This window comes from Amnibacterium endophyticum, assembly GCF_042680685.1.
Taxonomy (GTDB): domain Bacteria; phylum Actinomycetota; class Actinomycetes; order Actinomycetales; family Microbacteriaceae; genus Amnibacterium; species Amnibacterium endophyticum.
Genome location: NZ_JBHUEA010000015.1, coordinates 1 through 90,469, shown reverse-complemented (window position 1 = coordinate 90,469; position 90,469 = coordinate 1). Strand labels below are relative to the sequence as shown.

General features: G+C 74.1%; 87 protein-coding genes, 4 tRNA genes, 1 other RNA gene and 2 pseudogenes. 55 read left to right on the top strand and 39 right to left on the bottom strand.

Annotated elements, in window-relative coordinates; genetic code table 11:
* Positions 1-105 precede the first annotated feature (105 nt).
* The 3 genes and pseudogenes from ACFSBI_RS10820 to ACFSBI_RS10810 all read left to right on the top strand — a co-directional run.
* Complete coding sequence (locus ACFSBI_RS10820) at positions 106-945, top strand: inositol monophosphatase family protein (RefSeq protein ID WP_377934805.1); 840 nt, start codon at positions 106-108, stop codon at positions 943-945.
* A 42-nt stretch (positions 946-987) separates the two neighbouring features.
* Positions 988-1,272 carry a hypothetical protein gene (locus ACFSBI_RS10815; RefSeq protein WP_377934803.1) on the top strand — a complete coding sequence of 95 codons (285 nt, stop codon included), beginning with the start codon at positions 988-990 and terminating at the stop codon, positions 1,270-1,272.
* Between the two features lie 103 nt (positions 1,273-1,375).
* A pseudogene (locus ACFSBI_RS10810) lies at positions 1,376-2,689 on the top strand (protein kinase domain-containing protein); the annotation flags it as partial.
* A gap of 99 nt (positions 2,690-2,788) precedes the next feature.
* Here ACFSBI_RS10810 and ACFSBI_RS10805 read toward each other — a convergent pair.
* The 5 genes from ACFSBI_RS10805 to ACFSBI_RS10785 form a co-directional block, all read right to left on the bottom strand.
* Positions 2,789-4,216 (bottom strand): hypothetical protein, encoded by a 1,428-nt coding sequence (locus ACFSBI_RS10805; protein WP_377934811.1) that lies wholly within the window; start codon positions 4,214-4,216, stop codon positions 2,789-2,791.
* A 205-nt stretch (positions 4,217-4,421) separates the two neighbouring features.
* On the bottom strand, positions 4,422-5,378 hold the full coding sequence (locus tag ACFSBI_RS10800; protein ID WP_377934801.1) for a hypothetical protein: 957 nt from the start codon (positions 5,376-5,378) through the stop codon (positions 4,422-4,424).
* 176 nt (positions 5,379-5,554) lie between these two features.
* A tRNA-Met gene (locus ACFSBI_RS10795) sits at positions 5,555-5,628 on the bottom strand.
* Positions 5,629-5,667: 39 nt separating this feature from the next.
* A tRNA-Thr gene (locus tag ACFSBI_RS10790) sits at positions 5,668-5,739 on the bottom strand.
* A 579-nt stretch (positions 5,740-6,318) separates the two neighbouring features.
* On the bottom strand, positions 6,319-7,191 hold the full coding sequence (locus tag ACFSBI_RS10785) for an aldo/keto reductase (RefSeq protein WP_377934799.1): 873 nt from the start codon (positions 7,189-7,191) through the stop codon (positions 6,319-6,321).
* A 68-nt stretch (positions 7,192-7,259) separates the two neighbouring features.
* Here ACFSBI_RS10785 and ACFSBI_RS10780 point away from each other — a divergent pair, with 68 nt between their 5' ends.
* Genes ACFSBI_RS10780 through ACFSBI_RS10770 form a run of 3 tightly spaced genes read left to right on the top strand, consistent with a single transcriptional unit; the run spans position 7,260 to position 9,353 of the window.
* Complete coding sequence (locus ACFSBI_RS10780) at positions 7,260-7,706, top strand: FAS1-like dehydratase domain-containing protein (RefSeq protein WP_377934797.1); 447 nt, start codon at positions 7,260-7,262, stop codon at positions 7,704-7,706.
* Positions 7,703-8,119, top strand: coding sequence for a MaoC/PaaZ C-terminal domain-containing protein (locus ACFSBI_RS10775; RefSeq protein WP_377934795.1), 417 nt, complete (start codon positions 7,703-7,705; stop codon positions 8,117-8,119). Before ACFSBI_RS10780 ends, ACFSBI_RS10775 begins: the two co-directional genes overlap by 4 nt.
* Before the next feature lie 19 nt (positions 8,120-8,138).
* Positions 8,139-9,353: a UDP-N-acetylmuramate dehydrogenase gene (locus ACFSBI_RS10770; protein ID WP_377934793.1), complete on the top strand. Its 1,215-nt coding sequence runs from the start codon at positions 8,139-8,141 to the stop codon at positions 9,351-9,353.
* Between the two features lie 55 nt (positions 9,354-9,408).
* Here ACFSBI_RS10770 and ACFSBI_RS10765 read toward each other — a convergent pair whose 3' ends face one another.
* Positions 9,409-10,275 (bottom strand): bacteriorhodopsin, encoded by an 867-nt coding sequence (locus ACFSBI_RS10765; protein ID WP_377934791.1) that lies wholly within the window; start codon positions 10,273-10,275, stop codon positions 9,409-9,411.
* A gap of 129 nt (positions 10,276-10,404) precedes the next feature.
* Between ACFSBI_RS10765 and ACFSBI_RS10760 the strand changes: the two genes are divergently transcribed.
* Positions 10,405-11,709 (top strand): serine/threonine-protein kinase, encoded by a 1,305-nt coding sequence (locus ACFSBI_RS10760; protein WP_377934790.1) that lies wholly within the window; start codon positions 10,405-10,407, stop codon positions 11,707-11,709.
* On the opposite strand, the gene ACFSBI_RS10755 is transcribed toward ACFSBI_RS10760, so the two are convergent.
* Positions 11,677-12,234, bottom strand: a complete 558-nt coding sequence (locus ACFSBI_RS10755; protein WP_377934788.1) for a hypothetical protein — start codon at positions 12,232-12,234, stop codon at positions 11,677-11,679. The two genes, ACFSBI_RS10760 and ACFSBI_RS10755, sit on opposite strands and share 33 nt — an antisense overlap.
* 67 nt (positions 12,235-12,301) lie before the next feature.
* On the opposite strand from ACFSBI_RS10755, the gene ACFSBI_RS10750 reads away from it, so the two are divergent.
* Entirely contained in the window at positions 12,302-13,573 is a 1,272-nt protein-coding gene (locus tag ACFSBI_RS10750; RefSeq protein ID WP_377934786.1) for an MFS transporter, read from the top strand.
* Between the two features lie 10 nt (positions 13,574-13,583).
* Here the strand turns inward: ACFSBI_RS10750 and ACFSBI_RS10745 are convergent, their stop codons facing one another.
* Positions 13,584-14,618: an aldo/keto reductase gene (locus ACFSBI_RS10745; RefSeq protein ID WP_377934784.1), complete on the bottom strand. Its 1,035-nt coding sequence runs from the start codon at positions 14,616-14,618 to the stop codon at positions 13,584-13,586.
* Between the two features lie 181 nt (positions 14,619-14,799).
* Between ACFSBI_RS10745 and ACFSBI_RS10740 the strand changes: the two genes are divergently transcribed.
* Entirely contained in the window at positions 14,800-16,050 is a 1,251-nt protein-coding gene (locus ACFSBI_RS10740; protein WP_377934782.1) for a polysaccharide pyruvyl transferase family protein, read from the top strand.
* Between the two features lie 91 nt (positions 16,051-16,141).
* A complete protein-coding gene (locus ACFSBI_RS10735) occupies positions 16,142-16,963 on the top strand; it encodes a Cof-type HAD-IIB family hydrolase (protein WP_377934780.1) in 822 nt (273 codons plus the stop codon).
* 7 nt (positions 16,964-16,970) lie between these two features.
* Here ACFSBI_RS10735 and ACFSBI_RS10730 read toward each other — a convergent pair whose 3' ends face one another.
* Positions 16,971-18,176, bottom strand: coding sequence for a pyridoxal phosphate-dependent aminotransferase (locus ACFSBI_RS10730; protein ID WP_377934778.1), 1,206 nt, complete (start codon positions 18,174-18,176; stop codon positions 16,971-16,973).
* A gap of 112 nt (positions 18,177-18,288) precedes the next feature.
* Here ACFSBI_RS10730 and ACFSBI_RS10725 point away from each other — a divergent pair, with 112 nt between their 5' ends.
* The 8 genes from ACFSBI_RS10725 to ACFSBI_RS10690 all read left to right on the top strand — a co-directional run bounded on the left by ACFSBI_RS10725 (position 18,289) and on the right by ACFSBI_RS10690 (position 24,479).
* Positions 18,289-19,059 carry an SDR family NAD(P)-dependent oxidoreductase gene (locus ACFSBI_RS10725; RefSeq protein ID WP_377934776.1) on the top strand — a complete coding sequence of 257 codons (771 nt, stop codon included), beginning with the start codon at positions 18,289-18,291 and terminating at the stop codon, positions 19,057-19,059.
* Between the two features lie 92 nt (positions 19,060-19,151).
* Positions 19,152-19,224, top strand: a tRNA-Trp gene (locus ACFSBI_RS10720).
* Positions 19,225-19,285: 61 nt separating this feature from the next.
* A complete protein-coding gene (gene secE / locus ACFSBI_RS10715; protein WP_377934774.1) occupies positions 19,286-19,558 on the top strand; it encodes a preprotein translocase subunit SecE in 273 nt (90 codons plus the stop codon).
* Between the two features lie 88 nt (positions 19,559-19,646).
* Positions 19,647-20,696 (top strand): transcription termination/antitermination protein NusG, encoded by a 1,050-nt coding sequence (nusG, locus tag ACFSBI_RS10710; RefSeq protein WP_377934772.1) that lies wholly within the window; start codon positions 19,647-19,649, stop codon positions 20,694-20,696.
* 243 nt (positions 20,697-20,939) lie between these two features.
* On the top strand, positions 20,940-21,371 hold the full coding sequence (gene rplK / locus ACFSBI_RS10705; protein WP_377934770.1) for a 50S ribosomal protein L11: 432 nt from the start codon (positions 20,940-20,942) through the stop codon (positions 21,369-21,371).
* Between the two features lie 10 nt (positions 21,372-21,381).
* Positions 21,382-22,074, top strand: a complete 693-nt coding sequence (gene rplA / locus ACFSBI_RS10700) for a 50S ribosomal protein L1 (RefSeq protein ID WP_377934768.1) — start codon at positions 21,382-21,384, stop codon at positions 22,072-22,074.
* A 144-nt stretch (positions 22,075-22,218) separates the two neighbouring features.
* The gene (locus tag ACFSBI_RS10695; RefSeq protein WP_377934766.1) at positions 22,219-22,980 is read left to right on the top strand and encodes a response regulator transcription factor; all 762 of its coding nucleotides are present in this window, start codon (positions 22,219-22,221) and stop codon (positions 22,978-22,980) included.
* Between the two features lie 20 nt (positions 22,981-23,000).
* Positions 23,001-24,479 (top strand): sensor histidine kinase, encoded by a 1,479-nt coding sequence (locus ACFSBI_RS10690; protein ID WP_377934764.1) that lies wholly within the window; start codon positions 23,001-23,003, stop codon positions 24,477-24,479.
* A gap of 57 nt (positions 24,480-24,536) precedes the next feature.
* Here ACFSBI_RS10690 and ACFSBI_RS10685 read toward each other — a convergent pair whose 3' ends face one another.
* Positions 24,537-25,538 carry a 1-phosphofructokinase family hexose kinase gene (locus ACFSBI_RS10685; RefSeq protein ID WP_377934762.1) on the bottom strand — a complete coding sequence of 334 codons (1,002 nt, stop codon included), beginning with the start codon at positions 25,536-25,538 and terminating at the stop codon, positions 24,537-24,539.
* Positions 25,539-25,600: 62 nt separating this feature from the next.
* Positions 25,601-26,314: a YoaK family protein gene (locus ACFSBI_RS10680; RefSeq protein WP_377934810.1), complete on the bottom strand. Its 714-nt coding sequence runs from the start codon at positions 26,312-26,314 to the stop codon at positions 25,601-25,603.
* An 85-nt stretch (positions 26,315-26,399) separates the two neighbouring features.
* Here ACFSBI_RS10680 and ACFSBI_RS10675 point away from each other — a divergent pair, with 85 nt between their 5' ends.
* The 5 genes from ACFSBI_RS10675 to ACFSBI_RS10655 all read left to right on the top strand — a co-directional run bounded on the left by ACFSBI_RS10675 (position 26,400) and on the right by ACFSBI_RS10655 (position 32,415).
* Positions 26,400-27,485, top strand: coding sequence for an acetamidase/formamidase family protein (locus tag ACFSBI_RS10675; RefSeq protein ID WP_377934761.1), 1,086 nt, complete (start codon positions 26,400-26,402; stop codon positions 27,483-27,485).
* A complete protein-coding gene (locus tag ACFSBI_RS10670) occupies positions 27,478-28,998 on the top strand; it encodes an AtzH-like domain-containing protein (RefSeq protein ID WP_377934759.1) in 1,521 nt (506 codons plus the stop codon). Before ACFSBI_RS10675 ends, ACFSBI_RS10670 begins: the two co-directional genes overlap by 8 nt.
* A gap of 182 nt (positions 28,999-29,180) precedes the next feature.
* Entirely contained in the window at positions 29,181-30,365 is a 1,185-nt protein-coding gene (locus ACFSBI_RS10665) for a pyridoxal-phosphate-dependent aminotransferase family protein (RefSeq protein WP_377934809.1), read from the top strand.
* A complete protein-coding gene (locus ACFSBI_RS10660; protein WP_377934757.1) occupies positions 30,362-31,594 on the top strand; it encodes an allantoate amidohydrolase in 1,233 nt (410 codons plus the stop codon). Before ACFSBI_RS10665 ends, ACFSBI_RS10660 begins: the two co-directional genes overlap by 4 nt.
* Positions 31,591-32,415, top strand: coding sequence for a MurR/RpiR family transcriptional regulator (locus ACFSBI_RS10655; RefSeq protein WP_377934755.1), 825 nt, complete (start codon positions 31,591-31,593; stop codon positions 32,413-32,415). The genes ACFSBI_RS10660 and ACFSBI_RS10655 overlap by 4 nt, the downstream gene beginning before the upstream one ends.
* Positions 32,416-32,419: 4 nt before the next feature.
* Here ACFSBI_RS10655 and ACFSBI_RS10650 read toward each other — a convergent pair whose 3' ends face one another.
* Positions 32,420-32,995: a nucleotidyltransferase family protein gene (locus tag ACFSBI_RS10650; protein WP_377934753.1), complete on the bottom strand. Its 576-nt coding sequence runs from the start codon at positions 32,993-32,995 to the stop codon at positions 32,420-32,422.
* Between the two features lie 28 nt (positions 32,996-33,023).
* Between ACFSBI_RS10650 and ACFSBI_RS10645 the strand changes: the two genes are divergently transcribed.
* Genes ACFSBI_RS10645 through uraH form a run of 3 tightly spaced genes read left to right on the top strand, consistent with a single transcriptional unit; the run spans position 33,024 to position 35,076 of the window.
* Positions 33,024-34,244, top strand: coding sequence for an MFS transporter (locus tag ACFSBI_RS10645; protein ID WP_377934751.1), 1,221 nt, complete (start codon positions 33,024-33,026; stop codon positions 34,242-34,244).
* Positions 34,245-34,258: 14 nt separating this feature from the next.
* Positions 34,259-34,747 (top strand): 2-oxo-4-hydroxy-4-carboxy-5-ureidoimidazoline decarboxylase, encoded by a 489-nt coding sequence (gene uraD / locus ACFSBI_RS10640; RefSeq protein WP_377934749.1) that lies wholly within the window; start codon positions 34,259-34,261, stop codon positions 34,745-34,747.
* Positions 34,744-35,076, top strand: a complete 333-nt coding sequence (uraH, locus tag ACFSBI_RS10635; RefSeq protein WP_377934747.1) for a hydroxyisourate hydrolase — start codon at positions 34,744-34,746, stop codon at positions 35,074-35,076. Before uraD ends, uraH begins: the two co-directional genes overlap by 4 nt.
* Here the strand turns inward: uraH and ACFSBI_RS10630 are convergent.
* Positions 35,061-35,786, bottom strand: a complete 726-nt coding sequence (locus ACFSBI_RS10630; protein WP_377934745.1) for an HAD family hydrolase — start codon at positions 35,784-35,786, stop codon at positions 35,061-35,063. The genes uraH and ACFSBI_RS10630 overlap by 16 nt on opposite strands.
* Before the next feature lie 152 nt (positions 35,787-35,938).
* On the opposite strand from ACFSBI_RS10630, the gene ACFSBI_RS10625 reads away from it, so the two are divergent.
* Entirely contained in the window at positions 35,939-36,112 is a 174-nt protein-coding gene (locus ACFSBI_RS10625; RefSeq protein WP_377934743.1) for a CsbD family protein, read from the top strand.
* Positions 36,113-36,265: 153 nt separating this feature from the next.
* On the opposite strand, the gene pucL is transcribed toward ACFSBI_RS10625, so the two are convergent.
* The gene (gene pucL, locus ACFSBI_RS10620) at positions 36,266-37,165 is read right to left on the bottom strand and encodes a factor-independent urate hydroxylase (RefSeq protein WP_377934741.1); all 900 of its coding nucleotides are present in this window, start codon (positions 37,163-37,165) and stop codon (positions 36,266-36,268) included.
* Positions 37,166-37,225: 60 nt separating this feature from the next.
* Between pucL and ACFSBI_RS10615 the strand changes: the two genes are divergently transcribed.
* A complete protein-coding gene (locus tag ACFSBI_RS10615; RefSeq protein ID WP_377934739.1) occupies positions 37,226-37,990 on the top strand; it encodes a GNAT family N-acetyltransferase in 765 nt (254 codons plus the stop codon).
* A 367-nt stretch (positions 37,991-38,357) separates the two neighbouring features.
* Here ACFSBI_RS10615 and allB read toward each other — a convergent pair whose 3' ends face one another.
* Positions 38,358-39,680, bottom strand: a complete 1,323-nt coding sequence (gene allB, locus ACFSBI_RS10610) for an allantoinase AllB (protein WP_377934738.1) — start codon at positions 39,678-39,680, stop codon at positions 38,358-38,360.
* Between the two features lie 116 nt (positions 39,681-39,796).
* Positions 39,797-40,381, bottom strand: coding sequence for an NADPH-dependent FMN reductase (locus ACFSBI_RS10605; protein ID WP_377934736.1), 585 nt, complete (start codon positions 40,379-40,381; stop codon positions 39,797-39,799).
* Positions 40,382-40,463: 82 nt separating this feature from the next.
* Between ACFSBI_RS10605 and ACFSBI_RS10600 the strand changes: the two genes are divergently transcribed.
* Both ACFSBI_RS10600 and ACFSBI_RS10595 read left to right on the top strand, forming a co-directional pair.
* Positions 40,464-40,937, top strand: coding sequence for a MarR family winged helix-turn-helix transcriptional regulator (locus ACFSBI_RS10600; protein WP_377934734.1), 474 nt, complete (start codon positions 40,464-40,466; stop codon positions 40,935-40,937).
* A 64-nt stretch (positions 40,938-41,001) separates the two neighbouring features.
* Positions 41,002-41,217: a hypothetical protein gene (locus ACFSBI_RS10595; RefSeq protein ID WP_377934732.1), complete on the top strand. Its 216-nt coding sequence runs from the start codon at positions 41,002-41,004 to the stop codon at positions 41,215-41,217.
* An 88-nt stretch (positions 41,218-41,305) separates the two neighbouring features.
* Here ACFSBI_RS10595 and ACFSBI_RS10590 read toward each other — a convergent pair whose 3' ends face one another.
* Positions 41,306-42,508 carry a hypothetical protein gene (locus tag ACFSBI_RS10590; RefSeq protein ID WP_377934731.1) on the bottom strand — a complete coding sequence of 401 codons (1,203 nt, stop codon included), beginning with the start codon at positions 42,506-42,508 and terminating at the stop codon, positions 41,306-41,308.
* A 67-nt stretch (positions 42,509-42,575) separates the two neighbouring features.
* Between ACFSBI_RS10590 and ACFSBI_RS10585 the strand changes: the two genes are divergently transcribed.
* The 4 genes from ACFSBI_RS10585 to ACFSBI_RS10570 all read left to right on the top strand — a co-directional run bounded on the left by ACFSBI_RS10585 (position 42,576) and on the right by ACFSBI_RS10570 (position 46,426).
* Positions 42,576-43,205, top strand: a complete 630-nt coding sequence (locus ACFSBI_RS10585; protein ID WP_377934729.1) for a GNAT family N-acetyltransferase — start codon at positions 42,576-42,578, stop codon at positions 43,203-43,205.
* 40 nt (positions 43,206-43,245) lie between these two features.
* A complete protein-coding gene (gene galT / locus ACFSBI_RS10580; protein ID WP_377934727.1) occupies positions 43,246-44,373 on the top strand; it encodes a galactose-1-phosphate uridylyltransferase in 1,128 nt (375 codons plus the stop codon).
* Positions 44,370-45,530, top strand: coding sequence for a galactokinase (galK, locus tag ACFSBI_RS10575; RefSeq protein WP_377934725.1), 1,161 nt, complete (start codon positions 44,370-44,372; stop codon positions 45,528-45,530). Before galT ends, galK begins: the two co-directional genes overlap by 4 nt.
* Before the next feature lie 71 nt (positions 45,531-45,601).
* The gene (locus ACFSBI_RS10570) at positions 45,602-46,426 is read left to right on the top strand and encodes a PhzF family phenazine biosynthesis protein (RefSeq protein ID WP_377934723.1); all 825 of its coding nucleotides are present in this window, start codon (positions 45,602-45,604) and stop codon (positions 46,424-46,426) included.
* A gap of 52 nt (positions 46,427-46,478) precedes the next feature.
* Here the strand turns inward: ACFSBI_RS10570 and ACFSBI_RS10565 are convergent, their stop codons facing one another.
* Positions 46,479-47,711, bottom strand: a complete 1,233-nt coding sequence (locus tag ACFSBI_RS10565; RefSeq protein WP_377934721.1) for an MFS transporter — start codon at positions 47,709-47,711, stop codon at positions 46,479-46,481.
* A complete protein-coding gene (locus ACFSBI_RS10560) occupies positions 47,708-48,427 on the bottom strand; it encodes a sirohydrochlorin chelatase (protein ID WP_377934719.1) in 720 nt (239 codons plus the stop codon). The genes ACFSBI_RS10565 and ACFSBI_RS10560 overlap by 4 nt, the downstream gene beginning before the upstream one ends.
* 107 nt (positions 48,428-48,534) lie before the next feature.
* Between ACFSBI_RS10560 and ACFSBI_RS10555 the strand changes: the two genes are divergently transcribed.
* From ACFSBI_RS10555 to cobA, 6 genes and pseudogenes are all read left to right on the top strand, one after another.
* Complete coding sequence (locus ACFSBI_RS10555; RefSeq protein WP_377934717.1) at positions 48,535-49,662, top strand: uroporphyrinogen-III synthase; 1,128 nt, start codon at positions 48,535-48,537, stop codon at positions 49,660-49,662.
* A gap of 182 nt (positions 49,663-49,844) precedes the next feature.
* Entirely contained in the window at positions 49,845-51,245 is a 1,401-nt protein-coding gene (locus ACFSBI_RS10550; RefSeq protein ID WP_377934715.1) for an MFS transporter, read from the top strand.
* Positions 51,242-53,797: a molybdopterin oxidoreductase family protein gene (locus ACFSBI_RS10545; RefSeq protein WP_377934713.1), complete on the top strand. Its 2,556-nt coding sequence runs from the start codon at positions 51,242-51,244 to the stop codon at positions 53,795-53,797. The genes ACFSBI_RS10550 and ACFSBI_RS10545 overlap by 4 nt, the downstream gene beginning before the upstream one ends.
* Positions 53,797-56,331, top strand: coding sequence for a nitrite reductase large subunit NirB (gene nirB, locus ACFSBI_RS10540; RefSeq protein ID WP_377934712.1), 2,535 nt, complete (start codon positions 53,797-53,799; stop codon positions 56,329-56,331). The genes ACFSBI_RS10545 and nirB overlap by 1 nt, the downstream gene beginning before the upstream one ends.
* Positions 56,328-56,576, top strand: a pseudogene (locus ACFSBI_RS10535) (Rieske (2Fe-2S) protein); the annotation flags it as partial. The gene nirB and the pseudogene ACFSBI_RS10535, both read left to right, overlap by 4 nt.
* Positions 56,468-57,427 (top strand): uroporphyrinogen-III C-methyltransferase, encoded by a 960-nt coding sequence (gene cobA, locus ACFSBI_RS10530; protein ID WP_377934807.1) that lies wholly within the window; start codon positions 56,468-56,470, stop codon positions 57,425-57,427. The pseudogene ACFSBI_RS10535 and the gene cobA, both read left to right, overlap by 109 nt.
* Positions 57,428-57,448: 21 nt before the next feature.
* Here the strand turns inward: cobA and ACFSBI_RS10525 are convergent, their stop codons facing one another.
* The 3 genes from ACFSBI_RS10525 to ACFSBI_RS10515 form a co-directional block, all read right to left on the bottom strand.
* Positions 57,449-60,082, bottom strand: coding sequence for a molybdopterin-dependent oxidoreductase (locus ACFSBI_RS10525; protein WP_377934710.1), 2,634 nt, complete (start codon positions 60,080-60,082; stop codon positions 57,449-57,451).
* Positions 60,079-60,879, bottom strand: coding sequence for an FAD binding domain-containing protein (locus ACFSBI_RS10520; RefSeq protein WP_377934708.1), 801 nt, complete (start codon positions 60,877-60,879; stop codon positions 60,079-60,081). The genes ACFSBI_RS10525 and ACFSBI_RS10520 overlap by 4 nt, the downstream gene beginning before the upstream one ends.
* A gap of 77 nt (positions 60,880-60,956) precedes the next feature.
* The gene (locus ACFSBI_RS10515) at positions 60,957-61,181 is read right to left on the bottom strand and encodes a hypothetical protein (RefSeq protein ID WP_377934706.1); all 225 of its coding nucleotides are present in this window, start codon (positions 61,179-61,181) and stop codon (positions 60,957-60,959) included.
* 133 nt (positions 61,182-61,314) lie between these two features.
* Here ACFSBI_RS10515 and ACFSBI_RS10510 point away from each other — a divergent pair, with 133 nt between their 5' ends.
* Genes ACFSBI_RS10510 through ACFSBI_RS10500 form a run of 3 tightly spaced genes read left to right on the top strand, consistent with a single transcriptional unit; the run spans position 61,315 to position 63,188 of the window.
* The gene (locus ACFSBI_RS10510) at positions 61,315-61,641 is read left to right on the top strand and encodes a hypothetical protein (RefSeq protein ID WP_377934705.1); all 327 of its coding nucleotides are present in this window, start codon (positions 61,315-61,317) and stop codon (positions 61,639-61,641) included.
* Between the two features lie 2 nt (positions 61,642-61,643).
* Complete coding sequence (locus ACFSBI_RS10505) at positions 61,644-62,474, top strand: nitroreductase family protein (RefSeq protein WP_377934703.1); 831 nt, start codon at positions 61,644-61,646, stop codon at positions 62,472-62,474.
* A gap of 27 nt (positions 62,475-62,501) precedes the next feature.
* Positions 62,502-63,188 (top strand): endonuclease/exonuclease/phosphatase family protein, encoded by a 687-nt coding sequence (locus ACFSBI_RS10500; protein ID WP_377934701.1) that lies wholly within the window; start codon positions 62,502-62,504, stop codon positions 63,186-63,188.
* Positions 63,189-63,206: 18 nt separating this feature from the next.
* On the opposite strand, the gene ACFSBI_RS10495 is transcribed toward ACFSBI_RS10500, so the two are convergent.
* On the bottom strand, positions 63,207-63,524 hold the full coding sequence (locus tag ACFSBI_RS10495) for an SHOCT domain-containing protein (protein ID WP_377934699.1): 318 nt from the start codon (positions 63,522-63,524) through the stop codon (positions 63,207-63,209).
* 66 nt (positions 63,525-63,590) lie between these two features.
* On the opposite strand from ACFSBI_RS10495, the gene ACFSBI_RS10490 reads away from it, so the two are divergent.
* The gene (locus ACFSBI_RS10490) at positions 63,591-64,433 is read left to right on the top strand and encodes an aldo/keto reductase (protein ID WP_377934698.1); all 843 of its coding nucleotides are present in this window, start codon (positions 63,591-63,593) and stop codon (positions 64,431-64,433) included.
* A 93-nt stretch (positions 64,434-64,526) separates the two neighbouring features.
* Here the strand turns inward: ACFSBI_RS10490 and ACFSBI_RS10485 are convergent, their stop codons facing one another.
* From ACFSBI_RS10485 to ACFSBI_RS10475, 3 genes are read right to left on the bottom strand one after another with little or no spacing between them, the layout of a single operon-like run.
* The gene (locus ACFSBI_RS10485; protein ID WP_377934696.1) at positions 64,527-65,222 is read right to left on the bottom strand and encodes a potassium channel family protein; all 696 of its coding nucleotides are present in this window, start codon (positions 65,220-65,222) and stop codon (positions 64,527-64,529) included.
* A 19-nt stretch (positions 65,223-65,241) separates the two neighbouring features.
* Complete coding sequence (locus ACFSBI_RS10480; RefSeq protein WP_377934694.1) at positions 65,242-66,588, bottom strand: TrkH family potassium uptake protein; 1,347 nt, start codon at positions 66,586-66,588, stop codon at positions 65,242-65,244.
* Positions 66,589-66,647: 59 nt separating this feature from the next.
* On the bottom strand, positions 66,648-67,190 hold the full coding sequence (locus ACFSBI_RS10475; protein ID WP_377934692.1) for an NUDIX domain-containing protein: 543 nt from the start codon (positions 67,188-67,190) through the stop codon (positions 66,648-66,650).
* Positions 67,191-67,447: 257 nt separating this feature from the next.
* Here ACFSBI_RS10475 and rplJ point away from each other — a divergent pair, with 257 nt between their 5' ends.
* Together rplJ and rplL are read left to right on the top strand one after the other, a co-directional pair.
* Positions 67,448-67,966 carry a 50S ribosomal protein L10 gene (rplJ, locus tag ACFSBI_RS10470; protein ID WP_377934690.1) on the top strand — a complete coding sequence of 173 codons (519 nt, stop codon included), beginning with the start codon at positions 67,448-67,450 and terminating at the stop codon, positions 67,964-67,966.
* A gap of 44 nt (positions 67,967-68,010) precedes the next feature.
* Positions 68,011-68,400 carry a 50S ribosomal protein L7/L12 gene (gene rplL, locus ACFSBI_RS10465; RefSeq protein ID WP_377934688.1) on the top strand — a complete coding sequence of 130 codons (390 nt, stop codon included), beginning with the start codon at positions 68,011-68,013 and terminating at the stop codon, positions 68,398-68,400.
* A 62-nt stretch (positions 68,401-68,462) separates the two neighbouring features.
* Here the strand turns inward: rplL and ACFSBI_RS10460 are convergent, their stop codons facing one another.
* Positions 68,463-69,470, bottom strand: coding sequence for a LacI family DNA-binding transcriptional regulator (locus tag ACFSBI_RS10460; protein WP_377934686.1), 1,008 nt, complete (start codon positions 69,468-69,470; stop codon positions 68,463-68,465).
* Positions 69,471-69,549: 79 nt separating this feature from the next.
* Between ACFSBI_RS10460 and ACFSBI_RS10455 the strand changes: the two genes are divergently transcribed.
* Positions 69,550-69,819: a hypothetical protein gene (locus ACFSBI_RS10455; protein ID WP_377934685.1), complete on the top strand. Its 270-nt coding sequence runs from the start codon at positions 69,550-69,552 to the stop codon at positions 69,817-69,819.
* 13 nt (positions 69,820-69,832) lie between these two features.
* Here the strand turns inward: ACFSBI_RS10455 and ACFSBI_RS10450 are convergent, their stop codons facing one another.
* From ACFSBI_RS10450 to ACFSBI_RS10430, 5 genes are all read right to left on the bottom strand, one after another.
* The gene (locus ACFSBI_RS10450; RefSeq protein ID WP_377934683.1) at positions 69,833-70,075 is read right to left on the bottom strand and encodes a hypothetical protein; all 243 of its coding nucleotides are present in this window, start codon (positions 70,073-70,075) and stop codon (positions 69,833-69,835) included.
* The gene (locus ACFSBI_RS10445) at positions 70,075-70,992 is read right to left on the bottom strand and encodes a carbohydrate ABC transporter permease (protein WP_377934682.1); all 918 of its coding nucleotides are present in this window, start codon (positions 70,990-70,992) and stop codon (positions 70,075-70,077) included. The genes ACFSBI_RS10450 and ACFSBI_RS10445 overlap by 1 nt, the downstream gene beginning before the upstream one ends.
* Positions 70,989-72,026 (bottom strand): carbohydrate ABC transporter permease, encoded by a 1,038-nt coding sequence (locus ACFSBI_RS10440; RefSeq protein ID WP_377934680.1) that lies wholly within the window; start codon positions 72,024-72,026, stop codon positions 70,989-70,991. The genes ACFSBI_RS10445 and ACFSBI_RS10440 overlap by 4 nt, the downstream gene beginning before the upstream one ends.
* A 78-nt stretch (positions 72,027-72,104) precedes the next feature.
* Entirely contained in the window at positions 72,105-73,391 is a 1,287-nt protein-coding gene (locus ACFSBI_RS10435) for an ABC transporter substrate-binding protein (protein ID WP_377934678.1), read from the bottom strand.
* A gap of 137 nt (positions 73,392-73,528) precedes the next feature.
* Complete coding sequence (locus tag ACFSBI_RS10430) at positions 73,529-74,191, bottom strand: hypothetical protein (protein WP_377934676.1); 663 nt, start codon at positions 74,189-74,191, stop codon at positions 73,529-73,531.
* A gap of 58 nt (positions 74,192-74,249) precedes the next feature.
* Between ACFSBI_RS10430 and ACFSBI_RS10425 the strand changes: the two genes are divergently transcribed.
* Positions 74,250-75,881 carry a glycoside hydrolase family 13 protein gene (locus tag ACFSBI_RS10425; RefSeq protein WP_377934674.1) on the top strand — a complete coding sequence of 544 codons (1,632 nt, stop codon included), beginning with the start codon at positions 74,250-74,252 and terminating at the stop codon, positions 75,879-75,881.
* A 46-nt stretch (positions 75,882-75,927) separates the two neighbouring features.
* Here the strand turns inward: ACFSBI_RS10425 and ACFSBI_RS10420 are convergent, their stop codons facing one another.
* Together ACFSBI_RS10420 and ACFSBI_RS10415 are read right to left on the bottom strand one after the other, a co-directional pair.
* Positions 75,928-76,251 (bottom strand): hypothetical protein, encoded by a 324-nt coding sequence (locus tag ACFSBI_RS10420; RefSeq protein ID WP_377934673.1) that lies wholly within the window; start codon positions 76,249-76,251, stop codon positions 75,928-75,930.
* 43 nt (positions 76,252-76,294) lie between these two features.
* Complete coding sequence (locus ACFSBI_RS10415; protein ID WP_377934671.1) at positions 76,295-76,750, bottom strand: hypothetical protein; 456 nt, start codon at positions 76,748-76,750, stop codon at positions 76,295-76,297.
* A gap of 119 nt (positions 76,751-76,869) precedes the next feature.
* Here ACFSBI_RS10415 and ACFSBI_RS10410 point away from each other — a divergent pair, with 119 nt between their 5' ends.
* From ACFSBI_RS10410 to ACFSBI_RS10390, 5 genes are all read left to right on the top strand, one after another.
* A complete protein-coding gene (locus tag ACFSBI_RS10410) occupies positions 76,870-78,732 on the top strand; it encodes an ABC transporter ATP-binding protein (protein ID WP_377934669.1) in 1,863 nt (620 codons plus the stop codon).
* A gap of 116 nt (positions 78,733-78,848) precedes the next feature.
* On the top strand, positions 78,849-80,120 hold the full coding sequence (locus ACFSBI_RS10405) for a bifunctional glycosyltransferase family 2/GtrA family protein (protein ID WP_377934667.1): 1,272 nt from the start codon (positions 78,849-78,851) through the stop codon (positions 80,118-80,120).
* Positions 80,117-82,219, top strand: a complete 2,103-nt coding sequence (locus ACFSBI_RS10400; RefSeq protein WP_377934665.1) for an ArnT family glycosyltransferase — start codon at positions 80,117-80,119, stop codon at positions 82,217-82,219. The genes ACFSBI_RS10405 and ACFSBI_RS10400 overlap by 4 nt, the downstream gene beginning before the upstream one ends.
* 199 nt (positions 82,220-82,418) lie before the next feature.
* Positions 82,419-83,720 carry a S1C family serine protease gene (locus ACFSBI_RS10395; protein ID WP_377934663.1) on the top strand — a complete coding sequence of 434 codons (1,302 nt, stop codon included), beginning with the start codon at positions 82,419-82,421 and terminating at the stop codon, positions 83,718-83,720.
* A gap of 95 nt (positions 83,721-83,815) precedes the next feature.
* On the top strand, positions 83,816-85,096 hold the full coding sequence (locus ACFSBI_RS10390) for a saccharopine dehydrogenase family protein (RefSeq protein WP_377934661.1): 1,281 nt from the start codon (positions 83,816-83,818) through the stop codon (positions 85,094-85,096).
* Here the strand turns inward: ACFSBI_RS10390 and ACFSBI_RS10385 are convergent.
* On the bottom strand, positions 85,093-85,710 hold the full coding sequence (locus ACFSBI_RS10385; protein WP_377934659.1) for a hypothetical protein: 618 nt from the start codon (positions 85,708-85,710) through the stop codon (positions 85,093-85,095). The two genes, ACFSBI_RS10390 and ACFSBI_RS10385, sit on opposite strands and share 4 nt — an antisense overlap.
* 47 nt (positions 85,711-85,757) lie before the next feature.
* Positions 85,758-85,854: signal recognition particle sRNA small type (gene ffs / locus ACFSBI_RS10380), an RNA gene on the bottom strand.
* A 75-nt stretch (positions 85,855-85,929) separates the two neighbouring features.
* Between ffs and ACFSBI_RS10375 the strand changes: the two genes are divergently transcribed.
* A tRNA-Ser gene (locus ACFSBI_RS10375) sits at positions 85,930-86,017 on the top strand.
* A 71-nt stretch (positions 86,018-86,088) separates the two neighbouring features.
* Here the strand turns inward: ACFSBI_RS10375 and ACFSBI_RS10370 are convergent.
* From ACFSBI_RS10370 to ACFSBI_RS10360, 3 genes are all read right to left on the bottom strand, one after another.
* A complete protein-coding gene (locus tag ACFSBI_RS10370) occupies positions 86,089-86,559 on the bottom strand; it encodes a hypothetical protein (RefSeq protein WP_377934658.1) in 471 nt (156 codons plus the stop codon).
* Entirely contained in the window at positions 86,556-86,909 is a 354-nt protein-coding gene (locus ACFSBI_RS10365; protein WP_377934656.1) for a PadR family transcriptional regulator, read from the bottom strand. Before ACFSBI_RS10365 ends, ACFSBI_RS10370 begins: the two co-directional genes overlap by 4 nt.
* Positions 86,910-86,976: 67 nt before the next feature.
* Entirely contained in the window at positions 86,977-88,521 is a 1,545-nt protein-coding gene (locus ACFSBI_RS10360) for a serine/threonine-protein kinase (RefSeq protein ID WP_377934654.1), read from the bottom strand.
* A gap of 183 nt (positions 88,522-88,704) precedes the next feature.
* Here ACFSBI_RS10360 and ACFSBI_RS10355 point away from each other — a divergent pair.
* A partial coding sequence (locus ACFSBI_RS10355) for a DNA polymerase III subunit gamma and tau (protein WP_377934652.1) occupies positions 88,705-90,469 on the top strand: 1,765 nt, incomplete at its 3' end.

The window sequence follows — 90,469 nt, the reverse complement described above, 5'->3', positions numbered from 1 at the left end:
CGCCCCGCCGCGGCGCGCGCGCGACGCCGTTGCGCGACCACGTCGACCTCCCCGGGCGGGAGCGGGTGCTCCCTCGAATCGCACCAGAGCCCATCGGAGTCACCTGTGCTGCAGCCCGGAGACGCGGTGCGGCAGGCTGGAGCGGTGCCGAACGACGACCTGCTGCGCATCGCCCGCTCCGTCGCGGAGGAGGCCGGTGCGCTCGCGGCGCGCCTGCGGCGGGAGGGGGTGGAGGTCGCGGCGACGAAGTCCTCGCCGATCGACATCGTCACGCGGGCCGATCGCGCGGCCGAGGACCTGATCCGCGGGCGCCTCGCCGAGCTGCGACCGGACGACGGGTTCCTGGGCGAGGAGTCCGGCGGCGCCTCGGGGACCAGCGGGCTCACCTGGGTGGTGGACCCGATCGACGGGACCGTGAACTACCTGTACGACCTGCCGAACTGGTCGGTGTCCGTCGCCGTCGTGGAGGGCGACCCCGATCCGTCGACCTGGACCGCCCTCGCGGGTGCGGTGGCCGCTCCTGCGCTCGGGGACCTCTACACGGCGTCGGCGGGCGGCGGCGCGCACCTGCACGACCGGCCGCTGCAGGTGCGCGAGCCGGTCGCGCTCGATCGCGCGCTCGTGTCGACCGGCTTCCACTACACGCAGGAGATCCGCTCGAACCAGGCCCGGGTCGCCGGGCCGCTGCTCGCCCGCGTGCGCGACCTGCGCCGGGCCGGCGGCGCCGCGATCGACCTCGCCTACGTGGCGGCCGGCCGCACGGACGCCTACTTCGAGCAGGGGCTGAACCCCTGGGACCAGGCGGCCGGCGCGCTCCTCGTGCGCGAGGCCGGCGGCGTGGTCACCGGTCTCGCCGACGAGCGTCCCTCCTCCCGGATGGTGCTCGCGGGCGCCGCGCCCGTCGTCGAGGAGCTGCGGGACCTGCTCGCCGAGCTCGGCGCCTGACGCGCAGGTCCCGCCCGGGGCGCCCGCCTAGCGTTCGGGACCATGAGCCGCGACCCGCACGACCCGATCCAGTCCGCCCCGGGCGTCGACCCCGAGGACCGCATGGACGAGGACTACAGCCCCTCCGGCGAGCGCGAGACCGAGCAGCTGCAGGAGGACCAGCAGGGCAGCCCGGCGCTGGCCGACCCCGACGTCGACCGCGATGCCGTGAAGGTGCTGCCCGGCACCGGCGACTACACGGACGACGGCGACGTCGACGTCGACCCGGGGGAGGTGCGGATGCCGCACCTGGATCCCGGCCGCACGGACGACCGCCCGCCCGCCTGACGCCCCCGGCGTCCGGGGCAGCGCATCGCTGACGGACGCGCGGCTGTGGCACCATTCCGGACCGCGGCGGGTGCACGGTCCGTCGCGCCGACCGGAGCCCGCCATGACCGACCGCGACCCCGCCGCCCCGGCCCGGGTGCTCGCCGGTCGCTACCGGCTGGGCGACGTGATCGGGCGCGGGGCGCGCGCCGTCGTGCACGAGGCGAGGGACCCGCTGCTCGGGCGCACGGTCGCGGTGAAGCTCTTCACCGCGACGGCCGACACCGTCGACGACCTGCGCCTGCAGGAGGCGGAGGCGCGGCTCGTCGCGTCGCTCGACCACTACGCGCTCACCACGCTCTTCGACGCGGGGGCGGACCTCTCCGACCCCGAGCACCCGCGGATCTTCCTCGTCATGGAGCGGGTGAAGGGCGCCGACCTCCGCGTCCGCCTGCGGGAGGGCGCGCTGACGCCGGCGCAGGTGATGAACCTCGGCTCGGATCTCGCGCAGGGGCTCGAGGCGGTGCACGAGCACGGCTTCCTGCACCGGGACGTGAAGCCGGCGAACGTCCTGCTGACCTCGCGAGGACCCTCCACCCGGATCCGCGGGAAGCTGACCGACTTCGGGATCTCGAGCATCATCGGCGCGCCGGACGACGCCGAGTTCACGAACGGCACCGCCGCGTACCTGAGCCCGGAGCAGGTGGACGGCGAGGACCCGGGGCCGGCGTCGGACGTCTACGCCCTCGGGCTCGTCCTCCTGGAGGCGCTGACGGGACGCGTCGCCTTCCCGGGCTCGGTCGAGGAGTCCGCCTACGCGCGGCTCGAGCGCGACCCGGACGTGCCGGACTCGCTCCCGGCGCCGCTCGGCCGCGTGCTGCGGGCGATGACCGCCAGGGAGCCCGCGGCGCGGCCGAAGCCGGGGGAGGCGGCCGTCGCCCTGCAGGACGCGTACGTGCAGGGGCTCGTGCAGGCCCGCCGCGTGGACCGCGACCTGCTCGCCGACGACGAGGCCGGGCGGCTCGCGGCGGTGCGGCGCTTCACGGTGCAGGACCCGGGCCCGGACGAGGCCATCGACCGCGTCGCGCGGCTCGCCCGGCAGCTGATGGGCGCCGCCGTGGCCACCGTGTCGATCGCGGACGCGGAGCGCGAGTGGGCGAAGGCGGCCGAGGGCGCGACGGTGCCGCAGGTGGGCCGGAGTGCGGGGTTCGCGCACGAATCGGTGTCCTCGGGCGGCGTGCACGTGATCGAGGACCTGCGCGACGACCCGCGGTCGGCCGCCCACCCGCTGCTCGTGCAGCGGCCCGAGCTGCGCTCGTACGCCTCCGCGCCGCTCGTGAGCGCCGACGGCCACGCCATCGGCGTCCTCGCGGTCCTCACCGACGACGTCCGGGTCTTCACGGACGACGAGCTGCGGGGCCTGGTCGACCTGGCCGCCGTGGCGATGCGCGAGCTGGAGCTGCGCGCGGTCGGCCGGGCGGCGCAGTTCGACGGCAGACGCCGGGCGGGTGCCCGGCGTCAGCCGTCGGAGTGGGCGCTAGCGGAGCGCCTGGTAGGAGTAGGTGTAGCGGATCGACTTCAGCTTCACCTCGCCCTTCTTCCACGTGTGCTTGATCGAGTACTTGGTGAAGGACTTCGGCACGACGAAGGCGCGCGACAGGTGCGTGCCGTTGCGGACGACGACGGTGAGCTTGCGCGAGCCGCGCTGGAAGATCAGCTTCTGCGTGCCCTTCACCCCGGAGGCGATGGTGCGGATCCGCAGGGTGACGCGCCCCTTGGAGAGGCCGGCGCGCGGCGCCGCCGCCATCGTGTGGGTGCCGCTGATCGCGTTCGACTTCAGCCGCTTGGTCGTCGCCACGAGCCGCTTGCCCGAGACCTTCACCGTGCTGACGGCGCTGAGCGCGTGCCCGTCCCCGTCGAGCGCGGCGGCCTTGAAGCGGTAGGTGCCGGGCTTGATCTTCGAACCGATCCGGCCGTTCCAGGTCAGGACCTGGTCGCTGCGGACGATGCGCCAGCGCTTCACCGTCTTCGAGCCCTTCTTCAGCACGGCGGTCCCGGTGATGGCGTCCGGGCGGTCGTTCGAGGTCAGCCCGTCGAGCGCGAAGGCCACCGAGTCGCGGTAGCCGTCCTTCACCGGGTAGATGGTGGCCGCGGAGCGCTGCACGTCCAGCTGCAGCAGGACGACGGAGGGGGCGACGGCGGTGCCGCTGCCCGGCTTCGCCGACGTGCTCGTCGAACCGCTCGAGCCGCTCGAGCCGGATCCGCCGACCGAGCCGGCGGCGCCGGCGGCGCCGTTCGCCCCGGAGGACCCCTTCGTGGTGCTGGTGCTGGTGCTGGTGCTGGTGCTGGTGCTGGCCCCGGAGCCGCCGATGCCGACCGATGCGAGCGACCCTCCTGCGCCGTTCGAGCCGACGGTCACCCCGATGCCGCCGCTGCTGGAACCGGTGGAGCCCGTCGAGCCGTTGCCGCTCGTGCCGGTGCCGCCGAGCAGGTCGCCGGCGGTGTCGACGACGACCGGGACGACACCACTGCCGCTGCCGCTGCCGCCGGTGCCGGTGCCGGTGCCGCCGAGCAGGTCGCCGGCGGTGTCGACGACCACCGGGACGACGCCCGTGCCCGAGGCGCCCGAGGTGCCGGTCAGATCGGTCACGGCGCTGGTCAGCGTCGGGACGAGCCCGGTGCTGCTGCTCGTGCCCGTGGCGCTCGTGAGCGTGCTCGTCGCGCCGGTGAGCGCGGTGGTCGTGCCGGTGAGCGCGGTGGTCGTGCCGGTGACCGCGGTGGTCGTGCCGGTGACCGCGGTCGTCGTGCCGCCGAGCACGGCGGTCGTCGTCCCGGTGAGCGCGGCCGTCGTCCCGCCGAGCAGGCTGCTCGCGTTCGCCGCGGGCGCGACGAGCGCCCCGGCCACGAGGACGACGGCGAGCGTGCCGCCGCATGCGGCGGCACGCCGCGTGATCCGATTGTCCATGGTGTCCCCCCAGAAACCATTTCCGCCGATCCCCTCAGGCGGTGACCGCATCGTGCTGAACCCGCGGTCCGCCCGAGAAGGGGCGTGCGCGGAACGTCCGCGTCCGCCTGCACGGGATGCGCGCGACTTCCTCCATCGGGGGGTGCCGCAGGGCGCGGCGGCTCCCTCGACGAGGGGGCGTGCGGCGTCGGGCCGCTCGCTGCGCTCAGGCGACGCTGTCGCAGCGGCCCTCGTCGAGCGGAGCCGGCAGCGGCAGGCCGTCGAGCACGAGCGCGGCGTACGCCGCGACGGTGATGCCGTAGCGGGCGCGGAAGCTGCGCGCGAGCTGCTCCCGGCCCGAGAAGCCGTGGTCGAGCGCGAGGGCGCTGAGCCGGGGCACGTGCCGCTCCCGGGTGAGGACGGCGGCGACGGCGTCGACCCGCCGCCTGCGGATGTAGCGGGCGAGCGAGTCCTCGCTGGTGTTGAAGGCGCTGTGCACCCAGCGGAGGCTGACCGAGAACGCGTCGGCGATCGAGCCGGGGTTCAGGTCGCGGTCGGCGAGGTTGCGGTCGATGTGCGCGACGATCCGGCTCCGCAGGTCCTGCTCGCCGAGGCGCTCATCGGCGGGGACGAGGTCCTCGAGGACGGCGAGCGCGAGGGAGTGCACCCCGCGGCAGACGTGGGCGGCGACTCCGGGTGCGCTGCTGATGGCGCCCACGGTCTGCAGCAGCGCGGCCGTCAGCGCTCGGGCCACCCCCGTCTCCGGCACGGGTCCGGTCAGGATCCGCGCGCCGCGGAGGTGCTGCGGCAGGTGGTCCGCCTCGAGGCGGATGCGGAGCAGCCTGCTGCCGTGGGCGATGGTCCAGTGCACGGGCTCGTCGCCGCGGAGCACCTGCATCCGCCCGGCCTCGCCCGTCCAGTGCTGCTGCGCCGAGCGCCAGGCGACCGATCCGTTCGCGACGAGGACGAGCGCGAGGTCGCCGTCCCCTGCGCGGCCGTCGAGCAGGCCGCGCAGCTCGGTCGACCGCCATTCGCTGACCTCGGTACCCGCGGCCGAGCAGGCGCGCACCTCGGCGCGGAACCGCGCGGGGTCGGGCGCCTCGCACCGCATGTGGCGCTGCAGCTCCGCCAGATCCTGCTGCCCGGTCCAGCGCTGCTGGACCAGTCCCGCCGACTTCCTCACGGCTGTCTCCTTGCTCATCGACCGCGCACAGGATGCGGAAGGAGACCATTTGCGACGAGGGCGGCGCGACCGCGGTGCGCGAACCGGCGTGCATCCGCGACGGGGCGTGAACAGCGGCCGATGACGTCGCCGCAGATGCAGAAGGCCCGGATCTCCAGGGAGATCCGGGCCGGAAGTAGCGGGGGCGGGACTTGAACCCGCGACACCACGATTATGAGCCGTGTGCTCTAACCACCTGAGCTACCCCGCCGCAGGACGGCTCCTGCGGCCGAGCCGACCGGAGTGTCCGAGCCCCGAAAGAGGATTGAACTCTTGACCTTCTCCTTACCATGGAGATGCTCTACCACTGAGCTATCGGGGCGCAGTCCGAGCCCCTCGGGGGCCGGAAGCGACGACGAGCCTAGCATCCCCGTCCCGGGCGCCCCTTCCGTGTCCCTCCCGTCGCCGCTGCGCCGTCGGAGGCCCGTGAGATGCTCCGCGGCGGCGCTCGAGCGGCGCCGACACGCCGCCTGGATCGGCCGGTTCGGCCTCGAACCAGGGCATTCGCTGCCAGTACGGCGACACAACATCTAGGGGCTGGAGTCGCCGGGTGCCCCGGTATATGGTGGTTCCACCCGGTGGGGAAGCCGGGAGAAGGCACCCGCCGTCGACTGGGGAAGGTCGGCGGCACGAGCAGACAGGAGCGTCAATGGACTTCAACACGGAGAGCATCGACGGCTACGCGATCCCGGTCGACCCGATGGATCTGCTGCAGTGCGACAGCTGCCAGTGAGCCGCATCCCGATCGGCTCCTGACCGCGGTCAGAGAGAGGCCCCCGCGATTCCCGATCGCGGGGGCCTCTCGCATGTCCGGAGCGCGGTCGTGCGGTCCGCAGGTGCAGATGCGGTCGCACGCGGCACCGCATCTGCACCTGCGCGCCGCACGGGGGCGCGCAGGGCGTCAGCCGTTCAGCCGCGCCATCTCCTCCTCGCTCAGCTCGAAGGTCGCCGCCTTCGCTGAGTCCTCGATGGTCTCCGGCCGGGACGAGCCCGGGATGGGGATCACGACGGGCGCCAGCGCCAGCTCCCACGCGAGCGCGACGCGCTGCGGGCTGACCGACCGCTCGTCCGCGATCTGCTGGAACACCGCGTTCTCGCCGCCGAGACCGGCCGCCGCCCCGATGCCGCCCAGCGGGCTGTACGGCAGGAAGGCGATGCCGAGGTCGGCGCAGTGCCGCAGCTCGTCCATGGAGTCGCGCCAGCCGGGGGAGAAGCGGTTCTGCACCGACACCACGCGCCCGTCGAGCAGCGCCATCGCCTGGTCGATCTGCTCGACCGTCACGTTCGACAGGCCCGCCATCAGGATGGTGCCGTCGTCGAGCAGGTGCTTCAGCGCGTTGATCGAGTCGGCGTACTGCACGTGCGGGTCCGGCCGGTGGAACTGGTAGAGGCCGATCGACTCGACGCCGAGCGCCGCTCGCGACGCCTCCGCGGCCGCGATCAGGTGGCCGGCGCTGCCGTCCTGCGTCCAGGACCCGTCGCCGGGGCGCAGGTGCCCGCCCTTCGTCGCGACGAGCACCTGGGACGCGTCGCCCTCGTACGTCGCGAGCGCCTCGGCGATCAGGCGCTCGTTGTGCCCGACCTCGCCCTCGAAGAGGTGGTACGCGTCGGCGGTGTCGATCAGGGTGATCCCGGCGTCGAGCGCCGCGTGGATCGTCGCGATCCCGCGCGGCTCGTCGGGGCGGCCCTCGATCGACAGCGGCATCGCGCCGAGGCCGATCGCGCTGACCGTGCGCGAGCCGATGATGCGGGTGGGGAGGGTGTCGGTTGGCATGCCGCAAGTCAACGCGCACGCCGGGCGCCGAGCCTGAGCGCATGCCCCGACGCGACTACGATCCACGCATGCCAGTCGCCGCCGACCTGCTCGGCCGGGAGTACCCCGACACGGAGCCGTACCTGGTCGGCCGCGAGAAGGTGCGGGAGTTCGCGCGCGCGGTCGGCTCGACCGATCCGCTGAGCCTCGACGTCGAGGCGGCGCGCGCCGCCGGGCACCCGGACGTCGTCGCCCCGCCGACCTTCGCCGTCGTCGTCCAGGACCTCACCCTGCGGCAGCTGCTCTCCGACGCGACCGCCGGCGTCGACTTCGCGAAGGTCGTGCACGGGGACCAGCGGTTCGTGGCGAGCCGCCCCATCGTGGCGGGTGACCTGCTGACCGCGCGGATGACCATCAGCGACGTGAAGACGCTCGGCGGCAACGCCATGGTCACCTCGCGCACCGTGGTCCGCGACGAGCGGGACGAGGAGGTCGTGACCGCGATCTCGACGCTCGTCGTCCGGGGCGACGCGTGACCGGCCTCGAGGTCGGGTCCGTCGTCGCGACGGGGGCCTACCGGATCGACCGGGACGCGCTGGTGCGGTACGCGGGCGCCTCCGGCGACTTCAACCCGATCCACTACCGCGACGACGTCGCGACCTCCGTCGGGCTGCCCGGCGTGCTCGCCCACGGGATGCTGACGATGGGGCTCGCGGTGCAGCCGGTCGTCGACCGCTTCGGCACGGCCGCGATCCGCGACGTCCAGGTGCGCTTCACCCGCCCGGTCCCGGTGCCGCCGGAGGGCGACGTGGAGCTGACGGTGGAGGCGAAGGTCGCGCGCATCGACGAGCAGGCCGGAGAGGCGCGCATCGACCTGACCGCCCGCGTCGCCGGCGCCACCGTGCTCGGCCGCGCGCAGGCGGTCGTCGCGCTGGACCCGGGGGCGTGATGCGCGCGGAGTCCCGGGCATGACCACGGTGCCGGACGCGGAGGAGGACGTGCGGCTCGCGGGGCTCACGACGATGCGCGTGGGCGGTCCCGCCCGGCGCGTGGTCACGGCGACGACCCGCGAGGAGGTCGTCGACGCCGCGACGGCGGCGTGGGCGGACGACGAGCCGCTCTACGTCCTCGGGGGCGGGTCGAACGTGGTGTTCGGCGACGACGGCTTCGACGGCACGGTGCTGCGGATCGCGACGCGGGGGATCGAGCGCCTCCCCGACCCGGAGCACGCCGGCACCGGCGTGCCGGCGAGCGACGCCGACCGCCTCCGCTCGCTCGAGCGGTCCCTGCGGCCCCCGCAGCAGCGGGAGCCGGTGCGGGTCCGGGTGCAGGCCGGCGAGTCCTGGGACGACCTCTGCGCCGAGGCGGTCCGGCAGGGGTGGAGCGGCATCGAGGCGCTCTCGGGCGTCCCGGGCTCGTGCGGCGCGGCGCCCATCCAGAACATCGGCGCCTACGGCCAGGAGCTCGCGGCGACCCTCGCGTCCGTCGAGTTCCTCGACCGGGACCTCGGTGAGATCAGGCGCATGCCCGCGTCCGCGCTGCGGCTCGGCTACCGCACCAGCGTCTTCAAGCAGGGGCTGGAGGGGGTCGTGCTGTCCATCGACCTGCTGCTGCACCGGGACGCCCGCGATCCCGCACCCCAGAGCGCCCCGGTCGCGTACCAGCAGCTGGCGGACGCCCTCGGCGTGCCGCTGAACAGCCGAGTGCCGATCGCGGCGCTGCGGGAGTCCGTGCTGCAGCTGCGCGCGCGGAAGGGCATGGTCGTCGACCCGGACGACCCCGAGTCGGTCAGCTGCGGCTCGTTCTTCACGAACCCGATCGTGAGCGAGCGCTTCGCCCGAACGCTGCCGCGAGACGCGCCCCGGTGGCCGACCTCGGCGGACGAGCCCGACGTCGTCGTGCCGCTCGGTGCCGCGCTGCCGCCGCGGCAGCAGCGCGGCGAGGAGCCGCAGGTCAAGCTCTCCGCCGCGTGGCTCATCGAACACGCGGGCATCCACCGCGGCTTCCGGCTCCCGGGCTCCCCGGCGCACGTCTCGAGCAAGCACACGCTCGCGATCGTGGGCGGCGGCGGAGCGACCGCGGACCAGGTGCTCGAGCTCGCCCGCTACATCCGCAACCTGGTGCAGATCGAGTTCGGCGTGCTGCTGCACCCCGAGCCGGACCTGGTGGGCGCGGCGCTCTGACCCCGGGGCGCGCGTCGCGCGGGACGCCCGCGCGGCGCACGCGGACCGATCCGGCTCAGCGGCGCGGAGCGTCCAGCACGTCGTCCTGGTCCACCCAGATGGCGTCCGCCTCGGGCAGCCGCGGACGGGTGCTGCTCGGGTTGTTGCTCTCGTCGGCGCGCGACCGCAGCACCGCCGCGCGGTGGATGAGGCTGCCGAAGCCGATCTTCGCGATCGTGTCCGCGCCGCAGAGCAGCAGCTGACCGGTGACCGCCCACGCGCCGCCCGAGGTCGCGCCCTGGAGGCCGTACACGATCGGGTAGACGAGCCAGACGACGAGCAGCAGCATGACGGCGCCCTGGTACGCGGGCCGTGCCTGGGACGGCATGCGCGGCGCGCTCCGCTGCAGCGTGAGCAGCACGATCGCGTACAGCCCGACGAAGCAGAGGGCGCCGACGCCGCCCGCCGTGGCGATGGCGGTGAACTCGCGCCCGTCCGCGATCACGATGCCGCCCAGGTAGCCGCTGACGATCATCGCGAGGGCGAGACCGATGCCGACGGTGCGTGCGATCCGCGCGGCCCGGTCGTCGAGGCTGCTCACCGCGATCAGCTCGACCACGAGCAGCGGCACGGTCACGCACCAGTCCATGTAGCGGATCGACCACGCGAGCTGTGCGACCGCGTTCGGCACCCACACGCCGCCCTGCTCCGTGTAGCCGAGCAGGAAGGCGACGATGAGGGCGACGTAGGACGCCGCGGCGATCGCGACGACCGAGTTCGCCGTGAGGCTCGCGGTGCGGTAGACGCCGTGGGACTCCGCGCTGGCGAACCGGATCCGCACGAGGGTGGCGGTGAGGGCGAGCGCGGTCGCGACGAGGCCGAAGAGGATCAGGTTGTGCTCTGCGTTCGACAGCGTCGCCGTCCAGGGGGGCTGCACGGTCATGCGGTGGTCGTCCTTCAGCTCCACCGGACCGCCCGGGCGACGATCGGCGGCGACGAGTGTACGGACCGGACGTGCGGAGGAGGTTCGGAGCGGGGATACTGCTCAGGTGCTGAACCTGCTCCGGGAGCCATGAGCTCGTCCGCTCGTCCCGCCTTCGACGTCCGTCTCCCCTCCCGCTACCAGGTCTCCCGCGTCATCGGGCGCGGCGGCGCCGCCGTCGTCCTGCAGGCGAAGGACCTGCGGCTGCAGCGCGAGGTCGCGGTCAAGGTGTTCACCCAGCGGGCCGCCACGCCGGAGGTGCTGCTCGAGCAGGAGCGGGAGGCGCAGCTGCTCGCGCGCTCCGCGCACCCGAACCTCGTCACGATCTTCGACGTCTCGGCCGAGCGGGGGGAGCCGGGGGCGGAGCAGCGGCTCTTCCTCGTCATGGAGTACGTGGACGGGCCCGACCTCGCGCAGTGGCTGCGCTTCCAGCGGGCGTCGGTGCGGCAGGTCGCCGAGCTCGGGGCCGCCCTGTCCGCGGCCCTGCTCTTCGTGCACCGGGCCGGCGTCCTGCACTGCGACATCAAGCCCTCGAACGTGCTGCTGCGGATCGGGCCCGACGGCGAGCTCGTGCCGAAGCTCGCGGACTTCGGCATCGCAGCGGTGCTGCAGGGCCGCGTCCAGCAGGGCGAGTTCACGGTCGGGACGGCGGCCTACCTCAGCCCCGAGCAGGTCGAGGGCGGCGTGCTGCAGGAGCCGTCCGACGTCTATGCGCTCGGCCTCGTGCTGCTCGAGACCGCGACGGGCCGCATCGCGTTCCCCGGCGGCGTCGTCGAGTCGGCGTTCTCACGGCTCGACCAGGACCCGGTCATCCCCGACGACGTGCCCGAGCCGCTCGCCGAGGTGCTGCGGGGCATGACGCACCGCGACCCGGCCGAGCGGTGGAGCCTCGATCGCGCGAGGACAGCGTTCCGGTCGATCGAGCGCGGAGGCAGCACCGAGGCACCCGATCGCGAGCCGGCGGACGACGGGGACGAGGACGAGCAGCGGCCGGTCACGCTGCCGTCGCTGCGCACGATCGGCCCGGACGCTCGGATGCCCGCGCTCACCCGGGCGGTCGAGCTCGCGGCCCGGGCGACGGCCGCCGAGGCGTCCCTGCTGATCGTGACGGAGGACGGGGGCCCGGTGCTGCATGCCTGGCACGGGCTGGAGCGCGAGGCAGCGGTCGCGCTCGTCGCCGAGCACGGCCTGCACGGCGCCTCATGCGCGGCGGACGACGAGGCCGTCGCCCTCGCGCCGGTGGTCGACAGCCGCGGGGAGCGCCTCGGGACGCTGGCGGTCGTGCGGCCCGCTCGCGATGGTCAGCAGCAGCGGCTGCTCGAGGACGTGGCGTACCTCGCCGGGCAGGTGCTGGAGCTGCGGTCAGCGACGCGCCGCGCGCTCCTGAGCCGCTGACGGGGCCCAGACGCCGTCCGTGAGGTCGCGCATGGTGGTGCCGGCGAGCCGCACCTGGGAATCCGCGTCGATGCGCCGCAGCGCGGAGATGAGCCTCGCCTCGAACTGGAGCGCGACCTGGTGGAGGGCCTCGTCCTGCGGCAGCTGCACGATGGCGTAGGTGACGTCGGTGCAGTGCGCCCCGGGGCGGAGGGTGAGCGGCGCCACCAGCCCGCGGTCGAGCACCGACATGGTGCGCACCACGAGCCCGTCCGCATCCGCGTCGACGTAGAGCTCGCCGTACCCGACGCCGTCGGCGCCGCGCTGCACCTGCAGCTCGCGCACCAGGGCGACGAGCGTCTGCTCGGAGCCGGTCGCGACCTGGGCCCGCAGCCGGACCAGACCGACCTCGTCACCCGGGTCGGCGTCCTCGTCGATCCCGCCCATCACGCGGCGGACCACGACGAGCCCCGCGACCGCGCTGAGCACGCCGAGCACGACGAGCGCGGAGAGCAGGAAGACCATGAGCACAGGATCATGGACCACGGGGATCGACGCTCCCTGAGTACGGGTGACCGCTCACCCGCTCGGCTCGTCGCTACGCTCCCCGGACGTGCCGACCTCCCGCGCGATCGTGCCGGCGGTCCTGCGCGAGGAGCCGCAGTTCCGGCTGCTGTTCACGGGGCAGCTGCTCTCGGTGCTGGGCGACCGGGTGACGATGCTCGTGATCCCCTTCGCGGTCCTCGGGATCGGGGGCGGCGCGTCAGGCGTCGTCGTCGTGTCGGTCGCGCAGTTCGTGCCGTTCGTGCTGCTCGCGCTGCCGGCCGGGGTGCTGGCCGACCGCTTCGAGCGGCGGCTCGTGATGCTCGCGTCCGACCTCGTCCGGCTGGGCGTCCAGCTGGTCGCCGGCGTCGCGCTCCTGACCGGGACGGCGTCCGTGCCGCTGCTCGTCGGCTGCGCCCTCCTCTTCGGCGCCGCGGACGCCTTCTTCCAGCCCGCCGTGACCGGGCTGCTGCCCGCGACCGTCGCGCCGCGGCACCTGCAGCCCGCGAACGCGCTGCGCGGGATGACCTTCTCCATCGGCTCGATCGCGGGGCCGGTCGTCGGCGGCGGGCTCATCGCGCTCGTCGGCACCGGCGGGGCCTTCCTCTTCGACGCGGCGACCTTCGCGGCGTCCGCGGTCACGCTGCTGCTCCTGCGCCCCGCGCGGCAGCAGCCCGAGCCGGCGGGGGAGGAGCGGGGCTCGGCGGGAGGGGGACGGCGGTTCCTCGCCGACCTCGCCGCCGGGTGGGCGAGCGTGCGGTCCCGCCGCTGGGTGGTCGTGCTGCTGCTGGCGGGCGTCGCCTACGCCGTGCTGGTCCTGCCGTCGATCACGGTGCTCGGCCCCGTGCTCTCGGGAGAGCGGTTCGGCGGTGCCGCCGGCTGGGCCGTCATCACCGCAGCGTTCGGCGCCGGGGCACTCGTCGGCGACCTGGTGCTGCTGCGCTGGCGCCCCCGCTTCGCGCTCCGCGTCTCGGCGATCGCCCTGATCGGCGCCTCGTGCCAGGCGCTCGTCATCGGCAGCGGGCTCGGCACGTGGCCGGTCGCGCTGCTCGAGTTCATGGCGGGCGCGTGCGTCACCGCCTACTTCTCGCTGTGGGAGACGAGCCTCCAGGAGCACGTGCCGGGGGAGGAGCTCTCGCGGGTGGCGAGCTTCGACTACCTCACGAGCGTCGGCACGCTGCCGATCGGTGCGGTCCTCGCCGGGGCCCTCGCCGAGTGGTTCGGCGCCGGCACCGCGATCCTCTGGATGGGCGCCGCCGGGCTCGTCTGCGCCCTGGGCGTCGTCGCCGTGCCGGCGGTACGACGGCTGCCCCGCGGGACCCCGAGCGCGACGCCCGTCTGACGCGGACGGCCTACCGGGGCTCGGGCACGACCGGGCGGTGGCGCTGGGCCACCGCCTGCGGACCGTAGGGGTACACCTCGGTCCGGGGCGTGCTGGCCGCGTCCAGCCGGTCGAGCGCCTCCTGCGGCAGCACGAGGTCGACGGCGGCGAGGTTCTGCCGCAGCTGATCGACGTTCCGCGCGCCGATGATGGTGCTCGTGACGGCCGGCTGCGCGTCAAGCCAGGCGAGCGAGACCGCGGCGGGAGTCGAGCCGACCTCCTCGGCGATCGCGCGCACCGTGTCGACGACGGCCCACGTGCGCTCGTCCTCGTTCCGCGGGCCCCAGGCCTCCATGCCGCGCTCCGGGTTCTCGCCGAGCCGGGTCGCGCCGGTCGGTGCGGTGTCCCGCCGGTACTTGCCGGAGAGCCAGCCGCCCGCGAGCGGCGACCACGGCAGCAGCCCGACGCGCGCGTCGAGCGCCGCGGGCACGATCTCGTGCTCGATCCCGCGCACCAGCAGGCTGTACTGGGGCTGCAGGGTCACGGGCGGCGCCCACCCGTGCGCGAGCGCGACGTGCACCGCCTTCGTCAGCTGCCAGCCGGTGTAGTTGGAGAAGCCGTAGGAGCCGATCTTCCCGGCCGAGACCGCGTCGTCGAGGAAGCGCAGGGTCTCCTCGAGCGGGGTGAGGGCGTCCCACGCGTGCATCTGGTACAGGTCCACGTGGTCGACCTGCAGCCGGCGGAGGCTGCCCTCGAGCGCGCTGCGGAGGTGCCGCCGGGAGGTCCCGTAGTCGTTCGCGCCGGGGCCGACCGGGAAGCGGCCCTTGGTGGCGATCACCAGCTGGTCGGCCTCGGTCGGGTGCGCCTGCAGCCAGCGCCCGATGATCGACTCCGACTCGGTCCCCGCGTAGACGTCGGCGGTGTCCACGAAGGTCCCGCCGCCTTCGACGAACGCCTCGAGCACCTGCCCGGAGGTCGCCTCGTCGGACTCCGCGCCCATGGTCATGGTGCCGAGGCACTGCACGGAGACGACGGTGCCGGAGTTCCCGAGGGTCCTGTATCGCATCGCCGAAGCGTGCGCCCGGCCCCTGGGAGCGTCCCTCAGGAGCCGTGCGCAGCACCGTCCACCGACTTTCGACCCCCGGTTGAGGCTTTTGGGCGCGTCGCCCGGACTGGGGGCGTGCCCCGCCGTACGTTCGCCCCGCGATCCGGTGCACGGCCGGGTCCGCAAGGACGAGGAGGACACGATGTCGCGCATCCTGCTCCGGGCCCACAAGGACCCCTTCGCCGTGGTCGGCCCGCGTCGCGTGCACAAGCAGAACCTGATCGGCGACAACGTCGGCAACCTGCTCTTCAGCAACGCGAGCTACAAGCTGCTGGACACCCGCGGCACCCAGATCACGACCGATCCCCTGAAGGCGTCGTCGGGCGATCCGGACCGGATCAGCGCGGAGTTCGACCACGTCGTCATCCCGCTCGCGAACGCCTTCCGCCTCAGCTACGCGGACGCGCTGGACCGCCTGTCGTCCCTCATCGAGCGGGTCCGCGTGCCCGTCACCGTGCTCGGCGTCGGCGCGCAGCTCGACCTCGACGGGTCCTTCGAGCGCCTCGAGCCCGTCGCGCCCGCGGTGCGGCGCTTCGTGTCGGCGGTGCTCGACAAGTCCCCGACCATCGGCGTCCGCGGCGAGCACACCGAGCGCTACCTGCGGCACCTCGGCTTCCGCGACGTCGAGGTCATCGGCTGCCCGTCCGTGTTCATGAACGGTCCCGACCTCACGATCACCAAGCGGGCGAAGCGCCTGACGCGGTCCTCCCGCATCAGCATGAACCTGTCCCCGTACGTCAAGGGCCTCGGCGGGATGATCGAGTCGCACACGCGGCGCTACCCGCGCCTTCGGTACGCCGCCCAGCACCGCGATGCCCTCGGCATGCTGCTGGAGCTCGGCGCCAAGGACAGCGCCTACGCCGGCGAGCGGACCGAGATGCCGGTCAACCACGCGCACCCGCTCGTCTCCTCCGGCCGCACCAGCTTCTTCACGGACCCGAAGCCCTGGCTCGACTACCTGAGCGGCTTCGACTTCAGCTTCGGCACCAGGATCCACGGCAACATCGCGGCGCTCGCGGCCGGGACCCCGGCCTACGTCCTCGCGCACGACTCGCGCACCCTCGAGCTCGCGCGGTACTTCGACATCCCGCACCGCACCGTCCACCGCGTGAACGGGCGCACCGACGCCGCCGACCTCTACGACGAGGCCGACTACACCGCCTTCAACGCGGGCGTCGCCCCCCGGTTCGAGCGCTTCACCGACTTCCTCGGCGCCCACGGCCTCCGGCACGCCTTCGAGGAGGGCGAGGACCCGCTGCGGTTCGACCGCCGGACGGCGATGACCGCCTACCCGGGCGAGATCGGCCGGCTGCCGGAGGTGGCGCCGGTGCCGGTCCGGGTGCTCAAGCGGCTGACGCGCCCGGTGCGGCGCCCCGCGACCGCGGTCGCCTGATCCGCGGTCGGGCTCGGACACGGGCGGCGCGGCGGCGCTGTCCGCGCCGCGTCGGCGCCGCTCGTGACGGCGGCGTGCTTCGATCGTGCACGTGCCGTCGCTGCTGATCGCCACCGATCTCGACGGCACCCTGCTGCGCAGCGACGGCTCCGTCTCCCCGCGCACGCGGGATGCGCTGGTCGCCGCGGAGCGCTCCGGCGCCGTCGTGCTCTTCGTCACCGCGCGGCCGATCCGCTGGCTGGACGGCCTGCGCGACCTGGTCGGCGGTCACGGGCTCGTCGTGTGCGCGAACGGCGCGGTCGTGCTGGAGCTCGCCACCGGCCGGGTGCTTGAGTCGAGCCCGATGCGGAGCGAGGCGGTGCTCGCCGCCGCCGACCGGCTGCGGGCGGCGGTGCCCGGCATCGCCTTCGCGCGGGAGTCGCTGAGCGGCTTCGGGCGCGAGACCGGCTTCGTTCCGCGCTACGCGCCGCCGCCGGGCAGCCCGGTGGGGTCGCTCGAGCAGGTGCTCGGCGACGGGGTCGTGAAGGTGCTGGCCCGCCACGAGACGCTGCCCCGCGACGAGCTGCTGGAGCGCGTGACCACCGCCCTCGACGGCGCGCTGGTCGCGAGCGTGTCCGGGGAGGGCGCGCTGGTCGAGCTCGCCGCCCCCGGGGTCACCAAGTCGGCGGCCCTGGCCCAGGTCGCCGCGCGCTTCGGCATCGCACGGGAGGACGTCGTGGCCTTCGGCGACATGCTGAACGACCTGCCGATGCTCGAGTGGGCGGGCTTCGGCGTCGCCGTGGCGAACGCCCACCCGCGGGTGCGCGCCGTCGCCGACGAGGTCACCCGCTCGAACGACGAGGACGGCGTGGCCGTCGTGGTCGAGCGACTCGTCGCCGACCTCGATCCAGCCGGCGGGCACCGCGCCGGTTGAGCCAGGCTCAGCCGAAGAAGCGGGCGAGGCGCTCGACGCCCTCCGCGAGGGCGTCGTCGCCGAGCGCGTAGCTGAGGCGCAGGTAGCCGGACGGGCCGAACGCCTCGCCGGGGACCGTCGCGACCTCCAGCTGCTCGAGCAGCAGGTCGGCGAGCTCGAGGGTCGTCGACGGCGTGACGCCGCCCCACTCGCGGCCGAGCAGCGCGGTGACGTCGGGGTAGACGTAGAAGGCGCCCTGCGGCGTCGGCGTGCGGAAGCCGTCGATGGCGTTCAGGCCGTCGACGATCGCGGAGCGGCGCCGCTCGAACGCGCGCCGCATCGCCTCGATCGGCTCGGTCGGGCCGGTCAGCGCCGCGATCGCCGCGCGCTGCGCCACGTTGTTCACGTTCGACGACAGGTGCGACTGCAGGTCGTTCGCGCCCTTGATCGCGGCGGCGGGTCCCACCATCCAGCCGACGCGCCAGCCTGTCATCGCGTAGGTCTTCGCGACGCCGTCGACGAGCACGGTCTGCTCCGCGAGCTCCGGCACCGCCTCCACGATGGACACGGCGCGCGCGTCGCCGTAGACGAGGTTCCGGTAGATCTCGTCGGTCATCACCCAGACGCCGTGCTCCAGCGCCCACTCGCCGATCGCCTTCGTCTCCTCGGGGGAGTGCACGGCGCCCGTGGGGTTCGAGGGCGACACGAAGATCAGCAGCTTCGTGCGCGGGGTCCGAGCGGCCTCCAGCTGCTCGACCGTGACCTTGTACTCCTGGTCGGCGCCGGCGAACACCTCGACCGGGACGCCGCCGGCCAGCTTCACGACCTCCGGGTAGGTCACCCAGTAGGGCGCCGGGATCAGGACCTCGTCGCCCTCGCCGACCAGGGTCTGCACGGTCTGGTAGACCGCGTGCTTGCCGCCGTTCGTGACGATCACCTGGGACGGGGCGACCTCGAGGCCGCTGTCGCGCGCCGTCTTCGCCGCGATCGCCTCGCGCAGCTCGGGCAGCCCGGGCGCCGGGGTGTAGTGGTGGTTGCGCGGGTCGCGGGCGGCGCGCTCCGCCGCCTCGACGATGTGCGCCGGGGTGTCGAAGTCGGGCTCGCCCGCCGCGTAGCTGACGACCGGCCGGCCCGCCGCCTTCATGGCCTTCGCCTTCGAGTCGACCTTGAGCGTCGCCGACTCGGCGATCGCGCCGATGCGCGGGGAGATCGGGCCGGGAGCGGTGCGTGCCACGGCACGGGAGCCTACCGGCGGGCGTCCAGCCGGGCTGAGGACGCTTCTCGTGCGCGCCGGTCCGCGGAGCGCGGGGACGAGTCCGCCGCACCGGCGGGGAGAAGAGGCGGTCGTGGGTTCGCTCGACGGGAAGTCGGTCGTGGTGACGGGCGGGAACAGCGGCATCGGCAAGGCGATCGTGCTGGCCATGGCCGCCGAGGGCGCGAGCGTCGTCGTCGACTGGGTGGCGCACGAGGACCAGACGGAGCAGCTGCTCCAGCAGGTGCGCGACGCGGGCGGCAAGGCCGTGGGCGTCGAGGCCGACATCTCGAAGGCCGACGACCTGCACCGGATGATGCAGAAGGCCGTCGACGAGTTCGGGCGGCTCGACGTCCTGGTCAACAACGCCGGGATCGAGACGCGGCAGTCCCTCCTCGACACGACCGAGGAGGACTACGACAAGGTCATGGCGATCAACATGAAGAGCGCCTTCTTCGCCTCGCAGGCCGCGGCCAAGCGGTTCATCGACCAGGGCGACGGAGGGCTCATCCTCAACATCTCGTCCGTGCACGAGGACTGGCCGATGCCCGGGAACATCGCCTACTGCGTCAGCAAGGGCGGCATGCGGATGCTCACCCGCACGGCCGGCGTCGAGCTCGGCCCGCACGGCGTGCGGATGGTGAACATCGCGCCCGGCGCGGTCGACACGCCCATCAACGAGTCCACGACGAGCAACAAGGACAAGCTGGGCAAGCTGCAGGACGCGATCCCGCTGCGGAAGCTGGCCAAGCCGGACGACATCGCCGACGTCGTCGTGTTCCTCGCCTCCGGCCGCTCCTCGTACATGACCTCGACGACCGTGGTGGTGGACGGCGGCATCATGCAGGGCAGCGTCGGGCTCTGACCGGCCGCCGCCCGCGGTCCGGCGGGGGCCGCTGCTACACTCGCAGGCGCCGATCGGTGGGCGCGGTGCACGCGCACGTCCCCGACGGGCCTAGGGCGGTGGCTCAATTGGTAGAGCAGCGGTCTCCAAAACCGCAGGTTGCAGGTTCGAGTCCTGTCCGCCCTGCACAGCGCTGATCGACATCCAGCCGGTCGCGGAAGCACGCGTGAGGAAGGAAGGGGCAGCGATGGCGCGCAGGACGCTCGACGAGCCCGGCGAGGACGTCGTCGCCGTCGCGAAGCTCGAGCGGCAGGCGCGACGCAACCCCTTCTCCCGCATCGCGCTCTTCCTGCGGCAGGTCGTCGCAGAGCTGAAGAAGGTCGTCACCCCGACCTGGCGCGAGCTCGTGACCTACACGGGCGTCGTGCTCGGCTTCGTCGTCGTCATGATGGCGATCGTGTACCTGCTGGACCTCGCGTTCGGCTTCCTGGTCGCGTTCGTCTTCGGCGGCGGCAGCTGACCCACCGCCTCCCGGCGCGCATCACCACCAGGGCGAGACCTCGTCCCGCGCCGCACCCACGACAGACGTGGAAGGAAACCGCAACACCATGGCCAAGTCCCACCGCGACGAGCTGGACCTCGAGCCGGAGTACGAGCAGAACGCCGGCGCCGACGAGGGCGACCCCGAGCTGGCCCTCGCCGACGACTCCCACCTGCCGAGCCGCGCGGAGCAGCTCGAGACGGCGACCGAGGACGAGCGGCTGAACGTCGTCGACGACGAGCAGGACGACGAGCAGGAGCGGCTCGACGCCATCGAGGAGGCTGCCGACCCGGCTGCCGACCACGTGGTCGACGAGGCGCTCGAGGTCCACGAGCGCGGCGACGTCGAGGCGGCCGCCGAGGCCACCGATGACGAGGGCGACGAGGCGTTCGCGGACGCCGCGGCGGCCGGCGACGGCCAGGGGGTCGCGGAGGGCATCGCGTCCGACGTGGCCGAGGAGGAGCTCGACGAGGACGTCGACCCGTACGAGGCGTTCCGGATGGAGCTGCGCGGCAAGCTCGGCAAGTGGTACGTGATCCACAGCTACGCGGGCTTCGAGAAGCGCGTCAAGCAGAACATCGAGCAGCGCAAGACCACGCTGGCGCAGGAGGACGCGGTCTACGAGGTCCAGGTCCCGATGGAGGACGTGGTCGAGATCAAGAACGGCCAGCGCAAGCTGGTCAACCGCGTGCGGATTCCCGGCTACGTGCTCGTCCGGATGGACCTGAACGAGGAGTCGTGGTCGCTCGTGCGCCACACGCCGGGCGTCACCGGGTTCGTCGGCAACGCGCACAACCCGACGCCGCTGCGCTTCAACGAGGCGTTCGAGATGCTGAAGAGCACCGTCCAGGTCGCCGAGGCGCCGGTGAAGGCCGGCGCGGGCGCCGGGGCGAAGGCGGCGCGCGGCACGGGCGGCGGCGCGACGCGCACCGCGATCCCGGCCGAGGTCGACTTCGAGGCCGGCGAGACGATCACGATCAAGGAGGGCTCGTTCGCGGGTCTGCCCGGCACGATCAGCGAGATCAAGCCGGAGAGCGGCAAGCTCACCGTGCTCGTCAGCCTCTTCGAGCGCGAGACCCCCGTCGAGCTGTCGTTCGACCAGGTCACCAAGCTCTGAGTCCATGGTCTTCGATCCGCGGGCGGATCGAAGCCTGTGCCGTACCGGCGCGCTGAGGCGCGCGCCGGTCATGGCTGACGGACCGGGTCCGTAAGGAACGTGCGGCTTCGGCCGCACCCGCCTCGTCGGGCGCGTAGACTCGTCCGTCGGCCTTCACGGCCACCACCACGCCGGGCATCGGGCCCGGCGCTGGGAGCAGCCGCCGGGCATCCGCCCGCGGCTTCGACATGCAAGGAGACAGCTATGGCTCGCCAGAAGAAGGTGACCGGCCTGATCAAGCTCCAGATCAAGGCGGGCGCCGCCAACCCGGCGCCCCCGATCGGGCCCGCGCTCGGTCAGCACGGCGTCAACATCATGGAGTTCTGCAAGGCGTACAACGCCGCCACGGAGTCGCAGCGCGGCAACGTGATCCCCGTCGAGATCACCGTCTACGAGGACCGGACGTTCACGTTCGTCCTGAAGACCCCGCCCGCCGCGGAGCTGATTAAGAAGGCCGCGGGCGTCGGCAAGGGCTCGTCCACGCCGCAGTCGGACAAGGTCGGTCGCCTCACCCGCGACCAGGTGCGCGAGATCGCGCAGACCAAGCAGCCGGACCTGAACGCCAACGACCTGGAGGCGGCCGCGAAGATCATCGCCGGCACCGCCCGGTCCATGGGCATCACGGTCGAGCAGTAGGAGGCGGGACATGGCGCAGAAGAGCAGGGCGTACCGCGAGGCCGCCGCGAAGATCGAGGACGGCCGCTTCTACACGGCCGACGAGGCCCTGAACCTCGCGAAGGAGACGGGCTCGAAGAAGTTCGACTCCACCGTCGAGGTCGCCCTCAAGCTGGGCGTGGACGTGCGCAAGGCGGACCAGATCGTCCGCGGCACCGTGTCGCTGCCGCACGGCACCGGCAAGACGCAGCGCGTGATTGTGTTCGCGATCGGCGCCGCGGCCGAGGCCGCGATCGCCGCGGGCGCGGACGAGGTCGGCGGCGACGAGCTGATCGCCCGCGTCGCGGGCGGCTGGACCGACTTCGACGCCGCGGTCGCGACGCCGGACATGATGGGCAAGGTCGGCCGCCTCGGCCGCGTGCTCGGCCCGCGCGGCCTCATGCCGAACCCGCGCACCGGCACCGTGACCCCGAACGCGGCCCAGGCCGTGTCGGAGATCAAGGGCGGCCGCATCGAGTTCCGCACGGACAAGCACAGCAACGTGCACCTCGTCGTCGGCAAGGCGGGCTTCTCCGAGCAGGCGCTGTCGGAGAACTTCAAGGCGGCGGTGGACGAGGTCAACCGCCTCAAGCCGTCCGCCGCGAAGGGCCGCTACATCCAGAAGGCGTCGGTCTCGACGACCTTCGGCCCCGGCATCCCGCTGGACGTCGCGACGCTCGCCTGACCGAGGCGTTCGATCGAGGGCCGGGAGGAGCGATCCTCCCGGCCCTCCGTCGTTCCATCGGCGGAGCCGAATTGATCGGCGCCTCCCAGTCTTCCCATCAGCGTGTCTCGGGCGACTCATAGGAATCTGGGGTTCCGTGGAGTCATGTCGCTCACCCGCCCCGCCGCCGCCGATGCGTCTCCCCAGAGCCGCCCGAAGCTGAAGCACCCGGACGGCAGCCCGATCCGCGTCCTCGTCGTCGACGACGAGCCCACGCTGACCGACCTGCTGCAGATGGCGCTGCGGTACGAGGGGTGGGAGGTGAAGACCGCCGCGGACGGCCGTCACGCGCTGACGCTCGCCCGCGAGTTCCGCCCCGACGCCATCGTGCTCGACATGATGCTGCCCGACATCGACGGGATGCAGGTGCTGTCCCGCGTCCGCGCGGACGGCCAGCAGACGGCGGTGCTCTTCCTCACCGCCAAGGACTCGCTCGAGGACCGGATCAACGGCCTGACCGCCGGCGGCGACGACTACGTCACGAAGCCCTTCAGCCTCGAGGAGCTCGTGGCGCGGCTCCGCGGGCTCATCCGGCGCTCCATGCTCACCGCGAGCGAGGAGGAGGACCCCCGCCTCGTCGTCGGCGACCTGGTGCTCGACGAGGACAGCCACGAGGTCTCGCGCGGCGACGACCAGATCGAGCTGACCGCGACCGAGTTCGAGCTGCTGCGCTACCTGATGCGGAACCCGCGGCGCGTCCTCTCGAAGACGCAGATCCTCGACCGGGTCTGGAACTACGACTTCGGCGGCAAGTCGAGCGTTGTTGAGATCTACATCTCCTACCTCCGCCGCAAGATCGACGCGGGCCGCAAGCCGATGATCCACACGGTCCGCGGCGCCGGCTACATGCTGAAGTCGGCGGAGTAGACCGCTTCGGTCCACCGCGGATGCGCTTCTCGAACTGGACCCTGCGCGGGCGGCTGATCGGGCTCACCGTGATGCTGGTCGCCGTCACCAGCATCCTCATCGGCGGCGTGGTCTCGCTCGTGGTGCGCAACTCGCTCGGATCTCAGTTCAACCAGGACATCCAGAGCCTCGTCCGTTCTCCCGAGGACCTGGTCGAGGTGCTGCAGGGCAGGAACCCGTACCTCGAGCGCTCGGACAGCATCATCGCCATCTCGGTGCCCGCGAGCGGCTTCGCCCAGGGCTACCACTACCGACCGACCGGTTCGATGACGCAAAACTCGCAGCCGCTCACGGCGGCCGAGTTCCGGGCGCTCGTGAACGGCATCGACCTCGACGACGCTCGACGGCCGGGCGGCGTCATCAGAGACGTGTTCCTCCCCGGGCTCGGCACCTACCGGTTCGCCGCACAGGTCGTCCAGGGCACGGACAACGCGGTGTACGTCGGGAAGCCGCTGTCCATCCTGAACGCGCGGACCGCGGCGGTGCTGCTGCCGATCGCCGTGGTCGTGCTGCTCGCCATCGTGCTGTCGGGGCTCCTCGCGGCGGCGATCATCGGGCGGGCGCTCCGACCGCTCCGGCGGGTCGCGGGCGTCGCGTCCAAGGTCGCCTCCCTGCCGCTGGAGCGCGGCGACGTCGAGCTCCCGCAGCGCGTGCCCGAGGGCGACACGAACCCGCACACCGAGGTCGGGCAGGTGGGGGCGGCGCTCAACAACCTGCTCGACACGGTCGCGAACGCGCTCGGGGCCCGGCAGGCCAGCGAGGACAAGCTGCGAAACTTCGTCGCGGACGCGAGCCACGAGCTGCGGACGCCGCTCGCCTCCATCCGCGGCTATGCGGAGCTCACCCGGCGGTTCGGCGGCGACCTCAGCGACACCGTGCAGCACAACATCGGCCGCATCGAATCGGAGTCGCAGCGGATGACGAGCCTGGTCGAGGACCTGCTGCTGCTCGCGCGCCTCGACGCCGAGCGGGAGATCGACACGACCGAGGTCGATCTCTCCCGCCTGCTCGTCGACGTCGTGAGCGACGCGCATGCCGCGGGCGGCGACCACGAGTGGGACCTCGACCTGCCCGAGGAGCCCGTGATCGTCCGCGGCGACGCCGCCAAGCTGCAGCAGGTGTTCACGAACCTGCTGGCGAACGCCAGGGTGCACACCCCGGCCGGGACACGCGTCGCCGTCGAGCTGTCGGCGCCCCGCGACGGCCACGTGCTCGCGCGCGTGCGGGACGACGGGCCGGGCATCCCCGAGCAGCTGCGGCCGCAGCTCTTCGGCCGCTTCGTCCGCGGCGACTCCTCGCGCGCCCGCACCACGGGCAGCACCGGCCTCGGCCTGTCGATCGTGAGCGCGGTGGTGCAGGCGCACCACGGCACCGTGTCCGTCGCGAGCGAGCCGGGGCTCACGGTCTTCACGGTGCAGCTGCCGGTCGAGCAGCCCGCGAAGCTCCCCCAGCCCGCGTGAGTTTCATCTTGTAGGCAGATCTCGGGCCCAGCCCGAGATCTGCCTACAAGATGAAACTCAGACGAGGTGGGTGGCCTCGAGCAGGGGGCGGCTCGGGTCCGGGGCCTCGACGGTCGGGACCGGGGCGTCGTCGATCCCGGAGATCAGCGTCGTCGGCAGCGACACGGCCAGCGCGCCCCACGAGACCGCCGTCGTCAGCGCGCGCTCGAGCGTCAGCGCCGGCGTCTCCCCGACGATGCGCGTCTCCTCGTCGATCGAGTCGCGGAGGAAGCCGGCCAGCGTCGCGTCGCCGGCGCCGGTCGTGTTCACGAGGCGCGGCGCGACGGCGGCACCCCAGTAGGCCTCGTCGCCGCTGATCGCGAGCGCGCCGTCGGCGCCGAGCGAGACGAGCGCGACCTCCACGCCCTGCGCGTTCAGCTCGCGACCCGCGTCGAGGGCCTCGCCGACCGTGTAGAGGTTGCGGCCGACCAGGTTCGCCAGCTCGTCGGCGTTCGGCTTGATCAGGTTCACGAGCCCGCTGCCGACCAGGCGCTCCAGCGGCTTCCCGCTCGTGTCGAGCGCGACGCGGGCGCCCTCCGCCCGGGTGCGCTCGAAGAGCTCGGTCATGTCGACGTAGTCGCCCGTGTCGCTGTTGAACGGGTGCGTGCCGCTCACGCACATCCAGTCGGCGCCCATGTCCTGCAGCTGCTCGACCGCGAGGTCGACGACGCGCTGCCAGTCGGCGGTCGACATCGGGATCGCCGACTGGTTGACGTTCGTGGTCCGGCCGCCGTCCTCGACGACCGCGGTGTTCACCCGGATGCGGCCCTGGATCGGCATGATCCGCAGGATGTGCGGGTAGGGGGTGCGGAAGAGCAGGTGCTCGTCGTCGCGCCCGATCGGCATCACCGCCGCGACCGGCGTGCGGGCGAGGTGCAGGGTGCGGGCGACGTTGAGCCCCTTGCCGCTCATGTACTCGTGGACCTCGACGGCGCGGTTCACCTTGCCGGGGGCCATCGCGGCCACGAGGTAGGTGCGATCCAGCACGGGGGCCGGGGTCAGGGTGACGACGCCGCTCACGGGGGTCCTTCCGCTTCGTGCTCCACGTCGGGCCGGTGCCGCGCCGACGCGTGCCCGGCAGCCTATCGAGCGGCGGAGGCGGGCTCCTCGGCCGCCCGGGCGCGGTGGTGGGCCCGCTGACCGAGCGCGCCGAGCACCGCGACGGCCACGAGGATCGTCGCCGCGAGCGACAGGCCGGCCCAGAAGGCGATCTTCAGGAGCAGGGCGCCGGCGAGCGCGCCGAGGCCGATCAGCGCCACCGCGAGCAGCCGCCGCACCCAGGTCTGCCCGATCGCGCGGCCGAAGCGCGAGTCGAACGCGAGCGCGGCAAGCGTGGACGTGACGACCACGGTCGTGACGTCCGTGACCGCGACATGACGGGCCGTGCCCGCCTGGATGCCCATGGCGACGGCGAGCAGCGCGGTGACGGGATAGCCGAGCGTCGGCGGCACGGGCGTCCTCGTCACGAAGGCGGTCGGCACCAGGGCGATCAGCAGCAGGGCGGCGACGACCGCGAGCATCACGGTGTCGCGGCGGTGCCAGCCCTTCGGCACGCCCTTCAGCCCGCGCCCCGCGATCGCCGCACCGACCACGAACCCGACGAGCGCGATGACCGGGCCGACGATCGGCAGGCCGTCCTGCCCGGTCAGGCCCATCGCGAGGATCACGACGTTGCCCGTCATGTTGCCGGTGAACACGCGGTCGAGGCCGAGGTAGCCGATCGCGTCGACCACCCCGGTGGAGAAGGTGAGCGCGAGCATGAGCCCGAGGTGCAGCCGGTCCTGGTCCTTCAGCATGCGCACGCGTCCATCGCCGCCCATCCAACCGTGCGGCGCTCGCCGAGCGATAGCGTGTGGCCACGTCGAGCACCGGAGGGAAGCCGTGGCCCCTGTCGACCTGTCCGGATGGACCGCGGTGCAGCCGGGCTCGGACGCGGAGCACTACCTGCCCGCGACGCCCGTCACCGTCCTCTGGGGGCGCCTGCCCTGCGCCGCGGACGAGGCGGTCGTCGAGCTCGCCTCGGGCGACGTGCTGACGGTCGACACGCTCTCGCACGAGGGGCTGCTGCCCGACCAGGGCCAGGACCCGCTCGCGTACTTCGCGGCCCGCGGCGTCCCCGCGCACCTCGTGCTCGACGACGCGGTCGAGGTCGCCCGGACATGCCGGCGCGAGCCGGCGGACGGGCCCCACGTGGTCACCGGTCCGATCCGCGTGGACGGCGCCCGCCCCGGGGACCTGCTGCGGATCGACGTGCTCCACCTCGAGCCGCGCGTGCCGTACGGCGTCATCTCGAACCGGCACGGCCGCGGCGCGCTGCCGGGGGAGTACCCGCAGGGGCCGGACGCGGTCAGCGTGTTCACCGCGGTCGAGGAGCGGGACGGCGGCCTCGTCGGGGTGCTGCCGCTGCGCGAGGGGGGCGAGCGGGCGGCGCGCTTCCCGCTCGCCCCGTTCCTCGGGATCATGGGCGTCGCCGCGGCGGGGGACGAGCGCCCGCACTCCGTGCCGCCCGGCGCGTTCGGCGGGAACATCGACGTGAAGCTGCTCGTCGAGGGCGCCTCGCTGCTGCTGCCGGTGCAGGTCGACGGCGCGCTCGCCTACGTCGGCGACCCGCACTTCGCGCAGGGCGACGGCGAGGTCGCGCTCACCGCGCTCGAGGCCTCGCTGCGAGCGACCTTGCGGTTCACCGTCGTGCCGGCGGAGCAGGCGCGCGCCGAGTGGGGAGAGGTGCGCGGTCCGCTGATCGTCACGCCCGAGCTCCTGGTCCCGACCGGCCTCGACGAGGACCTCGACGAGGCGGTCAAGCACTGCGTCCGCAACGCCATCGAGCTGCTCCACGCGCGGTTCGGCATGGACCGCCACCACGCGCTCGCCTACCTGTCCGCGGCGACCGACTTCGACATCTCGCAGGTCGTCGACCTGGTCAAGGGCGTGCACGCGCGCATCCGGATCGCGGACTTCGATGGCTGACGCGCCGGTGCACGCCGACGCCGCCGTCCCGGAGGGCCTGCTGACCGCCTTCCGCGCCTACGAGACCGCCCTGATGGCGGACGACGTCGCGGCCCTCGACGCGCTGTTCGCGGCGGGGCCCGCGACGCTCCGCGGCGACGCGGCAGGGCTGCTCGTCGGGCACGAGGCGATCGCGGCGTTCCGGCGCGGCCGGGGCGGTGCGCCCGCGCGCGAGATCGCCGCGGTGCACGTCCGGGTGCTGGGGCCGGACCTCGCGACGGTGGTCGCCGAGCTGCGGCCCGTGGCCGGCGGGCACGGGCTGCAGACGCAGACGTGGCGGCGCGGGCCGGCCGGGTGGCAGGTGCTCGCCGCCCACGTGAGCGGCGCCGCACCCGCGGTCGACGGCCGGGTCTGGCGGGTCGTCGGGACGCCGCTCGTCGCCGGCGCCGCGGAGGGCCCGCTGCGGGGCCGCGGCGTCGCGGTGAAGGACCTGTTCGCGATCGCCGGGCAGCGCATCGGCGCGGGCGTGCCCGCCCACCTCGCGGAGGCCCCGGTCGAGTCCTCGACCGCGAGCGCCGTGCAGGTCCTGCTCGACGCCGGCGCCGAGGTGACGGGCATCGCCCGCACCGACGAGCTCGCCTACTCGATCGCCGGGGCGAACCCCCACTACGGCACCCCGCCGAACGCGCGGGTCCCGGGCGCGCTGCCCGGCGGCTCGTCGAGCGGACCCGCCAGCGCGGTCGCGCTCGGGCAGGCCGCGATCGGCCTCGCGACCGACACGGCCGGATCCGTCCGCGTCCCCGCCTCGTACCAGGGGCTCTGGGGGCTCCGGACCACCCGCGGCCGCATCGCCCGCGACGGCCTGGTGCCGCTCGCACCGAGCTTCGACACCGTCGGATGGCTGACGCGGGAGCGCGCGGTGCTCGCGGCGTGCTCCCGCGTGTCGGGCCGGGGCGCCCCCGCGGCTGCGGCGCCCGACGTGTTCGCGGTCGACCCCGGCTTGCTCGACGGTCTCGACGCGGACGTGGCGGACGTCTTCCGCGCCCGCGTCGCGCGCCTGACGCCCGAGGCGGTGGACCCCGGCGACGTCGCCGAGGCGCTGGAGGCGTTCCGGGTCGTGCAGGCCGCCGAGGCGTGGGCGGAGCACGGGGCCTGGCTCACCGCCCACCCGAAAGCGGTGTCCGGCGCCGTCGCCGAGCGGATCCGCGCCGCCGCCGGGATCGATGCCGACGAGGCCGCGCGCGCGCGGGACGCGCTCGACGGCGCCCGGGAGCGCTTCGCCGCCGCGCTCGAGGGCGCGGTGCTGCTGCTGCCCTCGACCGCGGCACCGGCCCCGCGGTCGACGGCGCCGGCCGACGAGGTCGACCGGGCGCGCTCCGCGACCCTCCGGCTCACCTGCATCGCCGCGATCCTCGGCGCACCCGCGCTCTCGGCCCCGCTGCTCGAGGTCGGCGGCGCCCCGCTCGGCCTGTGCCTCGTCGGTCCGCGCGACAGCGACGACGCCCTGGTGCACCTGGCCGCGTCGCTCGGCTGAGCTCCCGGAGCGCCTCGCGTCGCGATGCGGCACGGTCGTGACGGCGCGCACCGTGCCGCGTCGCGACGCGGCACGGCTCGAAACGCCCGTGAAACACCGGTTGCGCTAGAGTCCTCGCTGGAACGAGTGTTGCAGGAGGTGCCGTGAGCGCTGGACCGATCGACCCGCCGCCCCGCCTGCTGATGGGACCCGGCCCCATCACCGTGCACCCACGGGTGCTGCAGGCGATGTCCGCCCAGCTGACGGGCCAGTACGACCCGTTCATGACCGCGACGATGGCCGAGACGCAGGCGCTCTACCGCGAGGTCTTCGTCACCGCCAACGAGGCGACGCTGCTCGTGGACGGGACCAGCCGGGCCGGCATCGAGGCGGCGCTCGTGAGCCTGGTGGAGCCCGGCGACCGCGTGCTCGTGCCGCGCTTCGGGCGGTTCGGCCATCTGCTCGTCGAGATCGCAGAGCGCTGCGGGGCCGAGGTGCACGTGATCGACGTGCCGTGGGGGCAGGTGTTCGCGCCCGAGGCGATCGAGGCCGCGGTCCGCGAGGTGCGGCCGAAGGTGCTCGCCGTCGTCCACGGCGACACCTCCACGACGGTCGCGCAGCCGCTGGACGCCCTCGGCGCGATCTGCCGCGAGCACGACGTGCTGCTCTACTGCGACACCACCGCGAGCCTCGGCGGCAACGCGTTCCTCACCGACGCGTGGGGGCTCGACGCGGTCTCCGCGGGGCTGCAGAAGTGCCTCGGCGGCCCGTCGGGCTCCGCGCCGGTCACGCTGTCGCCGCGGGCGGTCGAGGTGATCGAGTCGCGCAAGAGCATCGAGGCGGGCATCCGCTCGCCCGGCGACCCCGTGCGGGCGGACCGCATCCGCTCCAACTACTTCGACCTCGGCCAGGTCCTCGACTACTGGGGGCCGAAGCGCCTGAACCACCACACCGAGGCGACCACGATGCTCTACGGCGCCCGCGAGTGCGCGCGGGTCCTGCTCGAGGAGGGGCTCGACGCGTCCGTCGCGCGGCACCGGCTGCACGGCGACGCGATGCTCGCGGGCGTCCAGGGCCTCGGGCTCACGCCCTTCGGCGACCTCGCGCACCGGATGACGAACGTGGTCGGCGTCGAGATCCCCGACGGCGTGGTCGGCGACGCGGTGCGCGCGGAGCTGCTGGAGGACTACGGGATCGAGATCGGCACCTCGTTCGGCCCGCTGCACGGCCGCGTCTGGCGCATCGGCACCATGGGCTACAACGCCCGGCGGGACGCGGTGCTGACGACGCTCGCGGCCCTCGAGGCGGTGCTGCGCCGGCACGGGGTCGCCGTGCCGACGGCCGGTGGCACGGAGGCGGCGCAGGGCGTCTACCGGGCGGCGGCATGACCGCGGAGCGCGCGCTGGGGCGCTGCGACGCGCTCGCCGCGCTCAGCTCGCTGCCCGGCGGCATCGAGCGGGTGCACCTGTCGCCCGAGCACCGCGCCGCGAACGCGCTGGTCGGCGGCTGGATGCGCGACGCGGGCCTGACGGTGCGCGAGGACGCGGCCGGCAACCTCGTCGGGCGGCTGGAGGGCATGCGGCCGGGCCTGCCCGCGCTGCTGCTCGGCAGCCACCTCGACACCGTCACCGACGCCGGCCGCTACGACGGCATGCTGGGCGTCCTGCTCGCGATCGAGGTCGCCGACCGCCTGCGGCGGCGCGATGCACCGCTGCCGTTCGCGCTCGAGGTGATCGGGTTCACGGACGAGGAGGGGACGCGCTTCGGCAACGCCCTGCTCGGCTCCCGAGCGCTCGCCGGCCGGGTCGGCGCCGACTGGCTGGCGACGCCCGACCGCGCCGGCGTCACCGTGAAGGAGGCGATGACGGCGTTCGGGCTGGACCCGGCCCGGATCGGCGAGGCCGCACGGCGGCGCGAGGACCTCGTCGGCTACCTGGAGGTCCACATCGAGCAGGGGCCGCACCTGCTCGACGCGGGCCGGGGGCTCGGCGTCGTCACCGCCATCGCCGGTGCGCGGCGGTTCGCGCTCGAGGTGACCGGCCGGGCGGGGCACGCCGGCGGCACCCCCTACCCCCGCCGGCGCGACGCCCTCGTCGCCGCCGCCGAGATCGTGGTCGGGATCGAGCGGATCGCGATCGAGACCGGCACCATCGGCACCGTCGGGCGCATCGATGCCCTCCCCGGCGGGGTCAACCAGGTGCCGGGCGTCGCGCGGTTCTCCCTCGACCTCCGGGCCGAGAGCGACGAGGCCCGCGACGCCGCCTTCGCCGCGATCGACGCGCTCGCGCGCGAGGTGTGCGACCGCCGCGGCGTCCGGTGGGGGTGGGACGAGCTCTACCGGGCCGACACCGCGACCTGCGCCCCCTGGCTGGTCGACGCGGTCGAGGCGGGCGCCCGGGCCGTCGGCGACGCCGACCCCGTCCGGCTGTGGAGCCGGGCCGGGCACGACGGGATGGCGGTCGTCGAGGTCGCGGACGTCGCGATGCTGTTCCTGCGCTGCGGGAACGACGGCATCAGCCACCACCCGGACGAGACGGTGACGGGCGAGGACGTCGCGGCCGCCCTCGACGCGTTCGAGGCGACGGTGCTGGCCGTGGCGGAGCGGCAGCGCGGGTGACCGGGCTCGCGGAGCGGATCGACGGCGCGTGGCAGGCGCTGACCCCGCAGGAGCAGCGCGTCGCCGGCTTCCTCCGCGCCCGCCCGGACGAGTCCGCGCTGTACAACTCGAGCGAGCTCGCGCGGCTGACCGGGGTGTCCAAGGCGACCGTCTCCCGGCTCTACCGGCGCCTCGGGTTCGCGGCGTCGTCCGAGGTGCGCGACCTGCTTCGGGCGCAGCGCGGCACCGGCCTGCCCGTCGTGGTGGAGCAGCGGGGCGAGCGCGTGCCCGCGCTGCTCGCGCAGGAGCTGCGCAACCTGCAGCGACTCGCCGCCGAGCTCGATCCGGCCGCGCTCGAGGCCGCCGCCGAGGTGCTGGCGGCCGCGGCGCGGGTGCGCGTCGTCGGTCTGCGCAGCGGGGGCGAAGTGGCGATGCCGCTGCGGCAGGCGCTCGCGCAGGCGCGTCCCGACGTCGCGCTCGTGCCGCAGCAGGGGCAGTCGCTCGGCGAGGAGCTGGTGGGGCTCACGCCGCGGGACGCGGTCGTGCTCGTGGCGCTGCGGCGACGCCCGGCCGGCACCCGGGCGCTCCTTTCGGCGCTCGCCTCGTCGCCGGCCGCCGTCGTCCTGGTGACCGAGCCGGGGGCCCCGGAGGCCGCCGGGGTCGAGCACCGCTTCTCGGTGCCGATCGAGTCGGCGGGCGCCTTCGACTCCTACGCGGCGGCGAGCGCGTTCGCGGCCGCGCTCGCCGACGCGGTGCTCCGGCGGCTCGGCGCGGCCGGAGCGGCACGGGTCGCGGACATCGACGCGGCCTACCGCGCCCTCGGCGAGCTCGAGGCCGACTGACGCGTCAGTCCCCGAAGCGGGTCGGCGGCTGCGCCCGATGGTCGACGTCCGCGCCGTCGAAGAGGTCGCCGCACTCGACGTGCGCCGCCCCGTGCAGCTCGAGGTACCGGCGGCCGCCCTCGTCGCCGCGGAGGTCGTCGCGGAAGGCGCGCCAGTGGTCCGCCCCGAGCGCCACGGGGTGGCCGGGCGCCCCGGCGTAGACGGCCCTGGCCAGGTCTCCGCGATCGGGCACCGCGTCGAGCACGCGTGCGACCACCGCCGCGGGCAGGCCGGGGAGGTCCACGGGGACGACGACGGCGGTGTCCGCCGCCGGCAGCGCGGCGACGCCGGCGGACAGGGAGGCGCCGACGCCGTCGCGCCAGCGGGGCGCCAGGACCACCCGCACGTCCCGCGGCAGGAGCGCCCGCGCGGCCTCCTCCTCGGCGCCCAGCACGACGAGGACGTCGTCGCATCCGCCCGCCCGGAGCGTCCGGGCCGCGCGGGCGGTCCACGGCTCCCCGCCGCCCGTCCGGGCGAGCGCCTTCGGGCCGCCGAACCGGCGACCCGCGCCCGCCGCGAGCACCAGTCCGACCGTCGTCACCCGCACCTCCGCCGATAGGGTCCTGCTGGTGACCAGGACCGCCCCCCGTGCCCGTCCCGCGAAGGAGCTGCGGCACTGGCGCACGGCGGTCTTCACCATCTTCGCCCTCACCGGGCTGGTGTTCGCGACCTGGGCGAGCCGGGTCCCCGGCATCCGCGACCTGCTGGGCGCGAGCACCCAGGAGATGGGTTTCCTGATCATCGGGATCAGCGCCGGATCGATCACGGGTCTGATCGCGGCGAGCCACATCATCGCGAGGCTCGGCGCGACGCGGACGATCCTCGTCGTCTACGCCGCCGTCAGCGTGGCGATGATCGCGCTCGGACTGGTCGTCGCGGTCGCTCCGTCGTTCGCGGCGATCTTCGTGATCCTCCTGGTCGTCGGGCTCTCGAGCGTGGTCGACGTCGCCATGAACCTCTCCGGCGCGGCGAACGAGCGCGCGATCGGCCGCACGATCATGCCCCTGTTCCACGCGTCGTTCAGCGGCGGCACCGTCCTGGGCGCCGCCCTCGGGTCGCTGCTCGAGGCGGCCGGTGTGCCGATCGCGGTCCACTTCGCCGGCGTCGGCGTCGTGGCCCTCGCGACCACGGTCGTCCTCGTCCGCTTCCTCCAGCCCGCCGAGCAGCCGATCGACGCGACCGCCGAGGTCGCCCCGAGCACCTGGCGCGACCGGCTGTCCGTCTGGCGCGACCGCCGCGTGCTCCTGATCGGGGCGGTCGCGCTCGGCATGGCGTTCGCGGAGGGCAGCGCGAACGACTGGCTGAGCCTCGCGATGGTCGACGGCCACGGCCTCGACAACGCCGGCGGCGCCGCGGTGCTCGCGGTCTTCCTCGCCGCCATGACGGTCGGCCGCATCGGCGGGGTGCCCCTGCTCGACCGCTTCGGCCGCGTCCCGGTGCTCCGCGGCACGGCTGCGCTCGCGGTCGTCGGCCTGCTCGTCGTGATCTTCGTGCCCGTCGACGGGATCGCGGTCGTCGGCGTGGTGCTCTGGGGCCTCGGCGCCTCGCTGGGGTTCCCGGTCGCCATGTCGGCCGCGGCCGACGACCCCCGCACCGCGACCGCGACGGTCAGCGCTGTCGCGACCATCGGCTACTTCGCCTTCCTCGTCGGCCCGCCCGTCATCGGGGTGCTCGGCGAGCACGTCGGCATCCTGAACGCGCTGCTCGTCGTCCTGGTGCTCGTCGTCGGCACGGGGCTCGCGGCGCCGGCCGCGGGCTCGCCGAGCCGGCCGGCCGCCCGCGCCGCCTGAGTAGGCTCGGCGCGGTGATCGACACCTCGACGGACCGGGCGCGGGAACGGCTGGCCGCGGCGCTCGGCTCCCGGCGGTGGGTGGACGAGGTCGCGGGTCGCGGCCCGTACGACTCGGTGGCCGCGCTCGTCGAGGCGGGTGACGCCGCCGCGCGCCGGCTCACGGACGAGGACCTCGACGAGGCGGTCGCGCACCACCCCCGCATCGGCGAGCGGGCCAGCGGCGACGGCACCGCGGTGCGCCTCTCGGCGGACGAGCAGGCCGGGCTCGGCCGCGCCGAGGAGGGGCTCGACGCCGCGATCGCCCGCGGCAACGCGGTGTACGAGGAGCGGTTCGGTCGGGTGTTCCTCATCCGCGCGGCGGGACGCAGCCGGCAGGAGATCCTCGACGAGCTGCAGCGCCGTCTCAAGCAGGACCCCGCGGACGAGACCGCCGAGGCGAAGGACCAGCTGCGGCAGATCGCCGCGCTGCGCCTCGGCGCCCTGTTCGAGGAGGACGCGTGAGCCAGGTCACGACCCACGTGCTCGACGCCGCGTTCGGGACGCCCGCGGTCGGGGTCGGGGTCACCCTCGACCGGCAGACCCACGACGGCTGGAGCGAGGTCGGGGGCGGCGCGACGGACGCCGACGGCCGCATCAGCGCCCTCGGGCCCGACCGGCTGCCGGACGGGGTCTACCGGCTGGTGTTCGCGACGGGCGACTACTTCGACGCGACGAGGCGCCCCGCGTTCTACCCGGAGGTGCAGATCGCCTTCCGGGTGAGCGGCACGGAGCACTACCACGTGCCGCTGCTGCTCAGCCCCTTCGCGTACTCGACCTACCGCGGCTCCTGAAGCAGCGCGGGCAGCGCCGCGAGCGTCGTGACCGCCGCGTCCGGGCGCGGCCAGCCGTCCTCGGGTGCGATGTCGTGCCGGTCGACCCAGACCGCGTGCAGCCCGGCGGCGCGGGCCGGCGCGACGTCGTGCCACAGGTTGTCGCCGACGTACCAGGCGTCGTGGGCGCCGATCGAGGCCCGGTGCAGCGCGACGCCGAAGACCTCGGGGTCGGGCTTGCGCAGCCCGATCTCGCCGGAGATCACGAGCGGGTCGAACCGCTCGCCGAGTCCCGTCGCCGCGAGCTTGCGCCGCTGCACGGTCCCGGCGCCGTTCGTCAGCAGCCCGATCCGCGCCCCGGTGCCCTCCACGGCGTCGAGCGCCGGCAGCACGTCGTCGTAGAGGCGGAACATCGCCCGCTCCTCCTCCGTCCAGCGGTGCAGCGTCGCGGTGAGCAGGCGCGGGTCGTCGGCGCCGACGGCCGTGAGCGCCGCCCGCCAGATCTCGGCGGCGACCGCGTCCCCGTCCCGGCCGCCGAGCATCCAGTCGTCCTCGACCTCGGGCCAGAGTCGCTGCCACGCCGCCGTGTTGGCCGCGACCAGGTCGTCGGCGGAGACCCCGGGGAGGTCCGCCGCGATCGCCTCGCAGGTGCGGCGCATGGCCGCGGGCAGGCCGGAGCCGTCGAGCAGGGTGCCGTCCAGGTCGAACAGCACCAGTCGCGGGGGCGCCATCGCTCGATCCTGTCGTGCGGCGCCTGGCGAGGTCCCGCAACCTGGGAGCCGCCTCCGGGACGCGCCGGATCCAGGCGCTCCGCAGGGGCGTCCTGCGAGCGTGGAGGACCCGAGGACGTCGGGAACACGTCCGACCCACGAGGAGGAACGGCATGGCCATCGGAGACAAGGCGAAGGACGCGGTCCAGCAGGCGGCCGGCAAGGCCGAGGAGGCCGTCGGCAAGCGCACCGACGACGCGGAGCTGACCGGTCAGGGCGTCAAGGACCAGGACATGGGATCCGACCGCATGGAGACCGAGAAGGCGAAGGACGCCTCCGACTCCTGAGCGGATCACGACGAAGGGCCGGCGCCTCGGGCGCCGGCCCTTCGTCGTGCCGGAGGCGATGCCGCGCTCGGCCGTCAGGCGAGGTCGACGAAGGTCCACCAGGCGTCGCCCGCCGGCCCTTCGTCGTGCCGGAGGCGATGCCGCGCTCGGCCGTCAGGCGAGGTCGACGAAGGTCCACCAGGCGTCGCCCGCCGGCGCCGCGTCGTCGCGGAGGGCGCTCGCCTGGATCAGCCCGTAGGGGCGGTCGTCGGCGTGGAACACCTCGTTCTCGTTCGACTCGTCGAACGGGGTGAAGTCGACGAGGAAGTGGTGCTTGTTCGGGGCGACCAGCCGGATCTCCGCGATCTCGGGGTACGCCTCGAGCGCCGCCCGGCCCATGTGCCAGAGCGTCTGCTGCAGCGCGAGGCTGTCGAGGGTCGCGAACCGCTCGAGCATCACCGCTTTCACGCCCGCGTACATCCCGTTCCAGTCGAGGTCCGCGGCCGGGTCGCTGACCCGCCAGCGCGCAGTCAGCGAGGTCGCCATGATGCGGTCGTCCGTCGGCTGGAGCGTCGTGTACTCGTCGACGAGGAAGTCCTTGAAGCGGCTGCCGGTGCTCTTCAGCACGATCAGGTCCTTGAAGCCCTGGACCACGTGCGTCGCGGGCGGCTCGAGCGTGACGGCGGCCGTCCGCACCTCCTGGCCCGTCCGCACGAACGTGTGGTCGTGCGGCGCCCCTCCCACGGCGACGCGGGTCCAGTCGAAGCGCTCGATCTCGATCCGGGCGGCCTCGACCGGCGCGACGTCGTCGACGAAGTGGTGCGCGAGCGCCAGGCCGTAGGCCTCGATCGGGTCCGGCACGACCTTCTTCGCCCAGACGTAGGCGGAGTTCTTCTGCGTGTCGGTGGGCAGGACGTTCCGCTGGTCGCCGTCGAGGTAGGCGGCGTCGAAGTCGCCGCGCAGCGCCGAGGAGACGTTCAGATCGGTGATCCCGTGCACCGGGCTGTCCCGCACGAGCCGCACCAGGCGGGTCTCCGCCTTCCCGTACTGGTTGGGGCCGAGGACGATCGCCATGGGCGGCAGCCTCCCAGGCGCAGGTTTCGGTCGTGTGAAGGCCGCGCCAGGATCATCGGTGTGGACGATCTGCTCGCGGCGTACGACGACCAGCTGCGCGGGGACGCGGAGGTGCGCAGCGCCTTGCGCACCATGCGCCTCGGGCCCGCCCTGCTCGCGGTGTTCCCGGACGGCTTCGGCTTCATCACCTGCCGCGACCTGCCGCCCGGCGATCCCGCGCCGTTCGTGCGCGACGCGCTCGACCGGCTGCGCGCCGACGCGGACGTCCGGGTCGTCGAGTGGAAGACCCGGGCGCACGACCGTGCGCCCGGGCTGCTCGAGGCGCTCGCCGCGGCCGGCTTCGAGGAGGGGGAGGCCGAGTCGATCATGATCGGGGAGGCGCGGCTGCTCGCCCGGGACGTGCCGCTGCCGGAGGGCGTGCGGCTTCGACGGATGACCTCGCCGGACGACGTCCGCGCCGCGAGCGCGATGGCCGACCAGGTCTTCGGCGACCCGGTCTCCGAGGACCGGGCCGAGGACCTGCTGCGGCGCATCGCGCGCGGCGGCGAGCTGTGGGCGGCCGAGTCGGGCGGCGAGGTGGTGTCGACCGGCCGGCTCGAGCCGGTGCCCGGCACCGCGTTCGCGGGGCTCTGGGGCGGCGCGACCCGGGCCGATCACCGGCACCGCGGCATCTACCGTGCCCTGACGGCCGCCCGAGCGAGATCCGCGCTGGACCGCGGGATCCGCTACCTGAGCAGCGACTCGACCGAGTTCTCCCGCCCGATCCTCGAGCGCTCCGGGTTCCGCCGCGTCTCCTCGACGACCCCGTGGGAGTGGCGCCGCTGATCCGCTCGACCCGCACCGCGGAGCCCGCCGAGGTGCGTTCTCGCGCGTGTCAAGCCCCAGGCGGCGACTTCGCGGCGTCTTCCCATCCGGCGCGCGGGCGACTACCATCGGTGGCGGCGCCGGGACAGCGGTGGACACGACGACGACCCGCGATCTGCGGCCCGCGTGCTCCGTCACCGGTCGCCGAGATCGAGGCCGATCGGCCTCAGGTGAGCAGGTCGACATGACCGCACTGCCCGTCCCCCACGACTCCGCCTCCTACAGCACGCGCACGTGCCGCTGCGGCGAGCACATGCTGCGCGCCGCAGAACCCGCCCGGTCGGGCTGGGTCTGCCCGTCCTGTGGGCGGCGCGCCCGCCGCTGAGCGTCAGGCGCGCTCGAGCAGCCGCCCTCGCGGCGCCGCGGCGGGGTCGACGTCGACCCCTGCGAGCAGGGTGCGCCGCACGACCCCGACGAGCTCGTGGTGCAGGTACGCGCTGACCGGGTTCCGGTAGCGCAGCCCCGACGCCTCGAGCGCGTACGGGGCGTCCGGCGCGAAGACCACCAGGTCGGCGTCCGCGCCGACCGCGATCCGGCCCTTGGTGCCCAGGCCGACGAAGTCGGCGGTGCGGCGGCTGAACCGGTCGACGACGGTCTCCAGCGGGACGCCGCGACGGCGCGCCTCGGTCCAGACGGCGGACAGGCCGGACTGCAGCCCGGCGATGCCGCCCCAGGCCGCCTGGAAGTCGCCACCGCCCGCGAACTTGCGCTCCGGGGTCGAGGGGGAGTGGTCGCTCACGACGAGGTCGACGACGCCCTCCAGCAGGCCCCGCCACAGCGCGTCCTGGTTCGCGCGGTCGCGGATCGGCGGGCAGCACTTGTACTGCGTCGCGCCGTCCGGGATGTGCTCCTCGTCGAAGACGAGGTAGTGGGGGCAGGTCTCGGCGGTGAGCCGCAGGCCCTCGGCCTTCGCCGCGGCGACGAGCGGCAGGGCGCTCGCGGCCGACAGGTGCAGCACGTGCGCGCGCCCGCCGGTGCGCCGGATCCCCTCGATCACCGCGCTGATCGCCGTCGTCTCGGCCTCGGGCGGGCGGGACGCGACGAACGCCGGGTATCCCGGCCCTCCGCCGCCCACGTGCCGGTCGAGCACCTCGGGGTCCTCGGCGTGGACGATCAGCAGCCCGTCGAAGGCGGCGAGCTCCTCGAGCGCGCGGTCCAGCTGCTCGTGGGAGAGGTGCGGGAACTCGTCGACGCCCGAGGGCGCGAGGAAGCACTTGAAGCCGAAGACGCCCGCGTCCCACAGCGCCTCGAGCGACCCCAGCGAGGCCGGCACCGCACCGCCCCAGAAGCCGACGTCGACCAGCGCGGAGCGCGCCGCCGCCTCGCGCTTCACCCGCAGCGCCGCCGGGTCGATCGTCGGCGGGATCGAGTTCAACGGCATGTCGATCAGCGTCGTGACGCCGCCCGCCGCCGCGGCCGCCGTGGCGGTGCGGAAGCCCTCCCACTCGGTGCGGCCGGGTTCGTTGACGTGCACGTGCGTGTCGACTAGGCCCGGGAGCAGGACCTCGTCCGCGGCCAGCCGGATCGCCTCCGCCGGCGTCGCTCCGAGGGGCTCGACGGCGGTGATGCGGCCGTCCTCGACCGTGACCGCGGCGGGTCGGAAGGCGCCGTCCACGAGCGCGCGGTCGGCGGCGATGACGAGGCGGTGCACACCGCGGATTCAAGCAGCAGCACTTTTCCGGCGTGTGTCGCGATGCGCTCGCGGACGCGGAGGACCCCGCGCGGGGCGGTTGCCTCGCGCGGGGTCGGGTGCTCCGTGGAGCGGCGTCAGGCCGCGACGGGCTGGCGCACCTGGCGCAGGGCGCCGGCCCAGGCCTCGAGCTGGCCGAACAGGCCCTCGGCGCCGACCTCGTGCTGCGGGCCGGGCGTGAACTCCACGTCCGGGGTGCCGAAGCCGCTGAAGTCGGTGAAGATGCTGAAGGCGAGCTGCGTGCGGACGTGCGCGAGCTGCAGCTCGGACGACACCAGGCGCAGCTGCTCGACGGCGCGGGCGCCGGAGAGCGAGCCGTAGGAGGCGAAGCCCGCGGCCTTGTTGTTGAACTCGGGGTAGATCGAGTCGAGCGCGTTCTTCAGGACGCCGGAGAAGCTGTGGTTGTACTCCGGGGTGATGAAGACGTAGCCGTCGAACTCGGCGATCTTGGCCGCGAAGCGCTGCACCTCGGGGTCGCTCGGCGGCACGTAGGCCGGCGAGACGCCGTCGAAGAAGGGCATCGGGTAGTCGCGGAGGTCGACGAGCTCGTAGTCGGCGCCGTCGCGGTCCGCGGTGCGGTCCATGATCCAGTTCGCGACGTGCTCGCCGAGGCGGCCCTGGCGGGTGCTGCCGAGCACCACGCCGATCTTGAGGTCGGCCATGAGGTCCTTCCGATAGTGGTTGACGTATCTACTACTATCACACCTCGATGACGCGTCAACGACGCGCTGCTACTGTAGGGCCATGGAGCACGAGGCAGGCCTGGCGCCCGACGACCTCGCGGTCTGGCACGCCCTCTCCGCGATGCACGGCACGGTCGAGCGGTTGCTCGAGCAGCGGCTCCAGCACGACGCAGGGCTGTCCCTCGCCGACTTCGAGGTGCTGCGCGGCCTCGCCTCCGCGGAGGGGCATCGGCTGCGCGCCGGAGCCCTCGCGGACGTGCTCGGGTGGGAGAAGAGCCGCATCTCCCACCAGGTCCGGCGGATGGCCGACCGCGGCCTGCTGCAGAAGGCGGGCTGCCCGACCGACGGCCGCGGCACCTGGGTGGAGCTCGCGGACGCGGGCCGGGACGCCTTCGCCTCCGGGACCTGCGGCTTTGTCGAGGTGCTGCGCCGCCACCTCGTCGAGGCGCTGGACGTCGACGAGAAGCGCGTGCTGCGCTCCGCGGCGCGCGTCGTGGGCGAGCGCGGGGTGCCGCAGCCGGAGCACGTGGACTGACGTCCCGCATGGGGCGTTCTCGCAGGCGGCGTCGGCATCGTGGGTGCCTGACGAAAGGATGCGGATGAACCCCATCAAGGCACTGGTCGATGCCGGCTTCAAGAGCGAGTACGCCTACTGGGGCGGCTTCGTCTCCATCGGTCTCAGCTTCGCGGCGTGGGGCATCTCCCAGGCCAAGGACCAGCGGGACAAGGCGCAGTCGGACCGCTGGGGGATCTTCGTCGGCCACTGGGCGCCGACGTTCTTCGCCCTCGGCATCGCGCTGAAGCTCGAGGAGTAGCGGCTCGCGCTCTCAGGAGCGAGGACACGGCCGAGCGGGGGGGCGCCGCGACGTGTCGTCGCGGCGGCCGCTCCGTCGTCCTGGACCGTCAGGGGACCGTGAGCCAGGTCTTGACGGGCCCGTAGGTGCACCAGCACCACAGGAGCTGCAGCACCGTCGAGAGGGCGACGAGCGCGATCGCGACCGTGCGGCTCGGCGTCCTGATCGCGCCGAGAGCGGGCGCCATCGGCATGAGCAGGCGCGGCAGGCTCGTCTGCGGCATGAACACGGCGAGCAGGTACAGCGCGTAGGCCCCGACCCAGATGCGTGCGGTGCGCCCGAGGCGCCTCGCCGGGATCAGGACGAACCACGCGGTCGCGCCGACCACCAGGCCGAGCACGGGCGGCCCGGCGATGCCGAACAGCTGCTGCGCGACGAACAGCCAGGGCTCGAACGGCGTGAACACGGCGCTGCCGGTCCACGGCGCCCGCCACGCGATCTCCGTCAGCACGTAGGCGTCCGCCCGTCCCGTCGCGGACCCGGCGATCAGCGGCCAGGCGAGCCCGCCGACCCCTGCGACCGCGAGCAGCGCGAGGTCCCAGGTCGTGCGGCGCGTCCAGCGCCGCTCCTCCCGCCAGCGCTGCAGCAGCACGAGCGCGACGGCGAGGGCGACGGCGAGGACGCCGGGCCGCGTCAGCGACGCGGCGATCACGACGGGGATCGCCCACCCGCTCCGGCCCCGATCGACGAGGAGGAGGGCGCCGAAGACGAGGCAGAGCATCATCGAGTCCGCGTACGCCGTCTGCAGCATGAAGGCGACGGGCGAGAACGAGAAGAGGGCCACGGCGAGCAGTGCGCGGTCCGCGCCCACGTGCGGTGCCAGCAGCAGCCCGAGCAGCACGGCCGCCGCGGCCCCGAGCACGAGGGCGGTGCCGACCGCGGCGGCGGACCAGTCCGCGCCCGTGATCGTCGAGACGACCCGGGTCACGAACGGGTAGCCGGGCAGGAACGCCCACTCGTTCTGCAGCACCTGCCCGTGCGCGTCGACCGGCAGCGTCGCCGGGTAGCCGCCGTAGGCGATGCGTCGGTACCAGCGCCCGTCCCAGACGCTGGAAAGTCCCGTGAACGACGGGGAGGCCCCCGCCTCCGAGGCCGCGGTGGTCTGCGTCGTCAGCCAGAGCAGGAAGACGCTCGTCACCGTCCTGGCGGCGGCGAAGAGCGCGAGGCAGTGCAGTACCAGCGACCCCGCCCGGAGGGTCGGGCGGGGCATGACCGCCCGGAGGTCGGCCGTCGCCGCCCGGTCGACCGTCACGGACCGATGGTGTCATGCGAGCGGTCCGAGTCCCGTCCGCCCGGCCGCCGGTCGGCCGGGCGACGGCATGCGCTTCAATCGCGCCGTGCGCTCCTTCAGCGATCCCGTCCTGCTCGAGTCCGGCCTGGTCCGCCTCGAGCCCCTCGCCCGGCACCACGCCGACGGGCTCGCCGCGGCGGCCGCGGACGGCGATGTCTGGCGCAAGTGGTCCACCAGCGTGCCCGCGCCGGACGAGGTGCCGGCGGAGATCGAGCGCCGGCTCGCCCTGCAGCGCGCCGGGACGATGGCCCCCTGGGCGACGTGCCTGCCGGACGGCACCCCGGTCGGGATGACGACGTACATGAACCTCGACGCGCCGAACCGTCGGCTCGAGATCGGCTCGACCTGGCTCGCCGCGTCCGCCCAGCGCACCGCGGTCAACCCCGCGGCCAAGCTGCTGCAGCTGACCCGCGCGTTCGAGGTGCTCGACTGCATCGCGGTCGAGCTCCGCACCGACTGGCACAACCGGCAGTCGCGCCGCGCGATCGCTGCGCTCGGCGCCAAGCAGGACGGCGTGCTCCGCAGTCACATGCTGCGGCCGGGCTACGTCCGCGACACCGTCGTGTTCTCGATCATCGCCTCTGAGTGGCCCGCGGTGCGGCTGGGGCTGCGCGAGCGGCTCGGGCTGCCGAGGGAGGCGGGCGGCGCCCCTCGTTAGGCTGCTGTCCCGGCCGACCCAGCGGCCGGGAAGGTCACGGATGCCCGACATCGTCGTTCGCCCCGCACGGCTCGCCGACGGCCGCGAGCTCATCTACTTCGACGACGAGGGCAGCACCCTGCCCGCGGAGCGCGCCGAGGACCGTCGGCCGGGGGAGCAGCGCCCGCCGACGGCGACCATGCGGCAGGACCTGCTGACCGGCGACTGGGTCTCCATCGCGTCGGCGCGGCAGAACCGCGCCTTCCTGCCGCCGGCGGAGGCGGACCCGCTGGCGCCGCAGACGGCCTCGAACCCGTCGGAGGTGCCGTCCGAGTACGACGTCGTCGTGTTCGAGAACCGCTCTCCGTCCTTCGGGCCGGCGCTCGCCGACCACGCGGACGCGGCTCCAGAGGGACTGGCCGACCTCGCGCTGCCCGGCGTCGGCCGCACGCGCACCTCCGTCGGGCGCTGCGAGGTCGTCTGCTTCGACCCGCGGACCGAGGGCTCGTTCGCGGACCTGTGGCCGAACCGGGTCCGCACGGTGGTCGAGGCCTGGGCGCAGCGCACCGCGGCGCTGTCGGCGCTGCCCGGCGTGCAGCAGGTGTTCCCGTTCGAGAACCGGGGCGAGGCGATCGGCGTCACGCTGCACCACCCCCACGGCCAGATCTACGCCTACCCCTACGTCACGCCGCGCACGTCGCGCCTGCTCGAGCAGATCGACCGCTACGACGGCGACCTGTTCGCGGACCTGCTCGCGTTCGAGCAGGCGGGGGAGCGCGTCGTGCTGGCGACCCGGCACTTCACCGCCTTCGTCCCCTTCGCGGCCCGCTGGCCGGTCGAGCTGCACCTGCTGCCGAACCGGCACGTGCCCGACCTCGCGGCGCTCACCGACGAGGAGCGCGACGAGCTCGCCGAGGTGGCGCTGCGCCTCGTGCGCGCGGTCGACGCGCTCTACGACGACCCGACGCCGTACATCGCGGCCTGGCACCAGGCGCCCGTGCACTCGCACCGCGACTCGGTGCGGCTGAACTGGCAGATCACGTCGCCCCGGCGCGGTCCCGACCGGCTGAAGTACCTCGCGGGGTCGGAGGCGGCGATGGGCGCCTGGATCGGCGACCTGGTGCCCGAGCAGACCGCGGAGCGGCTGCGGACGGCGCTCGCGAAGGCGGACGCGGAGCGCCCGCTGTGACCGTCGGCACCGAGCGCGTGGGCGCGCTCTTCGCACAGACCTACGGCGGCGAGCCGGCCGGGCTCTGGCGGGCCCCCGGGCGCGTGAACCTGATCGGCGAGCACACCGACTACAACGAGGGCTTCGTGCTGCCCTTCGCGATCGACCGCGCGACCACGGTCGCCCTGTCGCCGCGCGACGACCGCGTCGTCCGCCTCGTCTCGACCTTCGACGACCGGGTCGTGGAGTCCGACCTCGGCCGCGTGGCCTCGCGCGACTTCGACGGCTGGGCCGCCTACCCGCTCGGAGTCGCCTGGGCATTCGGGGAGCGGGCCGTCGACCTGTCGCGCGTGCACGGGTTCGAGCTCGCGATCGACTCGGACGTGCCGGTGGGGGCGGGGCTGTCCTCGTCCGCGGCCATCGAGATGGCCGTGGCCGTCGCGCTCGACGAGGTGTGGGGCACCGGCCTCGACCGCACGGCGCTCGCACGCATCGGGCAGCGGGCGGAGAACATCGCGGTCGGTGCGCCGACCGGGATCATGGACCAGGCGGCCAGCGTGTTCGGCGAGGCCGACGCGGCCGTGTTCCTCGACTGCCGGTCGATCGCGGTCGAGCAGGTGCCCCTCGGCTTCGACGCGGCCGGCCTCGTGCTGCTCGTCGTGGACACCCGGGTGGAGCACAGCCACGCGACGGGCGGCTACCGCGACCGCCGCGACGCCTGCGAGCGCGGCGCCCGCGAGCTGGGCGTCACCGCCCTGCGCGACGTGACGGTCGACGACCTGCCGGGCGCCGAGCAGGTGCTCGACGACATCGTCTTCCGCCGCGTGCGCCACGTCGTCACGGAGGACGCGCGGGTGCAGGAGAGCGTCGCCGCGCTGAAGGCGGGCGACCTCGCGGCGTTCGGGCGGCTGATGTACGCGAGCCACGACTCCATGCGCGACGACTTCGAGATCAGCGTGCCCGAGCTCGACGCCGTGGTGGAGGCGGCCCGCGCCGCGGGGGCGATCGGGGCGCGGATGACCGGCGGAGGCTTCGGCGGGTGCGCGATCGCGCTGCTGCCCGGGGGCGACGCCGCGGGCCTCGCGGACCGCGTGCTGCGGGACTTCGCCGACCGGGGCTGGACGGCTCCGGTGCCGTTCACGGTGGTCCCGTCGGAGGGCGCTCGCGCCCTCCGCTGATCCGTCTCCCGATGGTCGAGGTGCGAGCGCAGCGAGCCTCGAGACCCCCCGCCCGCTGGGAGGATCGCAGCATGACGCGGTACCCCTTCCGGCAGGTCGACGTGTTCCCCGGCTCCGTGCTCGGCGGCAACCCCGTCGCCGTCGTGCTCGACGCCGAGGGGCTCGACGAGGGCGCGATGCGGCGGCTCGCCCGGTGGACGAACCTCTCCGAGACGACGTTCGTGCTGCCGCCGACCGGCGACGCCGACTACCGCCTGCGGATCTTCACGCCGGCGGAGGAGCTGCCGTTCGCCGGCCACCCGACCCTCGGCTCCGCGCACGCCTGGGCGGAGCACACGGGGTCGACCGCGGAGGCCCTCGTGCAGGAGTGCGCCGCCGGGCGGATCGACCTGCGGCGTCGGGAGGGCGGCTGGGCGCTCGCCGCGCCGCCCCTGGTCCGTGGCGGACCCGCGAGCGACGGGGAGGCCGCGGTCGCAGCCGGCGCGCTCCGGATCCCGCGGGACGCCGTGCTCGACGCCGAGTGGGTCGACAACGGGCCGGGCTGGCTGGCCGTGCGCCTCGACTCCGCCGCGGCGGTGCTGGCGCTCGAGCCCGACCTCGCCGCGATGCCCTTCCCGATCGGCGTCGTCGGCCGCCACGCGGACGACGGTCCCGCGGACCACGAGGTGCGGGCGTTCGTGCCGGGCCTCGGCGTGCCGGAGGACCCGGTGACGGGCAGCCTGAACGCCGGGATCGCGACGTGGTTCTTCCGCACCGGGCTCGCGGCGGGCTCGTACACGGTCCGGCAGGGCACGGCGCTCGGCGCGGACGGGCGCGTGCTCGCCAGCGACGACGGGAGCAGCGCCTGGATCGCGGGCGCGACCCGCACGGTGGTCGCCGGCGAGGTCGACCTCTGACGGCCCGCCTCATATCGCGATAGCTGCCGCGTCAGCGCCTCTGCAGCGGCAACTATCGCGATATGAGGGTGTCGCGGCGGCCGCGGAGGGCGAACCAGCCGGCGACCACCGTGCCGATGCAGAGCGCGGCGGCGCTCGCGGCGAGCGATGCGCCGACGCCGATCGCGGCACCCAGCAGACCGACGGTGAAGCCGCTGCCGAGGCGGAGCCCGTTCGCGCTGACGCCGTAGAGACCGATGACGCGGCCGCGCTCGGCCGGCGGCGCGAGCAGCTGCACGACGGTCTGGGAGATCGACATCGAGGCGAGGTTCGCCGCGCCGCCGACGAAGAGCAGCAGCAGCGCGAGCCAGTACCAGCCGGTCAGGGCGAAGCCGAGGATCGAGACCCCGTAGGCGAGCGTCGCGACGACCGACGCGCCCACGGTCGACGGCACCCGCCCCGTCGCCTCCAGCAGGACACCGCCCACGACGCCGCCGGCGCCGACGGCGAAGAGCAGCGCGCCGTAGGCGGGCCCGGCGCCGCCCGCCCCCAGCCGGTCGGCGAACGCCGGCATCGTCGTCTGCAGGGACGCGCCGACGAAGAACGAGCCGAGGCCGGCGAGGACGAGCATCGACACCAGGGTGCGGTCGGTCCGCACGAGTCGCAGCGTGCGGAACGCCTCGCGCAGGCCCGCCGCCGCGCGTCGGGCGCCGCCGTCCCGGAGGTGGCCGGTGTAGGGCGTGCGCAGCAGGAAGACGATCAGCGGCGCGTAGATCAGCGCGTTCACGAGGATGCCGCCCACGGGACCGAGGCCGAAGAGCAGCACCGAGCCGACGACCGGGCCGAAGAGGATCCCGAGGCTGCGGAAGGTCGCGTTGAGCCGGACCGCGCTCGGCAGCTCCGCCCGGCCGACGAAGTCGTGCAGCAGCAGCTGCTCCGCCGGCGTCCACAGGGCCCCGGCCGTGCCGTGCAGGACGAGCAGCACGCAGGCCGCCGCGACCGACAGCGTCCCGGTGGCGAAGAGCACGCCCCACGCGATCGACACGGCGGCGAACAGCAGCGCCCCCGCCTGCACGATGCGGCGGCAGTCGTAGCGGTCGGCGAGCTGCCCGAACGGCACCGACAGCAGCAGGAACGGCAGCCAGTGGCTGATCACCGCGAAGCCGGCGAGCGCGGGGGAGCGGAACTCCTGCCACAGCACCCAGTAGGTGATGACGTGCTCGATGTTGTCGGCCATCATCATCATCGCAGCGAGCACGAGGTAGGTCGCGCAGTCCCGGTTCCGGAGCGGCGCGAAGCGGGTCACGCGGCCTCGTCGAAGCGCGCCGCGGCCTCCGCGTAGCGCCGCAGCACGAGGTCGACGAGTCCCGGCGCCGGCGTCTCGTGGGCGACGAGCAGCGGGTCGGTCACGACCTCGGCGCCCGCCTGCGCGGCCCGGTCCTGGAAGTAGCCGGGCGCGAGGAGGTAGCTGGCGACCACGACCCTGCCCCCGCCGTCGCGCGCGGCCCCCACGGCCGCAGGCAGCCGGGGCTCCGCGGCCGAGAGGAAGCCGACGGTCACCTCGCGCCCGAGGCGTGCGGCCAGGGCCTCGCCCACGACCCGGCAGTCGTCGACGGCGCGGGCGTCCGAGGACCCGGCGGCGGCCAGCACGACCCGGTCGCCGCCCTCGAGCCCGGCCTGCTCCAGGCGCGCGCGGAGCACCTCGACGAGCGCGGCGTCGGGGCCGAGCGCGCGGGCGATCCGCACCGCGTCCTTCCGGTCCCGGACCGCGCGGCGCAGGTCGACGTGCACGTGGTAGCCCGCCGACAGCAGCAGCGGCACGATGACGCCGCGCCGGTCCAGCTCCAGACGGGCGAGCACCGTGGCGACGTCGGGCTGCAGCACGTCGACGAAGCCTCCGCGGACGTCCCCGTGCCGGGCCCGGACCGCGGCGACGAGCGCGCCGACCGCGGTGCGCCCGGCGACCGAGCCGGTGCCGTGCGAGATCGCGAGCAGCCGGGGTCGCGCGGTGGTCAGCTCCACGGGCGGCTCCGCATGGCGCCGACCGTACCCGGCCTCCACCCGGTCCGGCGTCACACCCCGGAAACCGGCGCGGGCTAGCGTGCTGGCGACGACCGGGAGGTGCGGTGATGTGCACGACGCCGGCGTCCGGCCCCGCGCCGCGGCCGCTCGAGGGCTTCCGCATCGGGGTGACCGCCGACCGGCGCAGCGCCGACCTCGTCGACGCCCTCCGGCGCCGCGGTGCGGAGGTGCTCCACGCGCCGACCGTCCGCATGGCCCCGGCGGAGGACGAGGCCGCCGTCCTCGCCGAGACGCAGGCGATCGTCGCGGCGCGACCGAGGGCGCTGCTCGCCACCACCTCCTACGGCATCGGGCGCTGGTTCGAGGTCGCGGACGCGCATGGGCTGGGGGAGGAGCTGCTCGACGCCCTGCGGCCGAGTGCCGTGCTCGTGCGCGGCCCGAAGGCGCGGGGCGGGGTGCGCGCGGCGGGGCTCGAGGACGAGGGCATCAGCGAGCGCGAGACCACGGAGAGCCTCATCGACCTCGCGCTGCAGCGCTTCGTCCAGCCGGTGGTCTTCGCGGTGCAGCAGCACGGCTTCACGGACGAGGCGCAGCTCGACCGCCTGCGGGCCGCCGGGCACACCGTCCTGCCGGTCACGCCCTACCGCTGGCTCGCGCCGGACGCGGCGGACGACCGCGTCGAACGCCTCCTGACGGCACTCGTCGCGGGCGCCCTGGACGCCGTCACCTTCACCAGCGCTCCGGCGGCGGAGGCCCTGCTGCACCTCGCCGCTTCGTCCGGACGGGACGCGGCCGTGCTGGCCCGGCTCCGGGACGGCCCGCTGGTCGCCGCGGTCGGTCCGGTGACGGCGGAGCCCCTCGTCCGGGCGGGCGTCCCGGTGGTCTGGCCGGACCGGTTCCGGATGGGGGCGCTGATCAGGCTGGTCGCCGACCGCCTGGAGCGGGAGCGCGTCCTCCGCGTCGAGTCCGCGTTCGGCGCCGTCGAGCTGCGCGGCTCGGTCCTCCGCGTGGCCGGCGAGCGGGTGCCGCTCTCCCCGACCGGGCTCGCGCTCCTGAAGGCGCTCCTCGTCGCCGACGGGCAGGTGCTGTCCCGCGAGCAGCTGTCGGCGGCGGCGCCGGGCCCCCTCGACGACCGGGCGCTCGAGGTGGCGCTGAGCCGCCTGCGCCGGTCGATGCCGCACCCCGAGCTCATCCAGACCGTGATCAAGCGGGGCTACCGGCTCCAGGTGGCCTGACGCGCCCACGTTCCTCCCAGGATCTTCATAGAAGCCCGACGGGGCCCCCGACCGGGTGAGAGGAAACGGTTACGCGACCGACCCGAAAGGGGACGACCGCCGAAACACCCGCTTCCTAGCGTCGTCAGCACGCCGGACCCGGCGCCCGCGCACCACCCGTCGCAGCAGGAGGCAGACCGCTCATGAGCGCCGCAGAGGACGTGCTCGCACCCCCCACGAGCACGAAGGGGAGCGGCATCACGCGCCGCCCCGGTCGCTGGGTCGACGGCTGGGACCCCGAGGACACCGCGCAGTGGTCCGCCGAGGGGTCGGCGGTCGCCAAGCGCAACCTCGGGTGGTCGATCTTCGCCGAGTTCCTCGGCTTCGTCGTCTGGCAGCTCTGGAGCATCGTGGTGGTCTCGCTGCCGACCGCGGGCTTCACCTTCGACACCGGTCAGATCTTCTGGCTGATCTCGATCCCGAGCCTCGTCGGCGCGACGCTGCGCTTCCCCTACTCGTTCGTCGTCGCCCGCTTCGGCGGCCGCAACTGGACGATCGTCTCCGCGGGGCTGCTGCTGATCCCGACCATCCTGCTCGGCCTCGCGGTCGGGAACCCGGACACGCCCTTCCCCGTGATGCTGCTCATCGCCGCGACCGCGGGCGTCGGGGGCGGCAACTTCGCCAGCTCGATGTCGAACATCACCTACTTCTACCCGCAGCGCGAGAAGGGGTGGGCGCTCGGCCTGAACGCCGCAGGGGGCAACCTCGGCGCGTCCGTCGCGCAGTTCACCGTCCCGATCGTGATCACCATCGGTGCGGCCGCGGCGACGAAGAACCTGCCGCTCGCCGGGTTCGTCTGGATCCCGCTCATCCTCGTCGCGATGGTCGGCGCGTACCTCTTCATGGACAACCTGTCGACGGCGAAGTCGGACATCGCAGCGTCGCTGTCCGCCCTCCGGGAGCCGCACCTCTGGATCCTCGCCTTCCTCTACATCGGCACCTTCGGCTCGTTCATCGGCTTCGCGGGCGTCTTCCCGAAGCTCATCGTCGACCAGTTCCCGGCCTTCTCGACCTTCCAGGTCGGCTCCGCCGCGATCTCCCTCGCATTCCTCGGAGCCCTGTTCGGCTCGCTCTCCCGGCCCTTCGGCGGCCGGCTCGCGGACCGCGTCGGCGGCTCCGCGATGACGCTCGTCGCCTTCGGCGTGATGGGGCTCGGCGCGCTGGCCGTGATGCTGGTGCTGCCGCTCGGGAACTTCTGGCTCTTCCTCGCCTGCTTCCTCGTCCTCTTCATCGCGACTGGCGTCGGCAACGGGGCGACCTACCGGATGATCCCGACCGTCTTCGCAATCCGCGCCGGCACCGCTGACGCGCACCGCGCGGGCGGGGACATCAGCGTGCAGCGCCGGGCGGCGGCCTCCCTCGGCATCATCTCGGCGGTCGGCGCCTACGGCGGGTTCATCATCCCGCAGGTGCTCGGAGCGGTGAAGACGTCGACGGGCAGCTACAGCCCGGCCTTCGGCGGGTTCATCGTGGCCTACCTCGTGATGATGGCCGTCACCGCGTTCTTCTACTTCCGCCGCGCGACCCTCGGGCAGCGCGTGTGACGCTCGCGCCCCCCGCGCCGCCGTCGGCCGCCACGGCGACCCACTGCCCCTACTGCTCCCTGCAGTGCGGGGTGCGGGTCGGCGCGGCCGCCGACGGCGTGCACCTCGAACCGCAGCAGGACTTCCCCACCAACCGCGGTGGCCTCTGCTCGAAGGGCTGGAACGCCGGCTCGCTGCTCGGTCACCCGGAGCGGCTCACCACCCCCATGGTCCGCAGCGTGACGGGCGACAGGACCAGCCCGTTCCGACCGGCGACCTGGGATGAGGCGCTCGACCTCGTCGCCGACGCCATCCGCCGGAGCCAGGGCCTCCACGGCGCCGACAGCGTCGGCTGCTTCGGCGGCGGCGGTCTGACGAACGAGAAGGCGTACGCGCTCGGCAAGTTCGCCCGCGTCGTGCTGAGGACCTCCGCCATCGACTACAACGGCCGCTTCTGCATGTCGTCGGCCGCGACCGCTGCGAACCGCGCCTTCGGCATCGACCGCGGCCTGCCGTTCCCGCTCGCGGACATCGCGAAGGCCGAGGCGGTCCTGCTCGTCGGGTCGAACCCCGCCGCGACGATGCCGCCCGCGATGCGGGTGTTCGAGGAGGGGCGCGCCGCGGGCGCCGTGCACGTGGTCGCGGACCCGCGGCGCACGGCCACCGCGGCGACCGCGAGCCTGCACCTGCAGCCCCGCCCCGGCACCGACCTCGCGCTCGCGAACGGCCTGCTCCGGCTCGCGCTCAGCGAGGGCCTGATCGACGAGGACTACATCGAGCGGCGCACGATGGGCTTCGGCGCCGTCCGCGCCGCGGTGACCCGGTACTGGCCCGACCGCGTGGAGCGGATCACCGGCGTGCCGGTCGCGGATCTGCGGCGCACGATCCGGGTCCTCGGCGAGGCGCGCAGCGCGATGATCCTCACGGCTCGCGGCGCCGAGCAGCACAGCAACGGCACCGACACCGCGCAGGCATTCGTGAACCTCGCGCTCGCGCTCGGCCTGCCCGGCAGGCCGTGGTCCGGCTACGGCACGATCACGGGGCAGGGCAACGGCCAGGGCGGCCGGGAGCACGGGCTGAAGGCGGACCAGCTGCCCGGCTACCGGAGGCTCGCCGACCCCGCGGACCGCGCGCACGTCGCCGCGGTGTGGGGCGTCGACCCGGCGGAGCTGCCGGGGCCGGGGCGCTCCGCCTACGAGATGCTCGACCGGCTCGGCACCGCGGACGGCGTCCGGGTGCTGCTCGTGCTCGCGTCGAACATCGCCGTGTCGGCGCCCGACGTCCGCCGGGTCCGCGACCGGCTGGCGCGCCTGGACCTGCTCGTGGTCTCGGACCTGTTCCTCGGCGAGACCGCCGAGCTCGCCGACGTCGTCCTCCCCACCACGCAGTTCGCGGAGGAGGAGGGGACGCTGACCAACCTGGAAGGCCGCGTGATCCGCCGCCGCCGCGCGATCGACGCGCCGGCCGGGGTCCGCAGCGACCTCGAGATCCTGCGCGGCCTCGCCGATCGGCTGGGCCTCGGGCACCGGATCGACACCGACCCGGAGGTGGTCTTCGACGAGCTCCGGCGTGCGAGCGCGGGCGGGATCGCCGACTACGCCGGGATCACCTACCGCAGGATCGAGGACGAGCAGGGGGTGTTCTGGCCCTGCCCGGAGCCCGGCCACCCGGGGACGCCCCGCCTCTTCGCCGACCGGTTCCCGACCCCGACGGGCCGCGCCGCATTCATCCGGGTGCTGCACCGGTCACCGGCCGAGACGCCGGACCGCCGGTACCCCTACGTGCTCACCACGGGCCGCATCACCGGGCAGTACCAGAGCGGCGCGCAGACGCGGCGCCACCGCGGCGACGCCGAGGCGGCAGGAGAGCCGCAGGCGGAGCTGCACCGCGACCTCGCCGCGCGCGCCGGTGTCGCCGACGGCGACGTCGTGGAGCTCGCCACCCGTCGCGGCACCGCGCGCTTCCGCGCCCGCGTCAGCGGCGACATCCGCCCAGACACCGTCTTCCTGCCGTTCCACTGGGGCGGCGCGACCAGCGCGAACCTGCTCACCAGCACCGCGCTCGACCCGGCGTCCCGCATGCCCGAGTTCAAGGCGTGCGCCGTCGACGTGCGCCGCATCGGCGGCCCGGACGACGGCCACCTGCTCACCGATGCGCCGCCCGCCCACGACCCGCCCGCGGCCCCGCCGCCACACGCCACCGATCCCGGCACCAGCAGGAGGACCACCCGCATGATCTCCGAGAACCGATTCCTCCAGGGCATCCACCCCTTCACCGGCACCGGCGCTCCCGCCGCGATCGGCGGCGGTCTCAGCCGCACGGTGCCGGACGGGGTGGTCACCCAGGCGCTGTACTTCCGCGGCGGCAACTCCACCGACGAGCTGATCACCGCCGTGCTGTCCGTCGACGGGCAGCCCCGCCGCTACTTCCCGATCGGCGCGAAGGACCAGGTGCACGTGCCGCTGCGCGTGGTCGAGGACTTCGAGGGCGGGTCCGTGATCGAGGTCCTGCTGCACGCCCCTGACGGGTTGACCGGCACAGTCGTCGTCGACCTGGGCATGGTGGAGCACTGATGACCGACCTGCTCTCCGCCCCCGCGCTGCCGGCGACCGGCGACGGCCGCACGGAGCTCGTCGTGATCGGCAACGGCATGGCCGGCGCACGCCTGGTCGAGGAGGTGCTGGAGCGCGGCGGCGCCGACCGCTTCCGGATCACCGTCTTCGGGGACGAGCCCTACGGCAACTACAACCGGATCCAGCTGAGCCACGTGCTGTCGGGGGAGGAGGACGACGCCGACATCTACCTGAACCCCCTGGACTGGTACGACGAGCACGACGTCCTGCTCCGATCAGGGGTGCGCGCGACCCGCATCGACCGGTTCGCGAAGCTCGTGCTCGCGGACGACGGCAGCGCGACGCCCTACGACTCGCTCGTGATCGCGACCGGCAGCCGGCCGTTCCTGCCCTCGATGGACGGCATGCGGCGGCCCGACGGCTCGCTGCTGCCCGGCGTCTTCTCCTTCCGGACCCTCGACGACACCCGCGGGATGATCGAGCACGCCGGCGAGGAGGACCACCGCCGCGCGGTCGTGATCGGGGGCGGCCTGCTCGGGCTCGAGGCGGCGCGCGGGCTGCAGAGCCACGGGCTCGACGTCACCGTCGTGCACTCCGCCGGGCACCTGATGAACGCCCAGCTGTCGCCCGAGGGCGGCGCGATCCTGCGCCGCAGCGTCGAGGCGCTCGGCATCGAGGTCCGGACCGGCAGCCGGACGACCGCCCTGCTCGGCGGGGACCGGGTGCGCGGCGTGCGGCTGCGCGACGTCGGGGACCTCGTGTGCGACATGGTGGTGGTCGCGGCGGGTGTCCGCCCGAACGTCGACGTCGCGGTCGTCTCGGGCATCGCGGTCGAGCGCGGCATCGTGGTCGACGACCAGATGCGGGTGCAGGACGAGGACGGGATCTACGCCGTCGGCGAGTGCGCGCAGCACCGCGGCGAGCTCTACGGGCTCGTCGCACCGCTGTGGGAGCAGGCGGTGGTCCTGGCCGACCACCTCGCCGGCACCGATCCCGAGGCCCGCTACCTCGGCTCGCGCACCACGACGAAGCTGAAGGTCGCGGGCGTCGAGGTCGCGTCGATGGGGCTGTCGGCGCCGGAGCGGGACACGGACGAGCACATCGTGTTCTCCGAGCCGTCCCGCGGCGTGTTCAAGTCGCTGATCATCCGGGACGGCAGGCTGGTCGGTGCGACCCTGCTCGGGGACAGCCGCAAGGTCGCGTGGCTGACGCAGGCGTTCGACGACGGGCTGCCGCTGCCGGCCGAGCGGGTCGAGATGCTGTTCGACGTCGGCGGGCCGGCCGAGGAGGTCGGCGTCGCCGAGCTCGACGACCACGCCCAGGTCTGCAACTGCAACGGCGTCAGCAAGGGCGCGATCCTGCAGACGGTGCAGGGCGGGATCCGCACTATCGGCGGGGTGATGGACAAGACCCGGGCCGGGAAGGGCTGCGGCTCCTGCAAGCTGCTCGTGAAGCAGGTCGTCGAGTGGGCCGCCGGCGACGCGCTCGAGGTCGACCCGGCCGCGTCCTACTACGTTCCCGGGATCCCGCTCGACAAGCCGACACTGATGCGCGAGATCCGCGAGCGCGGCCTCCGCTCGGTGTCCCAGGTGTTCGCGGCGCTCGCGCCGGACGGGGCCGACGACGCGAAGTCGAAGATGGGCCTCACCTCGCTGCTGCGGATGATGCTCGGCGACGACTACGTCGACGAGCGCGACGCCCGCTACATCAACGACCGGGTGCACGCGAACATCCAGCGCGACGGCACCTTCTCCGTGGTGCCGCAGATGAAGGGCGGCGTGACCTCGGTCGATCAGCTGCGCCGCATCGCCGACGTCGCCGAGAAGTACGACGTGCCGATGGTGAAGTTGACCGGCGGGCAGCGCATCGACCTGCTCGGCATCCGCAAGGAGGACCTGCCGAAGGTGTGGGCCGACCTCGACATGCCGTCCGGGTACGCCTACGGCAAGAGCTTCCGGACGGTGAAGACCTGCGTCGGGCAGGAGTTCTGCCGCTTCGGCGTCGGCGACTCGACGAAGCTCGGCGTCGAGATCGAGTCGCGGTACCAGGGCATCGAGAGCCCGGCGAAGATGAAGCTGGCGGTCTCGGGCTGCCCCCGCAACTGCGCGGAGTCGATGGTGAAGGACGTCGGCATCGTCGCGGTCGAGGGCGGGAGATGGGAGATCTACATCGGGGGCGCCGCCGGGGCGCACATCCGCCGCGGGGACCTGCTCGCGACGGTCGACGACCCCGAGACCGCGAACCTGCTCACGGGGCGGTTCATGCAGTACTACCGCGAGAACGCCAACTGGCTCGAGCGCACCTACGCCTTCGTGCCGCGGATGGGGCTCGAGTTCCTGCAGCAGGTGCTGGTGGAGGACTCGCTCGGCATCGCCGCGGGCCTCGACGAGCGGATGCAGCAGTCGGTCGACGCCTACCGCGACCCCTGGAAGGAGGGCGCCGACCCGCAGACGCCCGGGCAGTTCCGGACCGCCCTGCCGCTCGAGGTGCTGCCGAGCGTGCCGCGGCGGCAGAGCGCCGAGGCGACGCGATGACCGCGGCCCCGGTCGCGGTCGCCATCGCGCCGCTCGCCGACATCCCGCTCGGTGAGGGGCGCGCGTTCGCCGTCGCGGGGGAGCAGGTCGCGGTCTTCCACCTGCGGGACGGATCCGTGCGAGCGGTGCAGGCGGTCTGCCCGCACCGCGGTGGTCCGCTCGCCGACGGGCAGATCGACCTCGGCGTCGTCGTCTGCCCGCTGCACCTGAACGTGTTCGAGCTCGACACGGGTTGCTCCAGGTCCGACCAGCCGCCGCTGCGCGTCTACCGCGCGAGCGTCGACGAGGCCGGCACAGTGCTCGTCGAGCCGGGCGGCACCGCGGGCTGCGAGGCGTCGTGACCGGCGAGGTGGTGCTCGTCGGGGGCGGGCCCGGCGACCCCGAGCTGCTCACGGTCGCCGCCGTGCGCGCGCTCGGAGCGGCGGACGTCGTGCTGCACGACCGGCTGGCGCCGCATGCGGACCTGCGCGTACTGGCACCCGCAGCCCGGCTGGTCGACGTCGGCAAGCGCCCGGGCCACCACCCGCTGCCGCAGCGGGCGATCGAGGCGCTCATGGTGGAGCACGCGCTCGCGGGCGCACGGGTCGTGCGGCTGAAGGGCGGTGACCCCTTCGTGTTCGGGCGGGGCGCCGAGGAGGTCGACGCCTGCCGGCTCGCCGGCGTCCCGGTCCGGGTCGTGCCGGGGGTGAGCTCGGCCGTCGCGGTCCCTGCTGCGGCGGGCGTCTCGGTGACCGAGCGGGAGGTGTGCCGCCTCTTCACCGTCGTCTCGGGGCACGCCCCGCTCTCCGACGCCGAGTGCCGGCACCTCGCGGGCCTCGGCGGCACGATCGTCGTGCTGATGGGGGTGACGAACCTGCCGAGCATCACCGCGGGCCTGATGCGCGGCGGGCTGCCCGCCGCGACCCCCGTGGCGATCGTGGAGCGGGGCTGCACGCCCGCGCAACGCACCCTGCTGACGGATCTCGGGCGGGCGATGTGGGACGCCGCCGAGGCCGGCGTGGCGTCGCCCGCGGTGGTCGTGATCGGGAAGGTCGCAGTCCGTGCGGAGGCGGCTGCGGCGACCGCCTCGGCCGTCGGGGCGGTCGCCGCGTCCTGATCCGCCCCCGAGCGCGTGCGCTCAGCCGTGCAGCAGTCGCCAGACGCGATCGCGGGTCATCGGCAGCTCGTGCGGGCGCACCCCGATCGCGTCGCGGATCGCGTTCGCGAGCGCCGGAGCGATCGGGTTGTACGGCGCCTCGCTCATCGACTTGGCGCCGAACGGGCCGAGGTCGTCGTGGCTCGTCGCGAAGCGCACCTCGGTGCGGGGGACGTCCGCCATCTGCGGCACCCGGTAGTTGCGGAAGGCCCGCGTCAGGACCCGCCCCTGCTCGACCACGACCTCCTCGAGCAGCGCGGAGCCGATCGCCTGCGCCGTCCCGCCCTCGACCTGGCCGCGCAGCTGCTCCGGGTTCAGCACCGTGCCCGCGTCCACGCCCTGCACCGACTTCAGGATGCGCACCTCCCCGGTCCCGGTGTGCACGGCGACGCGGAAGCCGTGCACGTTGAAGGCGAGCCCGCGCGGGGTGCCGTCGGCGGACCCCGCCGCGACGAGCGGCGCGTGCGCCGTCAGCGGCAGGTCGCCGAGCCGAGCGCGCGACGCCTCGATCAGGTCCCGCATCGCGAGGGCGGCCGCGTGCACCGCCTTCCCGGCGACCACGGTGCCCGCGGAGCCGAACGCGCCGGTGTCGTAGGGGGCGGCGTCCGTGTCGGACGAGCGGATCCGCACCGCGTCGGGGGCGACGCCGAGCACCTCGGCCACGATCTGGGCGTGCACGGTGGTGGTGCCGTTGCCGAACTCGGCGGTGCCCACGTCGAGGACCAGCCCGTCCGGCTCGAGCGCCAGCCGGACCTCGCTGAAGTGCCCGCGGGGCGGCATCGTCGCGATCATCCCGAGCGCGGTGCCCGTCCCCGTGCGCCACTCGGGGCCCTCGGGGGCCGGCTCGCCGGGCTCCGCCAGCGCCGCCTCCGCCAGGTCGATGGCCTGGTCCAGGGCGTACCCGCCGTACCGCAGGTCCGTGACCTCGCCCGGATCGGTGACGAGGATCGGGTCGCCCGGCCGGATCGCGTTGATGCGCCGCAGCTCGAGCGGGGCGATCCCGAGGCGTCGCGCCAGCTCGTCCATCGCCGACTCGAGCGCGAACATCACCTGACCCAGCCCGTAGCCGCGGAAGGCGCCCGACGGCGGATTGTTCGTGTAGACCGCCTCGGTCCGCACCCGCCGGTTCGGCACCCGGTACACCGCGAGGGACTCGTGGCTGCCGTGGAACATGACGCCCGGCCCGTGGTTGCCGTAGGCCCCGGTGTCGGAGAGGACGTCGACGTCCATCGCGGTGAGCACGCCGTCGCGGTCGGCGCCGAGGGTCACCGAGACGCGCTTCGGGTGCCGCAGCGGCACGGCCGTGAACTCGTCCTCGCGCGTCAGCTCCCACTGCACGGGCCGCCCGGTGCGCAGCACCGCGAGCGCGACGAGGTCCTCTGTGAGGAGCTCCTGCTTGCCGCCGAAGCCGCCGCCCACCCGGGCGGTGAACACCCGGACCCGGTTCTGCTGCAGCCCGAGGAGGCGGCACAGCTCGTCCCGCACGAGGTAGGGCACCTGCGAGCTGGTCCGCAGCACCAGGCGACCGTCCGCGTCGAGCCAGCCGCGCGTCGCGTGCGTCTCGAGGGCGGCGTGCGACACCCGTGCGGTGCGCCAGACGCCCGAGACCGTGACGGCCGCGGTCATGAGGGCGGCGTCCACGTCGCCCATCTCGCCGTGCTTCGCCGCGACGACGTTGCGCTCCGGCTCGCCGATGCGGGTCAGCACGGGGTCCTTGTCGCCGTGGAGCAGCGGTGCGCCCGGGGACCGCGCCTCGTCCGGGTCGAAGACCGCGGGCAGCACCTCCCAGTCGACCTCGATCACGCGGCAGGCCGCCTCCGCCTGCCCGAGGGTCTCGGCGACGACGGCCGCGACGCGCTGACCGGCGAAGCGCGCGACGGCGTCGAGCACGAGGGTGTCGTCCGGGTCCTCGAGCCGGTTCTCGTGCCGCCCGGTCGAGAACAGGACGCCCGGGTCGTCCTCCGGGGTGAGCACCGCGAGCACGCCGGGCATCGCGCGCGCCGCACTCGCGTCGATCCCGCGGATGCGGGCGTGCGGGTGCGGGCTGCGCAGCACCGCCAGGTGGGCGAGCCCCGTCGTGGCGGTGTCGAGCGTGTACGGCTCGCGACCGGTCACCACCCGCTCCGCCGCGGGCGCGCGCACCGGGCGGCCGATGCCGCCCGCGACGCCGCGCTCCTCCGTCGCACCGCGGCCGGCGAGCGCGTCGCGGATGCTGCGGTACCCCGTGCACCGGCACAGGTTGCCCTTGAACAGCCGCGGCAGGTCGGCCTCGTCGGCGGAGCGGACGGCCTCCGACGAGGCGGTCACGACCATGCCGGGGGTGCAGAAGCCGCACTGGAACCCGGCCGCCTCGACGAAGCGCCGCTGCACGTCCGACAGCGCGTCCGGCGTCCCGAGTCCCGCGGCGGTCGTCACGCTGCGGCCGGCCACGCGGTGCGCCGGCACGATGCAGGAGTGGACCGGCTCGCCGTCGAGCAGCACCCCGCAGGCGCCGCAGTCGCCGGAGTCGCAGCCCTTCTTCACCGCGAACGCGCCCGCGTCCCGCAGCAGCGTGCGCAGGCACTGGCCGGGGAACGGCAGCCCCTCGACGTCCTCGCCGTCGAGCTCGAACCTCATGCGCCGAGCTCCTGCCGCAGCTCCTCGGCGAACCGCACGGACATCGCGCGCCGCCAGTCGGCCGCGCCGTGCGCGTCGGTGAACCAGGTGGTCAGCGCCCCGACGTCGTCGGCGAGCGCGGACGCCGCGGGAGGCGCGGCGTAGCGCAGCACCTCCGGTCGCACCGTCCCGCCGGTGACGCAGAGGACGAAGCCGCCGTCGGCGTCGCGGCGCCCGATCACGACCGTGCCCGCCCGGCCGAGCGCCGCGAGCGAGATGCGGCGGAACCCGGTGACCGCCGAGAGCGGACCGGGCGCGAGCTCGATCGAGCGCACCACCTCGCCCGGCAGAGCGGTGGTCGCGCGCTGGGCGAGCACGAAGTCCTCCACCCGCTGCCGCCGCTCGCCGCCGTCGGGCGTCCAGATCACGAGCTCCGCGTCGAGCGCAGCACCGAGCGCGATCATCGCCCCGGCCGCGAGGGCGGTCGCGATGTTGCCGCCGACGGTGGCGGTGCGCCACACCTTGAACGACTGCAGCAGCGACTCCGCGCACCGCCGGAACAGCGGCGCCGCGGCCCACTCGTGCGGGATCGCGACCAGCTGCGCGATCGTGCAGGTCGCGGCGATGGACAGCCCGCCGTCGTCCCGGCGCTCCCACGGCGTCCAGCCGAGCGCCGTCAGGTCGACGAGCCCGGTCAGGTGCGGCTGCGGCTCCGAGTAGAGCCACGTGCCGCCGCCGAGCGGCACCACCGTCGCGCTGAGGGCGAGATCGGCGCGGGACGCGGGCAGGCGCACCTCGGTGAGCGTCGGCAGGTCCATCGCCCCATCCCACCGCACCGCGGTTGCGGCGGTGTTACGACGCGCGCCCGGGGCGGGCGCAGGCGCCGGGCGGGGCCTCAGCCGCCGAACCACCAGCGCCCGGTGGGGCGGTCGGGCTCCTGCAGGCGGATCGCCCTGCGGAGGATCCGGACCATCCCGGCGACGCAGAGCGCCGTCACCGCCCAGGCGAGGGCGCGGAACAGGAAGTCCTGCGCCTCAAGCGCGCTGGTGAGCGCACCGACGAGCACGAGGGCGAGCAGGACGAAGCCGTAGAAGAGGCCGTCCCACGGAGCGCCGCGCATCCGCCGATGCTAGGTGCGGTCGCCGCCCACCCCGGTGCCGCCGCTTCGGGTTCCGACCTGCCGCTGCGCGCTCCGGACCCGGCGATGCACCGTGCACCGCCTCCGTCAGGGCGGCACGGTGGAGGATCGAGGGGTGCCCGCTGCGACCCGCCTGCTGGTGCGCGTCGCGAGCGGCGCGTACCTCGCCAACTGCGCCCTCGGCACCGCGGTCGCGACCCGCGTGGTCGACACCCGCCGGCACCGCTGGGTGCACCACGCGCTGTACATCGTGACCGCCGCGACCACGGCGGCCGCGGTCGGCGCCGGCATCGTGCAGCGCTCCGCCCCGGGCATCGCGCTCGCCCCGGCGCTGGCGCCGCTCGCGGTCCTGCCGCATGCCGGCCACGGCATGCACGCGCGGACCGCGCTGACCGCGGCGCCCTGGTACGCCGGCGCCCTGCTGATCCGTGGAGGAGCCTGACCGTGGACCTGCTCGAGGCGATCCGCCGCCGCCGCACGACGAACGGGGCGTTCCTGCCCGACCCCGTCTCCCCGGAGCACCAGCGCCTGCTGATGGAGGTGGCGGGCCGCGCGCCCAGCCAGCTGAACAGCCAGCCCTGGCGGTTCGTGCTCGTGGAGTCGCGGGAGACGATCGAGGCGGTCGCGGAGATCAGCGGGTCGAGCATGACCACGGCCATGGCGCAGGGGACGTTCTTCGAGCGGTACAAGCCGTACTTCCGGTTCTCAAAGGCCGAGATGGCGCGACGGCGCGACGGCATGCTCTTCGACAGGCTGCCCGCGCCGCTGCGCCCCTTCACGTCGCAGGCGTTCACCTCCCGCGGCCAGCGGCTCATGAACTCGCTGCGCGTGCCGCAGACCCTGGGCGCCGAGAACCGGCGCCTCGTCGCCGGGTCGCCGCTGCTGCTCGGGGTGATGCTCGACCGGGGCGAGTACCGGCCCGGCGAGCTGTCGTCCTTCTACTCGCTCTTCAGCATGGGCGCGGCGATGGAGAACGTCTGGCTCACCGTCGGCACGGTCGGGATGGGCATCCAGTTCGTCTCCTTCCCCATGGAGGTGCCGGGCCAGTGGGACCGGATCGTCGACCTGCTGCAGGTGCCCGACGAGCTGGAGCTGATGGCGGTCTACCGGCTCGGGTACCTGCCCGAGGACCGGCGCCGCCCGGCGATCGACTGGACGAGCAGCGAGCGCAAGCGGCCCTCGCAGTACGTGTTCCGGGAGACCTGCGCGACGCCGCAGGGCGGCTGGGACGACCTGCCGCCGGTCGCGGCCGAGGACCCGGCGGCGGGGAGCTGACAGGCGGGCTCCGCCACGATCGCTCCCGTGCGCATCACCTCGCTGAACCTCCAGGGGCTCCTCGACTGGGACCACCGCTCGCCCCGCATCGTGGCCGCGCTGCGCCGGCTCGACCCGGACGTGGTCCTCTTCCAGGAGGACGTCTACCTGCCTGACGTCTCCCCGTGGTCGCCGGTCGCGATGCTGAACCGCGAGCTGCGCTACCCGCACCGGCACGAGTCGATCACCCGGCTGCAGCAGGGGCGCGTGCACCCGCTCTACCGCGAGGGCCTCGGGCTGCTGTCGAAGCACCCGGTCGTGGCGACGGAGGCGCTCGTGCTGCGGCACGAGGCGGAGGACCCGCACGAGCGGATCGTCCAGGTGGTCGACGTGGCGGCGGACGACGGGACCTGGCCGCTCGTGAACGTGCACCTCTCCGTCCGGGACGCGTTCGCGCTCGAGCACCTCGGCGAGCTGCGGCGCATCCTCGCCGCGCGCGGGGAGCAGCGGATCCTCGGCGGCGACTTCAACGTGGACCACCTGGAGCGCCACCGCGCCCTGCTTGGGCAGGGCGTGCTGACCACCGAGGTCGCGAGCTACGAGTCGCACCCGGGCACCGACGAGACCGACGACTACTTCCTCGTGCCCCCGGGCTGGCGCATCGAGCGCGTCCAGGTGTCCGCCGACGACCTGTCGGACCACCGGGCGATCACGGTCGATCTCGAGCGGGCCTGAGCGAGCGCCCTCCGGTCCCTACTCGGCGAGGATGCGGTCGCGGGCGTCCGCCCGCTCCGCGTCGGTGATCGCGCCGTCCGCGTGCAGCCGGTCGAGCTCCGCCAGCCGTTCCGCCTTCGAGCGCGCGGGCGCGAGCGCCTGCGAGCGGAGCGCGCGGGCGGCCAGGTCCTCCTGGAGGGTGAGGGGGTTCACCCCGCGGCGGCCGAGCCGGACCGAGCGGTAGACGATCGACACGACGATCAGCAGGAAGACGATGCCGATGATCGCGGGGACGACGACGAAGGCGGCGTGGGAGACGCCGGCCGGGAACGGATCGGGGCCGAGATCGCCGGGCACGCAGCGACCGTAGCGCCCGACCGCCCGTCAGGCCGGCATCAGCCGTGCGCGCGTAGCGTCGATGACATGGCAACGACCGGTGCAGTCCCCATGATCACGCTGAACAACGGCGTCGAGATCCCGCAGCTGGGCTTCGGCGTCTTCCAGATCCCGCCGGAGGACACGAAGGAGGCGACGCTCGTCGCGCTGCGCGAGGGCTACCGCCACATCGACACGGCGGAGATGTACGGCAACGAGCGCGAGGTCGGCGAGGCCGTGCGCGAGTCGGGCATCGACCGCGACAAGATCTTCGTCACGAGCAAGCTGAACAACGGCTACCACGCGCCCGAGGCGGCGGCGAAGGCGTTCGAGGACACGCTGTCGGCCCTCGACATCGGGCACCTCGACCTCTTCCTCATGCACTGGCCGCTGACCGACGGCGGCTACGTGGACGCCTGGAAGGCGATGGAGGAGATGCTGCAGGGCGGCCGGGTCCGCGCGATCGGCGTCTCGAACTTCAAGCAGCACCACCTGAACCGGCTGTTCGCGGAGACGACCGTGGTGCCCGCCGTCAACCAGATCGAGATCCACCCGTACCTGGCGCAGGACGACATGCGCGACTTCGACCGCGAGCACCAGATCGCGACCGAGGCCTGGTCGCCGATCGCGCAGGGCAAGGTGCTGGACGACGCGGTGATCGAGCGGATCGCGCGACGCACCGGGAAGTCGCCGGCGCAGGTCGTGCTGCGCTGGCACATCCAGCGCGGCGACATCGTGTTCCCGAAGTCGGTCACGCCGGAGCGCGTGCGCGACAACTTCGCGATCTTCGACTTCGAGCTGTCGGACGCGGACATGAGCGACATCACCGCCCTCGACCGCGCCGAGCGCACCGGCCCGGACCCGGACGTCTTCGACTACATCCCGAGCTGACGTCGCGAATCGCGCTCGCGGGCGTGATCCGACGGGACGGGCGTCACGAGGCGCCCGTCCCGTCGGTCCGCGCCCGCCCGGCGCACCGCGCGGTCAACGGCCCGCGGCGAAGCGCTCCGCCTTCTTCGTCGGGCCGGTGACGAGCAGCAGGTCGTCGGCGCCGATCACCGAGTCGGTGGTGCAGTGGTGCCACCCGCCGTCCGGCCGCTTCAGCGCGGTGATGGTGACGCCGAGGTTGTCGCGCGTCTTCGCCTCCGCGACGGTCTTGCCGACGAGGTAGGACGGCGGCCGGGTGCGCACGGCGGCGAAGTCGTCGCCGAGCTCGACGAAGTCCTGCAGGTTGCCCTGCACCCGGTGCGCGATGCGGCGCCCCATGTCCTTCTCCGGGTAGACGACGTTGTGCACGCCGAGCCGGGTCAGGATCGCGCCGTGCGCGTCCGAGACGGCCTTCGCCCAGATCTGCGGCACCCCGAACTCGAGCAGCAGGGACGCGGTCAGGATGCTGGCCTCGAGGTCGGTGCCGATCGCGACGACGACCCGCTCGAAGTCCGGCAGCGACAGCTCGCGGAGCGTGCTCTCCTGGGTGCTGTCGGCGCGGACCACGTGGGTGAGGCGCCCGTTCATCCGCTGCACCAGCTCCTCGCGCGAGTCCACGCCGAGCACGTCGCTGCCGGTCTCCATCAGCTCGAGCGCCAGGGCGGAGCCGAACCGCCCCAGCCCGATCACGGCGACCGAGTCGGCGACCGCCGTCAGCGTCTCGCCCGCGCCCAGTCCGCGCAGCCTCACCATGTCGTCCTCCTGCCGTCCGTCACCCGATGATCGGGCGTTCCGTCGGGAACTCGTAGGTCAGCGGCCTGCTGCGCACCGCGAGCGCGGACGCGAGCAGGATCGGGCCGAGCCGGCCCGCGAACATCAGGACCAGCAGCAGGGCCTGCGCCGCCGGCGGCAGGTCCGGCGTGACCCCCGTCGACAGGCCGACCGTCGCGAAGGCGGAGATCGCCTCGAACGCCATCCGTCCGACCGGCTGGTCGGTGATGACGGTGAGCGCCACCGTCGAGCCGACGACGACGGCGACGGACACCAGCGAGATCGTGATGGCGGTGCGGTCGACGCCCGCGGGCAGGCGCTTGCCGAAGACGTTCACGCTGGACCGGGCCCGCATCTCGGCGACGAGCACGAAGAACAGCACGCCGAAGGTCGTGAGCTTGATGCCGCCCGCGGTGCCGGCCGGCCCGCCGCCGATGAACATCAGGACGTCCATCACGAGCAGGGTCGCGCCGTCGAGCGCCCCGACGTCGACCGTGTTGAAGCCGCCGCTGCGCGTCTGCACCGCCTGGAAGAAGCCGGCGAGCAGCTTCGTCGGCCAGTCCAGCGGTCCGAGGGTGCCGGCACGCCCCCACTCGACGACGACGATGAAGACGGTGCCGACGGCCGTCAGCACCACCGACCCCCAGAGCACCAGCCGCGTGTTCACCGTCCAGCGCCTCGGCGTCCGCCAGTGCCGGCGCAGCTCGTCGAGCACGGGGAAGCCGAGGCTGCCGATCAGCACGAGCGCGGCGATCACGCCGGAGACGACCGGGTCCCCGACGAAGGGCACGAGGCCGCGCGGCAGGATCACGAAGCCGGCGTTGTTGAACGCCATCACGGAGTGGAAGACCCCGAACCAGGCCGCGTCGCCGGGGGAGAAGTCGCCCGTCAGCCAGAACCAGGTGCCGAGCAGGAGCGCGCCGACCGCCTCGATCCCGAGCGAGATCCGGATCGCTCCGGTGACGAACCGCCGGATGTCGGCGATGCCGACGCCCTGCGCCTCCACGGACGTCGACAGCTTCGAGCCGAGCGTCAGCCGCCGGGCGACCGCGAGGCCGATGAGGGAGGCGAGCGTCATGATGCCGAGGCCGCCCGCCTGCACCAGCACGAGGATCACGGTCTGGCCGAACCCGTTCCACTGCCGCGGGGTGTCGACGGTCGTGAGACCGGTGACGCTGACGGCGGAGATCGCGGTGAAGAGCGCGTCGAGCACGTCCGAGCGACCGGGTCCCGCCTTCGCGATCGGCAGCACGAGCAGCGCGGTACCGCCGGTCACCACGGCCGCGTAGGCGACCAGCACGGTCGTCGCCGGGCCGAATCGGCGGCGGAGCGCGGTGCGGCTGGCCACGTGTCGTCCCCTCGCTGCTGTCGGTCGGGAAGCGTAGCGACGCGCGGGACGGGGAGCGGTCAGCCGATCCGGCGCAGCGCGACGAGCGCCATCAGGAGCGCCGCGAGCGTCTCGGAGTCGGTGACCGAGCCGTCCGAGACGAGCGCGGGCACCTCGTCGAGCGGCACCGCGGTCACGGCGCGGATGCCCTCCACGACCCGCGCCTCGTCGCGGTCGTCGACGAGGCGGAGGTCCCGGGCGAGGAAGACGTGCTCCGGCGCGCGGCAGATCCCGTTCAGCGCCGTCATGCCCCCGAGCCGCTGCCAGCGGCCCGCGGCGCGGCCGGTCTCCTCCCGCAGCTCCCGCTGCGCGGCGAGGAGCGGGTCCTCGCCGTCCGAGCCGCCCGCGGGGACCTCGAGGGACCGGCCGACCGTGTGCCGGTCGACCTCCACGAGGAGCACGCGGTCCTGCTCGTCGAGCGCCACGACGAACACGGCGTCGTGGCGCATGGTGACCACGCCGTAGAGGCCGGGGGAGCCGTCCGGCATGACCACGTCCTCCTCGTCGACGCGGATCCAGCGGTTCTCGTAGACGGTGCGGGCGGCGGTGACGGGCCAGGCCATGCGCCGATCCTCTCGCGCGTCGGTCCCGCCGGCGGACGAGGCGCGATCGAGCGTCTGCTATCCTGGCCGGAGCCGAAGACCGCCGGTCGTCCCTGCTCGCAGGGATCGAAGGCCCGGGCACCAGCCCGGCGACCAGCGCAGGTGACCCGAAGTGAACACCGCAGCAGTGCGGTTCTCGCCCCGTGGCCATCCGCGCCCGGGGCTTTTCCCTTGCCCGGACGGGTCTTCAGGCCGACGAGAAGACGGAAGGAGACGTGATGGCGACGAAGGAAGCGACGGTCGCCGAGCTGACGGAGGGTTTCCGCAGCTCGAACGCCGCTCTGCTGACCGAGTACCGCGGGCTCACGGTCGCGCAGCTGAAGCAGCTGCGCACGCAGATCCGTGACCACGCGACGTTCTCCGTGGTGAAGAACACGCTGACGAAGATCGCCGCGAACAACGCGGGGATCTCGTCCTTCGACGACGAGCTCGCGGGCCCGTCGGCGATCGCGTTCGTGCACGGCGACACCGTCGCCGTCGCGAAGGCGCTGCGCGACTTCAGCAGGACGAACCCCCTCCTCGTCGTGAAGAGCGGCTACTTCGACGGAGCGCCGCTCTCCGCCGACGAGGTCACCCGCCTCGCCGACCTCGAGAGCCGCGAGGTGCTGCTGGCCAAGGCCGCCGGCGCCATGAAGGCGACGCTCACCCGAGGTGCGGTCGTGGTGGCCGCGCCGCTGTCGAAGGCCGTCCGCACGGTCGACGCGCTGCGCGACAAGCAGGAGCAGGCCGCGGCCTGAGCCGCGGTCCGGAACCCATCAACCCCAGCAGTAAGGAGCCAGTCATGGCGAAGCTCAGCACCGACGAGCTGCTCGACGCGTTCAAGGAGCTCACGCTCATCGAGCTGTCCGAGTTCGTGAAGAAGTTCGAGGAGACCTTCGACGTCACCGCCGCCGCGCCCGTCGCGGTCGCCGGCGGCGCCCCGGCCGGCGGCGCGGCCGCTCCGGCCGAGGAGGAGGAGAAGGACTCCTTCGACGTGATCCTCGAGTCGGTCGGCGACAAGAAGATCCAGGTCATCAAGGAGGTCCGCGCGCTGACCTCCCTCGGCCTCGGCGAGGCGAAGGCGCTGGTCGACGGCGCCCCGAAGCCCGTCCTCGAGGGCGCGAACAAGGAGACCGCCGAGAAGGCCAAGGCCCAGCTCGAGGCCGCCGGTGCCACGGTGAACCTGAAGTAGGACCGAAGGTCCGAAGCCCGAAGGGCGCCGCTCCTCGACGGGAGCGGCGCCCTTCGGCCGTCTCAGGCCGCGGGCGGGGCGGTGGTGCCGCGGATCACGAGCTCGCTCGCCGCGTGGTGCACGAGGCCGTGCACCGGGAGGCCCGCCAGCTCGTCGAGCACGATCCGCGCCGCCGCCCCGCCCTGCGCCTGCGGGTCCTGGCGCACCGTGGTCAGGCCGAACGACTCGCTCCACGAGTGGTCGTCGATGCCGATGACCGACAGGTCCTCGGGCACGCGAAGCCCGAGGTCGCGGGCCGCGAGCAGCACGCCGAAGGCCATCTCGTCGGAGCCCGCGAAGACGGCCGACGGCCGGTCGGGCCCGCGGAGCACCTCGAGCGCCGCCCGCTTCGCCTGCGGCAGCAGGAAGCCGCCGGACCCGAACCACGCCGGCGGGGGCGTCACGCCGATGCGCGCGAGCACCGTGCGCCACTCGCGCCGCCTCGCCTGCGCGACCGTGTAGTCCATGCCGTGCTCGTTCTCCCCGCCGATGTGCGCGATGCGCCGGTGGCCGAGTCCGACCAGGTGCTCCATGGCCGCCTCGGTCGCCTGCAGGTCGTCGACCCCGACCGTCCGCACGCCGGGGACGGCGCCGCCCACGACGGTGAGCGGGACCGCGAGCGAGCGGAGCTCGCGGCGTTCGTCCGGCGTGAAGTCGATGCCGAGCGCGATCACCGCGTCCGCGCGCTTGCGCAGCAGCGAGTGCGAGAAGAGCCGCCCCCGCCCTTCGGCGCCGAGCGCGAGGTTGATGAGGAACGCGTCGTAGCCCTCGGTGCGGAGCACGCCGTCCGCGCCCTCGACGACCTCCGTGTAGAACCAGCGGCCCATCGACGGCACCACGAGGGCGACCGCCCGGTGCCGGCCGCTCGACAGGGCGGACGCGGACGGCGAGGCGACATAGCCGAGCTCGGCGGCGGCCGCCTGGACCACCTGGCGGGTGCGCGGCGAGACGTTCGGCAGGCCGCGCAGGGCCCGGCTCACCGTCGCGGTGGAGACACCGGAGTAGCGCGCGACGTCATGGATGCTGGACATGGCCGCCTCGTGCTCGGGGTGGGCCGGCGGGATCGCCGCGCCCCGGGGAGCAGAGGAATGCTAGACCGCGCGGCAGGGTGTGACGGCCGAGCAGCTCACCGAGCAGCTGACCGCGTTCGCGACCGCGGGGCTCGTGATCGGCGTGCTCTTCGCGGCGGCGCTCGGCCTGACCGCGTGGCGGCTGCGGCGCGGCAGCGGCACCGCGCGCATCTGGCTCATCGTGCTCACCGTGCTCTCGATCGCTCCGCTGAACGTGCAGGCGCTGCTCGTCGCCGTGGTGCTCGCCGTCGCGAGCGTGCTGACGTTCCGCTCGTCCGTGACCGACTGGATCCGCTCGCGTCGTCCCTGACGGCGAGCGGGGGTCAGACGCCCTCGGCGCGCTCCGCCTCCGCCCGCTCCAGCGACCGCAGCACGCCGCGCCGGATCAGCCAGATCCCGCCGGCGAGGACCGCGCACAGCACGGTCGCCCACGCCCACCACAGCGCGTCCCGGCCGATCACCTGGAACACCAGGCAGAGGACGCAGAAGGCGACGGCGAAGAAGCCGAAGAACCCGATGGCGTAGTCGAAGCCCTCCTGCCACGCACGCCGCCTCCTGCCGTCCATCAGCCCTTCACCCCGCCCGCGGTGAGGCCCGCCACGATCCGGCGCTGGAAGATCAGCACGAGGATGATCAGCGGCACGGTGACGACCGCGCCGGCGGCCATCGTGGTGGCGTAGGGGATCTCGCGCGGCTGGCTGCCGACGAAGTTGCCGATCGCGACCGTGACGGTCTGCGTCTGCGCGTTCGAGAGCACGCTCGCCAGCAGGTACTCGTTCCAGCTGCCGATGAAGGCGAGGATCGCGGTCGTGAAGACCGCGGGCGCCGCGAGCGGCAGGATGACGATCCGGAAGGCCTGCGCGGCCGTGCAGCCGTCGATGCGCGCCGCCTCCTCGAGCTCCCACGGCATCTCGCGGAAGAACGAGTTCAGCGTCCACACCGTCAGGGGCAGCGCGCCGGCGATGTAGGGGATGATCAGCGCCTGGTAGCTGCCCTGCCAGTTCAGCTGCGTGAAGAGGCCGAACAGCGGGGTCAGCAGCGCGACGCCGGGGAACATCGAGGCCCCGAGCACCGCCCCCATCACGAGCCCCTTGCCCGGGAAGGCGAGCCGCGCGATCGCGTAGGCGGCCGAGACGCCGACGACCAGCGCGATCACGGTCACGAGCACGCCGATGCCGAAGCTGTTCAGCAGCGCGCGGCCGAGCTGGTTGCGTGCCGGGTTGAAGGCCTGGATGAAGTTGTCGAAGGTCGGCGTCGTCGGCAGCAGCGTCGTCTCGTAGACGGTGTCCGAGCGGCGGAACCCCGTCACGACCATCCAGTAGGCGGGCAGCAGGCACCAGATGACGATCAGCGCCGCCTGGACGCCGGTGCGGACGGAGCTGCCCGCGGCGCGCCAGCGGCGTGCGCGGACCCGGGAGGCGGCGCGGTCGTCGAAGACCGGTCGCTCGGCGGCTGCGGTGGTGGGACCTGCGACGGTGGTCATCGGACGCCTGCGACCTTCTTGGACTTCCGCTCGCCGCCCGTGAGGTTGGCGCCGAGCACGCGGATGAAGAGGAACGCGACGCCGAACACGATCAGGAATGTGATCGTCGAGAGCGCCGCTGCGGAGTTGACCGCGGTGTTCTGGATCTCGCGGACGACGAGGATCGACAGCGTCGTGGTCGCGTCGCCGCGACCGCCGCCGCCCCCGGTGAGGATCGCCGGCAGGTCGTACATCCGGAGCGCGTCGAGCGTGCGGAACAGGATCGCCACGATCAGCGCGGGGCGCAGCAGGGGCAGCGTGATGCGGAAGAACTGCTGCACCGTCGTCGCCCCGTCCATGCGGGCCGCCTCGTACGTGTCCTCCGGGATCAGCTGCAGGCCCGCGAGGATCAGCAGGGCCATGAACGGCGTCGTCTTCCAGGTGTCCGCCATGATGATCGCGAACCGGGACGCCCACAGGTCGGCCGTCCACACGATCTGCAGGTTCAGCAGCGAGTTCACGATCCCCGCGAAGGCGAAGATGAAGAGGAACAGCTTCGCGGTCACGGCCGTGGGGATCGCCCACGGCACGAGGACCGCGGCGCGCAGCAGGCCGCGGAACCGGAAGTTGCGGTTCATGATGATGGCCATCCAGAGCCCGATGACGGTCTCGAGCGCCACGGTGACCACCGTGAAGAAGAACGTGTTGAACGTCGCGGTCCAGAAGCTGGCGCCGAGGTTGCCCTGGGCGCAGGCGCCGGTGCCCGCGGCCGTCGTGCACTGCTGCAGGAGCCAGTGCGCGTAGTTCTCGAGCCCGGCGAAGCCGCCGGACACGAAGAAGCCGGTGGCGGGGTCCAGACGGGCGTCCGACTGGAACGAGTTCACCACCGACAGCACGATCGGGTAGCCGACGATCACGGCCATGACCACGATCGTCGGCGCGAGCAGCGCGTAGGACGTGCGGGTGATGCGGCGGCGGTTGGCCTCGAGGCTCGCGCGCCCGGCCTCGCTCACGTCCTTCGGACGCGGCGGTGCGGGCGGAGTTGCTGTAGTCATCCATGCTCCCTTGAATGTCGACCGAGCAGAGCGAGGGGGCCCGGCCCGTGAGCCGGACCCCCTCGGTGGTGGGACGGGTCAGCTGCCGCTGGCCTGCTTGATGGCCGTCGACATGTCGCTGAGCGCCTGGTCGACCGACTTGTTGCCCTGCAGCGCCGCGTAGGCGTTGTTCTGGATCGCCGTCGAGACCGCCTGGTAGAACGGCGACGCGGGCCGCGGCACCGCGTTGTCGAGGGACTTCTTCAGGGTCGGCAGGTACGGGAACTGCTTCGCCAGCTCGGCGTCGTCGTAGACGCTCGCGAGCACGGGGGCCGACGAGGCCTCCTCGACGCCCATCTTCTGGATCTCGGCCGTCTGGTACCACTTCAGGAACTCGAGCGCCGTGCCCTTGTGCTTCGAGAACATGCTGATCGCCCAGTTGTGGCCGCCGAGGCTCGACTTGCCGGGGAACGGGGCGATGCCGAGCGCGCTCGGGTCGTCCTTCGCGAAGGACTGGTCGCCCGTCGTGGTGAGCGAGTACTGGTACGGCCAGTTCGTGTAGAACATCAGCTTCCCGGACTCGAAGGCCTGACGGCCCGGCTCCTCCTGGTAGGAGATCGCCTGCCTCGGGATGTCGCCGTCCTTGAAGCCGTTCACCAGGGTCTCGAGACCCTTCTTGGCCTCGGGCGTGTCCAGCGTCGGCTGGCCCTTGTCGTTCACGACCGAGCCGCCCGCGGAGTTCACCGCCTCGGAGAAGTTGACGGTGAGGCCCTCGTACTTCGCGAACTGCCCGGCGTAGCAGCCAGCGCCCTTCGACTTCGCGATGTCGCAGAGCGAGAACATCTCGTCGTAGGTCGTCGGCACCGGCTTGTCGCCCAGCCAGTCCTTGCGGTAGTAGAGGATCTGCGCGTCCGTCGAGGACGGGGCCGCGTACTGGACGTCCCGGTACATCGAGGTGGCGAGCACCGACGGCAGCACGCCCGACTCGTCGAGCTTGTACGGGCCGGTGAGCGGCTGCAGGTAGCCCTGGGACGCGAGCTGCTGGGTCCAGACCACGTCGGTCGAGACGACGTCGTAGTCCGGCAGCTTCTGCTGGAAGTTCTGCAGCAGGTCCTGCAGCTGCTGGTCGGCCTGGTCCGACTGCTCCTTGAAGGTGACCTTCTGGTCCGGGTGGTCCTTGTTCCAGAGCGCGGCGTACTTGGGCAGCACTCCGTTGTTGTCCTTGCCCTGCACCACGGTGATCGGGCCGTACTGGTCCGCCGGGATGGTGGCGTCGGCAGCGCCAGGGCTGCCGGGGGCGGGGGACGAGCTGGAGCAGGCCACCAGCCCCAGTCCACCGAGTGCGAGCGTCAGGGTCGCTGCCGTGACGCGGATCGACTTCCTCATCGAACTCCTCATCGAGTCGTGCTGTGTGCACAGGGCACGATGCAAGGTGCGCCCTGTGCGAGCGACAGTAGGACGAACCCCGGACGGGTTGCAACCGTTTGCAGGCAGCCGTGACCGTTCGGTGACCCCGCTCGTGCTCAGAAGGCGAAGGCGCCGTCGGGCGACCACGTCGGCTCGATCCACCGCGGCCGGACGACCGGGGAGTCGTCCACGGGGTCCACGTCGACCTGCAGCCTGAGCGCCAGGCCCCCGGCGGCGAAGCCGCGGGGCTCGGTGCAGGCGCTCAGGGTGTCGAGCTCCCGCTCGATCGCCAGCAGGCACACCCGGTCGGCGCGGTCCCGGGCCGCGTACACCCGCAGCCCGCTCGTCGTCGAGGTGCCGAGCAGCCGGGTGGTGTCCGGCAGCAGCGCCGGCGGCAGCAGCGCGCGAGGCGGCCGGTCGTCCTCCCGCTGGGCGGTGCCGAAGACGGCGAGGGCCGCCGCCGTCGAGGCCGGTGCGCCGGGCCGCGGCAGGGCGAGCCCCAGTGCCGTGCCCACGACCGCGGCCACGACGACCGCCGCCAGGAGCAGCCGCCGACCGGGTCGGGCGGCGGCGCTCGGCGGGGCGGACGCCGGCAGGACGGCGGGCGTCGGATCCGCCGCCGTCCCGTCGGGCTCGACGGACCGCTGCAGGTCCGACAGGTCCCTCCGGTACGCGGCCGCCGCGCCAGGCGTCGCGTCGCGCCGGTAGAGGTCGCGCCGCCGCCGCGCCAGCTCGCCGGCGCCCGGGGCCGCGCCCTCCTCGTGCGACCGCTCCGTCACACGCCGCATCATCGTCCGCTCGCCCGCCGGCCGCGAGCCCGCCCTAGGGTTCCTGGTCGTGCGACGAGACCTCGACGACCCGGACTGGTGGCGGACGGCGGTCGTCTACCAGGTGTACCCCCGCAGCTTCGCCGACGGGAACGCCGACGGCATCGGCGACCTCGAGGGGCTGCTGTCGCGGGTGCCGTACCTCGAGCGGCTCGGCGTCGACGCCGTGTGGCTGAGCCCGTTCTACCCGTCGGCGCTCGCCGACGGCGGCTACGACGTCGACGACTACACCGACGTCGACCCGCGGATCGGCACGCTCCAGCAGTTCGACGAGGTCGTCGCGGCCCTGCACGCCGCCCGCATCCGCATCGTGGTCGACATCGTCCCGAACCACTCGGGCTCCGGGCACGCGTGGTTCCAGCAGGCGCTCGCCGCCGCTCCCGGCTCGCCCGAGCGCGCGCGGTACGTCTTCCGGGACGGCACCGGCGAGGGCGGGTCCGAGCCGCCGTCCGACTGGGTCAGCCACTTCGGCGGGTCGGCCTGGACCCGGGTGCCGGATGGGCAGTGGTACCTGCACCTGTTCGCGCCCGAGCAGCCCGACTTCGACTGGAGCAACCCGGAGGTGCGGGAGGAGTTCCACCGGATCCTGCGCTTCTGGTCGGACCGCGGCGTCGACGGCTTCCGCGTGGACGTCGCCCACGGGCTCGCGAAGGACCTCGCCGAGCCGCTCCGCAGCTACCCGCGGATCTCGCGCGACGTGCTCGTCGACGACGGCACCGACCCGCTCTTCGACCGCGACGAGGTGCACGAGATCTTCCGCGGGTGGCGGACCGTGCTGAACGAGTACGACCCGCCGCGCTCCGCGGTCGCCGAGGCGTGGGCCTCGCCGTCCCGCCTGCCGCTCTACGCCCGGCCGGACGAGCTCGGGCAGGCCTTCCAGTTCGACCTGGTGCTCGTGCCCTGGGAGCGCGACGCCTTCCGGCGCACGATCGCCGAGTGCCTCGACCGCGCGCGATCGGTGGGCGCGTCGTCGACGTGGGTGCTGTCGAACCACGACATCGTGCGGCACGCCAGCCGCTTCGGGCTGCCGACGGACGTCGACCTGCCCGCTTGGCTGATGACGCACGGCGCGCAGCCGGCGGAGGACCGCGCGCTCGGGCTGCGCCGCGCACGCGCTGCGGCCCTGCTGATGCTCGCCCTGCCGGGCGCCGCCTACCTGTACCAGGGGGAGGAGCTGGGGCTGCCGGAGGTCGCGGACCTGCCGTTCGAGGTGCTGCAGGACCCGATCTGGGAGCGGCACGGGCACACGGACAAGGGACGCGACGGCGCGCGCGTGCCCCTGCCGTGGACGGCGGAGGGCGGCTCGTTCGGGTTCGGCGACGGCGGGGCGTTCCTCCCGCAGCCGGCGTGGTTCGCGGATCTCGCGGTCGAGGTGCAGGAGGGCGACCCCGACTCGACGCTCGAGCTCTACCGGAGCGCGCTGCGGCTGCGCGCCTCGCTGGGCGACGGCGAGTCGGCGACCCTGCCGGACGTCCGGCCGTCGGTGCTCGAGATCGAGCGTGAGGGCGGCTGGCGCTCCGTCACCGCGTTCGGCGAGGCGACGCCGCTGCCGCCCGGCGAGGTCCTGCTCTGCTCGGCGCCTCTCGGCGACGACCGGCTGCTGCCCGCCGACGCCACCGCCTGGATCCGGGACCCGCGCTGAGCCGGGCGTTCCGGGGGCGGGTCCATCGGCCCGCCCCCGGAACGGCTCACCGGTCGCGCAGGTCGTGCACCCCGTCGTCGTCCGCGCGGACCTCGTCGTCCTCGACGGTCGGGTCCTCGCGGTCCCGCTCCGCCGCGCTCAGCTCGTCGCTCTCGGCGGTGCCGTCGCTGTCCCCGTCCAGTCCGTCGGCCATGCCGTTGGTCTGGTCGAAGACGTGACCGGGATCCTCGATCCCGTTCGAGCCGGAGGCCGGCTCCTCGTCGGTGCCGGCGAGGTCTCCGGGATCGGTCGTCGTCCCGGAGTCCTCGACCGTCAGGTGCTCGTTCTGGTCGGCGGCGTCGCCCTCGACGTCGCGCGCGGTGTCGCTCATGGCCGCACCGTAGTGAGGCCGGCTGCGAACGCGCCGGGCTGCGTCAGCTCTCCGTCGTCGTCTTCTCCGCCGCGCTGTGCTCGTCGCTGCCGGCGAGCCCGTCGCTGTCGCCGTCCAGCGCGTCGACCATGCCGTTGGTCTGGTCGAAGACGTGCCCGGGGTCGTTGAGGTCGCGGGGGTCGCCCTTCTCGAACGGCGACCCGTCCGGCGCCGTCGCGCCCGGTGCCTGCGCCGCGTCGGACCGCGTGGCGCCCTCGTCGCGGCCGTCGTCGGCGGCGGAGCGCTGGGCGACCTCGGGGGCGTCGCTGTAGGTGGAGGTCACGGAGTCGCCGTCGTCCGTGCGGCCGGCCGCGACCGCGGGGCCGTCGGCGCGGTGCGCGCCACCCCCGTGCGCTTCGTGGTCGCCGGGCAGCGGCAGGTCGCTCGGCGGGGCGTAGTCGGGGGAGCCGTCGCGAGGCGTCGCGGTCGGGTCCGTGGCGTGGTCGTGCTGATCGCTCATGTCGGGACGCTACGGAGCGGGCCTGGGTGCCGCCTCCGACCGGGCCGGGAGGCGTCCGAACGGGTGCCGTCGGCGAACACGCGCACCGGGGTCGGCGACCCGCTCTAGCCTCTGGGGCGATGAGCATGCGGATGGTGCGGTCCCCCGCGCGCGACGCCTCCGCCGCGCGGGAGGAGAACGCGCGGGCACCGCGCATCCCCGACTTCGGCCGGCGTCTCCGCGAGCTGTTCCAGCCCTACCGGGCGAAGCTGGTGCTGACGATCGCCCTCGTGCTCGTGACCGCGGGGCTCACCGTGCTGCCCCCGCTGCTCACCGAGCAGGCGTTCGACCAGGGGCTCTTCCCGGCGGGCGGGCCGGACCTGCCGCGGCTCGCCGAGATCGTCGGCGCGATGGTGCTCGTCTGGGTCGTCTCGCAGGTGCTCGGCGTGTGGCAGACCTGGCTGACCGCGACGGTCGGCAACGGGGTCACCGCGTCGCTGCGCGAGCGGCTGTTCACCCGGCTGCAGCAGATGGAGCTCGGCTTCTTCACGCGCACCCGCACCGGCGTGATCCAGTCGCGGCTGCAGAACGACGTCGGCGGCGTCGCGAACGTGCTGTCGAACACGGTCTCTTCCGTGGTCGGCAACACCGTCACCGTGATCGCGGCGTTCGTGGCGATGCTGCTGCTCAGCCCGCCGCTCACCCTGATCGCCGTGGTGCTCCTGCCGCTGCTCGCCCTCGTGCAGCGTCGCGTCGGTCAGCGCCGCGCGCGCATCGCGACGAAGACGCAGGAGTCGCTGTCGGAGCTCTCCGCGATCACGCAGGAGGCCCTGAGCGTGAGCGGGATCCTGCTCGCGAAGGCGTTCACCCGGCAGCGGCAGGAGACGGCGCGGTACACCGAGGAGAGCGAGCGGCAGCTGCGGCTGCAGGTGCGGCAGGAGATGACCGGGCAGGGCTTCTTCGCGACCGTGCAGGTCTTCCTGCTGATCGTCCCCGCGCTCGTGTACCTCGCGGCCGGCGTGCTGCTCGTGGGCGGCGACCAGGGGATCACCGCCGGCACGATCGTCGCCTTCACCACGGTGCAGGCGCGGCTGACCTGGCCGCTGATGGGCCTGCTGCGGGTCGCCCTCGACCTCCAGACCTCGTCGGCGCTCTTCGCCCGCATCTTCGAGTACCTGGACCTGACCCCCGCGATCTCGGACTCGCCCGCCGCCGTGCCGGTGCCGAGCGGGCCGGCGCTCGGCCGGGTCGAGCTCGACCGGGTCGGCTTCGCGTACCCGGCCGCGGAGGGGGAGCCGGCGGAGCCGATCCTCCGCGAGGTGTCCTTCGTGGCGGAGCCGGGGCGCACCGTGGCCCTGGTCGGGCCCTCCGGCGCCGGCAAGACGACCGTCGGCTACCTGGTGCCGCGGCTCTACGACGCCACGAGCGGCACGGTGCGCTTCGCCGGGGTCGACGTGCGGGACCTGTCGCAGGACTCGCTGCGCGCGTCCATCGGCATCGTCAGCCAGGAGACGTACCTGTTCCACGCGACGATCCGCGAGAACCTGCGCTACGCCAAGCCGGACGCGACGGACGCGGAGCTCGAGGAGGCCGCGCGCGGGGCGAACATCCACGACACGATCGCCCGCTTCCCCGAGGGCTACGACACCGTGGTGGGGGAGCGCGGCTACCGGCTGTCCGGCGGCGAGAAGCAGCGGGTGGCGATCGCGCGCGTGCTGCTGAAGAACCCGCCCGTGGTGCTGCTGGACGAGGCGACGAGCGCACTCGACTCGGTGTCCGAGCGCGTGGTCCAGCAGGCGCTCGAGGCCGCGTCGTCCGGCCGGACGACGATCGCGATCGCCCACCGGCTCTCGACCATCGTCGACGCCGACGAGATCCTCGTGCTCGAGGCCGGCCGGGTCGTCGAGCGGGGCACCCACGGTGAGCTGCTGCGGCTCGGAGGCCTGTACGCCCGGCTCGCGGCCGAGCAGTCCTCCGAGCGGGCGGACGCGCAACCCGCCTGACGCCGGGCGACACCGGGGCATCGCGCCGAGCCTCTTCGGAAGGCGATCGGATCTCCGAGCCGTCGTCATCGGTTCGACCGAGAAACCGCGAAGACTCGCGACCCAGAGTCCCGCTCGTGACTGAGACGAGCGCCGGACCCGACGTCGAGATCGTGGTGCCGGTCCACAACGAGGCGCACGTGCTGCAGGCCAGCATCTGGCGCCTCCACGACTACCTGTGCCGCCACATGCCGGTCGACTGGCGCATCACCGTCGTCGACAACGCGAGCACGGACGGCACGTCCGAGGTCGCGCAGGGGCTGGTCCGCACCCTGTCGGACGTGCACGCGGTCCGGCTCGAGCGCAAGGGGCGCGGGCTGGCGCTGCGCCATGCCTGGGGCGCGTCCGACGCCCGCGTGCTCGCCTACCTCGACGTCGACCTCTCCACCGACCTCGCCGGGCTCGGGCCCCTGGTCGCGCCGCTGCTGTCCGGCCACTCCGACCTCGCGATCGGCTCCCGGCTCAGCCGCACGAGCCGGGTGGTGCGCGGCTCGAAGCGCGAGCTGATCAGCCGGTCGTACAACGGGATCCTCCGCGCGGTGCTGTCGGCGTCGTTCAGCGACGCGCAGTGCGGCTTCAAGGCGGTCACGAAGGAGGCGGCCGAGCGGCTGCTGCCGCTCGTGCAGGACGACGGCTGGTTCTTCGACACGGAGCTGCTCGTGCTCGCCGAGCGCTCCGGGCTGCGCATCCACGAGGTGCCGGTCGACTGGGAGGACGATCCCGACAGCCGCGTCGACATCGTGCAGACGGCGAAGGACGACCTCCGCGGCATCGCCCGGCTGCTCGCCGACCTCACGCGCCACCGCATCCCGGTCGAGGCGATCGCGGAGGAGCTCGGGCGACGACCGCTCGCACCCGCGACCCGGCCCTCGTTCAAGAGCCAGGTGATCCGCTTCGCGGCGGTCGGTGGCGCGTCCACGATCGCGTTCGCGCTGCTCTTCCTCGTGCTGCGGCCGCTGTTCGGCGGGCAGGCGGCGAACTTCCTGGCGCTGCTCGCGACGGCGATCGGCAACACCTGGGCGAACCGCTGGTTCACCTTCGGGGTGACGGGGCGCCTCGGGGCTGTGAGGCACCAGGTGCAGGGGCTCGTCGTCTTCGGGATCGCGTGGGGCATCACCTCCGGATCGCTGCTGGCGCTGCACAGCGCTGCACCGCAGGCCTCCCCGCTGACCGAGATCCTCGTCCTCACCGCCGCCAACCTCGTCGCGACCGTCGTCCGGTTCGTGCTGCTGCGCGGCTGGGTCTTCCGCACCCGTCGGGCGGCGCCGGGGCGGCGGCGCCGCGAACCGGCCCATGACTCCTCCGAGCAGACCGCCTCGGAGCCCGACCACCTGGAGCTCCTGCCATGACCACGACCACCCCGCCGTCGCGCACGGCACCCGCCCTCGGCCGCCTCGGCGGCCGTGTCCGCTCCGCGCCGCGCGCCCTCTGGCGCGGGCGCGCGACCGACGCGGCCTGGGTGCGCCCGGCGTTCCTCGGCCTGCTCGCCGCCACCGCGGTCCTGTACGTCTGGAACCTGTCGGTCAACGGCTACGCGAACGCGTTCTACTCCGCGGCGGTGCAGGCGGGCGCGTCGAACTGGGAGGCGTTCCTCTACGGCTCCTCCGACGCCGGCAACTCGATCACCGTCGACAAGCCGCCCGCATCGCTGTGGGTGATGGCGCTGTCGGTGCGGCTGTTCGGCCTGAGCCCGTTCGCGATCCTGCTGCCCGAGGCGATCATGGGCGTGCTCACGGTCGCGCTCGTGCACGCGATCGTCCGCCGGCACTTCGTGCCGCAGGCCGCGCTCGTCGCCGGGGCGGTCACCGCGCTGACCCCGGTCGCCGTGCTGATGTTCCGGTTCAACAACCCGGACGCGCTGCTCGTGCTGCTCGTCACGCTGGCGACGTACCTCACGCTGCGGCACGTCGAGGACGGTCGCGTGCGCTGGCTGCTCTGGGCGGGGGTCGCGGTCGGCTTCGCGTTCCTGACCAAGCAGCTGCAGGCGTTCCTGATCCTGCCCGTCCTCGTGGGCGTCGTCCTGCTCGCCTCCCCGCGCCGGCTCGGCACCCGCTTCCTGCACCTGCTCGGCGCGCTCGGCACGCTGGTGCTGTCGGCGGGCTGGTGGGTCGCGATCGTCGAGCTGGTCCCCGCGTCGATGCGCCCCTTCATCGGCGGGTCGCAGGACGACTCCTTCCTCGAGCTGACCTTCGGCTACAACGGCCTCGGCCGCCTGACCGGGAACGAGACCGGCAGCGTGACCGGCGGTGCCGCGGGCGGTGCGACCGGCGGCGGCATGTGGGGGGAGACCGGCATCACCCGCCTCTTCTCCGGGGAGTTCGGCACGCAGATCGCCTGGCTGCTGCCCGCCGCCCTCGTCCTGCTCGTCGTCGGCCTCGTGGTGCTGCGGCGACGCCCGCGCACGGATGCGTCGCGCGCCACGGTGCTGCTGCTCGGCGGCACGCTCGTCGTCACCGGCCTCGCCTTCAGCTTCGGCGCCGGCATCATCCACCCCTACTACTCGGTGGCCCTCGCTCCCGCGATCGGCGGCCTCGTCGGCACCGGCTCGTGGCTGCTCTGGCAGCGCCGCGCGACGCTCCGGGCACGCGTCGTGCTCGCCGCCGTGGTGCTCGGCACCACCGGCTGGTCCGTGTACCTGATGAGCCGGGCGAGCACCTTCCTGCCCTGGCTGCGGGTGGTCGTGGTGCTGGCCGGCCTCCTCGGCGCCGCCGCGCTGGTGGCCGCGCCCCTGCGCCGGCGCCTCGCGGTGGTGGGCGCGGCCGCCGCCCTCGTCGCGGCGCTCGCCGCGCCTGCGGCCTGGTCCGTGGACACGACGCTGACGGCGCACACGGGCTCGCTGCCGACCGCCGGCCCCGCCGTGGAGCGCACCGGGTTCGGCGGCGGTCCCGGCGGTCGGGCCGGATTCGCCGGCCAGCGCGCCTTCGGCGCGCACCAGGGGCTCGGCGGCGGGTTCCGCGGCTTCCGCGGGCGCGGGCAGCAGGGCGCCTTCGGCGGTGCCCAGGGCTTCGGCCCGGGGGCTCCGACCGGGAACGGGACCGGCGCGTTCGCTCGAGGGGGTGCCGGCGGCCTGCTCGGCGGGGCCGTGGACGTCGATGCCGCGATGGTCGCCGCGCTCAAGGCGGACGCGTCGCAGTACACGTGGGCCGCGGCGGCGGTCGGCTCGCAGAACGCCGCGCAGTACCAGCTGGTCTCGGGCGAGGCGGTGATGCCGATCGGCGGCTTCAACGGCAGCGATCCGTCGCCGACCCTCGCGGAGTTCGAGCAGGACGTCGCCCAGGGCCGCATCCACTGGTTCATCGGCAGCGGCATGCGCGGCGGCGGGTCCAACGGCGGTTCGAGCGCCTCCGCGGACATCGCCGACTGGGTGGAGTCGAACTTCACCGCCACGACCATCGGCGGCGTCACCGTCTACGACCTGTCCGGCGGCCCCTCCGGCCGCGGAGCCTGACGGCTCGCAGACCCTCCCAGCCCCCGGGCGCCCGATCGTCCGCCTTCCCCGGCGGTCGGGTGCCCGGGGGCTCCGCCGTGCACGGGGTCCTCGTCATCGGAGCGAGCCGCGCCGCGGTCAGCGGACTTCCCCGACCTCCACGGTTCCGTCATAGGGACCACCAAGGGGGCTGCCGGTGCGGCGGCGTCTACTCCTCGTCATGGATGAGCGGGACCAGGGGTCGGACATCGAGCTGCACGAGACCGCGCCGGGGTCCGAGGCGCCGCCGATCGCCTTCGCCCCGCGTCGTCGGCGCCACCGCGGCATGTGCATCGCCGGGTTCTCGATCGCGGGCGCGCTGCTGCTGACGGCGGGCGCGGCGGGCGGCGCCTGGGGCGCCCTGCGGATCGAGCACGCGGGCGAGTCCTCGCCCGCGGCGATCGCGGGTCCGAGCTCCGGCGGCGGTGCGGCGAGCCCCGGCGAGGGGTGGGGGACATCCGGACAGGTGCCCGGCGGCTTCGGACGCGGGTTCGGGCGGTTCCAGGGCGGGGAGTCCGGCAACGGCACGTCCGGCGGCCTCGGCTCCGGCAGCGGGACGAGCACGCAGACCTCGGCCACCGCGGCGACCGCCGCGCAGGAGGTCGGGGTGGTGACCGTCGACACCGTGCTCGGCTACGAGCGCGGCAAGGCCGCCGGCACCGGCATCGTGCTGACCGTGGACGGCGAGATCCTCACCAACAACCACGTCGTCGCCGGATCCACCTCGATCCAGGTCACCGTCGAGTCCACGGGGAGGACCTACATCGCGACGGTCGTGGGCACCGATCCGACCGACGACGTGGCCGTGCTGCAGCTGAAGGGCGCCTCCGGCCTGCGCACCGCGACGCTCGCGAGCACCGCGGCGACGACCGGGCAGGCGGTCACCGCCGTCGGCAACGCCGGCGGGACCGGCGAGCTGACCGCCGCGTCCGGCACCGTGACGGCGCTGGGCAGGACGATCACGACGCAGGCGGAGGGGGCGGCCGCCTCCGAGACCCTGCACGGGCTCATCGAGCACGACGCCGACGTGGTCGCCGGGGACTCCGGCGGCCCGCTGGTGAACAGCGCCGGTGCCGTGGTCGGCATCGACACCGCCGCGAGCAGCGGCACGCGGGAGCCCGACTCCTACGCGATCCCGATCGCGACCGCGGTCTCCATCGCGAGCCGCATCGAGTCCGGTCGCGCCGGCTCGGGCATCACGATCGGCTACCCCGCCTTCCTCGGCGTCTCCATCGACACCCGCAGCAGCAGCGACGGCGCCCTGGTCGCCCGGGCGCTGGACGGCACGCCCGCCGCCGCCGCGGGCATCACCGCAGGCGACACCGTGACGGCGGTCGACGGGCACGCCGTCTTGAGCGGGGCGGACCTCACCACCGTGCTGCACGGCTACCGGCCCGGCGACCGGGTCACCGTCAGCTGGACCGACGATCGGGGCACCCTGCAGCGCGCCGCCGTCACCCTCGTCGAGGGCCCCGCGAACTGACGCCGCGGTGGATCGGAACGGGCCGGGGGCGCACGTCCCCGGCCCGTCCCGATCCACCGGTGTCCCGGCCAGCAGCGCGTCGATAGCGTGCAGGCATGCGGATCCTCATCGTCGGCGCCGGGGGAGCGGGGGACGCGATCGCGAAGATCGTCGCGACCCGGACGTTCGCCGAGGCGGTCGTGCTCGTCGACCCGGATGCCGCGCGAGCGGAGCGCACGCTCGGCTGGATCGCGGATCGGCACGGAGCCGACATCGCCGGCCGGTACACGGCGGCCGCCGTCGACCCGGCCGACCCCGACGCGGTGACGCGCGTCGCGCGAGCGAATCGCGTCACCCATGTCGTGAACGCCGTCGAGCCGCGCCTCGTGCCGTCGGTGTTCGCGGGCGCGCTGGCCGCGGGCGCCGACTACCTCGACCTGACGATGAGCCCCTCGGAGCCCCACCCGACCGAGCCGCACCGGCTCGTCGGCGTGAAGCCCGGCGACGACCAGTTCGCGCAGGCCGGCGACTGGGAGGCGTCGGGGCGGCTCGCGCTCGTCGGCATGGCCGCGCAGCCGGGGCTGTCCGACGTCTTCGCGCGCTACGCCGCGGACCACCTGTTCTCGCAGGTGGACGAGCTGGGCGTGCGCGACGGCGCGAACCTGACGGTGCGGGACGAGCGGGGCGAGCCCGTCCCGGTGCCCTTCCTGCGGCTGCGGTCCGCCCTGGACGAGTGCCTGACGCCGCCGGTCGTGTGGCAGCGGGAGGGCGGCTGGTCCGCCGCCCCGCCGCTCGGCGAGACGGAGGTCTTCCACTTCCCTGCCGGCATCGGGGCGGTCGAGTGCCTGCCCGTCGAGCAGGGGGAGGTCGTGCTGATGCCGCGCCGGCTCGACGCGCAGCGGGTCACCGTGAAGCGCGGACTCGGCCGAGACCTCGTCGGTGCCCTGCGGACGCTGGACGCCCTCGGGCTCGCCTCGCAGGTGCCGGTCCGGCTGAGCGGCGCCGCGGGGCCGGTCGAGGTCGCCCCCCGCGCCGTGGTCGCCGCGGCGCTGCCGGACCCGGCCACGATCTGGCCGCGGGTGGAGGGGAGGACCTGCGCCGGCCTGCAGGTCACGGGAACGGGCACGGACGGTGCGCCCCGGAGCACGCTCCTGTTCCACATCGCCGACAACGCCGAGACGATGCGCGAGTTCGACAGCCCCTGCACGGTGTGGCAGTCCGCGCTGCCCGCCGTCGTCGCACTCGAGCTGCTCGCGACCGGCGCGTGGACGGGCGTCGGCGTGCTCGGGCCGGAGGCCTTCGACGCGCTGCCGTTCCTCGAGCTGATGGCCCGCCCGACCGCGCTCGGCGGGTACGGGCAGTCCTGGGGGACGGAGGACCGCCCGACGGTCGGTTAGAGCGAGGCGCCGGCCAGCCAGCCGACCAGCAGGCACGCCGTCGCGCCGCCGCCCACCATCGCGAGCCGCGCCAGGACGGGGTGCTGCTCGTTCCACTGCAGCTGGTGGGACACCGTCCGCCGCAGCTCGATGAGGTGCACCGGCTCTGCGGGGCTCTCGACCGGGACCTCGAAGTGGCGGGCCACGTCGCGCACCTGCGTCTCCGTCCACCACCGGTCGCACATCCGGAAGACCGTGCGGTCGTCGTGGCCGAGCAGGAAGAGGTGCCTGCGGATCCCGCGGCCGTCCGGCTGGTGCACCGCGCGCACGACGGCGCGAGCGACGGCCGACCGGCTGACCGCGGCGCCGCTGCGGCGCGGCGTCCAGCAGCGGAGGCCCTCGGACGTCAGCACGATGCGGGACCGCGCGACGAGCGCCGTCATGGCCGCCGCGGCGGCGAGCACGAGCGCGGTGAGCACGAGGGCGGGCACCAGGTCGCCGCCCTGCAGGGCGAGCCAGGTCGTGACGCCGCAGACCGGTCCGGCGATCGCGATCAGCGCGACCGTGGTCGAGCGCCAGCGCAGGTGCCGGTAGGGCAGCAGCGTGCGGTCCATCGGGCCGGCGGCGACGGTCATGCGCGCACGGTAGCCGGGGTGGTGCGGTGCGATCACGCCCCAGAGCGGGTGGGGACCCCCCGCGCACCCGCCAGAGCCCGGTTGCCCTTGCTGCGTCTCCGCCCTGGGGGAGTTGGCCTGGATGGCGCCACGCGGGGAGCCGCCACGAGTGTACGGGACGGCGCGGGCGGTCGCCGCAGTGGGTAGAGTGCCTGTCGGCCTCGCGGTGCGCCGCGACCAGGAGGATTCGCCTAGTGGCCTATGGCGCACGCTTGGAAAGCGTGTTGGTGTAACAGCCTCGGGGGTTCGAATCCCCCATCCTCCGCCACCATCCTTTTCCGCCCGGCGATCGCCGGGACCGCTCGGGCGCGCCGTTCAGAGGTGCAGCCGGGCTTCGGATCAGCCGATGCCGCCGCCGCCCCCGAAGAAGCCGAGCCCGACGTTGATCCGGACCCCCTTGTCGATCAGGTCCCGCTCGGCGTCGCTCGCGTCGTGGAGCGGTCCGCCGTCGAAGGCCGTGGTGCCGTTGGTCTGGTCGAACGGCCTCTCCGGCGCCAGGTCGGCGAGGCGGCGCACCGGTGCGGGGGTGATCGGGCGCGGAGCGGTCGCGAGGGACCGGTCACGCGCCTCGGCGCGCCAGCGGACATCGGCCGGGATCCCCGCGACGAGGCGTGCGAGCAGCGAGGCGGCGAGGGCGAGGTCGCCGCTGCCGCGCTGCAGCGCCGACCGCTCCTGCTCCCACAGGTCGGACACGATCTCCTCGAACCGGTCGTCCGCGACCTCCCTCGGCAGACCGCGGACCAGGTGGAGCGTCCAGTCGACGACGAGCCCGTGCGCCCAGGAGGCGGCGGGTCCGCGCCGCCCGGTCATGCCGTGCCGCCCCGGGGGAGGGGGCGGAACGCGGGCGCAGCGACCCGCGCCTCCTGCGCGCGCAGGGCCGCCTCGCCTGCGGGCGTCAGGTCGTACAGCTTCCGCCGCGGTCGTCCCGCCTCCGCCGCGATCTCCGGCGACTCCCACCGCGCCGCGAGCAGCCCCGCGTCCTGCATGCGGCCGAGCGCCTTGTAGAGGGTCCCGTGCCCGACCAGCCGCTTCGCGTCGCCCTGCAGGGCGGAAGCGATGCCGAAGCCGTGGAACGACTCCTCCGACTCGGCGAAGCGCGCGGCCTCGTGCAGGATCGCGCGCTCGATCGGGACCAGGTCTCCGGCTCGTCGTCGAGGCATGCGTACAGAATAGGAAGGTACCTGCGCGAAGTCCAGCAGTCGCTCGAGGGTGATGGTGCTGCAGCCGCTACCCGTGCCCGTGGGGGACCCGTTCCGGCCCGCCCTGCTTCTTCGAGCCACCCTCCTTCTTCGCACCGCTCTGCTTCTTCGCACCGCTCTGCTTCTTCGAGCCGCCCTCCTTCTTCGGGCCGGCCTGCTTCTTTGCACCTCCCTGCTTCGCCGGGGCGGCCTGCCGGTCCGCGGCCTTCCGCTGCTGCGGGGCGTCGCTGCGCTCGGATCCGCCTCCGCCCGGCCGCCCTGCGCGGTCGGCCGGCTGCGCGGCGGCCTCCTGGCCGCTCGAAGCGGGGCGCGCGGTCGGAGCCGGGCTGCTCGTCGTCGCCGCCGGCTCCGACCGCGGCGTCGGCGAGGGCTCCGAGGCGGGTCGTCTCGCCGCGACCTCCCGGACCGGCACGGCGGACCCGTCGTCCGGATCGGTCGCAGGCGGGTTCACGTCGGCGACGGGCATCGCGGTCGAGCACGGCGTCGGTGTCGCGGCGCCCACGGGCGCGACGGGCCCCGGAGCCTCGGCGGTCTGACCGGCGAGCAGCCCGTAGCCGCCGGCGACCACGACGACCGCCGCGAGTGGAAGGGCTGCGAGGAGGCGTCGACGGGGCCGGAGCCGGCTGCGAGCGGGCGGCGTCGCCCCGACGAGCACAGGCCGCTCGAGCGGCATCGTCGTCTCGAACCGCTCCGGGAGGAGCTCCGCCGTGAACTCGGCGTCGACGGCGGTCTCGAGCGCTGCGACCCGGGCCGCGACCTCCGCCGCGGTGGGCCGGGACGACGGGTCGCGGCCGACCATGCCCGCGAGCAGGGACCGCCAGCCGTACCCGAGGTGGCTCGGCACGGCCGGGTCGCGCAGCAGCCGCCCCGTCAGCGACTCGGCCGCCGAGCCGGGGAACGCGGGCTGCCCCGTCGCGGCCTCGATCAGGGTGAGGCCGAGGGAGTACACGTCCGCCGGCGGCGCCGCCGCGGCGCCCTCCAGCTGCTCCGGCGCGATGTACCGCGCCGTGCCGACGACGCTGGTGGAGGAGGTCGCTCCCTCCAGCAGCCGGGCGATGCCGAAGTCGGCCAGCTTCGCCGAGCGCCCGCCGGGGGCCCGACCCGGGAGCAGCAGGTTCGCCGGCTTCACGTCCCGGTGCACGACGCCGAAGGCGTGCACGTGCGCGAGCGCCTCGGCGGCGTCGGTCGCGACGGCGTGCAGCTCGGCCGGGGTCAGCGGGCCGAGCAGCAGCCGGTCCCGCAGCGACCCGCCCTCGACCAGCTCCATGACGAGGTGCTCGGCGCCGTCCTCCACCACCGCGTCGTGCAGCGCGACCAGGGCGGGGTGCGCGATCGAGGCCAGCATCCCGACCTCGGACCTGCGGTCGCCGGCGGCGGGGCCGCCCGGCTCGAGGGGGACCACCTTCACCGCGACGGCGCGGCCGAGGTGCCGGTCCCACCCGCGATGGACGCTGCCGGAGCCGCCGAGGCCGATGCGCTCCCGCAGCTCGTACCGGCCGCCGACGAGCCGCGCGGGCAGCGGCTGCGGGACGGCGGGCGCGGGGGCGCTCGAGCCGGACGGGTCGCTGGGCATGCGGGGATTCGCCTCCTGGTCGGGGCGTCCCGGTCTATGCGGCCGCGCTGGGCATCCCCTCCACGGCGCCGGCTCGGCGTCCTCGACGGGCGGCTCCGGGCGGCCGCGTGCGGTGCCGTCGGGCGCGGCGCGCGCCGCTGCGACGCGCCGAGCGGTGTCCGAGCCCGCGCGTACCCTCCTGCCATGGTCACCGCCCTCTACCGCCGCTACCGGCCGGAGACCTTCGCCGAGCTGATCGGGCAGGCGCACGTCACCGACCCGCTGCGCACCGCGCTGCGCACCGACCGGGTCAACCACGCCTACCTGTTCAGCGGGCCGCGCGGCTGCGGCAAGACGACCTCGGCCCGCATCCTCGCCCGCTGCCTGAACTGCGCCGAGGGGCCCACGGACACGCCCTGCGGCACGTGCCCCAGCTGCGTGGAGCTCGGTCGCGGGGGCGGCGGCTCGCTCGACGTCGTGGAGATCGACGCGGCCAGCCACAACGGCGTCGACGACGCGCGCGACCTGCGGGAGCGGGCGGTGTTCGCGCCCGCGCGCGACCGCTACAAGATCTTCATCCTCGACGAGGCGCACATGGTGACGCCGCAGGGGTTCAACGCGCTGCTGAAGCTGGTGGAGGAGCCGCCGGAGCACGTGAAGTTCGTCTTCGCGACCACCGAGCCCGAGAAGGTGATCGGCACCATCCGGTCGCGCACGCACCACTACCCGTTCCGGCTCGTCCCGCCCGCGCAGCTGCTCGACTACGTCGGCTCGCTCTGCGAGGAGGAGGGGGTGCAGGTCGAGGCCGGCGTGCTGCCGCTCGTCGTCAAGGCCGGCGGCGGGTCCCCGCGCGACACGCTGTCCCTGCTCGACCAGCTGATCGCGGGTTCGGACCCGTCGACGGGCTCGGGGATCGGGGGCGTGCGGTACGACCGGGCGACCGCCCTGCTCGGCTACACCGGCGCCGAGCTGATCGACGAGGTCGTGACCGCGATCGCCGAGCACGACGCCGCGGGCGCGTTCCAGGCCGTCGACCGCATCGTGCAGACGGGGCAGGACCCGCGCAGGTTCGTCGAGGACCTGCTCGAGCGGATGCGGGACCTGATCGTCGTCGCGGCTACGGGCGACGCCGCCGCGAACGTGCTGCGCGGCGCACCCGCCGACCAGATCGCGGCGCTCACCGTGCAGGCGCAGCGCTTCGGCGCGGCGGAGCTCTCCCGCATCGCCGACGTCGTGAGCGCCGCCCTCGACGAGATGGTCGGCGCCACCTCCCCGCGGCTCCACCTGGAGCTGATGACCGCGCGGATGCTGGTGCCTCCGACGGACGCGAACGCCGCCGCATCGCGGCTCGAGCGGCTCGAGCGGCGCGTGGTGGTCGAAGCCGGAGCGCAGCCGCAGACCGCGACCGCCGATGCGCCCGCCCGTCCGGCCACCGCGACCGCGGCTCCCGCCGCCGCGGTGCAGCCCGCCGCGACGCAGGCCTCCGGGAGGCAGCCCGCGTCGGTGCCGCCGCCCTCCTTCGACGTGGCCCCGCCCGCGCCCGACCTCGCTCCGGCGTCCCGCGGACCGCGTCCTCCGGCCGACGCCCCGGCGCCCCGACCCGCAGCGGCGCCGAAGGCCGCGCCGTCACCCGGCTCCGTCACGATCCAGCACGTGCGGGACGCCTGGCCGGAGATCCTCGAGACCGTGCAGCGGGCGAAGCGGAGCGCCTGGGCCGTGGTCTACACGACGCACCCCCGCGCCCTCGAGGGCGACGTGCTCACGCTCTCGTTCGTGAGCAAGCAGGACGTCGACGGGTTCCGGCCGACCGCGACGGGCGGCGGCGTCAGCGAGGTGCTGCGCACGGCGATCCTCGACGTGCTCGGGCTGCGGGTGAAGTTCCGGCCGCGGGTCGACGGCGAGCAGGCGCTCGAGCCGACCGCGCCCGCCGCCGAGACGCGCGCCGCGCCGCCGCAGCGGGCGTGGGGAG

Excerpts from the sequence above, each read along its gene's own strand:
- nusG (WP_377934772.1), top strand. The coding sequence starts at position 19,647 with ATGGCCAAGTCCCACCGCGACGAGCTGGACCTCGAGCCGGAGTACGAG.
- ACFSBI_RS10660 (WP_377934757.1), top strand. The coding sequence starts at position 30,362 with ATGACCGCGGAGCGCGCGCTGGGGCGCTGCGACGCGCTCGCCGCGCTC.
- ACFSBI_RS10385 (WP_377934659.1), bottom strand. The coding sequence starts at position 85,710 with ATGACCGTCGCCGCCGGCCCGATGGACCGCACGCTGCTGCCCTACCGG.
- ACFSBI_RS10450 (WP_377934683.1), bottom strand. The coding sequence starts at position 70,075 with ATGGACGGCAGGAGGCGGCGTGCGTGGCAGGAGGGCTTCGACTACGCC.
- ACFSBI_RS10760 (WP_377934790.1), top strand. The coding sequence starts at position 10,405 with ATGAGCTCGTCCGCTCGTCCCGCCTTCGACGTCCGTCTCCCCTCCCGC.
- ACFSBI_RS10485 (WP_377934696.1), bottom strand. The coding sequence starts at position 65,222 with ATGGTGAGGCTGCGCGGACTGGGCGCGGGCGAGACGCTGACGGCGGTC.
- ACFSBI_RS10360 (WP_377934654.1), bottom strand. The coding sequence starts at position 88,521 with ATGCCCAGCGACCCGTCCGGCTCGAGCGCCCCCGCGCCCGCCGTCCCG.
- ACFSBI_RS10445 (WP_377934682.1), bottom strand. The coding sequence starts at position 70,992 with ATGACCACCGTCGCAGGTCCCACCACCGCAGCCGCCGAGCGACCGGTC.
- ACFSBI_RS10745 (WP_377934784.1), bottom strand. The coding sequence starts at position 14,618 with ATGCGATACAGGACCCTCGGGAACTCCGGCACCGTCGTCTCCGTGCAG.
- ACFSBI_RS10570 (WP_377934723.1), top strand. The coding sequence starts at position 45,602 with ATGACGCGGTACCCCTTCCGGCAGGTCGACGTGTTCCCCGGCTCCGTG.
- ACFSBI_RS10515 (WP_377934706.1), bottom strand. The coding sequence starts at position 61,181 with ATGCGCGGCGCTCCGTGGGACGGCCTCTTCTACGGCTTCGTCCTGCTC.
- rplA (WP_377934768.1), top strand. The coding sequence starts at position 21,382 with ATGGCGCAGAAGAGCAGGGCGTACCGCGAGGCCGCCGCGAAGATCGAG.
- ACFSBI_RS10555 (WP_377934717.1), top strand. The coding sequence starts at position 48,535 with ATGTGCACGACGCCGGCGTCCGGCCCCGCGCCGCGGCCGCTCGAGGGC.
- rplL (WP_377934688.1), top strand. The coding sequence starts at position 68,011 with ATGGCGAAGCTCAGCACCGACGAGCTGCTCGACGCGTTCAAGGAGCTC.
- ACFSBI_RS10370 (WP_377934658.1), bottom strand. The coding sequence starts at position 86,559 with ATGACCGGGCGGCGCGGACCCGCCGCCTCCTGGGCGCACGGGCTCGTC.
- ACFSBI_RS10420 (WP_377934673.1), bottom strand. The coding sequence starts at position 76,251 with ATGAGCGACACCGCGCGCGACGTCGAGGGCGACGCCGCCGACCAGAAC.
- ACFSBI_RS10595 (WP_377934732.1), top strand. The coding sequence starts at position 41,002 with ATGAACCCCATCAAGGCACTGGTCGATGCCGGCTTCAAGAGCGAGTAC.
- secE (WP_377934774.1), top strand. The coding sequence starts at position 19,286 with ATGGCGCGCAGGACGCTCGACGAGCCCGGCGAGGACGTCGTCGCCGTC.
- ACFSBI_RS10680 (WP_377934810.1), bottom strand. The coding sequence starts at position 26,314 with ATGCTGAAGGACCAGGACCGGCTGCACCTCGGGCTCATGCTCGCGCTC.
- ACFSBI_RS10815 (WP_377934803.1), top strand. The coding sequence starts at position 988 with ATGAGCCGCGACCCGCACGACCCGATCCAGTCCGCCCCGGGCGTCGAC.
- ACFSBI_RS10435 (WP_377934678.1), bottom strand. The coding sequence starts at position 73,391 with ATGAGGAAGTCGATCCGCGTCACGGCAGCGACCCTGACGCTCGCACTC.
- ACFSBI_RS10670 (WP_377934759.1), top strand. The coding sequence starts at position 27,478 with ATGGCTGACGCGCCGGTGCACGCCGACGCCGCCGTCCCGGAGGGCCTG.
- ACFSBI_RS10740 (WP_377934782.1), top strand. The coding sequence starts at position 14,800 with ATGTCGCGCATCCTGCTCCGGGCCCACAAGGACCCCTTCGCCGTGGTC.
- rplJ (WP_377934690.1), top strand. The coding sequence starts at position 67,448 with ATGGCGACGAAGGAAGCGACGGTCGCCGAGCTGACGGAGGGTTTCCGC.
- ACFSBI_RS10585 (WP_377934729.1), top strand. The coding sequence starts at position 42,576 with ATGCGCTTCAATCGCGCCGTGCGCTCCTTCAGCGATCCCGTCCTGCTC.
- ACFSBI_RS10395 (WP_377934663.1), top strand. The coding sequence starts at position 82,419 with ATGGATGAGCGGGACCAGGGGTCGGACATCGAGCTGCACGAGACCGCG.
- ACFSBI_RS10440 (WP_377934680.1), bottom strand. The coding sequence starts at position 72,026 with ATGACTACAGCAACTCCGCCCGCACCGCCGCGTCCGAAGGACGTGAGC.
- ACFSBI_RS10400 (WP_377934665.1), top strand. The coding sequence starts at position 80,117 with ATGACCACGACCACCCCGCCGTCGCGCACGGCACCCGCCCTCGGCCGC.
- ACFSBI_RS10415 (WP_377934671.1), bottom strand. The coding sequence starts at position 76,750 with ATGAGCGATCAGCACGACCACGCCACGGACCCGACCGCGACGCCTCGC.
- ACFSBI_RS10460 (WP_377934686.1), bottom strand. The coding sequence starts at position 69,470 with ATGTCCAGCATCCATGACGTCGCGCGCTACTCCGGTGTCTCCACCGCG.
- ACFSBI_RS10690 (WP_377934764.1), top strand. The coding sequence starts at position 23,001 with ATGCGCTTCTCGAACTGGACCCTGCGCGGGCGGCTGATCGGGCTCACC.
- ACFSBI_RS10475 (WP_377934692.1), bottom strand. The coding sequence starts at position 67,190 with ATGGCCTGGCCCGTCACCGCCGCCCGCACCGTCTACGAGAACCGCTGG.
- ACFSBI_RS10365 (WP_377934656.1), bottom strand. The coding sequence starts at position 86,909 with ATGCCTCGACGACGAGCCGGAGACCTGGTCCCGATCGAGCGCGCGATC.
- ACFSBI_RS10410 (WP_377934669.1), top strand. The coding sequence starts at position 76,870 with ATGAGCATGCGGATGGTGCGGTCCCCCGCGCGCGACGCCTCCGCCGCG.
- ACFSBI_RS10550 (WP_377934715.1), top strand. The coding sequence starts at position 49,845 with ATGAGCGCCGCAGAGGACGTGCTCGCACCCCCCACGAGCACGAAGGGG.
- ACFSBI_RS10390 (WP_377934661.1), top strand. The coding sequence starts at position 83,816 with ATGCGGATCCTCATCGTCGGCGCCGGGGGAGCGGGGGACGCGATCGCG.
- ACFSBI_RS10770 (WP_377934793.1), top strand. The coding sequence starts at position 8,139 with ATGACCACGGTGCCGGACGCGGAGGAGGACGTGCGGCTCGCGGGGCTC.
- galT (WP_377934727.1), top strand. The coding sequence starts at position 43,246 with ATGCCCGACATCGTCGTTCGCCCCGCACGGCTCGCCGACGGCCGCGAG.
- ACFSBI_RS10490 (WP_377934698.1), top strand. The coding sequence starts at position 63,591 with ATGGCAACGACCGGTGCAGTCCCCATGATCACGCTGAACAACGGCGTC.
- ACFSBI_RS10765 (WP_377934791.1), bottom strand. The coding sequence starts at position 10,275 with ATGACCGTGCAGCCCCCCTGGACGGCGACGCTGTCGAACGCAGAGCAC.
- ACFSBI_RS10600 (WP_377934734.1), top strand. The coding sequence starts at position 40,464 with ATGGAGCACGAGGCAGGCCTGGCGCCCGACGACCTCGCGGTCTGGCAC.
- ACFSBI_RS10785 (WP_377934799.1), bottom strand. The coding sequence starts at position 7,191 with ATGCCAACCGACACCCTCCCCACCCGCATCATCGGCTCGCGCACGGTC.
- ACFSBI_RS10520 (WP_377934708.1), bottom strand. The coding sequence starts at position 60,879 with ATGGACCTGCCGACGCTCACCGAGGTGCGCCTGCCCGCGTCCCGCGCC.
- rplK (WP_377934770.1), top strand. The coding sequence starts at position 20,940 with ATGGCTCGCCAGAAGAAGGTGACCGGCCTGATCAAGCTCCAGATCAAG.
- ACFSBI_RS10780 (WP_377934797.1), top strand. The coding sequence starts at position 7,260 with ATGCCAGTCGCCGCCGACCTGCTCGGCCGGGAGTACCCCGACACGGAG.
- ACFSBI_RS10625 (WP_377934743.1), top strand. The coding sequence starts at position 35,939 with ATGGCCATCGGAGACAAGGCGAAGGACGCGGTCCAGCAGGCGGCCGGC.
- nirB (WP_377934712.1), top strand. The coding sequence starts at position 53,797 with ATGACCGACCTGCTCTCCGCCCCCGCGCTGCCGGCGACCGGCGACGGC.
- ACFSBI_RS10695 (WP_377934766.1), top strand. The coding sequence starts at position 22,219 with ATGTCGCTCACCCGCCCCGCCGCCGCCGATGCGTCTCCCCAGAGCCGC.
- ACFSBI_RS10630 (WP_377934745.1), bottom strand. The coding sequence starts at position 35,786 with ATGGCGCCCCCGCGACTGGTGCTGTTCGACCTGGACGGCACCCTGCTC.
- ACFSBI_RS10665 (WP_377934809.1), top strand. The coding sequence starts at position 29,181 with ATGGGACCCGGCCCCATCACCGTGCACCCACGGGTGCTGCAGGCGATG.
- ACFSBI_RS10805 (WP_377934811.1), bottom strand. The coding sequence starts at position 4,216 with ATGGACAATCGGATCACGCGGCGTGCCGCCGCATGCGGCGGCACGCTC.
- pucL (WP_377934741.1), bottom strand. The coding sequence starts at position 37,165 with ATGGCGATCGTCCTCGGCCCCAACCAGTACGGGAAGGCGGAGACCCGC.
- ACFSBI_RS10605 (WP_377934736.1), bottom strand. The coding sequence starts at position 40,381 with ATGGCCGACCTCAAGATCGGCGTGGTGCTCGGCAGCACCCGCCAGGGC.
- ACFSBI_RS10525 (WP_377934710.1), bottom strand. The coding sequence starts at position 60,082 with ATGAGGTTCGAGCTCGACGGCGAGGACGTCGAGGGGCTGCCGTTCCCC.